This window comes from Aquimarina macrocephali JAMB N27 (genome assembly GCF_000520995.1).
Lineage (GTDB): Bacteria > Bacteroidota > Bacteroidia > Flavobacteriales > Flavobacteriaceae > Aquimarina > Aquimarina macrocephali.
The window spans coordinates 1-90,511 of the sequence record NZ_JACA01000019.1 but is presented as its reverse complement, the minus strand read 5'-3'; the positions used below and the strand labels follow the sequence as shown (position 1 = coordinate 90,511).

Sequence of the window (90,511 nt, the reverse complement as noted above, 5' to 3'; positions counted from 1 at the left end):
ACCTGCCGGGGATACCTCCATCAATCTACCTATATCCATACTTGGGGATTTTGTTGTTGAGTCAACTGAAACCTTTACAGGAACCATAGCCATTACCAATGTTAATGCACAACAAGTAAGCATCGCAACAGCTACGGCAACTTGTACTATTGATGATAATGATGGTTCGATTGTAAGTATTGTAACAACAAATCAAGCGTCAGAACCAAATACTAATGGATTATTTACAATAAACTTAAGTAATCCTGTCTCAATTTCAACAAGTATTAATTATAACATCTCTGGAACGGCAATAGCAAATCTAGATTATACTGCCCTAAGCGGAAGTATAACCATTCCTACTGGAGACACTTCAAAAACAATAGAGGTATCTATATTAGATGATATGATTTTAGAAGAAGAAGAAACGATAATTATTACGATTACAGGAACCAATAATACTGTAATTATAGGAACAACAAATGAAGCATTTGTAACAATATCTGATGATGACAGTTCTGAAGTTAATATCATATCAACTACTCAAGCAGCCGAACCTAACACAGATGGGATATTTACACTAAACTTAAGCAATCCTGTATCCCTACCAACCATTATAAATTATACTGTATCTGGGACTGCAATTGTAACTGAAGATTATGCAACCTTAAGTGGAAGCCTAACTATTCCTGCTGGAGATACTTCAGGAATAATTGGTGTATCCGTACTAGATGATATTGATGTAGAAGGCACAGAATCTGTAATTATTTCATTAACAGGAACAGATAACGCAGTAGCTATTGGTACCACAGATCAAGCTACAATCACTATAAGTGATGATGATACTGCTGAAATAAGTATCCAAGTGCTAACAAATGCAAGTGAACCATCTACTAATGGTCAGTTTGAAATAATTCTAGATAAACCTGTCACCATAGATACTCCAGTAAGTTATACTATTGAAGGTACTGCAACTGCTGATTTAGATTATGTTCAACTCAGCGGAACTATAATTATTCTGGCAAATACAACATCTGTTGTCATTCCAATAGAAGTAATAGATGATGATATTGTAGAATACAATGGAGAAACCATAAGTATCACATTAGAAACGGTAGAAGATGTATTGATTATAGGAGCGCAAAATCAAGCAATAATGATAATTGAAGATGATGAAATACCAAGTCCGGCTATAGAACTTATAAAAACAGCTAATGTACAAGGTAATGGTGAGTTAAATGATATCATCACTTATACATTTACTATCAATAATATTGGTAATGTTCCTATAGCCTTTATTGAAATAAACGATCCTTTATTAGGTACATCTCCGATTCCAGTAGAAGGAACACTTCTAAGAGGTAAGCAAATATCAATTTCTAAAGATTATCAAATATCACAAACCGATATTGATACTGGCAACGTTACCAATACTGCATATGTATTTGCCGTAGATACTGTTTTGGATACTGCGGTGGATGATATATCTGATAATGGTATTGTAGAAGATGGTGATGATAACCCAACGATAGTTGAATTGTCACAAACAGAAGGTATTGCATTAATTAAGACTTCTAGATTCAATGATGAAAATATGGATGATATTTCACAAATCGGAGAAACTATTAGCTATAGTTTTACCGTAACGAATACAGGAAATGTTACACTGTTTAATGTTAGGATAGAAGATAATCTATCTGGCTTAACTCTTACAGGAGATCCTGTTACATTAGAACCTGGAGAATCGGATGATGTAAACTTTACAGGTACATACGCAATTACAGTAGAAGATATTTCAAATCAAAAAGTAACAAATCAAGCTACTGTCTTTGGCACTAACAGCTTAGGAGTTACCGTTCAAGACTTATCAGACGGGTTAGATAATTTTGGAGATAATCCTACAGAAACTCCTCTTAGAGGATGCGAACTTAAAGTGTACAACGCTGTATCCCCTGATGAAAATGGATCTAATGACTTCTTCATTGTAGAAGGTTTGGAATGTTATCCAGATAACAAAGTTGAAATCTTTAATAGACAGGGGCAACTTGTTTATGAAAAGGAACAATATAATAATAGAGATAATGTGTTTAAAGGTTTCTCTGAAGTTAAAGGGACAATTGATGGTTCTAAAGGGCTTCCTTCGGGCACCTATTTTTATGTAATTAGATATACCAATTTCAATGGAAATCCCCAAACCCTATCAGGATATCTTTATATGACCGGAAGGTAACAGTGAGAGTCGGAAGTCACAGAATAAGTTCTTTAAAACTTAGATTCTTTGCTTCTTTGTCTCTTTGAAACTAAAAAATGGAAAAGTCAGGTGCTGGAAGCCAGAAGTTGTCACAAGTCACACAAGAACAGATGCTTTGAAACTTTACTTCTTCACTTCTTTGAAACTTTGAAAAAAAACAGTGTTACGGATTTCCGTAGAAATGAAATATGGTAAAACCGTAGTTTTGTGATTTGTTTATTAACTAATTTATAGAAATAAAAATAATGAAAAAAAACTCCCAGTGTCGAAAAATGAAACTAGCAACACTTATTATTGTAGCATATTAATAGTAGACCTTATAAAATAATCTGTGTTTACCATATAAGTGAAATAAAATATAATGAAAATATTTTTTTATTTCAAAAACAAGTAAAAAACACTTTTACAAGAACCTAAAAATAAAATAATGATATGATAATTAGACGCTTAACTATGATTCAAACCTATTCATGTAGCAAAAAAACATCGATATGTACATTTTATTTTTCAAAGGCACAGGGTGTTCTCCCCCTGCTATATGTATTGGTTATCAATAATATAAACCGTAAGTTTGCCCTCGCAATCAAGCAGAATTAAGATATTATTAACAATTGTTTTAAAATTTGTACCATTGCAAACCCAAACGCCTCAAAATAAAACCTATATGAATATAAAACTACGCTGTAGCCTTGTATTGTTATTTTTATGGGCCTTATCGCTTTTTGCCTTTCCTAAAACAGAAAAAGACACACTTTCTACTACTGCCAATCGTAACTCTTCTCTGATAACTTCTACATCAAAATTAGTAATGTTGGAAGATTTAGAGAAGCAATTTCCATTAGAGATTTCAGAACAGAGTGCCATTACCCATTCAGAATTTACATACAAACTATTAGAAAAAGAATACCAGCAAGATAAAAACATACAAGCCAGCCGTGCAGAAGTTACTGCCATGTTTGATCAGATTGAAGCAGAAGGCAAATGGGTGGATTCTTTTAGAAATGAAGATATACAAACCCTTCCATTAGGAATTACTTATACTCCCAAAGACAAAGAAGGGAATAGCGATGATGGAGTTATCGTAGAGTTAGGTCTTGTCAATGCTACAGTAAATACTAAATATATAGAATTTACAGCTTTTGCCCGTATTACCATCCCGCAAACCGATAAAGATGGAAAACGTATTCAATTGTTTTTTGGTGCCAACAATTTAAAAATGACCCATAAGGGCGGGATCATTGGTGATGCTAACCTTGTACTTTTAGGAGATGTACATATCCCCTGGAATGGTGGTAAATGGTTATTGACCTTAAAAGGAGGTATGAATTTGGATACAGGTAATGTACAGAACCTGACCTATTTTAATATGGATTGTGATGGTTTTAAAGAACTGGGCATACAGGCAGAAGTACAATTCTCCCGAGATATGATTCTTCCCGTAGGGGCTAATGGAGAACCTATGCCAAAAACTCGTTCTTATCAAGGAGCAGATGGAAAAACAATTACAATTCCCAACCGAGTTACGGGTACATTTGGAATTGTATCTACTGGATGGAATGATATTATTGCAGAGATCAGTTTACCATCTTTCGTATTAGCCAGTATGCCCAAAGCGTTTATGTTCTCTGTCAACAAAGCTATCTTTGATTTTAGTGATCAACGTACTTCACACGATAATTTTCCAAAACATTATTACGAAAATGATTTGTTATTCCCAAGTATAGAAAATTGGAGGGGTTTTTACGTAGAATCTCTAAAGGTTGGACTTCCTGAAGCTTTTCATACCGAAGAAAGTATCTCTAAAAAACAGCGCGTATCTTTTGAAGCCCACCACATGATTATCGATAATTATGGAGTATCGGGTCATTTTGAAGTAAACAATATTATTCCGTTATCAGAAGGTAGAACCAACAAGAGTAAAGCTTGGTCTATGTCTGTAGATCAATTGGGGTTATCATTAGCTGCTAATAGATTCGTAGGAGCTAATTTTGATGGACGTATCCTGCTTCCCATTTCTGATAAATTACAGAAAAAAGCAACAGATGCTGCAACAGATACAACTAAAGATGCTACAAAAGTTAAGAGAAAAGGGCTGGCGTATTCCGGATTGATCTCAGAAGATGAATTTATGCTACGCTTATCCTCTCTAAACGAAATCAAATTCAATATCTGGAAAGCAAAGGCAAGGCTTGCTCCCAATTCTTCTGTAGAATTAAGGGTGAAAGATGGCAATTTTCGCCCTAAAGCTATCTTACATGGAGATATGACGATTTCTGCAGATATTAATGAAAATGAAACTACTTCATCCGCCTCAGAAGAAGTTGACGGAGAGAAAGAAAAAGAAAAAGCGGTAAGCTTTAAAGGGATCACCTTTCAGGATCTGGTATTACAAACCGAATCCCCCATATTTCAGGTAGGCTATTTTGGATATAAAGGAGAAGTAAAAGTTGCGAATTTCCCGGTTTCTATAGGTAATATAGGGCTTAGTTCTACCGATCAGGGAGCAAAAATAGAATTTGACTTGATGGTCAACTTGATGGGCAAAGAAAGTAAAGGTTTTGCTGCCAAAGCCCGGTTGGGTATCTTTTGCAAGTTCAAGGAAGAAAACCGTAAGCAACGATGGAAATATGATAGGATTGACTTATCCGAGATTCATATCAAAGCTAACATGGGAGCTATTCAGCTAGAAGGTGGATTAACACTTATGAATAATGATCCAGAATATGGAGATGGTTTTTCAGCTTATATCACAGGAACCTTTGGCAGTTTTGGTCCTATTAGTTGCAAAGCTATTTTTGGGAAGAAGGAGTTTCGATATTGGTATGTCGATGCTTCAGTACATGGGTTAATGATACAAGCAGGTCCCATTACGATTACAGGATTTGCAGGAGGGGCATTTTATAAGATGACAAAAAGACCAGGAGGCAATATTACCGAATTCTCCCCTTCGGGACTTTCCTATATTCCTAATAAATCAACCAGTCTAGGAGTAAAAGCTATGGTTTTTGGTTCTATTGGAAGCGAAACTGCTGTAGCGGTTGGAGCAGGTTTTGAAATAGAATTCAACACCAAAGGAGGTGTTAACCGATTGGGCTTCTTTGGCGAAGCTTCGATTATGAAGGCTTTTGACATCCCTAATCCAGTGGGTAAACTTACTGAAAAGCTTGGGGATATGGCTAATAATGAACTGGTAAATAAAGTAATGGACAGTAAAACCGGAAAAACCTTTCTGGATAAAGCAGACATGGAATATGAGGCCGAGCTAAGCCTAGCTGCATCCATTAGTGCTAAACTGGGAATGGAATTCGATTTTGTCAACAAATCTTTTCATGCACAATTGGACATCTTTGTCAATGTAGGAGGAGGAATCGTTCAAGGAAGAGCTTCCGGAGGCCGTGCTGGATGGGGAGTGGTACATATCTCTCCGGATGAGTGGTATATGCATATGGGTACGCCCACCGACCGATTAGGATTAAAGATGGGGATTGGTGGATTTTCGATAGAAACAGGAGGGTATTTTATGGTAGGAGACCGTATCCCGGGTAGCCCGCCGCCGCCGCCCGAAGTAGCAGAAATCCTGGGTGTAGATGCAGAAGAATTAAACTATATGCGGGATCTAAATGCATTGGGAGAAGGGCGTGGATTTGCTTTTGGAGCAGATTTTAAAATCGATACAGGAGATATGAATTTCTTGATCCTCTATGCACGTTTTCAGGCAGGAGTTGGTTTTGATATTATGCTCAAAGATTATGGTGAGGCCCGTTGTGTAAATACCGGAGATCAGGTGGGTATTGATGGATGGTATGCCAATGGACAATCCTATGCATATCTGCAAGGAGAAATGGGGATCAGGATTAAATTATTTTTTATCAAAAAGAAAATTCCAATCATCAAAGGTGGAGCAGCTATTTTAATGCAAGGTAAAGGCCCCAACCCATTTTGGTTCAGAGGATATGCAGGAGGATATTACAATCTTTTAGGAGGATTGGTAAAGGGGCGTTTTCGATTTAAAATTACTATTGGTGAAGAATGCGAATTAGAAAATGCTGCGCCACTGGGGGGTATTAAAATGATAGCCGATCTAACTCCCAAAGAAGGAACCGATGAAGTCGATGTATTTGCTGCACCACAAGCCACTTTTAGCATGAAAGTAGGAGAGCCTATTGTGATCCCGGAAGATGAGGCAGATAAAACATATAAAGTGATCCTGGAAAAATTTAGGGTTATGGATGCCAATGGCAAAGAAGTACCGGGTGAACTCGAATGGAGTTATATGAAAGACAGGGCTACTTTCTATTCCGAAGATATCCTTACGCCAAGTATGCAGCATAAAGTCGAAGTCGAAGTGAGTTTTCAGGAAAAGGTAAATGGCATTTTTAAAACCATCATGGTAGATGGTAAAAAAGCTATAGAAACAGAAATCAGAAATTTTGTAACTGGGGAAGCCCCTACTTATATCCCTTTACACAATATACAATATGCTTATCCTGTAGTTGATCAAAAACAATTTTATCGTAAAGAACATCAAAACGGATATATTCAATTAAAGCGGGGTCAGGATTATCTTTTTGAAGATCCAAATTGGAAAAGTGAGATCAAACTCATAGAAGATAGTGGAGAAATTACCAATGTAGCATTTAACTATGATTATGGAGCAAACAAAGTACACTGTCGTATGCCTAGTTTGCGAAAAGAAAAAGCATACACCTATGCCATAGTGAGTTTGCCAAAACAATCAGGAGGTACAGAGGCATCCGGAGCAAAAATTAATACCACCCAATTAGATAGCAACAATACTTTTGAAATAACAACCAATGCAGCAGACAATGTATCTAAGGACGGAAGTATTGAGCGTCTTTCGTATCCATTTATAACCAGTAAATATGCTACCTTCTCAGATAAAGTCAAGAGTATAAAAGTGCAGGACGACCATTGGGGAAGGATTGCCTCTGATGTGATCTATCTATCGGCTACTATAAAAGAGCATGAAGGTTTTGAAGCTATTGAATTAAAAGGGAATGAATATACAGATCACAAAGCATTGGTAGTTGCAGAATCCGAATTAAAAGATACGTATTTTACTACCGATATCAATCCTGTTTTATATTCTAAATACCCCAGTGAGGGAAGATATACCTTGCACCGTGATACAGAAGTCTTTGGGTATACCCCAAAAAGGGCACTGCCACTAATAGGAAAATATCTGGAAAGTTTGGAACATAACACTAGTATTTCCTGGCGCAAAACTACGTTCCCGTATCGTTATAATCTAACTGATATGTATAGTATTGATTTTTCTGATATTTACCATCAGGTGCTAAATGACCTGACTAATGGTAACATACCAGCAGGTACAGGCTTTACTTCTATTTTAGATAGCGAGTTTAAAATGATGCGCTATGGCAATTATACCATACGAATGCAATATCTTTTACCTGGAGGAATCCAGGGAAGCACTGCGGTATTTACCTTTAAAAACCCTTTAAAAGACAGGTTATGAAAATAAGAAAACATATAATAGGGTTCTTTTTATGCTGTATTCCTTTCTTTACCATAGGGCAATCTGGTCAAAAAGAGGTTGCATCCGCCTCCATCAAAATTATTGGACAAGCAAATGAGAACAGCATTATGTTGCGTTGGGCAGTAGATCAACCTACAGCCTGGAAACGTGCTAATACATATGGATATACTATAGAACGCTTTACCATATCCAGAAATGGAACAGTTCTCAACCCTCCAGAGAGAAAAGTATTAACATCAATTCCTTTAAAACCTGCTCCTCTGGAGCAATGGCAAACTATGGTAGAGACCGACAACCATGCTGCTATACTTGCCCAGGCAATATATGGGGAAAGTTTTGAAGTAGAAGGAAATCAGCAAGGCGGATTGATGGAGATTGTTAATAAAGCAAAAGAATTGGAACAACGTTTCTCTTTTGCCCTGTTTGCAGCAGATATGAATTTTGAAGCTGCTAAAATAGCGGGACTAGGATATGTAGATACCCAAATCAAAAGTACCGAGAAATATTTCTATAAAATAAAAGTTGCCCTTCCTGAAAATTTCGATCCTATAGAAGAAGGAACTTTGGCTGTAGATCCCAATAAAAAAAAGATACTACCCGCTCCTATCGACTTATTTGTTGTTGAAGGGGATCAAAATATTATGCTTTCCTGGGAATATGAACTCTTTAAATCAATTTATACAGCGTATTTTATTGAACGGTCTGAGGATGGAACAAATTTCAAACGATTGGGAGATACTCCGTTAATCAATATGAATGATAAACCGGGGGCTCCTGCCAAACGAATGTATTATATCGATACATTGTCTCAGAATAACAAAACGTATTATTACCGTGTGGTTGGTTTGTCTTCTTTTGGAAAAGAAGGCCCTCCTTCTGAAGTAGTTTCCGGACAAGGAAAACATACGCTGGCCTATACTGCCCATATCAAAACATACACCTTAAAAGAAAATGGTAGTGCTTCCTTATTTTGGGAGTTTCCAAAAGAAGGAGAATCTCTTATCGAAGGGTTTAGTTTAAATAGGGCTTCCAAAGCTAATGGCGTATATGCAGCGGTTGTAACTAACATTCCTTCAGTACAACGAGAACTAACATATGATCAACTGCAACCTTCTAATTATTTTACGATTACCGCACATGGGAAAGGAGGTAAAAACACCACTTCTTTGGCTGTTTTTGTGCAGCCAATAGATTCTATTCCTCCAACTGTTCCCGTAGGACTTACCGGAATTATCGATAGTACCGGGATAGCTAAAATCAAATGGGATGCTAATACTGAAAAAGATATGTTGGGATACCGTGTGTTTCGTGGAAATAAAAAGGGAGAAGAATTGTCACAATTAACTATTGACCCTATTACCAAGACTGCTTTTGTAGATACCGTGCAAGTAGCTTCCTTAAATAGTAAAGTATATTATAGTGTTGTAGCAGTAGATCAACGATTTAATATGTCAGATTACTCTGAAATGCTGATATTGGATAAACCTGATATTGTACGGCCCACTTCACCCATTTTCAGTAGTTATGAAGTAAAAAACGACACTGTACATTTAGGGTGGATTCCCAGTTCTAGTGAAGATGTGGAACGTTATGAATTATTTAGAAAAGATGTCACTACTACAGGTAATGATTGGCAACAAATTTTTGATACCAAGAAGGATACCATATATGTAGATACGGGTTTACAAATGGATCATAAATACCGCTATGCTATTTTCGCAACAGATCAAAATGGTTTACAATCCTTGCCATCCACACCAGTAACCATATCTATAGTTTTTTCTAAATTGAATTTACAAACAGTAAAAGGAATGCAAGGAATTGCAGATAAGGAAGAAAAAGTAATACATCTATCCTGGAGAAACCCATCGGATGTATTTACCGGATTTATCGTGTATAAAAAGAAAAATGAAGGTAGTTCCCGGTTATTTAGGGAATTGCCCGGGACTATACATACTATAAAAGATGATACTGCAACCCCTAATAATACGTATACGTATTATATAAGACCTATTTTATCTAATGGAAAATATGGGGCTACAGCATCTGTTATCGTTGAATTTTAAGGAGGAATTATGAAAAAGTTAATGCTATTGATTTTAATGTTTTCTGGGAGTATGGTATACTCTCAAAACATTTATGAAATTGATTTATATAATTTAAACTACCGTATTAATAAAGGAGTTAAAAACAATACAAGTTCTAACATTCATATTGAGGTAGTTTTTTCTAATGGGGATAGAGAAACGTTATACTACAGAGATATACGAAATCGAGGAGATGCAGAAACAAATAGGGATATGCCTTCTATATTTACCACTAAAACGCCCATTAGGATTGATGCCTATGCTTTTGTAAATTTCAGAACCGGAACAGATGCAAATGGTACTATTCCTGCTAATTTTAGTCTCCCTTGCGTGTCGTCAGGTAGTTTTTCGGGGTTTTACTCCCCCAGAATGACCACTATTGATTTTGATTATACCATCAAACCGCTTTTTTCATTAGGAGTACCTCCATATACTATTATTGGATATGAAGACCCATTAACCTTAACCACTGTTGCAGGAATAGAAAATAGCTTGTATCGATGGCAATATGCTACCGTAAGATCAGGGATAACATACAATTGGCAAGATATACCGGTTACCAGAGAGAATTCAATTACTTTTACCCCTGGTACCTTTATGCCAAGATCTGCAATTGGCAAAAGAACTTATTTTAGAGTAGTAGCTCCTTGTGACAATACTTTCGAATCTAATGTTATTTCTTACATCTTAAGAAGATCAGCCCCTACTATACAACAGGTAAGTAGTACACCTACCTCTTGTTTTGATACCATGAATGGTACTATTACCCTTCAATTCAGTAGGACATTAGAAGCTGGAGACAATCTGAGCATCTCTGTAGGTGACAGGTCACAACCTCCTGTAAGAAATGATGAAAGAGGAAATCCTATCTATCCAGCCATAGCTGTTTCGGGAGCAAATAATATTACTCTCGACAGGAATAACAGGGTCACTTTGACCAACGTTCCTCCTAGTACTACTAATTATCAGATTAGTTTGTATGGTTCCTATAACGGGCAAGCATATTATACCGCAGGCAGTGGGCATTTTAGGAATATAGGAGTGGTAAGGCAATCTCAAGTAGTTTTTAGCACATTACCTAAAGATAATAAAGTAGATGTGTTTTGTCATGGAGGAAATGATGGAACCACTACCTTTAGTGCAGCAGGAGGTGTTGGAGGATATAGGTATCTGATTAAAGAAGCCTCAGCATCATGGACAGCAGACTGGAAGCCTTTCACTAATGGTAATACCACAACAATTACTGGTAGAACAAAAGGAACCTATCAAATTAAACTCATGGATGCTAATGGTTGTGTGGCTAAAGTTAGAAAAGTAGTAAATGGAGTGATTGAACTAGGTGAAGAAATTGTTCAGGAAGTGACCATTACAGAACCCGATACTGCTCTACAAGTTGATTTTGATACAGATCTTTCCAAAGACCCCAGAGCTTTTGGTTTTACAGATGGGGTTATCGTAGCAAAAGTAACCGGAGGAACACCTTATACTAATGGTTCATATACTTTTGAATGGAAAGATGAAAGTGGGACTATACTTACCAATACCAGTACCTTCGTAATCCCTGCTCCCGACAAAGGATACCAGATTACGCTAAACGGGCTTGCCAAAGGAAAATATTTCCTTACGGTACATGACGGGAATTATAATGCAGCTACCTATAAAACTACATGTACTGTAATTAATGCTGAATACGAACTAGATGAACCTGATCCCCTTGTTGTAGATATTGAAGAATCTCATAGTATCTCTTGTAATAATACAAATGAATACGGAGATGAGGATAGTGACGGGGAACTCATCGCCCATGTAAAAGGAGGAATTCAACTTGAGCTTTTTGATAATGGAGGATTACCCTATTACTATACGTGGAAAAAACAAAACCCTAATACGGGGGCTTGGGAAATACTACCTATTGTAGATAGTATTGCCGGAGGGCTAGATACAGGAACATATGCCGTAAATATTAGGGATGCCAATAATATTATTCTGGGAGATTATGAGAATAATGTTTTAGTACGAGAACGTGACAGCATCTATTTTTTAGATCAACCTGAGTTACTAAAGGTTTCGTTTAGAAAAGAAAATGTTGTATGTAGTAGTGGAGCAAACGGATTGGCAGAAGTATTTATAGAAGGAGGGATGCCCCCTTATGATATTTCATGGTCAACTGGAGAAACAACCTCGATAATTACAGGGTTGATTTCGGGAAAATATACTGTTTTTGTAAGTGATAGTAAAGGATGTCGTACAACAGGAACGGTGTATATAGAACAGCCTAATGGTTTGGAAGCAGTGATTATCAATCAAATTCCACCTACCTGTTATCAAGGCAATGATGGATATATTGACATACAAGTTCAAGGAGGAGTAGCTCCCTATACTTTTTTGTGGGATTCTGGGCAATCTACAGAAAGTATTAGTGGTCTTACAGCAGGAACCTATGTTTTACAAATTATAGATGCACAGGGGTGTATCGCATATGAAGATATTACCTTAGAAGATCCTGATCCCATTGTATTAGATCTGGGAGAAAACAGAACCATTTGTGCAGAGCAATCCCTGATCCTTGATATTGGGATTGACGATCCGGGTGCAAGGTATTTGTGGGAATCCGATAACGGATTTAGTAGCACTAACCCCCAGGTAGAACTTACCAAAGCGGGAACCTATACTGCTAGTTTGATAACCTCTCTGGGATGTACAGGTACAAATACGGTTAGTGTGACTGTATCTGATGCCGTAATTGATGCCGATTTTTTATTGCTATCCCAGGCTTTTACAGGTAAAGAAGTGACTATGGTAAATGTAAGCCTTCCTGATGGGGATGTTGTAGAATGGAGTATACCCGAGGATTCAGGAATAGAAATCATATCTCAGGATACAGAACGTTTGGTCGTTGTATTTGATAAAAAAGGATCTTATGACTTTATACTAAGAACCTATCAGGGCGATTGTTATCAGGAGTATCAAAAAACAATTATTGTTGAAGAATCAACAGACCTACCAAATGTAGGAGATGCCAGTAACCCGTTTATTGAAGAGTTTTTGGTATATCCTAATCCAAATGATGGTAAATTTACTGTAAAAATAGCCTTATCTGAAGCTGCTTCTGTAGCACTACGTATGTTTAACCTTACCAATAACCAGATAGAGATGGAGCAACGTAAAGATGGTTTAAAAGAGTATCTGATCCCTGTAGAGATGTCTTTAAGTACTGGGGTTTATGTACTGGTGCTAGAAACCCCCAGAGGGGACGAAATCCGTAAAATTATTATTGAGTAATGATACGTATACAAAACATACCAATATTCATATTCTTAGTTTTATTACAAATCTCGCTATGCGAGTGTTCGAAGGAGGAGGCTGTTCCGGTAGTAGCTGATTTTAGTACTACAGTTGTAGCAGAAGATTACTCTGTTCCTGTGCAGGTGGTAATTAGTAATCGTAGCGAAGGAGCAGAAGAATATGAATGGACATTTGAAGGTGGGGAACCCTCTACTTCTGTACAAAGAAACCCTGGTACAATACTATATAAAAATCCGGGAGAATATACAATCACTTTACAGGCTACGAATCGTGATGGATCAAAAGATCAAAAAGAGATTACCTTAAATTTAGATGCACCGGTAATCATAGATTTTAAAGCAGAAATACAGATGGATAATTTTGCTCCGGTAACTGTTGGTCTTACCAATACTTCTATAGGAGCAACTACCTATCAATGGAGCTTTGAAGGCGGTAGCCCGGCAACTACAGATCAAAAAGACCCCGGCAATGTGGTTTTTGAACAGCCGGGAGAGCACAAAATTATGCTTGAAATAAGTAATGGAAGGGAAACCTATACCAAAGATACAACCATTACAGTTGCACCTTTTTTGATTGCTGATTTTGATTGGGAAGTAGATTTTCAGGATAAAGATTTGCAAGCTCCTGTACAATTATCGTTGCAAAACAAAAGTAATAGTGCGACTTCCTATCAATGGGCTTTTCAAGGAGGAACACCTTTGGATACTACAGAAGAAAACCCTACGGTAGTCTTTACTACTGTAGGAGTTCATAATATGACACTAACCGCTACCAATGGAAAAGAAACAAAGTCTATAACTAAAACCATAACGGTACTCCCAGACACCAATATTAAAGTTTTTGAAAATATACATTTGGGAATAAATACAGCGCATAATACTAATGTGATAGGAAGTTTTTTTTCAGGGTATACAGAACAGGTGTATAGTAAATCTCAAGTTACCCCCGATAATGGTGCCAGGATTGATTTGGTGTTTTTTGGACTCAATAGTGGCTTTAGTTTTAATAGGTTCTATGCCCCGAATACATTGGATGATACTACTTTTGATGCCATTCCTAATGCTACTCATACCAAAATGATTAATGTTATGGAGGCTTGTGCCTGTGGGGTAAGTTTAACCGTAGCACAGTTTGACAGCATGACAGATGATAGTGTCTTGCGAGGCTTAACCATAACCGAAACTGTAGATGGCTTGCAACCTTTTGACAATAGCGTAGTGCCGAGAATTATCCTTTTTGAAACCGCTGACGGTAGAAAAGGGGCGTTAAAAATCAAAAAATATGTTTCTGATGGACAAAACTCATATATAGAAACCGATATAAAAATTCAAAAACTACCAAACTAACCCTTATGTACAGCTATATTAAAACATACATTGTGCTTTTACTCCTGTTAATTCCGTTTTTTGGAATTGCTCAAAGCCCCGTTCAGGTGACAGCTCAGATGATCCCTCCGTATAGTGTAACCTTGGCAGATTATGCTACAGCCAATAGTGATCGTCTTGTGGTCAATCTACTTTTGGGTGATGTTACAGAGTTTAATCGGCAGGTTATCTTAAAATTATCTGTTGAAGGTAATGGCATAGCTGTACAAAGTGCAGACGTGGTCGCAGGAGTTTCCCCCATTACTTTAGACGGTGGTGTTCCTTTACGGTTGACTAATATAGATTTACGTCCTTATTTTCAGATAGAGAATCTGGTGGGCATATCACCTGTTCAATATAGCAGACCACTTCCCGCTGGTTTATACCGATTTTGTTTTGAAGCTTATGATTATTTAACAGGACGGCTGATTTCTACAAAGAGCTGTGCTATAGCCTATATTGTATTAAACGATCCTCCGATCTTAAATCTCCCGGTACGAAATGAAAATATTGTGGTCAAAAATCCGCAGAATATCATTTTTAACTGGACACCACGTCATGTAAATGCTACGAATATACAATACGAGTTTACTCTTGCAGAAATATGGGATACCAATATCGATCCGCAAGCTGGATTTTTGGCTAGCAGACCATTGTATCAAACCACAACTCGATCTACAACTTTGTTGTATGGCCCTGCACAGACCCCCTTACTACCCGATAAAACCTATGGATGGCGGATACGGGCAATTGCAGTAGATGGGATTAATGAATTATCCTTGTTTAAAAATGGTGGTTATAGCGAGGTGTATCATTTTAACTACACTGGGCAATGTTCGTCTCCGCAATACATTTTGGCAGAGAGTAACACTTATAATGCAGCACAGGTATTTTGGCAGGGAGTAGGTCACCAGAAATATCAGGTACAATACCGTAAAAAAGACGGAAACAATTCTGGATGGTTTGAGGTAAATGCCTATAATGAAAATGCTAAAATCCAACGATTAGAAGAAAATACCACCTACGAATATAGAGTTGGTGGGCAATGTGGTGAAAATGGCGGGTATACCTATTCCCGTTTATTTGAATTTACTACAACAACACGTGGCGAATCAAATTTTACATGTGGAGTAACTCCCGAGCTACATATCGATAACCAAGACCCATTAGAAACATTAGTGGTTAATGATGTATTTACCGCAGGAGAATTTCCTATAACAGTAAAACGTATTCTTTCAGGTAATACCGAATCTCCTGATATAGGTGAAGTTGCTCAGGGAGGCAATGGTATATTCTCTGGCTGGGGATATATCACTGTACCCTATCTTGCCGATACTCGTATTAAGATTGGATTTGTAAATGTAAAGATCAATACAGACTATGAGCTTGTAGATGGAATCTTAGTGACCGATTATGATCCTTCATGGAGTGGGATGGATAATGTGAGTGATGAATTAGAAGTTCTGGGAAGTCTAGGAAGCATAATAGCTGATATTTTTAATGCTACCAATCGTATAGAAGAAAGGGCTGAGGAATTACAAAATGAAGGTAGTATATCACAAGAAGAAAGAAATGAGATTGATACAGAACGTTTGGCAATTGAGCAACAAGCAGCCGAGCTAGAAAAGGAAAAAGAAGAAGCAGACCGATTACAAGAATTGGCAGAAAATGAAGAAGATGCCGAAAAGAAAAAAGAATTACAGGAACAGGCAAAGAAAAAACTAGAAACCGCAAAAGAAAAAGCCGAAAAAGTAAAAAAAGCTGCTGATAACCTGGAGAACAAGCTAGGTATTGGTAACGATAAAGATATAACCATTGGTCAGGATGGGTATTTTGATGGTACTATTAAACTATCTGATACAAAAAGCTCCGAAAATTCAATAGTTACAGATGGAAAAACTATTAGTGATGCTCCTAAATTATTTGCTTCTCCGGAATATGCTAAAAAGAATAGAATAATCAATAAGACTTTAAGCGACAAAAAGAAGCTTATTATTACTAATTCTGAAATTACTCAAAAGGAAGTAGATAGCTTGAAAAAGTTGGTTGCTAATCCGGGAAATGAGCATTTATTATGGGTACATTATGATTTAAAAACTCAGGAAATAAAATATAAAATATCCTTTGCTGATACATTCTTTGGAGCATTAAACATTGTAAAAGACGAATATGTAAAATTGTATAATGATATCCTTACAACCAATATTAAAGAGTCTATTGGGGCTGCTATAATCAATGCTTCAGAGCATTTGGATCTGTTATTAGAAGAATATAAAGATCATATTCCATTCGTGAATGAAGAATTGATAGCTGGATATTCTACTTATGATGTTCTTAAATCAGTGCTAAGTTTTACAAAAAAATGTGCAGAGGATTTCAAATCTCAGAAAAAGGGGATTGTTCCTAAATGCTTGTGGGATCATAATGTTAATCCTGCCATGGCATATTATGCTGGTTTTATAGATGCTGCGTGGGAAGGGTTAGAAATGGCAGTTGATCTCTATAAATTTAAAGCTGCATGGGATCCTCTAGATCCTTTTTTTCTAAATGCTGAAGCTTATAAAATACGGCAACAGACTATAGATATTGTTGTCTTGATCCGCCAGTTGGATGAGGAAGATAAATTAGTAAATTCTATTACTGATACTATAAAGAAAGAATTTGGGAAGTATGTAGATGAAACATTAGCTTTTGACCCTCAAGCAAGGTATAACCAAGGCAAGTTGATTTTTGATGTGGCTTCTTTGTTTATTGGATATGGTGAGATAAAAATATTTTTGAAAACAGGAAAGATCACATCTACTACCCTTAAAGCTCTGAAAGGAATACCTTCTAAATTACAAAAAATGGTGGTGGGTATCGGTAAGCTTGGTAAAAAAGTGTTGGTCAAGATTGATAACATTACCGGGGATATCCTTATTGAAGGGCAAAGAATAGCAACTTTGAATAAAGAAAAGCTTACTCTTTATATAAAAGCAATATCAGAGAGTATTGATGAGAACCTACAACCTTTAGGGCAATTAATTACTCCAGAAGGGTATCGGGTAAACCTAGACGATGGTACCAGTATCTCTGATCGCGTTTTTAATATTATTGAAGATGCTAAAGGGAAGTATAGGGTTGCTGTCGAGAAGTTGGATGATATAATTGAATTAAGTACTATTAGAAGTGACCTGAAAGGCAAAGTTCATCCAGATACTGGTGTACCTTATGTTGAAAAGATTGTACAAGTAAATGGAAAGAAATATAGAGGGGTGTTTCCAAAATTTAAATATGTTTTTAGGATGGTCTTAGACGATGATTTGTTATTGGCTTCAGATTATAAACAATTTAAAGAAGCAACTAGACAATTGGCTGAGCAAATTAAAACTGATTCTGAGTTAGCAAAGAAATTTACCAAGTTGCAACTAGAACAAATAAAAGATGGCTCTCCTAGAATTAAAGATTTTATTTGGCACCATAATGAAGAAAAAGGTGTTATGGAATTGGTTGATGAAGTTACGCATAGTTTATCAAGGCACACTGGAGGTAAAAAGATATGGGGAGCAGATAGGTAAAAACAAAAGTAAAACAGTTAATTATGGAATGGAAGTATATTGAAACACTTAATGATGAAAAATTTCTGGAAGCAATTGAATTAAAATTTGGGGTGAAATTCCCACAATATTTTCTAAAAATTGTTTTAGAAAATAATGGAGGTTATCCAACAAAAAATATATTTGATACAGATATATCTAAAGAGAAAGTTTTTAGTAATTTATTAGACATTAATTTAGATAATTCAAATAATATATTAGATGTTTATTCTAGAATAAAAGACATATTACCATTTAAGGTATATCCTTTCGGTTCTGAACCAAGTGGTGATTATTTATGCTTTGATTATAATACAGATAATCTTGAACCTCACATTATTTTATGGAAACATGAAGGAATTGTTGATAATGGAAAAGAAGTTTATGAAACAGAATATATTTCAAACTCTTTTGAAGAGTTTCTTTCAAAATTATATTCAGAAGAAGATTTAATGTCTTAATCTACGTTAGACAATTCTATCAAGTCAGACATGGAAATCTCTGTTAACACGAACGTCTTGCTTGTGACGGTTAAGAGAAGAAAATATTGAGGTAAGTAAAAAAATAAAACCGAAACAAATCCAATCTTAGTAACATTAACAATTAAATACAAAAACAACTCAAATTTAAAACCATGAAAAAAACAATTTTATTAGCCACAGTATTTTTAAGTGCATTATACATCTCTTGCAGCAAAGATGATGATGGCGGAAATGCAGATCCTGTTGTTGGGAAATGGCAACAAACCGAAATAAGTGGTTCAGGTACATCAGAAATTACTACTTGTCAGAAAAAAGAAACTATTGAATTTAGAAATGATGGCAGGCTAATATTAACTGTGTATGAAGCATCCGAAACAAATATAGAAAATTGCGAGAATGTCATAACTACAGAATATAAATGGTTACAAGAAGCGACGAATACTTATGATATTATAGAGAATTCAGGGGCGACAAATGAGAAAACGTTTCGAGTTTCCATTTTTGTCATTAAGGGCGTTCTAACATTACGATCAAACGATATCTTTATTGAAGAAGGGGCTAATATAGATCAGATAAGCAAAAAATATAAACAAATATAATAGTCCTTACGAGGTTCGAAAAGTCAGAAGACTTTGCGAACCTCGGCTAACCTTATATAGACCAGAATTGATTAAAACAGTAACAAATTAAAATATAATTACATTAATACTATATAATACCCAAATTTTAAAACAATGAAAAAAGTAATTTTAGTAACAACAGTATTCTTAAGTGCATTAACCTTTTCTTGCAGTAGTGATGATGATGCAAATGATACTACAGATCCAATTGTAGGAACCTGGAAATACACTCAATCCCTTGTAGATGGAAAAGAAGAATCGCTTAGTGCCTGTGAGAAAAAAGGTAACTACGTTTTTGCTACAGATGGAAAGGCTAACGATAATTATTATGAAGATGTAAATTCTGAATGTGAACTAGATGCTGTTTCTGGAACTTGGAAAAAAAATGATAATGGAACATACACCGGAACATTTACAGATTCTGTAGAAGAATATTCTGAAACATTTAAATTATCTGATGGTAAGCTTTTAATTGAAGAAACAGATGGAGGTAAATTGTACACAGAAGTATATACACGATAAAGAGCAGTTTGTCAATTGTATATGAATTTTGATTTATATACAGAAGATCAATAAGATAACTGTTTGTTTACAATATAAATGAACAGTTATCTTCTATAATTAGCAAGTAAGTAATGGAAAAACTTTAGGTATTGAAAAACTATACCCTACTCTTTCTTATTCTATTTTCATTTGTTGGATACGCCCAAAGCATCGATATCGAAAGTGTCGGTAAGGCTAAACCTATTAAGGTAAGTGGTGTGATTTCGGCCAATGGGGTATACTATACTTCCAATCAAAATAATAATCGGGAGCCTTTTACTTATTTCTTAAGAGGAAACCTGAATGTAAGTATCTATGGATTTGCTGTACCCATTTCCTATAGTTTTACCAATCAGGGTGATAATCTGGATTATGCGTTGCCCTTTGATTTTAATCGTATCAGCCTGCACCCCAAATACAAGTGGGTCACTGCCCATATTGGTAATGTAGCCATGAACTTTTCTCCATATACCCTAAATGGGCATCAGTTTACTGGTGGTGGTGTCGATCTTGCTCCACCTGGAGCATTCAAAATTAGTGCAATGGCAGGACAACTACTAAAAGCCACGCCAGATGATAATGATGAACGTACCGTTCCTGCTTTTCAAAGAATGGGATATGGGCTTAAAACCAGTTTTGAAAAAGAACGTTTTAAAGTGGGAATCATCGGGTTTTATGCCAAAGATAATATAAGTTCGATAGATTCTGTACCAGAAACTAAAGGGGTCTTGCCTAAAGAAAACCTGGTGATCAGTCTAAATACCCAAGTAAAGATCACTAAAGAATTTACACTCGATATAGAATATGCCTCTACTGCCATTACACAAGATCTTCGCGCACCAGAAAGTGATGAAGGCAGCACTGGATTAGCTGCCACATTGTTTAGTAATCGTGCATCAACAGAATTTTATAATGCCCTTAGAACAAACTTAACATACAACATTGGCAGAACCAATGTAGGTATTGGTTACGAACGCATTGATCCCGGATATGAAACCCTGGGAGCCTATTATTTTAATAATGATTTTGAAAATATTACTCTGAATACCGCTAGCTCTTTTTTTAAAGATAAACTCACCCTTGCGATGAACATCGGATATCAGCGTGATGATCTCGACAATATAAAAGCCAATGCTACCAATCGTTTTGTAGGAGCTGTTAATGCGGGGTATACAGCATCAGACCGTTTAAGTTTTACCGGATCCTATTCTAATTTTCAGACCTATACCAATATCAAACCCAATCAATTTGATGTGATCAATGATGATAATCTGCTAGATGATGAAATAGAAGATCTGGATTATAAACAATTATCACAAAATGCTACCTTCGGAATTAACTATGTACTTTCTCAAAAAAAGGAATCCAATCAGAATATTGCATTTAATTATGCTCTTAATGATGTAGCAAATGAGCAGGGGGGTATTGTACGTGTCGGCGATGCTTCTACTTTTCATAATGCAGCGACAAATTATACGATTGCATTCCCTAATAAGAGTCTGGATATCAATACAGGAGTTAATTTTACCTATAATACTATTGGCACAGAAGATGCTACCACATGGGGACCCAATCTAGGAGTTGGTAAACGCTTTTTTGAAAAAAAGCTAGGAACCAGACTTGGACTATCTTATAATGAATCCCAAAGCACATCTGCTAAAACACAAGTTTCCAACATTCGTTTGAATCTAAATTACGTATTACTAGAAAGACATAATTTTAATGCCAGTGCTATACAACTTTTTAGAAGTGGAGGAACTACAAACGGTTTAAGTGAGTTAACTGCCACTTTTGGCTATAATTATACTTTTGGCATTAAAAAACCTAGTTTTAAACGAAAGGAAAATGCATGGTTAAGTTTTTCTTATCGTAAACGTACTTTTGAAGGCTTGCCTTGGGAAATCACCCCTCAACTTAATGCGGTTGCCAAAGAAAAACAGGCAAATGAGATGGTGAAACATAAAAAAGATGAATTAAGATTGTTGGCCAGAGCCGTCAAAAAATCTGAAGATAAGCATAAAAAAGTATATAAAGATGCAGCTCTGGCATATCTAAAAGCCCTGTATTACTATGAAGAATTTTTGGACAAATATGACGAGTGGATTTACGATGCTTATCTAAAACTTATCCGTGAAGGAGAACAGGTAAACTCTGAAATACAACAAGAATATGTATATCTACAAGCCCAGGTAAATACCTACAAGAAGCCAGAAGATATTGAAGCTCTACAAATCATCGAAAAGAAATTCAATGCACATACAGATATGTTGCTCTCTATCAAAAAATGGAACCTTACCCAGGAAGAAATCCGGAATCCCGAAGGTGAGCTTAAAAAATTGAAAGAACAGTATCTCAAAAAAATCTATACCATGTACATAGAAGAACGCCCAGAGGATAAAATCATTGATTATATTGAAGTACGATTAGCAGATTTATATCATAAAGTATTGAGGGAGTAAAAAAAGTATAGACAAATAAACGATATAGTCGTTTGTAAACGGTTATTGCTGTGATTTAATTTATCACCCTAATAAATTGGAAAGGATAAATTATTATAGATTTTGATTGCGCTTTTTCGCTTTTGATTTGTGAGATACCACAAATTTGTAGTCCGATATTATGAATGTTTATTTCAATTGAAAAGTTGTTTTCTCCTAATGGTAGTAGGTAACTTTTCTCTATAAGGAATAGCTGCGTCTCACCGCTTAAGAAATGGTTGTATCTCCTTCTTATAGGGAAAAGTTCCAGCTCCTTCCTATAGGGAATAGTTGTATCTCCTTCTTATAGGGAATAGTTGTATCTCCTTCCTATAGGGAATAGTTGTATCTCCTTCTTATAGGGAAAAGTTGCAGCTCACTCCTATAAGGAAAAGTTACGTGTCATCCCTATAGGAAATAGTTGTATCTCTTTCTTATAGGGAATAGTTGTGTCTCCTTCTTATAGGGAAAAGTTTCAGCTCACTCCTATAAGGAAAAGTTACGTGTCATCCCTATAGGAAATAGTTGTATCTCTTTCTTATAGGGAAAAGTTTCAGCTCCTTCCTATAGGGAAAAGTTGAAGTCATTACTATAATAAAAAGTTACGTGTCATCCTTATAGGAAAAACTTGAGGTTATTGCTATAGTTAAAAGTTAGATGTCTCTTTTAACGGTGGTATTATTGAATTTTTGCTTAGAAACCGAGGAATACAACTTATCAAGTTCAATAAAGCGGTTCATTTCCTAAGTTTATCAAATAACACTTAAATGAACTATTATGTTATTTGGATATGCACGTATTAGTACTCCTTCCCAAAAGTTTGATTTGCAAAAGGCGGATTACAAGAAACACATAAAGATTTAGACAAAGCATATTTATAAAAGCACATAAAAACAGAAATGAAAAGCTAAGGGAGATTAAATAAAAATTTCTATCTTAGAACCAACGTAAAAAAACTAATTACCCCATATCTGGATCAGCTCCGGGTATGGGGTGTTTTGTTTAGTTAAAAAACGAAACGTAATATCGACAATCTCAATTCTAAAATATACTCACTAGTTGACCAAATCAAGGAAATAGAAGGCAAGAAATCTGAGCCCAAAGAAGAGTTTGAACCAACTTTCTTAAAAGGTTCTTCAGTTATAAACCTGGGTGAAGTTTATAACATAAAAAGATACAACGCTGACCCATTTGGTAGAAAATTAAATTACAGCCAAGATTTGCAGAATGGAGGAGAAATAAAATTTGAAAACGCAGTTTATAAAAAAGTAATTGAAATAGCAAAAGAATTAATTAAAATAAGAGAGTTTAGAGAATTTACAAATAGTGATTTTATTGAAGAACAAATATGTTCATGGACTTTTAATACTTATCTAGAAAAAAGAGCAAAAGAAGAGCCTATTAATTACTTGCGAAGAGTTTTAGATGAAAACAAAGAAGAACATATATTCTATTTTAGAACGGTTGGGCTTCATGTAGAAGAGAATTTTTTTGTTGGCAATTCGAAGGTAATGCATATTAATGATAAGTTTATAAATTCACAAAAAGAGAAGTATAAAAATGTTGAAAATAACTGTAAACAAGAAACTCTAGATGGATTATCAAAAATACTCAACAATCAAGTGGTTTTCAAACATAAAACTAGAGGAACAAGTAATTATAGTCATAATAAAGCCAAGTATGAAGTGCGATTAAGTGCTAGTGTTTTAAAAATATTCTTACTTAAAGAAATATACGACCCAAATACAAGATTGTTTGATTTAGAGTTTGATTCTTACGTAATACCATATTATTCAAGTTTTAGTGAAACTACAAGTAATAAATTTGATTTGCATAGTAATCTTTCTTCAAACTTTGGGGCAAAACCAACGGAATTTACAATTAAGCGTTATAGCGAAATTGAAAGACTTGGTTTCAGTCTTGTTTCGAATTATATAAAAAGAACACCAAAATCCGAACTAGATTTTTTTATTAGGGAATTAATAATTTCAGCAGGGAGATATTCTTCTCAATTAGATCCTTACGAAAAGAACGTGATGATGATTGCTTGGTTCGAAAGAATAGTTAACATTGAAAATAAAGGTAGAAGCAAAGGTTTATCTAAAATGAAAAAGAATATCATACCTAATATAGTTTCAGAAAATCAAATTAATTTACTTGAAAAAATTTTTGTTAGTCAGTATAAGATAAGAGATACTTACTTACATAATGGAATAGAATTACGATTTGATGATGATATTTTTTATAGGTTTCATTATGTTGCAATTACTTTATTAAAAAAAATAATATTGTTATCAGAAACTATTAAAACCAAAGCTGAACTCATAGAATACTTTGAAAAAAACTAGCCCTAACAAGTTGCTATATTATATATGCTGCCTTTGGTTAGCAAACGCAACATTCAAGAGATGTTAAAAGTTTAAATAAACAATAAGATAAATGAATAAAAGTAACTATGTTGTAAGAGATAATTTAAGGCTTTGTGTTATTGAAAATTCTATATTAATTGAGACAGCTATTACAATATTAATTTGCACAAAACTGAATATTGAACCCGAAAATTCAAAATCATTCGGAAATGGTTCTTCTTCTTTAAGCTTCAGTCAAAAAATTCAAATAATGCAAGATATTCAGGGTTTAGAAAAAGAATTAGTTAAAAAGTTATCGTGTTTGACGAATATTAGGAATAAGTTTGCTCACGTAGGTGAAGTATCGGATTTTGAGAAATTTTTTCAAATTTCAAAAAATGGAAAAGAATTAAGAAACAGTTTACATCGATGGTATTCTAGTATTCATTCAGAAAATTCTTCGGATTTTTATCGAAAAACTTTTTATTCACTAGTTGATGATATTAATAACTCTCTTCAATCCTTGGGGTCATCAATAGGTCAAAAAATAGGGAAATCCCTTGGTGAAATTTTATTGTACGAAATGTTAGTTGAAGAAGTTAAATTACTACCTAACTCTAAGAATATATTTGATTCCGTTCAGGAAAAATATGATGCCCGTGTTGCTGATCCGAATTTTAATTATAAAATATCTTGATTATTGCTTAGAGATTATATGAGAAATAATAAATATAAAAGTTCAAATAAACGATTAAAAAACATACTATTATTTTGAGAATAGAAAGGTAAAAATAGCCAACAAAGAACCAAAAAATAATGTCTTGATTTGATTCTGTTAAATTTGCCTTAAAAATGATCCCGAAAAGATTCGAACTAAAAAATGAAAATCAAATCTCTGGCAACTCAGAAACCGCATCTTTATCATTTAATAAACCAAGTGATTTTAAATAACGTTCCGTCATGAGCATACTGGAATGCCTGCACATTTTTTGGATTTTACGGATGTCTTTTTCCTTTTTATACCAATTCACAACGGCAGTGTGCTTAAAACCATAGAGTGTATAATCATCATTTAATTCAAAATGGTCTTTTACTTTTCTAAAATGTTTTCCCATATAATTTTCTCCCATTTTAGTAGCAGAAGGGGTCTGATTAGTGCCAAATAAATAATCATCTGGATGATATTGCTCCAAATTCATTTCTAAAATGATCTTCTTTAGGGCAGGAACAATTGGGATTACATCTCTTTTTTTAGTTTTACTCGTTTGAGCTGCTACCCAAATAAGATCTTTTTCCAAATCAATATCTCGTACTTTCAATCGTCTGATTTCAGAAAGTCTCATAAAAGAATAATATACGAAAGAGATAATCTTCCAAAGGTACGGATCATGTTCTAAAACATATTCTTTAATATCAGCTACTTGTTCATTGGTAAAAGGTTTATTTTTTGAGCCATATTCATCGGGAAGTTTATCAATTTTATCAAACGGATTTTTACCTTCTATCCATTCTTGCTTAAGACATACGTTATAGAACGTTTTAAGAACTCCAAGGGTATTGTTATAAGTTTTGGCACTATTCTTTCTTTTAGTAAGCAAATACATAAAATATTGTTGAATTAAGCCATTATCCAAATTTCCAATCCAAATATTGTCTAAGCCTTGATCTTCAAGCCACTTTACAAAACGTTCTAAGGTATTGGTATAAAATTCTATTCCTCGCTTGTAGAGTTTCTTGGCTTTTTTAATTTCTATAAATGCTGTTGTGGCTTCTCGAACAGAATAGATTTTTTCTGATACTGCACGTTGTTGTTCAATAGTATTTTTAGAAACTTTTTTTCGATCAATATGATAACCTTCAGCTAGAGCGCTGTTTATTTGTTTAATAATATCTTTGGCGTATGCTTTTTGTTCAGCATCAGATTTATATTTCTTTGGAATATATTTTCTTTGTCTAACAAGATCATTCTTCTGCACATCCCACACATAGAACATGATATAGTTGCCTTTCACAGCTTTTGACTTGACTAGGCGTGCCTTTTTAAATTTATGCATATCTTCGTATGTATACTTTGGTACTAGACCAAATATACTATAAACTGACGACTTTACTGCCGACCCATGACGTGAAGAAACAATAAACCCTCTGTGATCTACTGAAAACAGAGGGTTTTTGTCTGTCGGGGTGGCAGGATTCGAACCTGCGACCTCCGCGTCCCAAACGCGGCGCGATAACCGGGCTACGCTACACCCCGAGGTGTATATTTCCCTTTTGAGGGTGCAAATATAGACAAATCATTTAAAATAGAACTAAATTAAGTTATAAAGTAAAGAATTTTTTTATTCTTGTTTTAAAAACTAGTAAAAACCCTTTTTGTGCCTAGACATAAAAAGGGTTTTATATAGGTATGGGGGTACACTATTATGCGTGATAATAACGTTCTCTGTAAATTTTTCCATCTTTCCACTCTGTAACAACAGTCTGTTCTGAAAGCATAGTACTACCATCTTTTAATTTTAATTCCATCACAGCGTCATAAAAAGAATGATTTCCATTAACTGCATAATTGTTTACATCATATCTAATAAACTCAGAAAGTTGATTATCTATAAAATCTTGCTCAAACTTAAGGTTGAATGCTTTCCCTTTTTTGGGAGCATCATTTGCTTCTTTTAATTCTACATCATCATGTAAATAGGTATCCATAGCTTCGATGAAAGCTCCTTTTGATAATAATTCATGAACGTGTTTAAGGTTTTTTTCAATTGTATTTTCCATGTTTATTTTTTTAGATTAATTATTGCTTATTATTTGATGGTGTAAAGATGCGGTGATCATTGCTGCCAGAAAATGTAGTTTTTCCCTTAACCCTTGTCAATTTTTCCCGAGTAGAACAGTTATGATGAGATCGGGGTTGAAATAGTTGTCACGCACCGAATTTATTAGAAGAAAATATATTATAGATGTATAGGTGTTAACGCTTTTATGAGCATGATTTTTATGAAAAAATAAAGCCTTTGTATAACTATTAAACCAGAGCTAGATCGTATCTTTATACGACCAAAAGAAGCTTACGGGAAAACAATTTTTTTTCGCATTTGTAACCAATGTTACTAACTTTTGTTATCCTGAAAAGTATCTTTATAACGTTGAAGATTTAAAAGACAAATTCTATGGAAAACCTTGATGCGGCAAGACTCCAAATGGCATTTACCCTAATATTTCATATTGTTTTTGCTTGTATTGGTATGGTCATGCCTTTTTTTATGGTGGTATCACACTATAAATGGTTGAAAACAAAAGATAAGGTGTATTTAATCTTAACCAGATCATGGCAAAAAGGCGTTGCCATTTTTTTTGTTACCGGTGCAGTTTCTGGAACAGCATTATCTTTTGAGCTGGGACTGCTTTGGCCTGAGTTTATGAAACACGCCGGTCCTATTATTGGGATGCCTTTTTCATTAGAAGGAGCAGCATTTTTTGTTGAAGCGGTAGCCTTAGGATTTTATTTATATGGATGGGGTAAACTGCCAGAAAAATTTCATTGGATAACTGGAGTTATTATTGGTTTGTCTGGAGTAGCATCTGGTATTTTGGTAGTAGCTGCTAATGGATGGATGAATGCTCCAACAGGATTTGACTATATAGATGGGGAATTCCTGAATATAGATCCGATTCAGGCGATGTTAAACCCTGCCTGGTTTACACAGGCTTTGCATATGACATTGGCTGCTTTTACAGCTACTGGTTTTGCCGTTGCGGGAGTTCATGCATATCAGGTATATCGAAAAAGAAAAGTAGAATTACATAAAAAAGCATTTAAGATAGCAATAACATTCGGAGCGATAGCAGCAATATTACAGCCTATAAGCGGTGATATTTCTGCTAAAGATATTGCAGAACGACAACCAGTGAAACTAGCAGCGATGGAAGCCCACTATAATACAGAAAAGGGAGTTCCATTGTATATAGGAGGAATAGTAGATGTCGAAAAACAAGAAGTAAACTATAAAATTGCAATCCCTGGAATGTTGTCATTTTTGGCATTTTCAGATTTTGATGCAGAAGTAAAAGGATTAAACGACTTTCCTGAAGATGAACGACCTAATGTACCTATGGTACATTATGCATTTCAGATCATGGTAGGAATCGGTACCCTTTTATTATTTGCAGGAATCCTATATTTTATATCACTAAAAAAGAAAAAATGGTTTGCTAATCATAAGTATTGGCTATTATTTGTGATACTGGCCCCAATGGGATTTATTGCTTTAGAAGCTGGTTGGATTGTTACAGAAGTAGGAAGACAACCCTGGATAATTCATAAAATAATGAGAACTAAAGATGCGGTGACTCCTATGCCTGGTATTGTATTTAGTTTCTATACCTATGTTGCAGTATATCTTACCTTATCGGTCGCTGTTACGTGGTTAATGCTTAGGCAAATAAAGGTGTTAAATAATTCAAATCACTAAATATGTTGTACGTTGTATTATTCTTTTTGATTTTTTCCTTGTATCTATATGTAGTTTTGGGAGGAGCAGATTATGGAGCCGGTATTGTAGAGCTTTTTTCATCAAAAGAAAACCAGAAAATAACTAAGAAAACTATTTATCGTGTGATGGGACCTGTTTGGGAAGCTAATCATATTTGGATCATTATTTTGATTGTAATTCTATGGATAGCATTTCCGGTTTATTATAATATTATGGTAGTGAGTTTACATATTCCACTTACGGTAATACTATTAGGAGTTACATTAAGAGGAGTAGCTTTTGTTTTTAGACATTACGATGCTATTATTGACAACTCTCAAATATTATATGATAACATGTTTAAAATCTCTAGTTTAATAACTCCGATATTTTTAGGAATGGTATTCGGGGCGTTAATTAGTGGTGAAATACGTATAGTAGACGACATTGGTTCCTTAACATTTTATGAAGCATTTGTAGGGCCATGGTTTAATGTATTTAGCATATTGGTAGGGGTGTTTTTTGCATCACTTTGCGCATTTTTATCTTCAGTATTATTAATAGGAGAGTCTAAAGAGGGACATGAAAATATCTATATTAGAAAATCTGCTATTGCTACAATTATTGTTTTTGTTGTAGGGCTGTTAACTTTTGGATATGGATACATCTCAGGCAATGTATTCGTACAAGGGTTTATAAAGAGTCCTTTTGCTATAATTTCTGTTGTACTTTCTGCACTTTTATTATTTCCGTTGTGGAAAACTATTACCAAGGGAGACACCATATGGAGTAGGTTTTTTGCTGGGTTACAGGTGTTTTTAATTTTACTTGCAGTTATGATTTCTCATTACCCAGATATAATAATTACCCAAACTGGGAGTATTAGTTTAATAGAGAACATAGCTCCGGATAGTGTTATTAAAGTCTTAGGAATAACTCTAATTATTGGAGGAACCGTTATTTTACCAGGGTTGTTTCACCTATTAAAATCATTTAAAATGATCAAGATTTTAGAAAGAGATTAATAAGTATACATATCACCCGACAACCTTTTAAAGGTACTTGATTTAAATTACTTCCTGTATTTCTATACTGATTTCTTACCCTAAAACATAGGTGTTTCCTAGTGTAGTGGATTTAAGAAGAGGTCATAAAATCTAACTATTTAAAACTTATTTTTTGGAGTCTCATAATTTGAGATCATTGCACATTAGTTTTACCAAAGTTTTCAATAGGAAGCAACTCAAAGAAATAATGTTTAATTAAAATTCAATCAAAAAATGAGAAATTTAACAGGTAAGGAATTAAGAGAAACTAACGGGGGAATAGATGGTTTAGCTGCAGCTTTGGCTGAGATAGCAAGACAAATGGAGGCTATTAAGAAATTAGGAACATTAACAGGAACTACTGATGATATACATAACTAGTATTGTGTATACTTGGATATAAAATTTTCAACTATGAAAGATTTACAAAAATTAGGAAAGCCTTTGAGTAAGACTCAACAAAAGGAAATAAAAGGAGGAGCAGCAAGAATTTCAATTGGTGATATTGATGACTGCATGTTTCCTTTAGCACCACCACCGCCAGGATGTAACTGGCATATTGATATGAAAGCGTGTACGGCAAAACTTGTTTGTCTGGATCTCATTGAAATAAGATAATTTCACAAAGGCTATCAAAATAACTTGATAGCCTTTTTTTGTTACAAATATCCCTTCAAAAAAAGCTTAAATATGGCTGAGGTTAAAGTGCAATCGTTATAAAAATTTAAAAATTTTAGTTAATAATCGATTCTCAAAAATTAGAATAAAAAGTTATATTTGCACTCTGATTTTTCGGGATGTGGCGCAGTCCGGTTAGCGTACACGGCTGGGGGCCGTGTGGTCGCAGGTTCAAATCCTGTCATCCCGACACAGACACTAAAAGAGATCTTGATAAAGGATCTCTTTTTTATTTTATAATTGTTTGAGAGCTTGTTCTACACTTTGGACAGGAAGTTTGCACGCTCCTTCCTGGCAGACATAAATAAAAGTTTCATCTTCTACATACTTGTTTTTAAATACAGGAAGTGAACTTTCTTGAGTACTTGCCACAACTATAGCATTAGGAATGTAATGAGAATTAAAAATATCTGCTATAGAATCTGCTTTTTCCCCTACGATTACAATCTCATAAAAAGGATAAACGGTATGAAGTTGTAAAGCACTCCATTTAGAAAAATCTTTAGCATTATCGGTTAAGTAAATCGCCATAGAAGATAACATTTGTTTTGATTTTTCTGTAAGCTTGTTATCATAGTTTAGAATACCAAGTTTTTTGAGATTATGCGCCATAATAGCATTTGGCGATGGTATCACTCCATCATCAACTTTAATTAATGTCGATATCAATTTACTTTCTTTGGTATACTTAAACATTTTAGTAACCGAATCAGTAAAATGTGTAGAGGTAGTAGTGTGTAAATTATTTGCCCGATCAAGATATTTTTTTTCTCCGGTAATACTATATAAATTAATTGTTGCATCAATAAGAAAAGCATAATCTTCAATAAAACCCTCTTGCTGCGTACTACCTTTTTTATAGGTATGAATCAAAAAATCATTTCTGGTATTATTGGTATCAATAAAATCATAAAGTGCGATAGCTCTGGTGAGGTACTCTTTATTTCCTAAAGCTTTATAAGCATCAATAAACCCATTAATCAACAAGGCATTCCATGAAGTAATAACTTTATCATCAATAGCAGGGGATACTCTTTTCTGTCTTTCGTTGAAGAGTAATTCTTGCCATTTAGTTTTTAGGTGTACTAGCTTCTCAGGCAAAATATCATTTTGAATACTAAATAAACTATCGTTAGAAGATTGTTTTATAATAAGAGAAGCTTCCTTTTCTGAACTATTAGAAGCTCCTAAATTATAATATGTAGAGAAAAGAGAATACTCTTCTTTTAAAAGAAGTTTTAGCTCTTCTTTTTTCCATTGGTAATAGCCACCTTCTTTACCTTTGCTATCAGCATCTATCGCCGAATGATACCCTCCATTTTGACCTTTCATTTCATGTTCTAAAAAATTGATGGTCTCTTTCACTATTGTTTTATACCGTATCTTTTTATAAACTTTATATGCTTTAGAATAGAGACTAATTAATTGAGCATTAGTGTAGAGCATTTTTTCAAAATGGGGAACCTCCCAATGTGGATCAGTACTGTATCTAAAAAAGCCTCCACCAACATGATCATAAATACCTCCGGATGCAATTCTATCTAATGTGTTTTCAACATGTTTTTTAATGGTGTCATTACCTGTTAACGCTGCATAGTCCATAAGAAAATCCAAACTATGAGGTTTTATAAATTTTTGATCCCCGAGATCTCCTCCCCATTTAGAATCCCAGTTTTTTTGCCAATTTTTCACACTTAGATCGAGCGTGTTTTTAGTCAAATGTGTATCATCATTTTTGGGTTCAATTACATTTGTAGCATGTATACCAGATGAAATTTTATCAGCATATTCGGTTAGCTTTTGAGGATTAGTTTGGTATAAATTAATGATTTTGTCTAGTACCTCTTTCCACTGTTCATTGGTATGATAAGTACCTCCATATACAGGTTTTCCATTCGGAAGAAGAATAACATTAAGAGGCCACCCGCCACTGCCTTGCATTAATTGTACAGCAGTCATATAAATATGGTCCAGATCGGGGCGTTCTTCTCTATCAACTTTAATGTTTATAAAATGCTCATTCATTAACAGGGCGACATCTTGATCTGCAAAAGTCTCCTTTTCCATTACATGACACCAATGGCAAGAGGAATATCCAATACTTACAACTAATAATTTGTTAGCTGCTACTGCTTCCTCAAGAGCACTATCACTCCAGGGTCTCCAATCAACAGGGTTATGTGCATGTTGTAATAAATAGGGACTTGTTTCATCAATCAACCTATTGGTATATGCATAGTCATTTTTTGATGGAGTATCCTTGCATCCAAAAACAAATAGTAATAAAGCAAAAACGGTAAATTTTATAATTCGAGAAGTATTTAGCATTTCGTTACAAAAAGGTATATTTAGGGCAAAGTACAATAATTTGTATAATATCCCCAAGTACGACGTTTTAGAGATTTATTTATGATAAGAAATGTATAGTGTAGTGTCGTCATTTGATAAATTAATTCAAGTTGTTTGTCTATGAAAGCATGCTGTTTAGAGGATAAGTTTACAATAAAAAAAAATGTTCCTTATTTTCAAATTCCCTCGAAAAATGAGGGCTTAATTTTTTTAAATATTATGCAGAACATATTTTACCTCATAGTGCTAATTTTGATTTTTTCTGGTTGCTCAAAACATCAAAAAGAAGATACTACTGTTATAGAAACGAAGCAAATTACAACACTATTTGAAAAAGTTTCAGAAACTCATAGTACTATTGGTTTTAAAAATAAGATCGAAGAAACATTATATTTCAATTTTCTTAATTACTCATATATCTATAATGGAGGGGGAGTAGCAGTAGGAGATATTAATAATGATGGATTAGAAGATATATATTTTAGTTCTAATCAAGGGACTAATAAACTTTACCTTAATAAAGGTGATTTTGTCTTTGATGATATCACAAAAAATGCAGGAGTTACAGATCAGGAAGGTTGGTCTACTGGTGTTTCTATGATAGATATCAACACCGATGGTTGGTTAGATATTTATGTATGTAAATCAGGAGCACTTAAAGATGAGGGTAAAAGAAAGAATAAACTGTATATCAACCAGAAAAATGGAACATTTATAGAGCAAGCTGATCAATATGGTTTGGCATCCAGTGCTTTTTCAACTCAGGCTTATTATTTGGATTTTGATAAAGATGGAGATTTAGATATATACCTCTTAAATCACAGACCGGATTTTAATAATAATGTAACGATAGATCCAAGAATCCAATTTAATTATCTTCCCGAAAGTAGCGACCAGCTTTTTGAAAATAACGAAGGAAAGTTTACCGATATTACTCAAAAATCGGGACTATTAAATAAAGCCTGGGGACTTAGTGCTTCTATTGGCGATTTTAATGAAGACGATTGGCCCGATGTTTATGTAGCTAATGATTTTTTAGAATCTGATTTTCTTTATATCAATAATCACGATGGCACATTTACCAATACCATCCTTAACACTTTTGACCATATCACTGCAAATAGTATGGGATCTGATTTTGCTGATATTAATAATGATTTAAAACCTGACCTGGTGGTTTTGGATATGATGTCTGATGATCATAAAAGAAGTAAAGAAAATATGGCATCGATGAGTACCGAAAATTTCAACGAGTTGGTTGAAGCAGGGTATCATCATCAATACATGTCTAATGCGTTACAACTAAACCTGGGGAATGGTATGTATAGTGAAATAGGACAATTGTCTGGTATTTCAAATACAGATTGGAGTTGGGCTCCTGTATTGGCAGATTTTGATAATGATGGATTTAATGACCTTTTTGTGACTAATGGTATCCTTCATGATCTTTCTAACCAGGATTTTAGAAATAGAATGAAGACTAATATCCGTAATCGAAAAAAAGTAACATTAGACGAAGCAATTGGTATGATGCCTTCTAGCAAATTAAGTAACAAAATGTTTCTTAATAATGGAGATTTAACGTTTTTACCTGTTACCAAAGAATGGGGACTACAAGAAAAAGTAAATTCGAATGGAGTTGCCTATGCTGATCTTGATAATGATGGAGATCTTGATCTTATCCTCAACAATCAGATGGAAACTGCAAGTATCTATAAAAATAATCAGGACAATAACTATATATCGATTATACTTTCTTGTGGTGATAAGAACCTCAATGGTATTGGAGCAAAAGTTAATATCTATACCAAAGACCAACAACAGTCAAAAACGCATTATCCTGTAAGAGGATTTCAATCTTCTGTAAGTCAACGAATACATTTTGGATTAGGAGATATAACAATGATAGATAGTATACAAGTACAATGGCCTAAAGGAGTATATACTACACTTCAGGATATAAAAGGGAATCAATTGCTCGAGATCAATCAAAAAGATGCGCAATCAACTGTAGAGAAAAATAAAAAGCAACATACAAATATCTCAACTGTGATTGATGCTTCCCAATTTGGGATTCATTACAAGAATACCGAACGCAATTTCGATGATTACAAACTTCAGTTATTATTACCGCAAAAACAAAGCGAAAAAGGGAAAGCACTTACCGTTGGTGATGTAAATAACGATGGAAAAGATGATTTCTTTGTGGGAAATGCCAAAGGAGCACCTGCTGCAATCTATGTTCAGAAAGAAGATGGCACATTTAGGACTTCTAGTATTTCCGTTTTTCAGAATGATAAAGAATTTGAAGATAACCAGGCATTATTTTTTGATATAGATAATGATGGAGATCAGGATTTATATGTAGCGAGTGGAAGTTATGAAGATCAGGAAAATAGTGATTGGCTTATCGATAGAGTCTATACCAATGATGGGAAAGGTAATTTTACCAGAGATACTACATTTCCTAAGATCAAATCGATATCTTCTGCCGTGGCTGCATCTGATGTTGATCAGGATGGCGATCTCGATCTTTTTATAGGTGGAGGGGTAGTCCCAGGTAAATATCCTATGTCATCACCTTCATATATACTAAGAAATGACAGCGGGAATTTTACAAAGGTAACTGATCAAATGATTAAAGGATTGGAACCAGTAAACATGGTAAATGGAGCAGTTTTTTCGGATTATGATAAGGATGGAGACGAAGATCTTTTAGTGATAGGCGAGTGGATGCCAATTACCATTTTTGATAATGATAAAGGAATATTGATCAAGAAAGATATAGACGCACTACAAAATACCTCGGGTTGGTATTTTACGATACAAGCTGCAGATGTTGATAGTGATGGGGATGCAGATTATTTGATAGGAAACATAGGTCAGAATACAAAGTTTCACCCTACAAAAGACAAACCACTGCATATCTACACCAAAGATTTTGATCAAAACCAAAGTTTGGATATTATTTTGAGTAAAGAATCTAAAACAGGATTACTATTGCCCGTGAGAGGGAAACAATGCTCCTCTGAGCAATTACCCATGTTAAAGAATAAGTTTAAAACCTATGGGGAGTTTGCAAACGCATCACTGTCTGATATTTATGGAGATCAGGATCTGAAAGAAGCAACTCATTATACGGCTACCGATTTTAATACTGTTATCCTAATTAATGATGGAAAAGGCGATTTTACTATAACATCACTACCTATGCAAGCTCAGTTTGGTCCGACTACAGATTTTGTTGTTGAAGATTTTAATAAGGACGGAATAAATGACATTTTTGGAGTAGGCTCATTATATGAAGCCGAAGTAGAAACAATACGCTACGATGCCAATAAAGGATATCTTCTGTATAGAAACCAGGAAACTCCTCTAAGTTTTTCTGCGAGATTGCCTGCACTACATGGGATACAAATAAAAGCTGCAGAACGTATAATAATCGGTGATAAAAAATATATCCTTATGCAATGTAAAAATGAAGGGTTAAAATTATTTCCTATAGATTCTTAAACCCTGGTTTCAGGTCACACACTTACAATACCTTCAAAATTTAATTGATTTATCGTGTAAATCTAGATTCGTCTTACTTCAAAAACATAAAAGATTAACTACCTTAGTTACCTGGATAAGAAATATACTCACCAGGGACAATTATACCTAAATAATGATTTAGTATTCTTTAGTAAAATAGTATAAAAAATAATGAGAACACGTATTGGTACAGTAGCTGATATAAAAGGAATTCTTTCACTTCAGGAAAAGAATCTGTTTAGTAATTTAACCAAAAAAGAACGAGAAACAGGTTTTGTGACCACCCCGTTTACTACTAATCAAATTGAAGAGATTATAAAGCAAAACGGAATTTTTATTGCAGAAAATGATAATGATGTAATTGTGGCTTATGCTTTTGCCGGAAACTGGAAATATTTTGAGCAATGGGAAATTTTTAATGTTATGATATCTCGTTTTCCAAAATTATCATTTGAAGGATATCAAATTTCAACAGAAAACAGTTTTCAATACGGGCCGGTTTGTATTGATAAAGATTACCGTGGTAAAGGACTGCTAAATTTGATTTTTGAAGAAATGAGAATCGAATTCATAAAAAAATATCCTATTAGTATAACATTTATAAATAAAGTGAATGTTATTTCTGAAAAAGCGCATACTAAGAAATTGGGCTGGAAAATAATAGATGAATTCGAGTTTAATAACAATTCGTATATCGGGCTTGCTTTTGATATGAAAAAATCAGTGTTGTAGATATGGATCCAATTGATAAATTAATACAACATTTTAGAGAAAGTATTGTTCTTACAGATCATGATGCCAATTGCGTTAGTGAATGTTTTAATGTGGTAACTTTAAAAAAGAAAGAAGTTCTGTTGTATACGGGGGAGGTTTCTTTACATATGAGATTTATAACAGAAGGAGCTCTAAGAAGTTATTATATGGATGAAGAAGCACGGGAACATATCATTCAATTTGGAATAGAAGGCTGGTGGGTTAATGATCTGTATAGTTACCTTACCAGAACTCCGGCCAGACACTTTATCCAGGCATTAGAACATAGTGTAATACTTCAAATTCATCGGGATACATTAAACCAATTATATGACCAGGTACCTGCAATAGAACGTTTTTTTAGGTTTAAGTTTGAAAAAGCATATGTTGCTTTGCAAGATCGTACACTTAATACTTTAAGTAAAACAGCAGAAGAACGATATTTTGAGTTTCGTTCAAAATATAGGGATATCGAACAGCGTGTACCGCAATACATGATCGCTTCATATTTAGGAATGACTCCCGAGTTTTTAAGCGCATTAAGAAAAAAAACTACAACATGAGCCGTTCTTAAGGTACCTTAAGGTTTTTAACGTCAAATAGGAGTTAGTTTGTACTAAATAATTTAAAAAATAGTACAAATGAAAAAAATCCTTGCTTTTTCAGGAAGTAATAATCCTAAATCGATCAATCAACAATTATTGATTGCAGCAGTCAATAAAATCGATGAGCATACTAATATACATCTCATACAACTATCAGATTATATCGTTCCTATTTATAGTCCGGTCATAGAAGAGAAAGGTATTCCAAAAACAATAAAAGAGCTTTTTCAGCTTTTTACAAAGGCAGATGGGTTTATGATTGCTTCACCAGAGCATAACGGACTTCCTTCATCTTTTTTCAAAAACATAATTGATTGGCTATCAAGAATCGATCAACGATTTTTTGGAGACAAACCTGTAGTGTTAATGAGTACTTCTCCTGGAGTAACAGGAGGAGCATCGCATCTTCAGGTTTTAGAAAAACTCTTGCCAATATGGGGTGGGAACCTATCTGGTGTATACTCTTTAGGAGATTTTAATAACAAGTTTGATGTAAACAATTCATTAATTCTGGATGCATCAGAGAACGCAAAACTAGACAAAGAAGTTAAGACATTAATGCAATAAATAAGTATTCACTCTATAAAAACAAAAAACATGAAAAATACAGAAAACAGTAGTACAGTAGTATATGATTATTTTAATGCTTTTCAAAATGGCAATATGGATAAAGTAGTAAATTTGTTTCACGAAAATTGCCTGATCGTGAGCGTACGTGACCAGGAACGTAAAAAAGATCAACTTCATGGTACATATAGAACCAAAGAAGAAGCAAAGCAGTTTATTGCCAACATAGTTAATTCTTTTACGACCAAAGAATTTAGTGTAGAAAGAGTAATCTCTGAAGGAAATGTCGTTTTTGCAAATGGAAAATTTTCACACGAAGTAAAAGCAACTGGCAAATTATTTATAAGTGATTGGGCCCAGATAAGCATAATTGAAGATGGAAAAATTAAAGAGTATAGATTTTATGAAGATTCGGCAGCTTTTGTAAAAACTTCACAGAACTAAATTTCATGAATGAGACCATAATAAACCACCTTTTTGAGTTTTGGGGATATATAGGAATACAAGGAAACTTTTTAAATAGAGGAGATGGATATACCTATACGAAGCCCGAAAAAAAATCATGGCCCAGTAAAATTTTTGGGATAGATCCAGAGATAATAAATATGGATCAACTTCATGCAAAAATGAAGAATGGGGTTTTACCAAATTCATTAGGAGTAGCTGAAAATGAAAACATAGAAAAACGATTATTACAATATGATTTTGAACTAAAATCGGTAGTGAAGGCAATGTTTTTAGAAACTTCTAAGCATACTGCACCTATAGAAGATTTTGCTACAATAGAACCCGTTGATGATGATAACAAGGCAATAGTATTTGCAAGAGTTTCGTCAAAATCGTTTGGATATCAGATACTACCCGAGACTATAACTTCATTAGTTAAACACCAAAAAAACATACATCTTTTTTTGGGTAAACATAACAGTGAATATGTAAGTTGCGGAATTATATATCATGATAAAAATGGATGTTCTGGGATACATATGATAGGAACACTACCAGAATATAGAGGAATGGGATTAGGTAAAATTATGACCGATAAGCTATTATTTGAAGCGTACAGAAATCTAAGTGATATCGTTGTTTTAGTAGCATCTAGATTTGGTGAGGGAATTTATTCTAAAATTGGATTTATAACCGATGGAACACTAAAAAGTTATACTGTTAAAACACGTATATAGCTGGATTTTACAGTGTCGTTAATAGTTTTTTTATTCTTAAGTTGTTGATAATCTTTATTATGACTGATAATAAAATAATACTAAAAAAATGACTTATCAATAAGAAGAGGTCGATCATATTATAACATTGAAAAGCTAAACATATCAGATAAGTTCGTATTTTTTTAATATATTAACACTTTATTAATAATTTAAAACTAACAATATGGAAATAATTGTAACAATTGTTATTGGAGCAGTAGCAGGTTGGCTAGGAGGTACCATTTATAAAGGTGGTGGTTTAGGTCTCATCGGAAATATTATAGTTGGAATCATCGGTAGTTATGTTGGATACTGGCTTTTGGGAAGATTGGGAATTAGCCTGGGTACCGGTTGGATCGGTGCGATACTTACTGGGGCTATCGGAGCGATAATCATTCTGTTTTTGCTCAATCTAATATTTAAAAAACGATAATCAATATACTTACTATGGTCATATAGATGTTTTATCGATATGAGAGTAAGATAAATTTGATTCTAATCATACTACAAAAAGCTACCTATCTGGTAGCTTTTTGCTTTTAGATAAAGAGTTTTGATTTCAGGCGTAATATTAGACAAACGAATGTAATTGATCATTACATTTATATTGTTGTTAGAAATGGTTTCCCTTTATATCATAGATTAGAACAAGATAAAAGTAGATTTGGAAAAGAACTAGTTGCTTTATAAACTCAACTTTGTATTGTAAATTAAAAACAATAAAAATGAGTCAAAAAACTGCAGTTATTACAGGTGGAAGTCGTGGATTAGGTCGTGATATGGCAATCAATCTAGCAAAAGAAGGTGTGAATATTATCTTTTCTTACCATAAAAATAAGAACAAAGCAAAAGAAGTTATTTCAGAAATAGAGGCACAAGGGCAGAAAGCTGTAGCTTTTCCTTTTGATGCTACCAACTATAAAAACGGACAAGAATTCATAAACGAAGTAACCAACTATTTAAAACAAGAAAATGGAAATCTTAATTTTGATTTTTTAATCAATAATGCCGGAACAGGAGTACATAACCTGGTGTCAAATACAACAGAAGAAGAATTTGATGAAATGATGAATGTACATCTTAAAAGTGCTTATTTCCTAACCCAATCAGCATTACCTTTTCTTAATAAAGGAGGACGAATTATCAATATTTCTAGTGGATTAACCCGTTTTAGTCTGCCAGGTATGTCTGCATATGCAATGATGAAGGGAGGTATAGAAGTTTTTACACGCTATTTAACAAAAGAATTAGGACAACGTAAAATTACAGCTAATGTTATCGCACCAGGAGCCATTGCAACTGATTTTGCAGGAGGAAGTAATAAAGATGAACAAAAAGCAGCTTTAATTTCTAATATTACTGCATTAGGGCGTGTTGGAGAAGCTGAAGATATTGGAGGAATCGTTGCTTTTTTATGTTCTGATAAAGCGGGCTGGATTAATGGACAACGTATTGAAGTTTCAGGAGGTATGTTGGCATAAAAAAAAATCATAAATTTAGTATAATGAAAGATTTAAAGTATTTTAAAAAAGTAAGTGATTATCATAAATTAGCTAATATTGTCGCTCCCGAACATCCATTAATAAGTCTAGTGGATTATAGTCAGGTTAGGTATCCATCGAATATTGAAGAACTAAAATGGAAACAAGACTATTATACTATTGGATTAAAACGAAACGTGGCACATAAATTTTTTTATGGACAACAAGAGTATGATTTTGATGAAGGTGTCATGACATTTGTAGCACCAAAGCAGGTGATGAGTTTAGGAAATAACCCTAATATTAAAGATCATAAACCTTCAGGTTGGTTACTATTAGTTCATCCCGATTTTTTATGGAATTCACCGTTGGCTACGCAAATAACACATTATGATTTTTTTGGATATACAATAAATGAAGCGCTTTTCCTTTCTGAAAAAGAAGAACAAATGATGCTGGATCTCTTGAAGAATATCCAACACGAGTATCAATCAAATATGGATAAGTTTAGTCAGAAAATTATTATTTCACAGTTAGAGTTGCTTCTCAATTATGCAGAACGCTTTTATGAACGACAGTTCATTACTCGTAAGATTTCTAACCACCAGGTGTTAAGTCAGCTAGAACAAATCTTATCAGATTACTTTAAAGTTGATAGCTTAGTTGAAAAAGGCCTGCCTACTGTTCAATGGGTGGCTAATTGTTTAAACCTTACTCCGAATTACTTGAGCAGTATGCTCAAATCATTAACCGGGCAAAGTACGCAACAACATATTCATAATAAATTAGTAGAAAAGGCCAAAGAACAGCTATCAACAACATTGCTTTCGGTAAGTGAAATTGCTTACAGTTTGGGTTTTGAACATCCGGCATCATTTACAAAGCTCTTCAAAAATAAAACAGATATGTCTCCCATAGAATTTAGAAAAACATATAATTGAATACATAAAACTATCGCAAAGCGTATATACAGAATAGCTAATTAAGCGCAAATCATAAAAATTTGTGCTTTTTTAATACATTTATGCGATCTGTAAAGCTTGTTGTTATGTACAAGGCTACGTTTCATACATAAACCGTTATAGTTTAGTTAGTCATTTAGAAGAAATATAGAATTTATGAAAATATTGATTACCGTAACAAGAGCAAGTCTTTTATTAGTAATACTATTGAATATTGGTTGTAATACGAAACCTGTTAAAAAGAAAGCTACAGCGAGATATGTTAAAGAAATAGATTCTCTAATGTCGACATCATTCGAAAGGGAGTTATTTAACGGAAATGTTCTTGTAGCTAAAAATGATACTATCGTTTATAAAAAATCTTTTGGATATACAGATGCGACACAGCAAATAAAATTAGATGATAAATCAATTTTTAATATTGGTTCAATTGCAAAAGAATTTAACGGTGTTGCAATAATGATGCTGGTCGAAAAAGGGTTACTTTCATTGGATGACCCAATCTCAAAGTTTGATTTAGATCTTCCGGCTTGGTCCGAAAAAGTAACAGTAAATCATTTAATAAATTATGCAGGAGGTATTCCTCCTATAGATCCAAAACTACCTCCAAATGACAATGAAGCGTGGGAAATTATTAGAGGAACTGATTCCTTGCTTTTTGAACCAGGAACAAATTTTAGGTACGACAACAGTAATGTTTTTCTACAAAGAAGAATTTTAGAGAAAGTAACAGGGAAGACATTTCAGGATTTTGTAAAAGAGAATATCATAGAGCCATTAAATATGACAAATTCTGTTTTTGATCCACCGGCTACCACAAAACATAGAACGTCTTGTTATGATTTTGAAAAAAATCCTTGTCCAGAGCTAGAATTCATTAGTGGTTGGTTATGGGTAGACTCTAATGACCTTTACAAATGGATTAAAGCGATGAATTCAAATCAATTAATTAGTCAAGAATCTTTTAATATACTACTTCAAAACCCGTATGCCGAAGATAAAACATCGTCTTTAGGTGAATATTTTAAAGAAAAACAATTGCAAAGACACAATGGAGTAGGCTACAAATTTGAATCTATTTTCTTAAATGATTTTGAAAATGATATTACCATTATCATCGTTTCCAATAATAAAAATCGAGTTTGGGATTTAGGACATGAAGCATATAATATAATGTTGCGTAAGGAATTTAAGATTCCTAAAAGATCTGTATTTCAGTTTATTAGAAAAGACTGTTTAGAAGATGTGGAAAAAGGAATTGAAGCTTATCATAACCTAAAGAAAATAGACTCCGGTGATTATGCTTTTGATGACCCAAATGAGTTAAATAGATTGGGCTACGAATTAATTCGTGCAGAAAAACCTAAAGAGGCAGTTAAGATTTTTGAATTAGCAATTTCTGAATTCCCGGAAAATGCAAATTTATACGACAGCAGCGGAGAAGCCTATTTCGTAAACAGAGAATATGATTTAGCACTAATCAATTATAAAAAGTCACTTGAGCTAGATCCGAAAAATAAGAACGCCGTAAAAATGATTGAAAAAATTAATAGCATTAAAGAATAGAAATAAGCGTAGAAGATATCAATGATGAGGTAATTTCTTTGATACGATACATGGTTTATGAAAAACCTTTGACGGTAAGAAGGACCCTATGAAAACAGTAACACTTCCTATTGATTTAAACTCTGGTAAACATATGTTTACCAGTTTATACTATTATCAAACAACGAAAGAGCTTGCTAAGCAACAAATAAAACTCACAAAAAATGTCTTCAGTTTTTTGCTTGAAGGTCAAAAAGAGGTTTTTACAAATAATTCATCTTTCTTAATCGAGAATTCTAGTTTTCTATTGATGAAATCAGGACACTGTTTAATGACAGAAAAACTCTCACCTTTACATAAAAATTATAAAAGTGTATTGTTATTTTTTTCGAATAAAGAGATACAGCAATTCGTTCAGAAATTTGATATTAAAACTTCTAAAATTTCATTACCACAATCTGCGTATTCATTTCAATATGATCAATTTATCAAAAACTATGTAAATAGTTTAGTTGATATTTCAAGACTAGCCCCGAGTATTCAGGAAAAAATGATTCAGACAAAATTTGAAGAGATTATGATCTATTTGGTAGAAACTAAAGGGACAGATTTTATAAATTCAATGATGATTCAAGAGAGGAATTCCTTTCAAAACTTCCTCAATGTCGTTGAAAATAATAAGCTAAAAAAAATGACATTAAAAGAGTTGGCTTTTTTATCGAATATGAGTGTATCAACATTTAAACGAGAATTTGAAAAACACTTTCATCAATCACCCAGTAAATGGTTTTTAGATAAGAGATTAGAACACTCGGCTTTTATGTTAAAGAATAATTCCAAACGACCATCAGAAATCTATCAGGAAATTGGTTATGAAAACCTTTCAAATTTTATACACGCATTTAAAACAAAATTTGGCGTTACCCCAAAACAGTATCAACTAGATTGAACTTTTAGCACTACTTTTTGAACTAAATTAAACATAGTTTTTTCTTCTATAACTCATAATTTTGTATTTATAATTAAATATAAACCATTATGAAAAAATCAATTTTTATTTTAGGCATACTACTAACAATATCAACCTCTTCATTTGCACAAAAAACGTTCACATTATCGAGCAATTCTATAGGCGGAGAAGCCACCATTAATGAAGAATTTAACGGATTTGGTTGTGCCGGAAACAATGAATCTCCTCAACTCTCATGGAAGAATGCACCAAAAGGCACGAAAAGTTTTGCAATAACTATGTATGATCCAGATGCACCAACTGGCAGCGGATGGTGGCATTGGGTTGTATTTGATATCCCTGCAAATATTAAAGAATTAGTATCAAATGCGGGTAATATGAAATTAAATTTAACTCCAAAAGAAGCAATTCAAAGTATGACAGATTTTGGAGTAAGTGGATATGGAGGACCTTGCCCTCCCCAAGGGCATGGTATACATCAATATATTATTACTGTTCATGCTTTAAAAACCGATAAACTTGGACTTAATGCAAATACAAACCCTGCAGTTGTAGGCTATTATCTTTGGAATAATACTTTAGCTAAAGCTAGCATAGTGATGTATTATCAAAGAACCAAAGAGTAGTAGGTATGAAAATTTTATTTTTATTGAACCTAGTTTAGGTAGTGTAATGCTATTAAATAATTTGCATGAAAGCGATAGACAGTTTTTACTTTGATAAAGAAGAACCAATTAAAAGTTGCCTTTTGGTTTTAAAAACTATAATAACTGATTATAATTCTGAGTTTGAATCGAGGTGGTATTACAGCTTACCTTGTTTTATGTATAAAAATCAAATTTTCTGTTATCTATGGGTAGATAAGAAAACACAATTTCCTTACATAGCAATTGGAAAAGGTATAAAAATTTTCCATCCAGATTTAATTCAGGAGAAAAGGACTTTTACAAAATTATTAATGATTGACCCAAATAAAGATATTCCAATAGAGAAAATACATAGCATATTTGATATGGCAATGGAACTTTATAATGAAAAATAAATATTTAAGCGCAAATCATATAAGTTTGCGCTTTTTTAATATACTTATATGATCTGAAAAGCTTACTAATATGTATTCGCTACTTTTTATAAAAAAATATCCCAAACAAAATGAATTATAATAGCATAAAGTATTCCTGCTCTAACTCTAACGAAACTCATAATAAAAGCTCCTATGAGTTGAAAAATAATAGTTTTTAGATATCCTAACTCTAAACCTTTAGAGTTAAAAAAATGAGCAAAAGCAAAGATAAAAGCGCTAATATATACGATATAACCAAAATTTTTATTCCAAAATACAGTTAATTCCTTTTTATATTTTGTGCCAATTAAATAAACTAAAAAAAACAATACTAAAAATAGTATAGCTGTTTCTTTCAGTCCATCTGGCTCAAAGAACATGTTACTAAACACTATTTTTTTGTAATAAAGGGATAGTATTCCTGCAACCGATGTAGAAAACAATATGGGGTTAAATTTTGTCAAAAAACCTCTAAAAGAAAGTTCTTCAAAAATCGCTACCATAGCATACAAAACAAAGGGATTGTATAATGTTTCGATATTTTCTGTAATACTTTCATTAATATTTCCGGTATAATAAGTATATACACCATATATTAAGAGTAAAGGAAGAATTAACACTATTTCTAACAATAGTGAATTAAATACCAAAATAGATTTGTTTTTTATTCCTTCAGTTTGTTTTAAATAATCAGGTTTTTTCAGAAATTGAAAAAAATCTCTCCAATGGGTTAATGTTTTCATTAAGTATTAAAATTAAAGTTGTTTATAAATATTAGTCCATTCAACAAGGTTTTTAATGCATTTGTTTAGCACCTTGTTTCATATGTACTCCATATCAAATGAAATACAAATTAAAAGTTAACAGTTTATAATCGTGCTACACTAAAAGGTAGTTTTTAAGCCGAAGAAATGTTTATCACTCATTAAATTAATTAGATGCTCTTTACAAATCCCTTTATTGATTATAGCTAATAAGAAGTTTGCAAATGTAAAATTTGACGTTCACAAAAAATGATAAGAGGAAAATATTTATATTTGGGTTAGCACCAATCTGAAACGTATTGCTTATTATCTGCCTTATGTTTCTTATACCGAAGATTACCTGCAATAGATAAAACTTAAAAACATATGCGTTTACTAATTAATTGTTTTTTCTGGTGTTTATTAACTCCTCTAATATGTTGTAGTCAGAAAGTAGATGATCGTCTTAAGTATCTTGAACAAAAACCTCCATCTGTAAACCCGGAGATATTCGCACCTGGTCTTATTTCTAAAAATACTGAATCAGAATTTGGTTCAGTTTTTAATACCGAAGCGACGAAATTTTTCTATGGAGTAGATATAAATGGAAAAACTGAAATACGATATTCTGAATTCATGGAGAACAGATGGAGCAAACCCAGAACTATTTTATCCCATGATAAATATGGATTTAATGACCCATTCCTTTCTCCAGACGAAAAGAGATTATACTTTATATCAGAAAAAGCATTAGACGGTATAGGTGCCAAACAAGATCATGATATATGGTATGTAGAAAAAGAAGGTAACGAATGGTCAGAACCTATCAATGCCGGACCCAATATCAATTCCAATAAAAATGAATACTATATTTCATTTACACAAACCGGAACAATGTATTTTTCATCAAATAAAATAACAGCTGAGAAAAAGCAGGGTGATTTTGATATATACTCCTCTAAAAGTATTAATGGAGAATTTCAGAAAGCGATTACACTAGGAGATTCAATTAACACTTCAAATTACGAAGCCGATGTTTTTGTTGATCCAGAGGAAAGCTACATTATTTTTTGTGCAAGACGACCAGAGGGATTAGGTAGAGGTGATCTTTACATTAGTTTCAAAAATACTGATGGTACGTGGACAAAATCTATCAATATGGGAGAAAAAATCAATACAAAAAACCATGAACTCTGTCCTTTTGTATCAAAAGATGGAAAATATTTCTTCTATACAAGTAATCAAGATATTTACTGGGTAAGTACTAAAATTATCGATGAATTAAAAAAAAGCAAGTAACGCTGTGTGCAATTAAAACTCAAAATGTCTCAAAAGAAAGCAATTAGCGATTCTTTACATAAAACTATATCATTAGAAAAAGGCGGTTTTTTTCTTCAATATGGCAAACCCTGTATAGAAATTGGTATGCTGATTAATGGAGTGATGAGAGGTTTTGTATATGATAATGATGGGAATGAAATTACTACTCATTTTTATAAGGAAGGAGATATGATTATTGGTAGTTATATACCAAAAACAAATGTGGTAATGTATGTTGAAGCTTTAGAAAAATGTGAAATTTCTGTAGCAGATTATTCAGAAGTGATGTCTTGGGTCAATAAAGACAAAAATATCACCGAAATAATAACAAACGAGTTTCAAAAACTTAATAAACAGTTACAATCAAGATTAGTATCTCTTTTAAATTTGAATTCTGTAGAGAAGTATGAACTCTTTTTAAAAGAATATCCTAGTTTAATCAATCGAATTCCGCATTACTACATCGCAAACTACTTAGGCATTACACCAACACAATTAAGTAGAGCACGAAAACAATTTATCGACAAATGTAAATGAGAAAAAAATTACATATTCGTTCCTTTGTATCAAGTAATGATATAAAAGAAATACAATATGGAAAAGCATTTTGAACTAACAGATGAAGTATTTGAAAATCAATTTACACAGTGTACACTAAATCCCGAAATTTTTAGTCATGAAGCACATTTACGGCTGGCTTGGATAAATATTAGTAACCATGGAGTTGATCAAGCTGAAAAAAAGATACAAACTCAGCTACAGAATTTTGTCGAATTTGTAGGCGCAAAAGACAAATACAACAAAACACTAACGATTGTCGCGACCAAAGCGGTGAATCATTTTATGAATCAATCAAAATCTGATAATTTTAAAGATTTTATAGTTGAATTTCCGCAGTTAAAAACCAACTTTAAACAACTCATCAGTAGTCATTATAGTTTTGATATTTTTAATTCGGAAAAAGCAAAAACAGAATTTTTAGAACCTGATGTACTTACTTTTGATTAAAAGCAGTATGGTAAGATTAGAATCTGTGTTAAACTGAAAATACCATCTTGTCCATAGTGAATGACATAAAATAAATAAAAATTACTTTACTTGGTTAAGTAACATTTTACCTGGTTAGGACATATACCTATAAATAGTTGACATAAGCACTTAATAATATGCAGAAATCATCTACATCTCTTTATAGAATTCGAAAAACAAGTTGGGGAATTTGGGTACAAATTTCGGCCAGTGTTGAAAACAGTAATCAAGGAGATAAAATATCTGACAATCTGTTTTTTGAATATAAAGCTAATACCACACATTTAACAGATGTTGAAATTGAACTTTTAAAAGAAGGTCTTACCTGGGTAAGTTCAATAATTGAAAAGAAAATTAGTACTCCAACCAAAATAACTCTAAATGAAATAGAGCTAAATCATTGTGACTATCAAGTTGAAGGAATGTTTTACGGAATTGCATTTTGGGCATCTGAACATTTTGGATTTGATTTACCCGAGTATCAATTTAATTATGATCTGAAAAAGAATAAGTATATGTTCCCTGATTTAGATGATAAATTAAAAAAACTATTTACCACATTATATATGAGATCAGAGCAATTTAGTTTCAAATAAACTTGTAGTATCACAAATTATAAAAATCAAAAAACATGATTATCGAATTGATACTTAGACAACTTAAGTTACTCGATAACGAACACTCTACACTAAAAATAAAAAGGCATAACAGGAGACAATCAATTCGTTGTTAAATGTTAGAGACATACGGCCCATTATGATCTAATAAAATAGATAGTTCAATGTAACCTTTCTAAAAAACGAAGGTCTTAAGTACAAAATATATGTATATGAACCTGTTTCGATCAAATTTTTTTGCGCTCCTTAGTATTGTAGTAGTATCAATTTTATTTTTTACAGCATGTGTAACCGATAGAAAATCCGATACTCCAAAAACAAAAGAAAAAGCTACATTAAACCAGTTATTAGAGGAGAAAATTAATCTATATTATCCGTCCGATGGAGCAGGAGCAGTTGTTCTAATTCGTAAAGGTGGAAGAACATTGCTTAAAAAAGCATTCGGAAATATAAATATAGAACATAAGGTAGAAGCCCAAACCGATATGAAATTCCGTATCGCTTCTATTACAAAGCAATTTACTGCGGTTTGTATTTTGATGTTAGAAGAACAAGGGAAACTATCTCTTGATAATGATATTAGAGAGTATATTCCTGAGTATAAACAATCACATGATAACAAAATTACTATTCGTCAATTATTAGGGCATACCGCAGGAATTCCAGAATACACAGAAGTAGAACCTTCTTATGATCATCATGGTACAGATCGGGTAACTATGGACACTATTGTAAATGTGATCAATACTGTTTCACTTGATTTTAAACCCGGAACCGCCTGGAAATACTCAAACTCGGGATATGTTTTATTAGGCAAAATTGTAGAAAATGTTTCCAAACAGGAGTTTAGAACATATGTTCAAGAGCATATTTTTGATGTGTTAGATATGAAACAGTCAAGCTTCTATGATTTTTATGAAATCGTTCCGCAATTGTCTAAGGGATATGAAGTAGCCGAGGAAGAACCTCATAAAATTGTTCATGCAAAAGCTGTAAAACCAGGAACACTTGCAGATGGTGGTATCATATCTACTATCGATGATATAACCATTTGGTACGACGCTTTAAAAAACAACACATTAATTAGCGAGAAACAAAAACAGAACGCTTTCACTTCTCAAAGCCTGCACGATGATAGAAAAACTAAATATGGATTAGGTTGGTGGACTACAACTCTGGGTAAGTACACCACAGTTGAGCATGGAGGAAACGTACACGGCACAGAATGTTACTCGTTATGGGTTTTTGAAGAGGACTTACAAATTATTGTGTTATCAAACCTAAATAGAAGTTCTCCCGGAGCACTCACCGTACAATTAGCTTCAGATGTTTTAGGAATTTTACCTAATCTAGAACAGGTTAAATTATTTGATGAGAGTGTATTAAATAAATTTACGGGGACCTATACTCATGAAGATGGAACCATTCGTAATATCACATTAGAAAACGGACAGCTTAATTCGCAACGAGATCAGGGAAGAAAGTTTGTTATTGTACCAATTAGCGAACACAAATTTATTTTTGAATCCGATCCCGATTGGTGGATTGACTTTACTATAAATGAGAATAAAAAAATAGAGAGCCTTGCTGTTGGATCCAGAACTGCTTTAGTATCAAATGGGAAGCGAAACCGATAATTGTACTGTATATCCAAAATCAAGAAGTGTGATACTGATGTTTTATTGAAGTTTCTGTCACTAATTCATAGAAATATTTCTCTGAAAAATGTATGCTTATTGTATTTTTTGAAAGCTGCTAAAAACAAAAACAAAGAACATTCTTTACTTTTTATGTAACCTTTTTGAAAAAATTGGGTAATACAAACAAAGACTACCCAAAAATAGTAGGTTAAACCAAAAAGAAATGAAACGAAATCCACAAAGATTATCGACTCTTTATATATGTAGCTTATTTATTTTTCTATTTAGTTCAATTCACGCTCAGATCAATAAAGATCATACTACAACTAGTAAATTGACTAAAGTCGAGCAAGCTAACTCATTATTTAAAGCATGGAATTCAGTAGATTCTGGTGGTGCAGCAATTGCAGTTATTAAAAACGGAAAAGTTGTTTTTAGTAATGCATACGGAAGTGCCAATTTAGAATATAGCATTCCAAATACGACTAACACTATATTTCATGCAGCTTCATTATCAAAACAATTTACCGCTTATGCCATTTTGCTTCTTGAAAAAGAAGGAAAACTATCACTAGATGATGATATAAGAACATACATTCCAGAAGTCCCAAATTTTGGCAAAAAGATTACTTTACGACATCTTGCTAGTCATACAAGTGGTATAAGAGATCAGTGGCGACTCCTGTATTTAGCAGGATGGAAAAATGATGATGTTATTCTTAATCAGGATATTTTGGATTTAGTATCTAAACAGGCTTCTTTAAATTTTGATCCTGGTACCAAACTATCGTATTCAAATACGGGGTTTACTTTATTAGCAGAAGTTGTGGCACGTGTATCGGGTCAATCTTTTGCTGAATATACAAAAGATAACATTTTTGTTCCATTAGAAATGAGCAATTCACAATTCTATGATGATTACGAAAAAATAGTAAAGAACAGGGCGTACTCTTACAAGAATAAAGAAAATATCATTAAAAAAAGTAAACTTAGCTTCTCTACTGTAGGGGCTACCAATTTATTTACTACCGTACATGATTTATGTAAATGGGCTATTTACCTAAATACTCCAACTCCAGAAAATAAAGGCATAATAACAAAAATGAATCAACAGGCCTATTTAAATAATGGTCAAATCACCGAGGCTGCAATGGGACAATGGGCAGGAGTTAAATATAAAGGTTTAGAATGGTTCGATCATACCGGTTCTGATGCTAGTTTTAGAGCCTATTTTTCTCGATTTCCAGAGCATAATTCGGCTGTAGTAATATTAGCAAATACAACACCAATACGTGCTTCTACGCTGGCATTAAAAACTGCCGATATTTTTTTGAATGAATACTATAAATCTGAATCAAAAGGAAAAACAAAGAAGAGTAAGAATGAAAAAAAGATTAAAAAATCAATCAAACTATCAAAAAATCAGATGTCAAAATTTTGTGGCAAATATTGGGAACCCAAAGAATGGTATGATAGAGAAATAAAAATTGTTAATGACACACTTATATATTATAGATCCGAAGAAAGTCAAACAAGGCTACTGCCAATTAGTAGTAATGAATTTAAAATGTTGGCAGATACAAACGATGTAAGTGTCATTTTTGAAGAAAATGAAAACAATGAAAAAGTGATGCGATTGAATATCAATAACAATCAAAACATTGAATTCTTAAAATATAACTCATTCAATATTAGTGAATATACTGGGGGTTTTAGCAGTGAAGAGCTTGATAGCTCAATTCAACTTTACAATGACAATGACTCAGTTTTTATAAAACTATTTAAGAGAGATCCGATTAAACTAAAGGCTATTAAAAAAGACGTATTTACATCATCAAACAGACATTTTAAGAAAATTGAAATCCTTAGAAACCCAAATGGTGTAATTTCTGGGTTTTTAGTGTCAAATGGAGGTATTGCTAGCTTAAAATATGATAAGAACTAAACCATAAATAAGTATCAATGAAAACTGTTTCTATAATAGGATTTTTGTTTTTACTCATATCTACTAGTTGCGATTCAAACAAAAAATCAACAGAACTAACCGAATTAGAAAAAGCTACTATTGGTAAATTAATCAAAAAGAATATTGATGAAGGTATTGAAGCTACACGGGTAAAAGACATTGAAACTTATATGAGCCGATTACCACAGGATCTTGTAATTTATGATGAAAGCGGAGAAATCATTTCAAGAGACAAACAAAAAGAATATGCATTGAGAGATTGGGCAATAATCGATACCACTTTGAGTATAAAAATGGACATTGATAGTATACAATTTTTAAAAAAAGATAGTGTAATTGTTTTTACATCTCAACGATGGAAAAGAATGATGTTTCAAAGAGACGGTATAACAACAGATACTGTACTAACTACACAGAAGCATAAAGAAACCTGGAGAAACAATGAAGAAGGCTGGTTTGGATATGACATAGAAGAACTTGGCGGAGAAATATTCATAAACGGAAAAAAATATATACCCGAATAAAACTACAATCAATAACGTATAATATCTGATTTCCTTTTCAGAAAATTATCACTACCAGACAATAGGTTTATGTCTTTTTGCTACTTTAGTACAAAATCAAAGAATCTCTGTACTAAAAAGTATCTTGTTTTGACTAATACCTGTGCGTAAAATATGAATCCAATTTCGACCTTATTAGAAGAAATAAACAGCCAAGATTTATGGGATAAAGAGTTAAAACTGGATAGGAATGAATATTTAAAAGTAAAAGGAAGTGTTGACACAAACGGATATCTGGTTGTAGATGGTAGTTTAAGAATTTTTGTGATAGACGAGTTTGAAGAACACACTATTAGGTTTGGCTACAGAAACAATTTTATTGCGGCTCTCGATTCATTTATAAACGAAAAACCATCTGATTTTTATATTCAAGCCCTGAAGAAGACGACTTTAAAAGTAATTAAAAAAGCTAACCTTATGAACTTTGTGTTGTCCTCTCCAGAACATACTAAAACATGGTACCTGATTTTAGAAAATTTTGTATTACAACAAATGGAAAGAGAAAGGGATATTTTGACCACTTCTCCTGTAGAAAGATATAATAGGGTTTTAAAACGTAGCCCTCAGCTCTTTCAGGAAATACCAAACAAGTATATTGCTTCCTACTTACGAATGACACCCGAAACACTTTCGAGAATTAAAAAATCTTAATTTCGATCAATGTTTTAAAATTTCAAATCATAGAATTTTGTATAAAAAAACAAATGAAGATAGCATCAAAAGATTTACTACAGGATTTGGTAGAAAGAACACGAAAAAATATTAATGAAGCAGAAAAATATAATCAGCTGTCAATAGAAAAACTCAACTGGAAAAATACGCCAGAGAGTTGGAGTATTTTAGAATGTCTGGAACATTTAAATTTATATGGAGATTATTATCTGCCCGAGATTGAAGATAGAATGCTAAGGTCGAAAAGAAAAAATGCATCTGTTTTTAAATCAGGTCTTTTGGGGAATTACTTTGCAAAGAGTATGCTTCCCAAAGAAAAATTGAATAAAATGAAAACATTCAAAGATAAAAATCCTATTAACAGTGATCTGGATAAAAAATGTATTGACAGGTTTATAGCGCAACAACACAAGACGTTAGAATTATTAGATATAGCAAGAAATAAAGATTTAAGTAAGATTAAAACATCGATCAGTATTTCGAAATGGATAAAATTAAAATTGGGAGATACGTTTAGGGTACTTATTTATCACAATCAAAGACATATCGTACAATGTAATAGGATAGCTAATAGTTACTCATGATACTTCATAAGGTAACAGTACTTAATTTCTAAAGATTACTTATTTTTAACCTTCTGTAGTAATCCGAGAGCTGAAGTATAAATAATGAAACAAAAAGAATTTGTTACCCATAAACCCAATAGTTCTTTTTTACAAGAGCATATTTCATATTACTATTTTCATTGTTCTGTAGATAATTCATTACAAAATAGGTTTATGTATTATCCTAATTCCAAAAATGCATTAACAATATATAGAAATTCAAAAGTAGAATACAGTTGTAATCACTCCAGAACTATACCCGATATCGAAACAGATTTTAGTTTTCTCTATTCTGGAGTACAAAAACAGTGTAGAACAGCCGAAATCCAAGCTCCTTTTGATAAAATAGGAATTGTTTTTCAGGAAACAGGAATTAATCATTTTATAAAAGTCCCTTTATCTAGTATTTCTGGTGACCCTATTGATAAATCATTTACTTATTTTGGGAATGATTTAATAGCATGCTGTGAATCTATTTATACTGAAAAAAATATTGAAAGCAAAGTGACACTTTTGGATCAGTTCTTTGAAGATAAATTCTGTGATTTTAAAGAAGAAGTATTAAAAAAATGCATTTATATTATTATAGAATCATCAGAAAAATTTACCGTAAAAGAACTATCAAACGAATTAGATGTGAGCAGAAAGACCTTGTTAAGGTTGTTTAACAAACATATGTGTTGTACAGTTAAAGAGTATATTGATATTATTCAGTTTAGAAAATCTCTTACTGATTATTTATTAAAAAATAATAATGCTTCACTTACCGAAATAGCTTTAAAAAACGAATATTACGACCAGTCTCAGTTTATTAATCACTTTAAGAAACTTACAGGGTTTAACCCTAAATCTTTTTTCAAAAATGTAAAACACCTTGGAACAGAAGATACTTTTTGGACTTTTAAGTGATCATGAGATGTCCCATTTCACCAATTTAACTATAAGTTGAGGTCTTATTTTTGTTGAAATTTTTTAACAAGATGAGACAGCTACTATGTATACTATTTTGCTTTGGTTTTATGCTAAACCTTAAAGCCCAACACCAAAATGATGTAACACACAAAATCAATTCAGAATATTTTAAAGAACAAAGAGAGATCAAAGTTCACCTACCCAAAAAAAATGATACAACAGAACGGTTACCAGTAATATATGTATTTGACGCTCAATGGAGTCCGTATTTTAAACTAACAACTTCTATTATTGATTACCTCATAGAAATAAAAGAACTCCCTAAGAGTATTGTTGTCGGGATAAACTCGAATAATAGACAATATGAATTGACTCCAGAGCCGGTAAATGAAGATTGGAAGATGCCAAGTCTAGGCGGCGCAAAGTTTTTAGAAAATCATCTTACTCATGAAGTGATCCCTATGATAGATAGTTTATATCATCCTGCCTCATTTAAAACAGCTATTGGGCATTCTTTGGGAGGAACTTTTATTCTCAATAGCATTGTAGATAACCCAAAACTTTTTAATGCGTACATCGCAATAAGCCCTAATCTTCAAATTGATGATGAAGAAATCATTTTAAAAATTCAGAAAAATATCGAAAAGATTAAAAAACTGAATAAATTCGTTTTTACTACTATAGGAAACAAGGGAAAACCTGATGTTGATTTTTTACCACCAGTAAAGAAATTAGATGCATTAGTACGAGATCACAATTCAGAAACTTTTAGTTGGCAATTCTCTGTATACGATGGCTTTACTCATGCTACTATACCAACAGAAAGTATACATAGAGGATTATTAAAGTTGTCTAAAAAGTGGGAGGTGTCAGAACAACAAAAAGAAAATATGCTGAATGCAGGAAGCGTATTAACAAACTTTGATAACTTCTACAAAAACCTTTCGAACTGGGCAGAGTATACAAACACACCTTCGCTCGATGATCTTTATGATTTTGGTTATTTTTTGGAGAAAAAAGAACTGTATACTGAAGCGGTAGCGTTTTATAAACAAGCTGTCAAAAATTATCCCCAAAAATCTCAATTGTACAATAAAATAGGGGAGAATTCTGTGAAAACTAAAAATAATAAGCAGGCAAAAGAGTATTTTGACTTGGCTCTAAATATAATTGAAAAGGAAAAAGATACTTTTGAATATGAGGGGACCTATGAGTACTATAAAAATGTCTATGATAAAAACAGGAAGAAAATTAAATAGGATTCCCCTTTTTGAGGCTCTGTAAAGGGTTTCTTTATTCGGATGCAGAGGCGAAAAAAGAATATTTTATTACAGAAAATTCAAATCGTAAATGGTGTTAAAACTAAAATATAGAGAACGATTAGTTTTAGCACGATAAAAGGGCTGTTTTTTATACTTTCGTTAACCATATACACTATGTTTATTGTAACTTTAAAGAAACATAATAGATGAGAACCTACACCAGAAAAACACCTTTAAAAATTGATTGTCCGATGGAGAGAACATTACATGTTATTTCTGGGAAATGGAAACTTGCACTATTATGTGAACTTAATAGAGGGAATTGTAGACTCAAAGATTTAGAAAAATACAATCCCGAAGCTTCTAAAAGAGCTTTAACCAAACAGCTAGGTGAATTAGTAGATGATGGTATTATTCAAAAAAAAGATTATGAAGTGTATCCCAAAAAAGTAGAGTACTCTTTAACAAAAAAAGGAAAAGAGCTTATTCCTGTGCTAAAAGTCTTAGATGATTTTGGTAAACAATTATAAAATTTTCTTAAAAAAACACTACTCAAATGGAGAGTAAAGCTCCTATTTTTGTATAATATAGGACATGCATCCTATATTCCATTGTTGGCAATAATTAAAGCAAAAAAATGAGAAATACCTTATTATTATTTACCTTTTTCGGAATCTTATTTTCATGTAAAGTTACACAAGTAAAAAAAACTTCTTCAAATTCTAAACCATTAGTTTATTTTGAGATTGACACGATAAAAACTAACCTAATAAAAGGTCAGAACTTTAAAGTTTTTTTCAAGTTAGTGAATAACTCTAGTGACTCTTTGTTTGTTTTAGACTCTAAAAGGGATTCTAAAATAGATATAGATTTTTTCTCTCTAGACTTTCCTTGTGACGTTGAGTATGTATGGGATGTAGATGAGGGAGAACCTAGCATACTTGCTGAAAGAGATAGAATGCATTTCATATCAATACCTCCAAACTCTACTTTTGATTATATGACTATTGATGGACAAAATTATTTTTTACAATGTGATACTTCAACAATTCTAAAAATAATATATGATACTTCTGACAAAAACAAAGTTGAAAATTTAATAAATGTACACAATGAAAATAAAAACATCGAAAGCCTTTATGAAAAATTAAGCAATATTAAAATAGAAAGCAGTATAACTAATGTCAAAAGAATAAAATAACTATTGTCCAACGCCATATAAAATTGATAAATATCTCTGGGTTTAAAAGAGTCAGGTTCTAATGCTTTTTCAATTCAAATTTATCTTTTACTTTTTCTATTTTCCAACTTTCGTTTAGTTCTAAAGACCATCCATCACCTATTATAATTTCACTATCAATATCGACTGGTTGGGTAACGATTACATTTTCCCAATTTGAAGCTAATAATGCACCATTATTTACTGTTAAAATCCCCCAATTATCAGTTATTCTCATTGTTGGATATACCGTCCCAAAATTTTCTAGAGGAGTTATGTTTCTTGGATCAAATGAAATCTTCATTTTTTCAAGATTCAATTTTAAAGTAGGTTGTTCAAGAAATTTTGTTTTTAGTTGTAAAATTTTTGCCAAACGCTTATCCTCTCTAACGCTCTCTACTTTTAATATTTCATTATAATTGTAATTGTTTTCTTGTGCAATTAGTTCAAAAGAGGAATTACTGTTTATATCTATCCCAAAAGATTCAATAAAATAATCTGTTAGCTTAGTATTCTTTGAAATATCTTTATGCCAATTATTTTTTTGATTAGAAAGTAAATAACCATAAACCGGTACTGTTTGATATGCAAAAGACCTTACAAATGTTGAATTTGTGTAAAATTGATTTATGCTATTTATCAAATGAATTTTCATTTCGTTTTTATCTCTCCCACTAAGCATAATTCCGGTAAATTCTGCTAACCCTTCATTTATTTCTAGTGAATTTTCGGCTTCTTTCTTTTGTTCATCGTTTTGTCTGATTTTTCTGAATGTTAATGCATTTTTGAGATGTTGTTTTATTTCATTTTTAGATGACAAAGCACTTTTTAAGGCTTCCAATTCAAGTTTTAGTAATATCCGATTAGTATAAGTATCCAAATGCCCATTACTTTGCTCTTGAAGACTATCGAACCCAATTTCGGGTTGGACTCTATGAAACAATTCATGAATTACTAAATTATCTCTTGACGTTTTATCATCGGGAAGGGGTAAGATTACCATTGACCATCTTTTGTTATCCCAATTTATAGCAGTGTTTGCAATATTTATATGTTTGGGTAAAGTATCTGAAAATATAGAATTGATTTGCTTGAATTTTTTTGTTGCGTTATTTTCATTAGAAAAGAAAACTCTAGTCTTAGGATTAACCAAAATTATTGGCCCATATAATTGTTTATTCCAAAATTTACCATTGTCAATTTTTAATAAACTTTCAATATCAGAAAAGGTTTTTCTAGCAATTTCTTTTTCGGTTAATTCTTGATTTAAATTCCCTTCATCAGATTTTTTTGTAAAACAAGAATAGCATAGCATGATGATTGCTAATAATAACATTTTTTTCATGATGATTGATTTATGGTGATCGAGTAAATGTAATAACTATAAATATAGTTATAGAACTATAAATCTAGTTTAACAATTGTTTAATAAAATATTTTATGAGTTTAGTGAAGATGTACTAATTATAAACAAGACCAAATACAAAACAGGTTAACATCAGAATGACTACTATTTGGTAGCGTTGCAGGTTCTTATATTTTAATGAATATCCGTAAAAATTATAATAAACCGTATTTTTGAGAGATGAATACTAAAAATAAAGAATGAGCATCTTCAAAAAATTATTTGGAAATAAACAGGAATCAAAAGTTGAATCAAGTATGAATACCGATGGATTTAGAAAACTATCAAAATCAAATTTTGATAACTTCGTTGATTTGCTTGAGCTACATGGAGGTTTGTCTTTTGAAAAACAACAGAATTTTAGCGAAATAACAGGTGAACATTCCTGGAATATAAATCTAAATGAAGGTCTTATTACCTTTGGAGAATATAATTTTCCTTTTGAAGTGATTGGTTCTTTGTCTTTTAATGATTTCTCCTGGATGTGGGGATGGGCAAATGAAAAGAGTGGTATACCTGCTAATTTATTAGAAAGCTCTTTAAAATTAAAAAGTATTGGAGAGCAAAATAATATAGAAGAATTTGTGAACGGACATTTTTCTGTAGAGGAGGGGTTCGAGCATAAAATGGGACTTATTGTAAGTGGTATGCTAAATGCTGATGCTTACTTTTGTGCAAATTATGGGCAAGGAACAATGGTTGTTACTATAAAAAGTAAAGACATACCTCGAATAGACAATAACTGGCTTGAAAAAGTGGTAACCAATTTTCCTCAACTTATTAGTAGTATTGAGATAAATCATAAAAATGCGTTTCTAAACTATTTGATTGACAAGGATTTTCAAATAAAGAACGAAGAAAATACGATTGAGGGATTAAAAAATGATAAAGTATTAGTTGCAGAATTTGATGAATTGGGAAGACTTAAAAACCTAAATGGAAAGATATAAGTAACATTATATTTAGATTAGATTGTACTTCAATTAACTACTACTGTATTAACAATAGATAGATAACTAGATAGTAAAACTTTTATGACAGAACTTCAGCCAATTTCTAAAAGTGAATTGATTAAGGATTTCCAGGCAATAGGAATTAAGACTGGAATGAACCTAATGCTTCATTCTTCGTTAAGTAAGATAGGGTGGGTAATTGGAGGAGCACAAACAGTGGTGAGCGCGCTAATTGATATCATTGGTAAAGAGGGAACTATTGTTATGCCTGCTGCAACCCCATTTTGTTTACATCCTAATGATTGGGGCGAAACCAAAATCCCAGAAAATTGGATACCAAAAATAGTAGAACATTTACCTGTGTTTGACCTTAATACAACACCAACAACAATGGGTGCAATACCAGAAACATTTAGAAACTGGCCCGAAACTTTACGAAGCGATCACCCCATTAGCTCAGTATCTGCCTGGGGAAAATTATCAGCTGAAATTATAAAAATTCATACTTTAGAAATTTCAGAAGGAGAAAATACGCCTTACGAAAAAGTTTATGATTTTAATTTCGAAATACTTCTATTGGGAGTAGGGTTCAATCGATGTACGATGCTTCATTTTGCAGAATCAAAATCAAAAAACAGGAGAATCACGACTAGTAGGTATCCGATTTTTCATAATACTAAAAAAGTATGGGTTGAAGTAGAGGATATGGGAAATGATAATAGTACTTATTTTCCTAAAATAGGAGCGTCATATTTGAAGAATAGAAATGCAAGTATAGGAAAAGTAGGAACAGCGGATTCAATTCTATGCGTAGCAAAAACATTAGTTGATTACGGAACCAATTATTTTGATACTATAAATATATAAAAAAAGCCCTCCTTCACTGATCCATTGTGTCGGAGGACTTTAAACAATCAAAAACTATTTTTAGTTACAGGTTCCTATAGTTTTCCACCAGTGTTCACCACTACCTGGGGTTACCCATATTGGCCCTGACTGAGCTTCGTATAATGTACCTTGATATACTACTTTGTCTCCCACATTATATACTGTTGGATATGCTGTCCAATTTGCAATCCCACTACAAGAACCACCGTTACCACCACCAGAAGTAATTGTAACAGATACTGTTGCTGATGTAGACGTTGCATTAGCATTATCTGTTGCAACGGCGCTTAGATTATAACTTCCTACAGCAGCATTATTCCATGAATAGCTATATGGACTTGTTGTATCTTCTCCAAGTTTAGTAGTTCCTTGAAAAAATTCAACTTTAGTAATTGTCCCATCAGTATCAGAAGCATTTGCTGTAATATTGATAGACTGCCCCTGGGTTACAGATTGATTATTTGTAGGAGACGTGATAGATACAGAAGGAGATTGGTTGTTTCCTCCTCCGGTACCATTACAATCCTGAACAAATTCCCATGGCAATCCTGCTCCAGAATTTGATGTTGGGTTATCATTTTTCGACCACCATTTTGCACGATATAATTTATTGTTATGCACAACCTCCTGACCAGTGTTATAAGTAGCAGAAGCATTCCATGGAGCAGATTCACAACCTGATCCAGTACCTCCACCGCCATCGCCAGAGTATGGAGATTCTGGATAGTTTTCTGCATTAGCTATAGCCTGAGATTGTGATACACCATTTAATACCTGACTTGCAACATGAAGATATCCATATGCAGAAGAAGTCGTATTACCGAGTAATAATTGCCATATCATAACTCCATCATTAGAGTTGTTATTTACAGAAATATGGTTAGATAGCTCTGCTATATTTTGATAGGTATATTCATAATACGGTCCCCAAGGCTCATTAGGATAATGAACTCCGGCTGCAATAGAAAAACCATACTGATTTGAGTAGTGTTTATATGCATCATACATAACTTTTCTATTACTGGCAGCTCCTGTATTATATCCTTGATATGCAATAAGATCGATTTTATCACCAACAGCTTCCATTACGGGGATCATATGTCCCGTAGTTGCAAAACCAAATAAGCTAATGGCTTGATTAGGAGAAGTAGCATTAAATAGATTGGTATCAGACTCTCCTGTTACAGTGTTTCTTTTGCTATAGGCGAAAGGAGAAGAGGGATCATCATTATTTGCACCTCCTAACGCTCCAACTCCGGCAGGAGCACAGGCTAATAGGTATTGTCCTTTTGGCATAATAGCTCTTGAATTTGTAAAGAAATCGATGAAGCGTTGTACATTTATAGGTTCTCCTATAGTGGCAAAACTACCATTAGGTTCAAAATCCCAATCGATGCCTTCAAATCCCATGTCATCTACCAGATCTTTGATCTGCTGATAATTTATATCATAAGCAGCATCTGTACCCCAATACGTTTCTCCACCGACAGATAAAATAACTTTAATGCCTTTTGATTTTAGAGCGGCTACAGATTCTTTTAAAGTATCCCCTCCGTAAGGAGTTTGAATACCTGTATTGGTAATATCTAAAGTACCTTTTTGATAACGAAGATTAGGCTTTGCAAATGCCAAAAAAACGTGAGTGATATGTTCTGGGATATCTCTTAGTTTTGATCCTTGCCCAGGTCCGGCCCAGCTTTCGGACCAAGAAGGGAAATATCCTAAAACAATAGGCTCTGTGAGTGCTGCCTTGTCTGTTAGATTTGTTTCAGAATTTTGAGCCTCCGGGGCTCCTTCTTCTAAAAAACTTTCATTTGTACAGGAAAATAAGAAGACCTGTATGAATAAGAGGACTGATAATCTTTTAAGTAATTTCATTGTGTATTAAATTAAGAGTTTGTGAATATTGCGAGGCCATTATACAGTTAATGAAAAATCATATGTTCATCTATTTCTTTATAATCAACCTCAGAAGCTTTTCTATATTTTAATTCTACAGTATTCCAATCTGTTGCCCAACCTTTTGCTATGTTGTTTAGATACACTATCTTAAGTTTATGTTTTCCTTTTTGTAAAGCGATTGAGCTTTCTTTTGGATGTTTTTTTAACGGAGTTTTATAATCAATAACGAGCTGATCTGCTATCCATATCTGATCTTGTGTACTAGAAAAATAATAAACCCCATCTTCTGGGATGTCAACATACCCATCAAGAAAAACTGCCTTGAAATTATCTTCATTTACTTCGTGACCCCAGTGATATGTTGTATTTGCATCTTTGATATTTTTAATAGTAGATATATGACTTTTAGTACTATCATTAACATCACTGATACTTTTGAAATAACCTTTTATCTCTTTCTTGATAAGTCCTTGAGATAATTCTGCAGTATCAGAAGGAGGAATGGGAGTTTCTTTTGTGATGTTCAATTTTCTAATGTCACTTATTTTTCCACTTTTCAATATTGAAGCAATTCGCAATTCGGTATTTTCCTTAAAATTTAATGGTTCGGTATATACTGTGCTAGTTGGTATTGGATCTGTTCCATCTGTGGTGTATACCATTTTAACCGGATGTGTAGTAGAAAAAGGAATACTTACACTATCAGTAAATACGATCTTATTTGAAGTAGGCCCCTCGGGAAGAGGAATATGGTAATTGATATTGTAATGTTCTAATACATCATAAACACTATTCAATCTATTTAAGAAATCACCGAATTTTTTATTTTCTTTTTGTGACCATGTAGTCTCTGCTAATGCTATGATACGTGGATATAACAGGTACTCAATTGTTTCTTCTTTATATGTATATTCTGTCCAGACATTTCCTTGTGCGCCTAAAATATGTTTCTTTTTATCTTCTTCAATTTCTTTTGGTATTGGATCATAGTGATATACTTTGTCCAGTGGGATATATCCTCCAAAAGCTAAAGGTTCTGCTTTAAAATCTCCTTGATAAAAATTAAAATAACAATACTTTGCAGGAGTCATGATAACATCATGCCCTTTGTTAGCAGCCTTGATTCCACCTTCTTCTCCTTGCCATGACATAATATTTGTTGTGGGAGTAATACCACCTTCCAGAATCTCATCCCATCCAATCATTTTTTTATGATATTTTGATAAGATCTTTTCTACACGAGCCATAAAATAACTTTGAATTTCTTTTTCATCTTTCAGGCCTTCGCGTTTTTTTAATTTTTGGCATTCTGCAGAATTTTTCCATTGATCTTTTGGTACTTCATCTCCTCCCATATGATAATATCCATAAGGAAAGAGAGTCGATAGTTCTTGGACTACATCTTCTATAAAAGTGTAAGTTTCTTCTTTTCCTGGACAGAGTATACTAGATTCGACACCCCATAAATTTCTTACTTCATATTTTTCTTTACTACAAGAAAGCTCTGGGTATCCTGCCAAAATTGCTATAGCATGCCCGGGTGTGTCAAATTCTGGAATTACATCAATAAATCTTTCTTTGGCGTATTCTACGACTTCTTTTATTTCTTCTTGGGTATAAAATCCTTGATGAAAAGAACCATCAGCATTTTTTCTTTTGGATCCAACCTCTGTAAGTTTAGGGTATTTTTTTATTTCTATTCGCCATCCCTGATCATCAGTTAAGTGCCAATGAAACTTGTTGATCTTGAAAAGAGATAATAGATCAAGTTGTTTTTTGATAAAATCAATTGAGAAAAAATGCCTGGAAACATCCAGATGCATCCCTCTCCAACCGAAACGAGGTTTATCTTCTATATCTAGAGCCTGGATTTTAACAGGAAGATGCATTTGATTTTTTGAATTAGCATCATATAACGGAAGAAGTTGCATAAAAGTCTGCATTCCATAAAACAATCCTTGATCGGTTTTTGCTTTTATTTTTATTTCATCTTTTGATATAGACAGACGATATTCTTCTTCACCAAAATCTAGCGTACTTTCTTTGATTAATTGAATGCTGTTTTTGGTGTTATTTTCATTATCTATTGAAAAAGAATGACCTGTGAAAGTCTTCATTTTTCCGATAAAAAAACTTGCGATAACTGCAGAAGAATTATTATTACATAGAAAAGTAGTTTTTTTATTGATTTCGAAATATCCTTGTTTTTGATCTACTTTGAAAGGTATGGGGGTGATACTCAAAGATTGATTAACAGGGAATGATGAATCAGGACTTTTACAGGTCATGAAAATTAAAAAAAAGAAAGGTATAATTCGTAAACTCATTACTGACTTGTTTTTTGAGAAATTCTTTGGATAATCAGGCGATTAACTAAATGGTCTATTGGTTTTTTTACAAAACCTCTAACCCGATAACCATGGTCATCTAATAATTTTTTTATAATATCTTGAGAGTAGTAGGCTACCGAACCTACAAAGTGTATAGGATGTTTGGATAATTCTTCTTTGTATTGAAAAAGGTAAGTACTTATAAATTTTGAAATACCATGATGTAAAATTCCTTCGAGATAAGCATTCCCTCGATTTCTAAAAATGAATTTTGCATAAGAAGCTAAGTACTTATTTGGATGATCAGCACAATATAATTCATCAAGAATTTGATTAAGTTCGGTAGTATATTCATTCTTAAATAATGAGGCTGTATCAGATGGCATTTTACCTAGGAAATAATCTTTAATCAATTTTTTCCCTAAATAATTACCGCTACCTTCATCTGCTAATAGGTACCCCAAAGCAGGGGATTTTTGAATAACTTTTTCTCCATCAAAATAACAGCAATTTGCTCCTGTTCCCAAAATGCATACTACACTAGGCTTTTCTGTTGTGGCTTTTACGGCTCCAATGATATCCTCTTCTATAACAGTAGATGTTACATTTTTAAATATAGATTGCAGCACGAGAGCTATTTTTTTCTTAGCATCAGCCTCACCACACCCTGCACCATAAAAATAAATCTTATGTATGAGATCTCTTTTTTGGAGTATAGAGTCTGCTTTTTGAACAATATTTATGATAGCATCGTCAGAAAGCAAAAGAGGGTTTATACCATCGGTTTTAGTCTTATCAATGAGTTCTCCATCATTATCAACAAGAACCCAATCACATTTGGTAGAACCGCTATCTGCAAATAATATCATTAGTCATTAGTTTATTTATCATTTATGTATTGTCTTATTGCTGGTGCATAGCGAAGAGATTCTTTTTAAAAGCAACTTTCCCTCATATGTTGAGGGAAGGTTGTTTTTTGCAAAAATTTATCTAACAAACAATGCAATTAATTTTAAAATAGATATCTCTTAAAAGCTTCTATCGCTTCATAATCTGCGAGACCAAGCTTATCATATAATATCGCTGTATTTCTATTTCTTTCACGAGCTCTTAGCCAAAATTCTCTTGAATCTTCTCCTTGAAACATCACTCTATCTTTTTGAGATTGGTGATATAGGATGGCATTAGTTTTTTTGGATACTTCGTGTGGACTTAGAGGTACGGCCATTTCAATTTCAGAAACGTCCCATTCTTGCCAGGCACCTCTATATAACCATACCCAACAATCATCCATGAAGGTTTTACTTTTTAGGTTGTTGATAGCCTCGAAAATAGCATCTAGACAAACCTTATGAGTTCCATGGGGATCGGCAAGATCACCTGCAGCATATATTTGATGTGGTTTTATTTTTTCAATAATACTAGCTGTAAGAGTTACATCTTCCTCTCCTAACGGATTTTTTTTGATTCTTCCGGTTTCATAAAAAGGAAGATCTAAAAAATGAACCTTATCATCATCTAATCCAAAATACCGAGTAGCACCCAAAGATTCCATTCTTCTAATTAATCCTTTGATTAACCGAACTTCTGGTATATCGATATCACCTGGGTTTTTTGATTTAAGAAATGTAATTACCTTTTTAAAAGTATCTTCTTCTTTATTAGGATGAACACTATTGGCTACCTCAGCAAACTTTAAGGCTTCATCATCCGTAACCGCTATATTACCCGAAGTTTGATAAGCAACATGTACATCATGTCCTTGATCAATTAATCTTAAGAATGTTCCTCCCATTGATATTACATCATCATCTGGGTGAGGACTAAAAATTAAAACTCTCTTTTTTGCAGGGAGGGCTCTCTCGGGTCTGTTTGTATCATCTGCATTTGGTTTTCCTCCTGGCCACCCTGTGATGGTATGTTGAACGTTATTAAAAATTTTAATATTTAAATCATAAGAAGACCCTTCAACAGCCAAGAGACCAGACATTCCATTGTCGTTATAATCTTTATCTGTAAGTTTTAAGACAGGTTTATTGAGTTCTTGACTCAACCAGGTAACAGCTTTAAATTTTAATTGTTCTTTCCAGATACATTGATCTACAAGCCATGGTGTTTTGATTCGTGTAAGTTCAGAAGCAGCTTCAGAATCAAGGATAATAGTGGTATTTTTATGTTCTTGTAAAAAAGATGCAGGAATATTAGATGTAATTTCACCTTCTATTGTCTGTTTAACCACTGTAGCCTTTTTATGTCCCCAAGCTAATAGTAATACCCTTCTGGATTTCATTATGGTACTTATTCCCATAGTAACGGCTTTTTTGGGAACATTTTCTAAACCATTAAAATCAGAAGAAGCATCAGTTCTGGTGACATGATCTAATGTGATGATTCGCGTACCCGAATTGGGATGTGATCCTGGTTCGTTAAAACCGATATGTCCTGTTCTACCAATTCCTAAGAGTTGAAAATCTAGTCCGCCGTACTTTTTGATCTTCATTTCGTAATCAATGCAATATTGATCCATTTCTGTAACAGGAATGGTGCCATCAGGAATGTTGATGTTTTCTGGGTTAATATCTACATGATCAAATAAGTGTTGATGCATGAAGTGATAATAACTTTGCTGATGTGCAGTATCCATTGGATAATATTCATCCAGATTAAAAGTAATTACGTTTGAAAAGCTTAACTCTCCAGAACGATGTAAGCTTACTAATTCTTCATATACTTTTATAGGAGAAGAACCTGTGGCCAGACCTAGTACACAAGGGCTACCTTCTTGTTGTTTTTGTTTAATTAATGTTGCAATTTCGTGTGCAACAAGCTTTGAAGCTATCGACGAATCGGGGAATATTTCATTATGAATCTTCTCAAACTTCGTTTTTTCAAACTGTCCTACCTGTTTATATTCAATTTCCTGGATCATTTTTCCTCAAGAGTTTGATTGTTTTAATTGTTTTTTTATTTTAAGGCTTTTTATGAAAAGAGATGGAGTTGAGAGATAATGCTCTATCCATCTCTTTCATAAGTATTATTTGGCTAACTCAAATTTTTTAAAAATTTCCACCAGCAATATCCCACCATAATCGGGTACCTCCATTATCGGCACCACCAAGAAGTGTTCTTGCTTGTTCTACACCTTGTGGGTTAGTACTTCGTTGACTAGCAGGGAAAGGTAATCTTCTAACCTGAATATCAGTATCGACAGTACCTCCACTATTATTAGCTACCGAAGGGAATATTTTTGGATATCCCGTTCTTCTGAATTCACTCCATGCTTCTTGTCCGTCAGGGAACATAGCAATCCATTTCTGAGTAATAATTCGTTCTAATTTTTCTTCATTCGTTGCTCCGGCATTCCAGGCAATAGTGATCGTACTTAATGCAGCAATATTATTAGATCCAACAGGATCAACATAATCAATAGGTGTAGAGGCATTATCAGTAATATAAGTTGATGCTCCTCCAGCTTCATGTTGATCAAAAGAAGTTGTGATTCCCATTTCATAATTTGATTGCGCATCACCGGCACCAGCCCATCCTCTTAAGGCAGCTTCTGCTTTTAAGAAATATGCTTCTGCAGCAGTCATTAATTGAATATTTGTAGTTGGAGTTTTATCAATGATATAAGAATTTCCTAATCTTGAAAATCCAACATAATCTCCTTTTTGATCGATATCATCAGTATATCCATCTAATAATGGTAATCCACTTCTTAATCCTTTTAGTGATCCAGGTGTTACCGTAGATTCTTCGAATAAAACGGGGCCTCTGGCATCGTTATATCCAACTAATATAGATTCCATAGAAGCATTCATACGAACGTCATTCCACTCAGAATTAAAAACAGTTAGTGAATGTTTTGCACCACCTTTAATGATGAAATTATCAGCATTAGTTTCCAGAAGTCCACCACTATGTGCTAATGATTTCTCTCCTTCAATTTGAGCTTTAGCTGCATCTGCTTTCGAAATTCTCATAGCTAAACGTAATCGAAGTGTATTGGCAAATTTTATCCATTGCGCATAATTTCCTCCATATACAAGATCAAAATTGGTGAATTGCTCATTGGTAGGATCTGTAGATAAAGTGGTTATTGCTTCATCAAGTTCAGTAAAAAACTGGTTGTATACCTCTTGTTGAGTATCATATTCTGGAAAAGATGCTCCAGGTACTCCAAATTTTGAATACACAATTGGTCCATATACATCAGTTACTCTATGCATACCTTCAACTCTTAATATTTTTGCAATTGCATAGATTAATGGAAATTTTTCTTCTCCACGCTCTTTGACTAATGCAGCATTTTGCATAACTCCTGTAGAAGAATATGGGATATCCCAAGGGAATTGATCCCAAAAATCAATAAAATTATAGTTTGTGGTATTTGCTCCTCCTGCAAATGGTCTTGGTGGAGCCATATATCCAGAGAAGGTATCTGCATTTAGGTTATGTTGTAGTTGCGTATGCCATGCAGGATCATACCTATATAGATTTAAAAAGATAGGATTAAATGGTCCACCTACATTAATAAAATCGGCTTCACTTTGTGCATCCGTTAACCCATTAGGATCTGTATTTAATGCTTCGAAATCGTCTGTACATGAGAGTACAAATACCGAGATAAAAACAGTAATAATTGTTTTTTTAATTATATTTTTCATGATATTCTATTCCTTTTAATTAAAATGATAAGCCAACATTCAAACCGATACTTCTGGTAGATGGCGATCCGAATACATCAACACCTTGAAGTCCATTTCCTGTACTTAAAGATATATTTGGGTCATAAGGTGCATCTTTATAAAAGAAAAATAAATTTCTACCGACTAAAGAAGTATTGATCGAATTAAAGAAACTATTCTCTCCAAGATTAAAGTTATACCCTATAGATAATTCTGCTAAACGGATATTAGTAGCGTCATATACATATTCACCACTAAATTTATCTCTTCCTCCAATTGCCTGATAATATTCTGTAGCTGGTATTGAAGTTTCTGAGCCAGAAACTTCATCAAAAATTCTTACGCTACCTGTTCTGTCTAATGTTCCGAAACCATCAACGATAGCTTCAGTAAGACTCATTACTTCTCCACCAAATTTTCCATCAACTAAAAAGGATAATGTTATGTTTTTATAGGTAAAAGAATTATTCCATCCTAAAGAAAAATCAGGATTTGCATTTCCTAATAAATCAAAACCACCTCTGGTATTTGCATCAGGTGCTGCTTGAGTAAAGTTACCATCTGTATTTCGAATCGGCAATCCATTTGCATTTCTGTTAAGTCTTTTTCCATAAATATCACCAAAAGACCCACCTTCTGCAATTAATAAGGCATACGAGTTAACACTTATAGGGGTTAGTTCTAGAAAATCTCTATCTAATCTAGAATCTAATTCCTTAATAGTATTTTTATTACTAGCTAGATTTACAGTTGTATTCCAGGAAAAGTTTTCATTTTGTATTGGGTCTGCTGTAATAGAAACTTCAATACCTTTATTTTCAAAATCCCCTGCGTTGATAGCAAATTGATCTGCTGTTTGACCGTTAGCATTTGTTTGACCACTAGCAGACTGGACTGTCATAAACTGATCTATAGTATTGGTTTTGTAATATCCAATTTCAAACCCTAGACGGTTATTAAAAAATTGCCATTCTGTACCTATTTCAAAAGATCTTTGAGTTTCTGGCTTTAGCTCTGTAAGCGGTCTTATCGTAGGACGATTTAACCCTCCTGGACCAGTACCAATAGTATTGATTGGATTATTGGCGAAACTTTGTATATCATTACCCACTTCTGCATAAGAAGCTCTTACTTTTGCAAAAGAAATTACTTCAGGTAAATCAAACATCTCAGATACTACTCCTGTAATACCAAAAGATGGATAGAAGAAAGAATCTGAAACAGTTGAAGACCAATCATTTCTTGCAGTTAGATCAAGGTATAACATATCTTTAAACCCTAATGTTGTACTAGCGAATAGAGATTGTACTTCTTTTTGCTCAGCTTTAGTTTCTTTTAATATTGGATTAACTCCTACTGTACCAACGACAAAATTAGAAAGCGTAAAAATATTTGGTATTTTTAGATTACCTCCAACACCAGAATCTAATAAGGTACTTTCTCCTAAATCAGATTTTCTGATACTGGTACCGATATTAGCTGTTAAATTTAAATTTTCTGAAAGAGGAGTATTAATTGTAGCTATGATATCACCATAGATCTGAGTATCCTCTACATCATTTAATAAATAACGACCGTTTGATGCAGATAGGGTTCCATCGGTAGTTGCATAGATTTTTCTTTCAAATTTATAAAAGTTTTTATCATAACTTCCTCTGGTTTGCACAGATAACCAGTCATTAAACCTATATTTTAAAGAAACAGAGGCTAATACTTTTTGATTTTGATCATCACTGGCATTTCTATTGATTATCCAATATGGGTTTTGTTCGATATCAGAAGTTCCTCTAAACCAACGTTGCGCCATTAAATTTCTATCTACATTAAATTCTTCAAAAACTCTATAGTTACTTAAGGTTTCTGTATCTGAATTAAATGCTGTTGCTCCTACTAATGGATTATAATATAGACCAGAAACGGGCTTATTATGTATTTTTTGAGTTGAAAGCAAAATGTTTGCATCAACAGTTAACTTGTTATCAAATAGTTTAGCTGTTTCTCTAATATTAAGTGTATGCTTTTTTACATTATGAGTAGGAAGTACTCCTGATGCTTGTGTATTTGCATAAGAGAAATAAGTTTGAGCAGTTTCTGTTCCTCCCGATACTGACAATGAATTAATTGCAGTTGTTCCTGTTTCTAAAAAGTCATCTATGTTTTTTTCTGTACGATCATTATAATCAAGTAAATAAGCAGCGTTATCTACTGTGAAACTAGAAGATACATTTGTTCTAAAACTTCCTGACTTACCTTTCTTAGTCGTAATTAATATAACACCATTAGATCCCTGACTACCATATAGAGCAGAAGCAGAAGCTCCTTTTAGAACACTAATACTTGCAATGTCATCTGGATTGATAAGAGATAATGCATCTCCACCATCTCTGTTTCCTGCGTTTTCAATATCACCAAATGTACTATTAGGTTGAATAGCAGAATTGTTTAATAAAGGAATACCATCTATAACATATAATGGTTGGTTGTTTCTGGTAGAAGTATTACCCCTTAGAGTTACCTTTACTGATCCACCAACACCAGAAGCACTTCTGTTTACAACAAGTCCTGATACTTTACCAGAAAGGCTGTTAATAGGATTGGCATCTTTGATTTTTGTTAGCTCATCAGATTTGATGTCCTGTGCAGCATAAGTAAGTGATTTCCTGGTTTTTTGAATTCCCAGTGCAGTTACTACTACATCTTCTAATTGTTCAGCATCTTCTTGTAACTGAACATTTATTACTGTATCACTACCTACAGTGACTTCTTTATTTGACATTCCTAAATAGGAAAACTGAATTACATCTCCTGCAGTTGCAGTAATTGTGTAATTTCCATCAAAATCTGTCTGTACTCCGTTTGTAGTTCCTTTTACAATAATATTAACTCCAGGTAGTGGTACACCATCTGAAGCCCCTGTTACTGTACCCGTTATTTGGGTTCCCTGCCCAAAACTCATAAAAGAAAAAAATAATAGAGTGGTAAGGGTTAAAATTTTTTGTTTCATATTAATAAGTGTTTTTTGAATGATCTCAAAGTAGTATTTTAATTATTTAACAAAATTTTTTTTAGACAAACGACATCGTTTCAATAACAATCGACATGCATTGATAGATAACGGTTTTTTTAAAATTCGATATTCTTATTTTTTTTGTTTTTCTCTACAAATAGCCTTACATTTTTCAAAAATTTTTGTTAAAAAAGTGATTTTAACTAGTATTATTTAATGATTTTTTAAAAAAAGAGAGGGGTAACGTGCAAAGGACTATTAAACGAAAATATCATCTATATTTTTGGATTATCTATTTTTTATTTAATGTAATTCGATGGGGGAGTTATTTTAATGATTATTGGTATTCGTTAAAATCGAACCTTGTAGAATTTCCTCTACACATCATCTTAGTTTATTTTAATATTTATTTTTTGGTTCCTAAATACATATTCAAAAAAAAGTATGTGTATTACGTACTTTTCTTATGTATGTCTCTTGGAGTTCATTATATATTAAGGTCTGGTCTTAATCTATTGTTGGTTACCGAGGATATCTGGCCAGAAGTAGAAGGAAGACTGGATCCATTTGGTTTTAATCATATTGTAGCAGTGGCTATAGGCGAATTGTATGTTGTAGGGTTAACCTCTGCAATAAAATATACAGTCGATTTTTTGATAATGCAAAATAAGAATAGAGACTTAAGTGAATTGCAATATAAAACAGAATTAAAATATTTAAAAGCGCAGATACAACCCCATTTCTTTTTTAATACACTTAATAGTTTATATGCACTAACAATAAAAAAATCGGATCTGGCACCTAATCTTGTATTAAAACTATCTAACTTTATGAGATATGTGATTTATGATACCAGTAAAAAAAAGCTCCCTCTTTTACAGGAGATTGATCATATCGATAATTATATTGAGCTCGAAAAAATGCGTTATGGTGATCGAGTTGATTCGAGGGTTGATATAAATGGTAATATTGATGATGTTAAAGTAGTTCCTATGCTGTTTTTACCGTTTATTGAGAATGCTTTTAAACATGGGCTAAAAAATAATGACAGAATGGAGTTATTAATCTCTTTTGAAAGATTTGAAAATGAACTGATATTTATATCTAAAAATAACTATGAAGATGAATCTAAAACTAAAAGACTTAATGGAATTGGAATAAAAAATGTAAAAAGAAGGTTAGAAATACTATACCCAAAAAAATATACACTAAACATAGCACAAAAAAATAATGAGTATTCGATTTTGCTTAAAATCCCTATATAATGACTATTAAATGTATCATAATTGATGATGAGCCCTTAGCAATTGAAGTTATTGAATCTTTTTTAAAAGAATTTAAAAACATTCAGATCGTTGATACTTTTAAAAACCCAATAGAGGCATTATCTATATTAGAACAAGGAGATATTGACGCTGTCTTTTTAGATATTAATATGCCTAGAATGAATGGCCTAGAATTTTTAAAAAGCTTACAGGAATATCCACAGGTTATTATTACCACTGCATATAAGGAATATGCATTAGAAAGTTATGAGCTAGAAGTTCTCGATTATCTTGTAAAACCTATTTCTTTTAATCGATTTCTGAAATCTATAAATAAATTAACAGCAAGACTTGTTGCTATAAAGAAACATGAGCCTTCTATGAATATGGTGCAACCGGCTCACATTTTCTTAAAAGTAGATAAGAAATTGGTGAAAATTCTTTTAACCGATATACTCTTTATTGAAAGTCTTAAAGATTATATCAGGGTGAGTACACTTGAAGATACATTTCTATCACATAAATCTTTAACTAGTATTAGTGAAGAGCTTCCTTCAGAAAATTTTATAAGAATTCATAAATCGTATACTATAGCTATAGATAAAGTTAAATCTATAGAAGGGAATCTTGCTGAGGTGGGAGAAAAAAGAATTCCTATAGGGAGAAATTATGCAGCTCACGCTAAACAACGAATATTAAAAAACAAATCAAATTTATTAAAATAAAAATAATGGTTTTAACAACATTGGACTACATAATCATAGCCTCATTTTTCTTAACCACACTTATTATTGGTGTTGTGGTGTCTAAAAGATCTGGAAAAAATACAGCAGAGTATTTTTTGTCAGGACGTAATATGCCCTGGTGGTTACTTGGTTTTTCGATGGTAGCAACTACATTTTCTACCGACACTCCAAATTTAGTTACTGATATTGTAAGACAGGACGGTGTTGCCGGGAATTGGGTATGGTGGGCCTTTTTATTGACAGGTCTTCTAACCGTATTTGTGTATGCCAAATTATGGCGTAAATCAAACGTTACGACAGACTTAGAGTTTTACACATTGAGATATAGTGGTAAACCTGCTCGATTTTTAAGAGGGTTTAGGTCGATATATCTCGGAGTAGTTTTTAATATAATTGCCATGGCTGCGGTAAACCTTGCTGCAATCAAAATAGGGCAAATTATGCTTGGACTTTCACCAATACAGACTGTTTTGATTGGTGGCGTGGTAACAGCTGCTTTTAGCTCTTTAGGAGGTTTTAGAGGAGTGATTTATACAGATTTTGTACTTTTCTTTGTCGCAATAGTAGGCGCTGTAGGAGCTTCCTATTATTTGGTTAATCTTCCTGAAGTGGGAGGGTTGAGCAATTTGGTCTCTCACCCAAATGTATCTGATAAACTTTCGTTTTTTCCAGATTTTTCTAATACAGAAGCATTAATTGGGATTTTAATTATACCGTTAGCAGTACAATGGTGGAGTTCATGGTATCCTGGTGCAGAACCAGGAGGTGGTGGATATATTGCACAACGTATGCTTGCTGCAAAAAATGAAAACCATGCAATAGGTGCTACTTTCTTTTTTAATATTATGCATTATGCACTACGACCTTGGCCATGGATTTTGGTAGCATTAGCATCTTTAGTAATGTATCCAGATATCGCTAGTATTCAAGAAGCTTTTCCTAATGTTGAATCTAGTAAATTAGGACATGATTTGGCTTATTCGGCGATGTTAACAAAACTCCCGGCTGGACTATTAGGACTTGTCTTAGCTTCTCTGGGTGCTGCATTTATGTCAACATTATCTACACATCTTAATTGGGGATCATCTTATATTGTTAATGATTTTTATAAGCAACAAATTAAAAAAGATGCAAGCGAAAAAGAACTGGTGAACGTTGGGCGAATTACTACTATAGTTCTTATGGTGGCTAGTGCTGTATTTGCACTTTATCTTACTAATGCCAAGCAGCTTTTTGACATTATTTTAATGTTTGGAGCAGGAACAGGATTAGTATATATTTTACGTTGGTTTTGGTGGCGTATAAATGCATGGAGTGAGATATCTGTAATGTTCTCTGCAATGCTTATCCCATTAATTTTAACTTTTACACCACTTGGTGACTCATTATTTGGATATACCAGTGATGCTGGAGAAATAATATCAGGAGTTTTTCCTTCCTGGTTTAGATTTATAGCTATGGTGATTATAACTTCAATCGTTTGGATTGTGACAACTTATTTAACTAAACCAGAATCAAAAGAGACTTTACGATCTTTTTATAAAAGTATTCAACCCGGTGGACCAGGCTGGAAAAAAATTGTTGATGAAGCTGATGCCGAGGGAGTAGAAATAGTAGAATCTAATGAGAAATGGTCTGTACCTTCTGGAATTCTAGCAATGTTATTAGGTTGCGTATTAGTATATAGTTGTTTGTTTTCTGTAGGTAACTTACTTTATGGAGAGTACGTCATGGCTGCAATTATAGGAGTATTAGCTGTAGTTTCTGGTTTCTTATTGGTGAGAGTTTGGAAATCAATAGGAAAGAATTTAATGTCGTGAGTGTAACTAAACGAATACAATCTGTAGACTTTTTAAGAGGACTTACTATAATGCTTATGATTCTGGTAAATACACCAGGGGATTGGTCTTATGTATATACACCATTATTACATGCAGAGTGGAATGGCCTTACTTTGGCAGATTTTGTATTTCCTTTCTTTTTATTTATTGTTGGGATATCTATATCGTTTGTATACAAACATAAAAAAGGAGAAAGGGCAATTTATAAGAAAATCGTAAAGCGTAGTATAAAATTAATAGCACTGGGATTACTTATCAATGTGTTTTTACCCTATTTTCCTTTCATTGAAACAGAATCGGTACGTCTCCCGGGAGTACTACAGCGAATAGGAATTGTATTTTGTATAGCATCTATATTGTATTTGAATTGTACTAGAAAACAATTGATTTTTATTGCTGTTACGATTCTTATAGGGTATTGGATATGGTTGGCATATATTCCATTACCCGATGGGGCCTCTCCCATACTAGAAAGAGGCCCAAATAACTGGGCAAATTATCTGGATTATCTATTACTTAAAGGGCATATTTGGAAACCGGATTATGATCCTGAAGGAATTCTTAGTACAATACCGGCTATAGTAACCACAATTACGGGAATCGTTGTGGGCGAGATTTTAGTGAGTGCAACAAAACGGAAACTTGGTGTATTGACCATAATAGGAACATGTTTTATCCTTATAGGGTATTTATGGAGTATTTTCTTCCCAATCAATAAAGTGTTGTGGAGTAGTAGTTTTGTATTAGTCACATCAGGCTATGCTACTTTGTTTTTAGTGTTATTTCATTATTTTATGGATTATAAAGAGCGTGATTTTGGTAGTCTTGTGAAATATGTAGGTGCTAATGCAATCATTATCTATTTCTCTTCTATGATACTCGCTAAATCTTTTTATTTAATTAAAATAGATTCGCAAACCTCGGTGCATCAATTTCTTTTTGAAACGTTTTTTGTATACCCATCGATTAACAAACCATTATCTTCGTTTTTCTATGCATTGATTGTCGTTGGTTTTTATACACTATTGGCATATTTCTTATACAAGAAAAAGATATTTATTAAAGTCTAAAATTTTAATAAGAACAATTATAAGATACTATAAAGAGCACTACAAGAAATTAAAATAATTCTTGTAGTGCTTTTACTTAAAAGACATTTTTTAAAAATTGGTTGTGTTAAAATTTTAAAAAAATAAAGCTTATTTTTGTTAAAAATTTAATTGTAAACAAGCTTAATGCAAATTATAATACAAATAATTACCCCTTCTTGTTTTATATCTGCCTCATAAAAAATACTTAAGATTTGTCATTTATGATTACAATTATCGAGAATAATGTAATTTTTAAACATGATCTAATGATATCTAAGTTGACTTTAAATACTAGGTAATAAAGTTGTACTCTAAGCTAAAAGATGAAACAAGACGTTTTATGAAAAGAAATGTATTCACCTCAATAATTCTTATTTCATTACTGATTTTATGTGCTAATGCCAAAGAGACTTATGATTTCCCCTCTCTACAGGAAGAAGAAAGTGTTTTAAAACAAAATTTAGATTCTATAGAATATTGGATAGATCATAGCTATATAAGTAAGGCTCTTAGTATAATTGATGAAACCGAAAAATTAGCTTTAGAGAGTGATAATAAAAAGTATATTGCTAGAGTCTATAGATTACGTAGTGGGTTGTATATATCCGTTCAGGATTTAAAAGGATTTGAAACTTATCTCGAAAAAGCGACTATTTTACAAAAGCAAATACAGGATCAATACGGTGAAATGTACATAAATAACCTCTGGGGTTTATATCATAAAAGAATATCAAAAGATAATGATAAGGCGATTTTTTTCTTAAAAAAAGCGATAGACGGAGCAGAGAAACACAAGTATGAGGAGCAGAGTATTGATATGCTGGTAAACTTAACTTCTATTTATTATCGAAATGCGGATTGGAAAAACTGTTATGAGGCCTCTCAAAAAGCTATTGAACTTGCAAAAAAATATCATAAAGATATAAGGTTAATATATCTATATTATCGAATCGGGACGGCATGTTCAAAAACAAATAGGTATGATGAAGCGCTTAACTTTTTTAGAAAAGGTGAAGAGATTGCCAAACGAGAAATGGACTCAACAAAGACAAGTAATTATGCAAATCATACACTATATCTTGCTGGGATTGCAGATGTATATGATCGAAAAAAAGAATATAAATTAGCTAATGATTATTATAAAGATTATATCCAAGAACAGGCAAAACAGAATAATATTTTCCTTGAAAAGTATGCCCAAGACATAAAAGCATACAAAGAACTTCAGTTAAAACAGAAGGATAATGAAAGAGTTCTTGCAGAAAATAAATATCAACAAGCTCAATTAAAACTGAATGAATCTCTTTTGATATCTGGAATTGTGATTATAGTTATTCTGGTTCTTTTGGTCTTACTTCAATATAAAAATTCTAGATTAAAAACAGAAAATAACGTACTCTTACAACAGAAAAATCAAGAATTATTAAAGGCAAAAAATAGGGTAGAAGAAGTTTATAAACAGAAAACATTGTTTATCAATAATATTACTCATGAATTAAGAACTCCTCTTCATGCAATAAATGGCATTGCACATTTATTGGAGAATAAGGAATCTAATGAAAATCAACGAAAAAAGCAGTTAAATATATTACAGTTTTCGGGGAAATATCTATTGAGATTTATTAATGATATTATAGAATTAAACAGGTCTGACGAAGCATATAAAACTTCTTTAAAGAAACACCCTTTTGATCCTGTTAAGTTGGTTAATACAATTAAAGAATCTCTTAATTTTTTTATTATTGGAGAAAACAATAATGATTTTAAATTTCTATTAGATGACAAATTACCCAAGCAACTTTTGGGAGACTCTGATCATTTGTCAAGAATTATAATAAGTATTCTTTCAAATATGTCTAGGTACGTAAATGGGGGTGTTATAGAGTTTTCTGTGCAACATCTTTTTTCAAGAGAAAAGATAAACACTATCTTATTTTCATTAAAGAGTAAAAATTTATATTTTTCTAAGAAAAAGCAAGAAGAATTAAATAAAGCTTTTATAGAAAACGAATCTGCAATTTTCACTTCCTTATCAGATGAAAATAACCTACCTACTCTCGAATTGGTAATAGCTAATAAATTACTTCTTCAGTGTAATAGTAAGCTAGATTTTATATCGGACGAAAAAGAAGGTACAATTTTTAGTTTTCAAATACCTTTCGAACACATAGAGCAGAAAATAGGGCAGGCAGAATTTAACGATAAAAAAAAGAAAGATGTAAAAATTTTGGTTGTCGAGGATAATAAGATTAATCAATTAATTACACGAAAAATCATAACTAATTTCGGTTATCATTGTGAAATTGCTTCAGATGGTTATGAAGCATTGAAAATGACAGAGAAAAATGGATATGACCTTATTTTTATGGATATAATGATGGAGGGGATTGATGGGTTTGAAACTACAAAACGAATACGTAAATCGGATAAAAAAACTCCAATTATTGCTTTAACAGCTATTTCTGAATCAGAAAACAAAGAAAATTTTGTAGATGCTGGCATTACTAAAGTAATAAATAAACCTTTCGAACCCGTAACACTACTGGAACAGATCCAAATAGTTATACCAAAATAATAAAACTATCCAGTTCTAATATCTCGAATTAATCAATCCTTTTTTTTCTTCAATAACGAATAATTATAGAATTGTATAATTGATTAATACAAAATTTCACTTATTGCCAATCTGATGGCTTTTGTGTGCTAAAAAGTGTTACTCGTATATTTTATTTCTTCAAAAGAACTTAAATACAGTACTTTATGATTGGGTTTTTGAATAACTCAAAGAAAACCAACGACTTAACACAAATTAACCTTAACAATGACACACAAGCTCACTACTCCAAAAATCCATTGGATTTTATGCAGGAAATTATGGATAATGATTTTTACTGTATTACTTTTTGCTATTAATCCAACGTTTTCTAACAATGATAGTGCATATCCCGGGATATCAAAAGCAGATTATTCTTTTACTCCGGATAAATCTTTGACTGTAAAACCATTATTTCAAGTTAATGACTTGATAAATAAAGACTTATGGGGTACTTTGTTTCCGTACCGTTTTGGCGCCAAAGACACAGGAGGCGGCGTTTGGGTATTAGATCCTAAAGATGATTTTTATACTTATGAATCTTTTATCGAGGCTATTAATAGAATGAGTAAAATTGAAGTGACCTTTGAGAGAAGATGTGGTACGAACGCTTATAGAGTTACACGTACAGATAAGACTACAGGTGTATCAAAAGTGATTCGAACAGATGTAGATTTTGATGCACCAAGAAATGCTGAAAAAGAAATTGTTATTAAAGAAGTAGATTATGGATCTTTTTTAGGAGAAGGAAGTCTGGAAACCAGAAAAAGAGAGATTACCGCTTTTTTTGCTAATATCTCTCACGAGACTACCGGGGGATGGTCAACTGCTCCGGGTGGACAGTTTTCTTGGGGTTTACACTTTCGTGAAGAACCTACAGATGCTTCTTATGCTTCTCCAGATACAAATTATCCTCCAACTCCAGGGAAATCATATAAAGGAAGAGGACCAATACAGTTATCATACAATTATAACTATGGTCCTGCCAGTGAATTTATTTTTGGAGACAAACAAATACTTTTGGATAATCCGGAAAAAGTAATCGAAGATGCTGCTTTAGCTTTTCAGACTGCTATTTGGTTTTGGATGACACCTCAATATCCTAAGCCATCGGCTCATGATGTGATGGTGAACAAATGGACCCCTAATGAGTTGGATAAAACCAAAAATAGAATTCCAGGACTTGGGATGACTGTAAATATTATTAATGGAGGAGTAGAATGTGGGCAAGGTACAGAAAAACCTCAGGTAGTAGATAGAATAGGGTACTACCAAAGATTCACTGATATTTATAATATAGGAACCGATATGGATGGAGTTCATGATCTTTCTGATTGTGGATGTAAAGATATGGCTAGATATGGTGGAGATGCTGCTGATCTCACAGCAGAACCCTGTGCACAAAAACCTCAGGTAACATTTGCTAGTCCGAAGAATAATCAAATGTTTGAGCAAACTACATTTTCTCCAATTTCAGTAAGCTTATCTATAGACGAAAAAAACACAAAATTAGTAAGCGTCACTACATCTGTAGAAAATCAAACTTTTGATGGAGTAACATTCAGTTGGACACCATCTAGTTATACAAATCACGTTTTAACCGCTAATGCTGTATTTGAAAATGGTATTACAGCAACTTCAACAATAAAGGTTATTATTTGGGATGGAGTGAATCTTGATTGTCAAGAAGTACCCGAATGGAATGCCTCAAGGATTTATAAAGACAAGAACAACTATGTAAAATACAATAACAGCGTCTATAAAAACAAATGGTATGCAGATAGTAGTAATGTCCCAGGAAGTGATACCGTATGGGAGTTTGTAAAAGAATGTGGCGCTTCTAATGGAACTAATCCTGTAATAACATGGGAATCACCAGGTAATGGACAGGTCATAGAACAAAACGAACTTACACCAATTACTTTAAAAGCCAGTGCCACCGATACCGATGGAACTGTTCAATCTTTTGTCTTTAAATATAATAATACTAGTATTAATCCTACCTCTTCGGGAAATAACTATACAGCTAGTTTTACGCCAACTGCATTTGGAGAAATTACAATTACAGCATTTGCTACAGATGATCAGAATAATACTTCAGAAAAAGCAATTTCTTTTACTGTGAAAGAAAAAACGACTGGAGGAAATAATAATGCTCCAGTTGTAAGTATAACGTCTCCGGGAGATAATGCTTCTTTTGAAGCAGGAACTTCGATTCCTATCACGGTAAGTGCGTCTGACAATGATGGTACGATTACAAAAGTAACTTTTTTTAATAGTGGAAATAAGATAGGAGAAAGTCTAAGTAGCCCTTATACATATACAATTGCTAATGCAGTAGAAGGAAATTATGTGCTAACAGCTGAAGCTACAGATGATGATGGCGCTTCTTCAATTTCTTCTTCAATTTCAGTTTCGGTTACTACAGTTGGTAATGGTAACTGCGCGAATGTACCTCAATATGTAGCAGGTACTTCTTATGGATTAAATGATGAAGTAGTAAATGAAGGAGAAAAATTTGAATGTAACATCCCGGGGTGGTGTTCATCTGCTGCTGCTTGGGCATATGCACCTGGTACTGGAGCTCATTGGCAACTTGCCTGGACAAAAACAGGAACTTGTGCTAAAAGTAATTCTGAAATAAATTCAAATGATTACTCTGTTTTTCCTACTGTAACTCAGGATATTGTAAACTTTAGGATAAAAACAGATAATACATCCTGGATTAAGATTAATCTATACCACCTTTCTGGAAAATTAATAAGTACACAATCATTTAATGGAATCCAGACAAAGTCAGGAAAATCATTTACACACGATCTGTCAAATCTCAAAAACGGTCTTTATGTATTTAAAATATATATAAATGATGACGTTTATTTTGAGAAAATCCTTAAAAATTAACTGCTAAGGAACTTTTCGGGTAGTTATTTACTTGTGACTTAACTACCCGATTATATATATACAAACTCGAATTAATTAATCACACTAATCATGAAAAATTTTTATACATTTTTATTAATGTTTTTTTGTGCGCTGTATATTCAGGCACAATACAATTTCCCTACTTGTTCTACAGAATGGGATGCAAGTAAAGTTCCTTATACACAAGGGCAAGAAGTTTCTTATAATAGTATTAATTATAAGTGTAAATATTATACCAGTGATGCTCCGGGAGCTGGTTCCTGGGAACTAATAGGACCATGTGGTGATGGAGGATTAGGACCAGATTATTCTGGTAAACAGCGAATTATTGGGTATTTACCTACCTGGGTTGCCGATTATGATATCAAAAATAAATTTAATCCAGAGGTAGTAACACATCTGAACATTTCTTTTTTAATGTTTAAACAGAATAATAACGATTATAATAGTTCAAATTTTGCTTCTGTATCTTTTGATGAGTTTCAATCTAGAAAAGTAGATTCTGTTCTTAATGATTTGGGAGTTCTTCAAAAAGCTAAAGCCAAAGGAGTAAAAGTATCTGTTGCATTAGGTGGAGCTACAGATTATGCATTTTTATGGCTAATGACCAAATACCAAAACAACGATAGTAAACTAGATGAAATTGCAACATTAATTGCTAATTATGTTACTCAAAATGATCTGGACGGTATTGATTTGGATATGGAATGCTGGTGGGCAGATCCAGCCATTAGCGGAACCTCAGATCAGGGAGGAAGAGTAAGAGGAAGCAAATGGGGAGATGCTGATAAAGGACCTCACCCAGCAGGTATTGGATTAAGAAAATTAAGCCAGAAATTAAGAGCTAAAATACCTAATAAACTAATTACATCTGCCGTATTCGGAACATCTTGGTATGGAAATAACTATGATGATGGTATGGTAGACTATATGGATTGGATTGGACTTATGTCTTATGATTTTACAGGATCATGGGATAAATCACCAGAAGGACCTCATTCTTCTCTTTATAAAGTAGAACAAGGTACTTATCAAGGACAAACAGCAGATAATCCAATTTATTCTGCACAAGATGCATTAGAATATTGGATGGGGTTTGCTCCACCAGCCTGGAATCATTCTGGAGGATTTAATGTGCCAAAATCTAAATTAGCTTTTGGACTACCTGTTTATGGTTATGATTTTTCTGAAAAGAAGCCTAATGGAGGTAACGGAGCCAAATTTGTTCCTTATAAAGATATAGTAAAAGATTTTGCTAATGCAGCTACAAGTTATGACCCTAAAGATCCTAAAAACTTAAGAGGGTATATAGGAGAAAATGGAAAAAAAATATACTATAACACACCAAAATTAGCCGCAGAAAAAATTAAGTATTCTAAGCAATATGGACATCAGGGGTTAATTATATGGGAGCTTACACAAGACACCGATTATAATTCGTCTTCAAGTATTCTTAAAGCTGTAAATGAAGCTGCAGGAAATACAGATCCTATAAACAATTCACCAACAGTAGTATGGGAGGCTCCTACAAATGGACAAGTTATTGAATTAACCGAATTGTCTGCGATAGCATTGAAAGCTAGTGCAACAGATTCTGATGGGACCATTCAATCTTTTACGTTTAAGCATAACAATACTAATATTAGTGCTACAGCAAATGGAAGTAGTTATACAGCCAGTTTTACTCCTGCAGCATTTGGTGAAGTAACTCTCATTGCTTCTGCAACAGATAATAAAAATGCAACTTCAGAAAAAACAATTGTCTTTACCGTAAAAGAAAAGTTAGTAGGAGGTAATACACCTCCATCAATAACTCTAATCGAACCAAAAGATTTAGATATTATAGAACAAACAGCACTGTCATCAATTCAGTTAAAAGCTACCGTAACCGATGATACCCAGGTTAGCTCTGTTAAGTTTATTGTAAATAATGTTGAAATTACTCCATCTGCAAATGGTACTCAATACACTACAGCTTGGACTCCTGGTGCTTTTGGTGATGTATCATATAAAATTACAGCTACAGATAATGAAGGATTATCTACAGAGACAGTTGTTATGTTTACTGTGAAAGAAAAAGTGATAGGAGGAAGCTGTGATGGGATAGCAGAATGGAGATCTGATCAAATATATGCGACAGCGGGACAAAAAGTAAGTTATAACGGTAATCTCTATACCAATAAATGGTGGACACAAGGAGAGACTCCGGGAAGCAGTTCTGTATGGGGGTTTGTTTCTAGTTGTGGCGGAGGCTCTGGTGGTGGAGATTTTTGTGGATCTTCACAATGGATAGCATCTATTGCTTATAATAGTGGAGATCAAATATACCATAGCCAAAAAATTTATAAAGCCAAATGGTGGACAGAAGGCGAAACTCCAGGTAGTAGTTCTGTTTGGGAATTTGTTTCAGATTGTGTCAATAATAATCCAAATATGTCTTCTGTTGCATTTCAAACATTGGTGGATGATGTTATAAAGTATAAGATAACAGTTCCAGAAGTATCATGGGTGAAAATTGATATATATGATATCTATGGTAAATTAATGGATACAAAATCTTTAAAAGAGTATAGTGGAAGTAGAGATTTCACACAAGATTTATCGACTCTGAAAAGTGGAATTTATATCTATAAAATTAATATCGGTGGAAAGGTAATCACCAAAAAAATAATTAAAAAATAAATCCAAAAAAGCGGTTAAAGAACCTCAGAAATGTATTGAATAATAGAAAATTGCCAAATAAAGGGTCTTGAAGCATTGATTGGCTAACACAAACTCAGCATTTTTTTTATCAGCGTATTCTAAGGCCCTGATTTGGCAGACCCATTGATTGTAATATAAACTCTAAAACCTCATTATTATGAAAACAACAGTTCGATTTATTGCAAATTTAGTTGGTGATAAAAATGAAGATTTAGCTAGAAAATACGGTACTAAACGGTATATCGTTTAAAATTTTGTTTGTTATGTTGTGAATAGATGCTAGTCATTTATACATACTAAAGATCCGGGGTATATATCCCGGATTTTTTTTGCTTAAATGGTAACGCCATCTATGATTTTACCTTTAACCTTTTTTATATAGTTTCTTCCTATAGGAAGTGATTTATCAGCGATTTCGATACAGTTTTTATCAATAGCCTTAATTTTATTAATGGCAATAGTATATGATCTGTGGATTCTTATAAAAAGATACTCTGGTAGTAACCTGGTAATTGCAGATAAATTATAGTGTGTTACATAATCTTTATGACCCGTTTTTATGATTACATAATCTTTAAGGCTCTTTATATATAAAATGTCTTCAAAATAAATTTTGATCATTTTTTTATCTACTTTAATAAAAATGTGATCTTCTAATTGAGATGAATGTGATAGCTTATTTATATTATTTAATGTTCTGGATATTTTATGTAAAGATTTTACTAGCCGCTTCAAAGAGATTGGTTTTATTAAATAATCTGTAACTCCTAATTCAAAACCTTGTACAGCATAATCTTCATCAGAAGAAGTTATAATAATTAAAGGAGGATTGTCTATACTTTTAATAAACTCTAACCCATTAACCATGGGCATATAAATATCAACAAATATTAAATCAATTGTGTTTTCACGAATAAAATCAAATGCATCGACGGCATTATAGCAACAGAAAACCACTTCAAAATGCTCAAAATATTCTAAGTGTTTTTTTAAAATAGTGATAGCCAGCGGATCATCATCAATAAGTAAACATTTTACTTTCATTCTATAGGTTTTTTAGCAATTATTCTATGGTTAAATGGATGTAGTTTACTCTTTTTATAATGAATAAATCATACTTTCTATTTGGGTATGTAACCGGATTTATTCTATTTTATTGTTTCTTTTTACAAAGGCTTTTATAGAATAACCTCTTTTACCTATAGAAATTATAGAATACAATCAATTTGCATCTTATTCCCGTTTTCCTTCTGAAAATCTACAATTTTAAGTCATTCAGCTAATTAGTTTTTTTAAACCCTTAGTTATTTCTACTTTTTCATTGAAAACTACATCGTTTTCGTAAATAATAACACAAACCATTTATAACTAAAGGTAAAAATTATGAGAAAATTAAACCAAACTTTTAAAGCCTGGTGTTTTCAAAAATTGCATTTGAAAACGTCTTTGCTTTTGATCTTTATGTGCATTTCGAGCATTGCTTTTGCACAAGTGAACACTGGAGGGAGCGCTACGACTTCTGATCATCAAAAACAAGTTATTGGCTATATAACTAACTGGGATGCATGGAAAACCACCACAGCTGGAGTTCCTGCTCCGGGAGCTTTAACTCATCTTAATATTGATTATTCTAAATACACGATTCTTAACTATTCATTTTTTGGAGTAGCCAGAGATGGTTCATTACATAGTGGAGATCACAGAAATAAAAATATTTATCAGGATGGAGCAACACAAGCACCAGCAGATCTATTTTTTACAGATTTATATAGTAGCTGGGATTTACACCTCTTATTCGGGGAGTTAGAATATGTAAACTATGTAAATGCTGATATAAAAGCACGGGCAGAAGCTCAAGGCTTTCAAGTAGAAGTAGGAGCTAGTACATGGACACATCCTGTCTGGGGATTAAGCGGTGGATTGCCACTACCTCTTAAAAAAGAAAATGGAGCACTAGGATTATTAGATCTTGCTCACCAAAAAGGAGTAAAAGTAATGGCATCTATAGGTGGATGGAGTATGTGTAAACATTTCCCAGAGATGGCTGCCGATCCTGTAAAAAGAGCAAAATTTATTGAAGACTGTAAAAGGTTAATCAATATTGGTTTCGACGGAATTGATTTAGACTGGGAATATCCAGGACCATTTTCAGGAATGAATTTTACAGGTAGTCAGGCAGATTTTGCGAATTTTGAATCTTTACTACAAGAAATTCGTAATGCTATAGGACCTACAAAATTAATTACATCGGCTATGGCTGCAGATCCAAGAAAACTGGATGGGTTTAATTGGTCTGGAGTAGTTGCTAATATGGATTATTTTAACATGATGACTTATGATTATAACGGTGGTTGGTCTAATAAAGCAGGACATAATGCACCAGTATACCCGTATACGGGAGCAGAAGTGCCTTTCTTTAACTGGCAATCTACATTAGAAAAACTTGTTGAAGTAGGAGTTCCTAAAAACAAAATATGTTTTGGAGCTCCATTTTACGGTAGAGGTGTAGTAACAGATGGAACTGCTGATCTTAATTCAACAACAGTAAAACGATCAGAAACTGTACAACCAGATGGACCAATACAAACCGCTGCAGACTATACAAATTGGCCAAAAGAAGTGTATGATGGTACTCCTAATTACTTTTTTATCAAACAAAAAGCCTTATCTCCTAATAGTGGTTGGACTAGAAAATGGGATAATGAAGCTAAGGTTCCTTATTTAGTAAATGGTAAATACTTTTTAAGCTATGATGATGAAGAGTCTATTGGTATTAAAGCTCAATTTATTAATGATAACGGGCTTGCCGGGACTATAGTATGGACAGTTTATGGTGACTTGGAATTTGGAGGTACAGCTACTTCTTTTGGTAGAAAACTTAAAAGATGGTCAGATGTGAAATCTCCTTTAGTGAATAAAATTAATGAAGTATTTGCCAATGGTGGATCAGGAGGAAATGTTTCTCCTACGGTTAATATAACAGCACCAGCTAATAATTCTACTTTTGCTGAAGGCGCAACAATAGCTATAACAGCTAATGCATCTGATAGTGATGGAACGATCTCTAAAGTTGAATTCTATAATGGAACCACAAAATTAGGAGAGGACACTACATCACCATATGAATATTCGTGGTCTAATGTTCCTGCCGGGAGTTATACAATAACGGCCAGAGCAACAGATAATGGTAATGCTAGCACGACTTCTTCTGCCGTTTCTATATCTGTTGGTAATAGTACAAATACACCACCAACAGTAAATATTACTTCACCTAATAATAACGATTCGTTTACAGCGGGAGTATCAATAGCTATAACAGCTAATGCATCAGATAGTGATGGAACGATCTCTAAAGTCGAGTTTTATAACGGAACCACAAAATTAGGAGAAGATACCAGCAGCCCTTATGGGTATACAATTTCTAATGCATTAGCAGGTGATTATACATTAACTGCAAAAGCAACAGATAATGAGAATGCAACGACAACTTCTACTACTATTTCTATAACAGTTACTAGTGATACAGGAGGATGTACCAATATACCACAATATGCTGCGGGTACTTCATATAGCAAAGATCAGGAAGTACAAAACGAAGGCGGAAAATTTAAATGTAATGTTCCGGGATGGTGTTCTTCTGCTGCAGCTTGGGCATATGCACCAGGTACTGGAGCTCACTGGCAAGATGCATGGTCAAAAACAGGAGATTGTAGTGGCGGCACTCCTAATACGAGTCCTACTGTAAGTATTACTTCACCAAGCGATAATAGCTCATTTCAAGAAGGAGCATCTGTAACAATAACAGCTAATGCGGCAGATGCAGATGGTACAGTATCTAAA

General features: G+C 33.1%; 64 protein-coding genes and 2 tRNA genes. 53 read left to right on the top strand and 13 right to left on the bottom strand.

Going from position 1 to position 90,511, the window contains the following annotated elements; translation table 11 throughout:
• The 12 genes from Z054_RS0112325 to Z054_RS0112270 all read left to right on the top strand — a co-directional run.
• Positions 1-2,209: DUF7507 domain-containing protein (locus tag Z054_RS0112325; RefSeq protein WP_024770368.1), on the top strand; the 2,209-nt coding region annotated here is incomplete at its 5' end.
• A gap of 685 nt (positions 2,210-2,894) precedes the next feature.
• Positions 2,895-7,730, top strand: coding sequence for a hypothetical protein (locus Z054_RS0112320; RefSeq protein WP_024770367.1), 4,836 nt, complete (start codon positions 2,895-2,897; stop codon positions 7,728-7,730).
• Complete coding sequence (locus Z054_RS0112315; RefSeq protein WP_024770366.1) at positions 7,727-9,817, top strand: fibronectin type III domain-containing protein; 2,091 nt, start codon at positions 7,727-7,729, stop codon at positions 9,815-9,817. The genes Z054_RS0112320 and Z054_RS0112315 overlap by 4 nt, the downstream gene beginning before the upstream one ends.
• 9 nt (positions 9,818-9,826) lie before the next feature.
• Positions 9,827-13,120, top strand: a complete 3,294-nt coding sequence (locus Z054_RS30210; protein ID WP_084050329.1) for a T9SS type A sorting domain-containing protein — start codon at positions 9,827-9,829, stop codon at positions 13,118-13,120.
• Complete coding sequence (locus tag Z054_RS0112305; protein WP_024770364.1) at positions 13,120-14,490, top strand: PKD domain-containing protein; 1,371 nt, start codon at positions 13,120-13,122, stop codon at positions 14,488-14,490. Before Z054_RS30210 ends, Z054_RS0112305 begins: the two co-directional genes overlap by 1 nt.
• Positions 14,491-14,522: 32 nt before the next feature.
• Positions 14,523-18,065 carry an HNH endonuclease gene (locus Z054_RS30205; protein ID WP_161635285.1) on the top strand — a complete coding sequence of 1,181 codons (3,543 nt, stop codon included), beginning with the start codon at positions 14,523-14,525 and terminating at the stop codon, positions 18,063-18,065.
• Positions 18,066-18,088: 23 nt separating this feature from the next.
• Entirely contained in the window at positions 18,089-18,544 is a 456-nt protein-coding gene (locus Z054_RS0112295; RefSeq protein ID WP_024770363.1) for an SMI1/KNR4 family protein, read from the top strand.
• A 173-nt stretch (positions 18,545-18,717) separates the two neighbouring features.
• On the top strand, positions 18,718-19,164 hold the full coding sequence (locus tag Z054_RS0112290; protein ID WP_024770362.1) for a hypothetical protein: 447 nt from the start codon (positions 18,718-18,720) through the stop codon (positions 19,162-19,164).
• Positions 19,165-19,299: 135 nt separating this feature from the next.
• Entirely contained in the window at positions 19,300-19,707 is a 408-nt protein-coding gene (locus Z054_RS0112285) for a lipocalin-like domain-containing protein (RefSeq protein ID WP_024770361.1), read from the top strand.
• 131 nt (positions 19,708-19,838) lie between these two features.
• Positions 19,839-22,187 carry a TonB-dependent receptor gene (locus Z054_RS0112280; protein ID WP_024770360.1) on the top strand — a complete coding sequence of 783 codons (2,349 nt, stop codon included), beginning with the start codon at positions 19,839-19,841 and terminating at the stop codon, positions 22,185-22,187.
• A 1,238-nt stretch (positions 22,188-23,425) separates the two neighbouring features.
• The gene (locus Z054_RS0112275; protein ID WP_024770359.1) at positions 23,426-24,553 is read left to right on the top strand and encodes a hypothetical protein; all 1,128 of its coding nucleotides are present in this window, start codon (positions 23,426-23,428) and stop codon (positions 24,551-24,553) included.
• 91 nt (positions 24,554-24,644) lie between these two features.
• Positions 24,645-25,250: a hypothetical protein gene (locus Z054_RS0112270; protein WP_024770358.1), complete on the top strand. Its 606-nt coding sequence runs from the start codon at positions 24,645-24,647 to the stop codon at positions 25,248-25,250.
• A gap of 190 nt (positions 25,251-25,440) precedes the next feature.
• On the opposite strand, the gene Z054_RS31010 is transcribed toward Z054_RS0112270, so the two are convergent.
• The 3 genes from Z054_RS31010 to Z054_RS0112255 form a co-directional block, all read right to left on the bottom strand.
• Complete coding sequence (locus tag Z054_RS31010; RefSeq protein WP_024770357.1) at positions 25,441-26,607, bottom strand: tyrosine-type recombinase/integrase; 1,167 nt, start codon at positions 26,605-26,607, stop codon at positions 25,441-25,443.
• 125 nt (positions 26,608-26,732) lie between these two features.
• Positions 26,733-26,807, bottom strand: a tRNA-Pro gene (locus Z054_RS0112260).
• A 167-nt stretch (positions 26,808-26,974) separates the two neighbouring features.
• Positions 26,975-27,331, bottom strand: coding sequence for a hypothetical protein (locus Z054_RS0112255; RefSeq protein ID WP_024770356.1), 357 nt, complete (start codon positions 27,329-27,331; stop codon positions 26,975-26,977).
• 395 nt (positions 27,332-27,726) lie between these two features.
• On the opposite strand from Z054_RS0112255, the gene Z054_RS0112250 reads away from it, so the two are divergent.
• From Z054_RS0112250 to Z054_RS0112230, 5 genes are all read left to right on the top strand, one after another.
• Positions 27,727-29,028, top strand: coding sequence for a cytochrome ubiquinol oxidase subunit I (locus Z054_RS0112250; protein ID WP_024770355.1), 1,302 nt, complete (start codon positions 27,727-27,729; stop codon positions 29,026-29,028).
• Positions 29,029-29,030: 2 nt separating this feature from the next.
• Positions 29,031-30,053: a cytochrome d ubiquinol oxidase subunit II gene (locus tag Z054_RS0112245; protein ID WP_024770354.1), complete on the top strand. Its 1,023-nt coding sequence runs from the start codon at positions 29,031-29,033 to the stop codon at positions 30,051-30,053.
• 255 nt (positions 30,054-30,308) lie between these two features.
• Positions 30,309-30,455: a hypothetical protein gene (locus tag Z054_RS31735; protein WP_159025531.1), complete on the top strand. Its 147-nt coding sequence runs from the start codon at positions 30,309-30,311 to the stop codon at positions 30,453-30,455.
• A 33-nt stretch (positions 30,456-30,488) separates the two neighbouring features.
• On the top strand, positions 30,489-30,692 hold the full coding sequence (locus Z054_RS0112235; RefSeq protein WP_024770353.1) for a hypothetical protein: 204 nt from the start codon (positions 30,489-30,491) through the stop codon (positions 30,690-30,692).
• 175 nt (positions 30,693-30,867) lie between these two features.
• Positions 30,868-30,942: transfer RNA gene (locus Z054_RS0112230), tRNA-Pro, on the top strand.
• Positions 30,943-30,986: 44 nt separating this feature from the next.
• Here the strand turns inward: Z054_RS0112230 and Z054_RS0112225 are convergent.
• Positions 30,987-33,080 (bottom strand): thioredoxin domain-containing protein, encoded by a 2,094-nt coding sequence (locus Z054_RS0112225; protein WP_051473733.1) that lies wholly within the window; start codon positions 33,078-33,080, stop codon positions 30,987-30,989.
• 240 nt (positions 33,081-33,320) lie between these two features.
• Between Z054_RS0112225 and Z054_RS0112220 the strand changes: the two genes are divergently transcribed.
• The 13 genes from Z054_RS0112220 to Z054_RS0112160 all read left to right on the top strand — a co-directional run bounded on the left by Z054_RS0112220 (position 33,321) and on the right by Z054_RS0112160 (position 45,765).
• Positions 33,321-36,614 carry a VCBS repeat-containing protein gene (locus tag Z054_RS0112220; protein WP_024770351.1) on the top strand — a complete coding sequence of 1,098 codons (3,294 nt, stop codon included), beginning with the start codon at positions 33,321-33,323 and terminating at the stop codon, positions 36,612-36,614.
• Between the two features lie 192 nt (positions 36,615-36,806).
• The gene (locus Z054_RS0112215; protein ID WP_024770350.1) at positions 36,807-37,367 is read left to right on the top strand and encodes a GNAT family N-acetyltransferase; all 561 of its coding nucleotides are present in this window, start codon (positions 36,807-36,809) and stop codon (positions 37,365-37,367) included.
• Positions 37,368-37,369: 2 nt separating this feature from the next.
• Complete coding sequence (locus Z054_RS0112210; RefSeq protein WP_024770349.1) at positions 37,370-37,951, top strand: Crp/Fnr family transcriptional regulator; 582 nt, start codon at positions 37,370-37,372, stop codon at positions 37,949-37,951.
• Between the two features lie 78 nt (positions 37,952-38,029).
• Positions 38,030-38,560: an NADPH-dependent FMN reductase gene (locus Z054_RS0112205; RefSeq protein WP_024770348.1), complete on the top strand. Its 531-nt coding sequence runs from the start codon at positions 38,030-38,032 to the stop codon at positions 38,558-38,560.
• A 30-nt stretch (positions 38,561-38,590) separates the two neighbouring features.
• The gene (locus tag Z054_RS0112200; protein ID WP_024770347.1) at positions 38,591-39,004 is read left to right on the top strand and encodes a nuclear transport factor 2 family protein; all 414 of its coding nucleotides are present in this window, start codon (positions 38,591-38,593) and stop codon (positions 39,002-39,004) included.
• A 5-nt stretch (positions 39,005-39,009) separates the two neighbouring features.
• Positions 39,010-39,744, top strand: a complete 735-nt coding sequence (locus tag Z054_RS30200; protein WP_024770346.1) for a GNAT family N-acetyltransferase — start codon at positions 39,010-39,012, stop codon at positions 39,742-39,744.
• Positions 39,745-39,949: 205 nt separating this feature from the next.
• Positions 39,950-40,198 (top strand): GlsB/YeaQ/YmgE family stress response membrane protein, encoded by a 249-nt coding sequence (locus tag Z054_RS0112190; protein WP_024770345.1) that lies wholly within the window; start codon positions 39,950-39,952, stop codon positions 40,196-40,198.
• A 292-nt stretch (positions 40,199-40,490) separates the two neighbouring features.
• The gene (locus tag Z054_RS0112185) at positions 40,491-41,246 is read left to right on the top strand and encodes an SDR family NAD(P)-dependent oxidoreductase (protein ID WP_024770344.1); all 756 of its coding nucleotides are present in this window, start codon (positions 40,491-40,493) and stop codon (positions 41,244-41,246) included.
• Positions 41,247-41,269: 23 nt separating this feature from the next.
• A complete protein-coding gene (locus tag Z054_RS0112180) occupies positions 41,270-42,187 on the top strand; it encodes a helix-turn-helix domain-containing protein (RefSeq protein ID WP_024770343.1) in 918 nt (305 codons plus the stop codon).
• A 177-nt stretch (positions 42,188-42,364) separates the two neighbouring features.
• Positions 42,365-43,774 (top strand): serine hydrolase domain-containing protein, encoded by a 1,410-nt coding sequence (locus tag Z054_RS0112175; RefSeq protein WP_024770342.1) that lies wholly within the window; start codon positions 42,365-42,367, stop codon positions 43,772-43,774.
• 88 nt (positions 43,775-43,862) lie between these two features.
• A complete protein-coding gene (locus Z054_RS0112170) occupies positions 43,863-44,702 on the top strand; it encodes a helix-turn-helix domain-containing protein (protein WP_024770341.1) in 840 nt (279 codons plus the stop codon).
• An 89-nt stretch (positions 44,703-44,791) separates the two neighbouring features.
• Entirely contained in the window at positions 44,792-45,349 is a 558-nt protein-coding gene (locus Z054_RS0112165) for a YbhB/YbcL family Raf kinase inhibitor-like protein (protein WP_024770340.1), read from the top strand.
• 65 nt (positions 45,350-45,414) lie between these two features.
• Positions 45,415-45,765, top strand: a complete 351-nt coding sequence (locus Z054_RS0112160; protein WP_024770339.1) for a DUF1801 domain-containing protein — start codon at positions 45,415-45,417, stop codon at positions 45,763-45,765.
• Between the two features lie 86 nt (positions 45,766-45,851).
• Here Z054_RS0112160 and Z054_RS0112155 read toward each other — a convergent pair whose 3' ends face one another.
• The gene (locus Z054_RS0112155; RefSeq protein ID WP_024770338.1) at positions 45,852-46,529 is read right to left on the bottom strand and encodes a CPBP family glutamic-type intramembrane protease; all 678 of its coding nucleotides are present in this window, start codon (positions 46,527-46,529) and stop codon (positions 45,852-45,854) included.
• Positions 46,530-46,916: 387 nt separating this feature from the next.
• On the opposite strand from Z054_RS0112155, the gene Z054_RS0112150 reads away from it, so the two are divergent.
• The 13 genes from Z054_RS0112150 to Z054_RS0112090 all read left to right on the top strand — a co-directional run bounded on the left by Z054_RS0112150 (position 46,917) and on the right by Z054_RS0112090 (position 58,316).
• Positions 46,917-47,828 carry a TolB family protein gene (locus Z054_RS0112150; RefSeq protein ID WP_024770337.1) on the top strand — a complete coding sequence of 304 codons (912 nt, stop codon included), beginning with the start codon at positions 46,917-46,919 and terminating at the stop codon, positions 47,826-47,828.
• A 24-nt stretch (positions 47,829-47,852) separates the two neighbouring features.
• Positions 47,853-48,386, top strand: coding sequence for a Crp/Fnr family transcriptional regulator (locus Z054_RS0112145; RefSeq protein WP_024770336.1), 534 nt, complete (start codon positions 47,853-47,855; stop codon positions 48,384-48,386).
• A 57-nt stretch (positions 48,387-48,443) separates the two neighbouring features.
• Positions 48,444-48,857, top strand: coding sequence for a hypothetical protein (locus Z054_RS0112140; RefSeq protein ID WP_024770335.1), 414 nt, complete (start codon positions 48,444-48,446; stop codon positions 48,855-48,857).
• A 158-nt stretch (positions 48,858-49,015) separates the two neighbouring features.
• Entirely contained in the window at positions 49,016-49,474 is a 459-nt protein-coding gene (locus tag Z054_RS0112135) for a hypothetical protein (protein WP_024770334.1), read from the top strand.
• Positions 49,475-49,707: 233 nt separating this feature from the next.
• Complete coding sequence (locus Z054_RS0112130) at positions 49,708-51,132, top strand: serine hydrolase (RefSeq protein ID WP_024770333.1); 1,425 nt, start codon at positions 49,708-49,710, stop codon at positions 51,130-51,132.
• A gap of 226 nt (positions 51,133-51,358) precedes the next feature.
• Positions 51,359-53,080: a serine hydrolase domain-containing protein gene (locus Z054_RS30195; protein ID WP_024770332.1), complete on the top strand. Its 1,722-nt coding sequence runs from the start codon at positions 51,359-51,361 to the stop codon at positions 53,078-53,080.
• A 17-nt stretch (positions 53,081-53,097) separates the two neighbouring features.
• The gene (locus Z054_RS0112120; RefSeq protein ID WP_024770331.1) at positions 53,098-53,625 is read left to right on the top strand and encodes a hypothetical protein; all 528 of its coding nucleotides are present in this window, start codon (positions 53,098-53,100) and stop codon (positions 53,623-53,625) included.
• 153 nt (positions 53,626-53,778) lie between these two features.
• A complete protein-coding gene (locus Z054_RS0112115) occupies positions 53,779-54,315 on the top strand; it encodes a Crp/Fnr family transcriptional regulator (RefSeq protein ID WP_024770330.1) in 537 nt (178 codons plus the stop codon).
• A gap of 53 nt (positions 54,316-54,368) precedes the next feature.
• Positions 54,369-54,920: a DinB family protein gene (locus tag Z054_RS0112110; RefSeq protein WP_024770329.1), complete on the top strand. Its 552-nt coding sequence runs from the start codon at positions 54,369-54,371 to the stop codon at positions 54,918-54,920.
• 84 nt (positions 54,921-55,004) lie between these two features.
• Positions 55,005-55,850 (top strand): helix-turn-helix domain-containing protein, encoded by an 846-nt coding sequence (locus Z054_RS0112105; RefSeq protein WP_024770328.1) that lies wholly within the window; start codon positions 55,005-55,007, stop codon positions 55,848-55,850.
• Positions 55,851-55,921: 71 nt separating this feature from the next.
• Entirely contained in the window at positions 55,922-57,112 is a 1,191-nt protein-coding gene (locus tag Z054_RS0112100; RefSeq protein ID WP_084050317.1) for an alpha/beta hydrolase-fold protein, read from the top strand.
• Between the two features lie 209 nt (positions 57,113-57,321).
• Positions 57,322-57,645 (top strand): winged helix-turn-helix transcriptional regulator, encoded by a 324-nt coding sequence (locus Z054_RS0112095; protein WP_024770326.1) that lies wholly within the window; start codon positions 57,322-57,324, stop codon positions 57,643-57,645.
• A 107-nt stretch (positions 57,646-57,752) separates the two neighbouring features.
• Positions 57,753-58,316 carry a hypothetical protein gene (locus Z054_RS0112090; protein WP_024770325.1) on the top strand — a complete coding sequence of 188 codons (564 nt, stop codon included), beginning with the start codon at positions 57,753-57,755 and terminating at the stop codon, positions 58,314-58,316.
• Between the two features lie 58 nt (positions 58,317-58,374).
• On the opposite strand, the gene Z054_RS0112085 is transcribed toward Z054_RS0112090, so the two are convergent.
• Positions 58,375-59,679 carry a hypothetical protein gene (locus tag Z054_RS0112085; RefSeq protein ID WP_051473732.1) on the bottom strand — a complete coding sequence of 435 codons (1,305 nt, stop codon included), beginning with the start codon at positions 59,677-59,679 and terminating at the stop codon, positions 58,375-58,377.
• Between the two features lie 260 nt (positions 59,680-59,939).
• On the opposite strand from Z054_RS0112085, the gene Z054_RS0112080 reads away from it, so the two are divergent.
• Both Z054_RS0112080 and Z054_RS0112075 read left to right on the top strand, forming a co-directional pair.
• On the top strand, positions 59,940-60,689 hold the full coding sequence (locus Z054_RS0112080) for a DUF6882 domain-containing protein (protein WP_024770323.1): 750 nt from the start codon (positions 59,940-59,942) through the stop codon (positions 60,687-60,689).
• Between the two features lie 84 nt (positions 60,690-60,773).
• Positions 60,774-61,559 carry an aminoglycoside N(3)-acetyltransferase gene (locus Z054_RS0112075; RefSeq protein WP_024770322.1) on the top strand — a complete coding sequence of 262 codons (786 nt, stop codon included), beginning with the start codon at positions 60,774-60,776 and terminating at the stop codon, positions 61,557-61,559.
• A 60-nt stretch (positions 61,560-61,619) separates the two neighbouring features.
• On the opposite strand, the gene Z054_RS32320 is transcribed toward Z054_RS0112075, so the two are convergent.
• The 6 genes from Z054_RS32320 to Z054_RS0112045 all read right to left on the bottom strand — a co-directional run bounded on the left by Z054_RS32320 (position 61,620) and on the right by Z054_RS0112045 (position 73,504).
• The gene (locus Z054_RS32320) at positions 61,620-63,458 is read right to left on the bottom strand and encodes an Ig-like domain-containing protein (RefSeq protein WP_024770321.1); all 1,839 of its coding nucleotides are present in this window, start codon (positions 63,456-63,458) and stop codon (positions 61,620-61,622) included.
• Positions 63,459-63,505: 47 nt separating this feature from the next.
• Entirely contained in the window at positions 63,506-65,809 is a 2,304-nt protein-coding gene (locus Z054_RS0112065; protein WP_084050314.1) for a family 20 glycosylhydrolase, read from the bottom strand.
• The gene (locus tag Z054_RS0112060) at positions 65,809-66,681 is read right to left on the bottom strand and encodes an N-acetylglucosamine kinase (RefSeq protein ID WP_024770319.1); all 873 of its coding nucleotides are present in this window, start codon (positions 66,679-66,681) and stop codon (positions 65,809-65,811) included. The genes Z054_RS0112065 and Z054_RS0112060 overlap by 1 nt, the downstream gene beginning before the upstream one ends.
• 143 nt (positions 66,682-66,824) lie before the next feature.
• Positions 66,825-68,741, bottom strand: a complete 1,917-nt coding sequence (gene nagB / locus Z054_RS0112055; RefSeq protein ID WP_024770318.1) for a glucosamine-6-phosphate deaminase — start codon at positions 68,739-68,741, stop codon at positions 66,825-66,827.
• Positions 68,742-68,868: 127 nt separating this feature from the next.
• The gene (locus Z054_RS0112050) at positions 68,869-70,479 is read right to left on the bottom strand and encodes a RagB/SusD family nutrient uptake outer membrane protein (RefSeq protein WP_024770317.1); all 1,611 of its coding nucleotides are present in this window, start codon (positions 70,477-70,479) and stop codon (positions 68,869-68,871) included.
• A 19-nt stretch (positions 70,480-70,498) separates the two neighbouring features.
• Positions 70,499-73,504, bottom strand: a complete 3,006-nt coding sequence (locus Z054_RS0112045) for a carboxypeptidase-like regulatory domain-containing protein (protein WP_024770316.1) — start codon at positions 73,502-73,504, stop codon at positions 70,499-70,501.
• A 449-nt stretch (positions 73,505-73,953) separates the two neighbouring features.
• Between Z054_RS0112045 and Z054_RS0112040 the strand changes: the two genes are divergently transcribed.
• The 7 genes from Z054_RS0112040 (at position 73,954) to Z054_RS0112010 (ending at position 86,650) form a co-directional block, all read left to right on the top strand.
• Positions 73,954-74,772 carry a sensor histidine kinase gene (locus Z054_RS0112040; RefSeq protein WP_241461412.1) on the top strand — a complete coding sequence of 273 codons (819 nt, stop codon included), beginning with the start codon at positions 73,954-73,956 and terminating at the stop codon, positions 74,770-74,772.
• Positions 74,772-75,497 carry a LytR/AlgR family response regulator transcription factor gene (locus Z054_RS0112035; protein ID WP_024770314.1) on the top strand — a complete coding sequence of 242 codons (726 nt, stop codon included), beginning with the start codon at positions 74,772-74,774 and terminating at the stop codon, positions 75,495-75,497. The genes Z054_RS0112040 and Z054_RS0112035 overlap by 1 nt, the downstream gene beginning before the upstream one ends.
• A 5-nt stretch (positions 75,498-75,502) precedes the next feature.
• Complete coding sequence (locus Z054_RS0112030) at positions 75,503-77,338, top strand: sodium:solute symporter family protein (RefSeq protein ID WP_024770313.1); 1,836 nt, start codon at positions 75,503-75,505, stop codon at positions 77,336-77,338.
• Positions 77,335-78,429, top strand: a complete 1,095-nt coding sequence (locus tag Z054_RS0112025) for an acyltransferase family protein (RefSeq protein WP_024770312.1) — start codon at positions 77,335-77,337, stop codon at positions 78,427-78,429. Before Z054_RS0112030 ends, Z054_RS0112025 begins: the two co-directional genes overlap by 4 nt.
• A 361-nt stretch (positions 78,430-78,790) precedes the next feature.
• Positions 78,791-81,025 carry a response regulator gene (locus tag Z054_RS0112020; protein WP_024770311.1) on the top strand — a complete coding sequence of 745 codons (2,235 nt, stop codon included), beginning with the start codon at positions 78,791-78,793 and terminating at the stop codon, positions 81,023-81,025.
• A 246-nt stretch (positions 81,026-81,271) separates the two neighbouring features.
• Positions 81,272-83,947 (top strand): glycoside hydrolase family 19 protein, encoded by a 2,676-nt coding sequence (locus tag Z054_RS30185; RefSeq protein ID WP_084050311.1) that lies wholly within the window; start codon positions 81,272-81,274, stop codon positions 83,945-83,947.
• 90 nt (positions 83,948-84,037) lie between these two features.
• Positions 84,038-86,650: a glycosyl hydrolase family 18 protein gene (locus tag Z054_RS0112010; protein ID WP_084050308.1), complete on the top strand. Its 2,613-nt coding sequence runs from the start codon at positions 84,038-84,040 to the stop codon at positions 86,648-86,650.
• Between the two features lie 354 nt (positions 86,651-87,004).
• Here the strand turns inward: Z054_RS0112010 and Z054_RS0112000 are convergent, their stop codons facing one another.
• Positions 87,005-87,715 carry a LytR/AlgR family response regulator transcription factor gene (locus tag Z054_RS0112000; protein ID WP_024770308.1) on the bottom strand — a complete coding sequence of 237 codons (711 nt, stop codon included), beginning with the start codon at positions 87,713-87,715 and terminating at the stop codon, positions 87,005-87,007.
• 339 nt (positions 87,716-88,054) lie between these two features.
• Here Z054_RS0112000 and Z054_RS28425 point away from each other — a divergent pair.
• Positions 88,055-90,511: glycosyl hydrolase family 18 protein (locus tag Z054_RS28425; protein WP_152538534.1), on the top strand; the 2,457-nt coding region annotated here is incomplete at its 3' end.

What these genes read in the sequence shown, in the direction of transcription:
- Z054_RS0112320 (WP_024770367.1), top strand. Translation starts at nt 2,895, where the DNA reads ATGAATATAAAACTACGCTGTAGCCTTGTATTGTTATTTTTATGGGCC.
- Z054_RS0112315 (WP_024770366.1), top strand. Translation starts at nt 7,727, where the DNA reads ATGAAAATAAGAAAACATATAATAGGGTTCTTTTTATGCTGTATTCCT.
- Z054_RS30210 (WP_084050329.1), top strand. Translation starts at nt 9,827, where the DNA reads ATGAAAAAGTTAATGCTATTGATTTTAATGTTTTCTGGGAGTATGGTA.
- Z054_RS0112305 (WP_024770364.1), top strand. Translation starts at nt 13,120, where the DNA reads ATGATACGTATACAAAACATACCAATATTCATATTCTTAGTTTTATTA.
- Z054_RS0112295 (WP_024770363.1), top strand. Translation starts at nt 18,089, where the DNA reads ATGGAATGGAAGTATATTGAAACACTTAATGATGAAAAATTTCTGGAA.
- Z054_RS0112290 (WP_024770362.1), top strand. Translation starts at nt 18,718, where the DNA reads ATGAAAAAAACAATTTTATTAGCCACAGTATTTTTAAGTGCATTATAC.
- Z054_RS0112285 (WP_024770361.1), top strand. Translation starts at nt 19,300, where the DNA reads ATGAAAAAAGTAATTTTAGTAACAACAGTATTCTTAAGTGCATTAACC.
- Z054_RS0112270 (WP_024770358.1), top strand. Translation starts at nt 24,645, where the DNA reads ATGAATAAAAGTAACTATGTTGTAAGAGATAATTTAAGGCTTTGTGTT.
- Z054_RS31010 (WP_024770357.1), bottom strand. Translation starts at nt 26,607, where the DNA reads ATGCATAAATTTAAAAAGGCACGCCTAGTCAAGTCAAAAGCTGTGAAA.
- Z054_RS0112255 (WP_024770356.1), bottom strand. Translation starts at nt 27,331, where the DNA reads ATGGAAAATACAATTGAAAAAAACCTTAAACACGTTCATGAATTATTA.
- Z054_RS0112250 (WP_024770355.1), top strand. Translation starts at nt 27,727, where the DNA reads ATGGAAAACCTTGATGCGGCAAGACTCCAAATGGCATTTACCCTAATA.
- Z054_RS0112245 (WP_024770354.1), top strand. Translation starts at nt 29,031, where the DNA reads ATGTTGTACGTTGTATTATTCTTTTTGATTTTTTCCTTGTATCTATAT.
- Z054_RS31735 (WP_159025531.1), top strand. Translation starts at nt 30,309, where the DNA reads ATGAGAAATTTAACAGGTAAGGAATTAAGAGAAACTAACGGGGGAATA.
- Z054_RS0112235 (WP_024770353.1), top strand. Translation starts at nt 30,489, where the DNA reads ATGAAAGATTTACAAAAATTAGGAAAGCCTTTGAGTAAGACTCAACAA.
- Z054_RS0112225 (WP_051473733.1), bottom strand. Translation starts at nt 33,080, where the DNA reads ATGCTAAATACTTCTCGAATTATAAAATTTACCGTTTTTGCTTTATTA.
- Z054_RS0112220 (WP_024770351.1), top strand. Translation starts at nt 33,321, where the DNA reads ATGCAGAACATATTTTACCTCATAGTGCTAATTTTGATTTTTTCTGGT.
- Z054_RS0112215 (WP_024770350.1), top strand. Translation starts at nt 36,807, where the DNA reads ATGAGAACACGTATTGGTACAGTAGCTGATATAAAAGGAATTCTTTCA.
- Z054_RS0112210 (WP_024770349.1), top strand. Translation starts at nt 37,370, where the DNA reads ATGGATCCAATTGATAAATTAATACAACATTTTAGAGAAAGTATTGTT.
- Z054_RS0112205 (WP_024770348.1), top strand. Translation starts at nt 38,030, where the DNA reads ATGAAAAAAATCCTTGCTTTTTCAGGAAGTAATAATCCTAAATCGATC.
- Z054_RS0112200 (WP_024770347.1), top strand. Translation starts at nt 38,591, where the DNA reads ATGAAAAATACAGAAAACAGTAGTACAGTAGTATATGATTATTTTAAT.
- Z054_RS30200 (WP_024770346.1), top strand. Translation starts at nt 39,010, where the DNA reads ATGAATGAGACCATAATAAACCACCTTTTTGAGTTTTGGGGATATATA.
- Z054_RS0112190 (WP_024770345.1), top strand. Translation starts at nt 39,950, where the DNA reads ATGGAAATAATTGTAACAATTGTTATTGGAGCAGTAGCAGGTTGGCTA.
- Z054_RS0112185 (WP_024770344.1), top strand. Translation starts at nt 40,491, where the DNA reads ATGAGTCAAAAAACTGCAGTTATTACAGGTGGAAGTCGTGGATTAGGT.
- Z054_RS0112180 (WP_024770343.1), top strand. Translation starts at nt 41,270, where the DNA reads ATGAAAGATTTAAAGTATTTTAAAAAAGTAAGTGATTATCATAAATTA.
- Z054_RS0112175 (WP_024770342.1), top strand. Translation starts at nt 42,365, where the DNA reads ATGAAAATATTGATTACCGTAACAAGAGCAAGTCTTTTATTAGTAATA.
- Z054_RS0112170 (WP_024770341.1), top strand. Translation starts at nt 43,863, where the DNA reads ATGAAAACAGTAACACTTCCTATTGATTTAAACTCTGGTAAACATATG.
- Z054_RS0112165 (WP_024770340.1), top strand. Translation starts at nt 44,792, where the DNA reads ATGAAAAAATCAATTTTTATTTTAGGCATACTACTAACAATATCAACC.
- Z054_RS0112160 (WP_024770339.1), top strand. Translation starts at nt 45,415, where the DNA reads ATGAAAGCGATAGACAGTTTTTACTTTGATAAAGAAGAACCAATTAAA.
- Z054_RS0112155 (WP_024770338.1), bottom strand. Translation starts at nt 46,529, where the DNA reads ATGAAAACATTAACCCATTGGAGAGATTTTTTTCAATTTCTGAAAAAA.
- Z054_RS0112150 (WP_024770337.1), top strand. Translation starts at nt 46,917, where the DNA reads ATGCGTTTACTAATTAATTGTTTTTTCTGGTGTTTATTAACTCCTCTA.
- Z054_RS0112145 (WP_024770336.1), top strand. Translation starts at nt 47,853, where the DNA reads ATGTCTCAAAAGAAAGCAATTAGCGATTCTTTACATAAAACTATATCA.
- Z054_RS0112140 (WP_024770335.1), top strand. Translation starts at nt 48,444, where the DNA reads ATGGAAAAGCATTTTGAACTAACAGATGAAGTATTTGAAAATCAATTT.
- Z054_RS0112135 (WP_024770334.1), top strand. Translation starts at nt 49,016, where the DNA reads ATGCAGAAATCATCTACATCTCTTTATAGAATTCGAAAAACAAGTTGG.
- Z054_RS0112130 (WP_024770333.1), top strand. Translation starts at nt 49,708, where the DNA reads ATGAACCTGTTTCGATCAAATTTTTTTGCGCTCCTTAGTATTGTAGTA.
- Z054_RS30195 (WP_024770332.1), top strand. Translation starts at nt 51,359, where the DNA reads ATGAAACGAAATCCACAAAGATTATCGACTCTTTATATATGTAGCTTA.
- Z054_RS0112120 (WP_024770331.1), top strand. Translation starts at nt 53,098, where the DNA reads ATGAAAACTGTTTCTATAATAGGATTTTTGTTTTTACTCATATCTACT.
- Z054_RS0112115 (WP_024770330.1), top strand. Translation starts at nt 53,779, where the DNA reads ATGAATCCAATTTCGACCTTATTAGAAGAAATAAACAGCCAAGATTTA.
- Z054_RS0112110 (WP_024770329.1), top strand. Translation starts at nt 54,369, where the DNA reads ATGAAGATAGCATCAAAAGATTTACTACAGGATTTGGTAGAAAGAACA.
- Z054_RS0112105 (WP_024770328.1), top strand. Translation starts at nt 55,005, where the DNA reads ATGAAACAAAAAGAATTTGTTACCCATAAACCCAATAGTTCTTTTTTA.
- Z054_RS0112100 (WP_084050317.1), top strand. Translation starts at nt 55,922, where the DNA reads ATGAGACAGCTACTATGTATACTATTTTGCTTTGGTTTTATGCTAAAC.
- Z054_RS0112095 (WP_024770326.1), top strand. Translation starts at nt 57,322, where the DNA reads ATGAGAACCTACACCAGAAAAACACCTTTAAAAATTGATTGTCCGATG.
- Z054_RS0112090 (WP_024770325.1), top strand. Translation starts at nt 57,753, where the DNA reads ATGAGAAATACCTTATTATTATTTACCTTTTTCGGAATCTTATTTTCA.
- Z054_RS0112085 (WP_051473732.1), bottom strand. Translation starts at nt 59,679, where the DNA reads ATGAAAAAAATGTTATTATTAGCAATCATCATGCTATGCTATTCTTGT.
- Z054_RS0112080 (WP_024770323.1), top strand. Translation starts at nt 59,940, where the DNA reads ATGAGCATCTTCAAAAAATTATTTGGAAATAAACAGGAATCAAAAGTT.
- Z054_RS0112075 (WP_024770322.1), top strand. Translation starts at nt 60,774, where the DNA reads ATGACAGAACTTCAGCCAATTTCTAAAAGTGAATTGATTAAGGATTTC.
- Z054_RS32320 (WP_024770321.1), bottom strand. Translation starts at nt 63,458, where the DNA reads ATGAAATTACTTAAAAGATTATCAGTCCTCTTATTCATACAGGTCTTC.
- Z054_RS0112065 (WP_084050314.1), bottom strand. Translation starts at nt 65,809, where the DNA reads ATGAGTTTACGAATTATACCTTTCTTTTTTTTAATTTTCATGACCTGT.
- Z054_RS0112060 (WP_024770319.1), bottom strand. Translation starts at nt 66,681, where the DNA reads ATGATATTATTTGCAGATAGCGGTTCTACCAAATGTGATTGGGTTCTT.
- nagB (WP_024770318.1), bottom strand. Translation starts at nt 68,741, where the DNA reads ATGATCCAGGAAATTGAATATAAACAGGTAGGACAGTTTGAAAAAACG.
- Z054_RS0112050 (WP_024770317.1), bottom strand. Translation starts at nt 70,479, where the DNA reads ATGAAAAATATAATTAAAAAAACAATTATTACTGTTTTTATCTCGGTA.
- Z054_RS0112045 (WP_024770316.1), bottom strand. Translation starts at nt 73,504, where the DNA reads ATGAAACAAAAAATTTTAACCCTTACCACTCTATTATTTTTTTCTTTT.
- Z054_RS0112035 (WP_024770314.1), top strand. Translation starts at nt 74,772, where the DNA reads ATGACTATTAAATGTATCATAATTGATGATGAGCCCTTAGCAATTGAA.
- Z054_RS0112030 (WP_024770313.1), top strand. Translation starts at nt 75,503, where the DNA reads ATGGTTTTAACAACATTGGACTACATAATCATAGCCTCATTTTTCTTA.
- Z054_RS0112020 (WP_024770311.1), top strand. Translation starts at nt 78,791, where the DNA reads ATGAAAAGAAATGTATTCACCTCAATAATTCTTATTTCATTACTGATT.
- Z054_RS30185 (WP_084050311.1), top strand. Translation starts at nt 81,272, where the DNA reads ATGACACACAAGCTCACTACTCCAAAAATCCATTGGATTTTATGCAGG.
- Z054_RS0112010 (WP_084050308.1), top strand. Translation starts at nt 84,038, where the DNA reads ATGAAAAATTTTTATACATTTTTATTAATGTTTTTTTGTGCGCTGTAT.
- Z054_RS0112000 (WP_024770308.1), bottom strand. Translation starts at nt 87,715, where the DNA reads ATGAAAGTAAAATGTTTACTTATTGATGATGATCCGCTGGCTATCACT.